Origin of the sequence: Lentzea albida (assembly GCF_900111005.1) — a bacterium.
Classification (GTDB): Bacteria; Actinomycetota; Actinomycetes; order Mycobacteriales; family Pseudonocardiaceae; genus Lentzea; species Lentzea albida.
In genome coordinates, this window is sequence record NZ_FOFV01000007.1 from 57,672 (window position 1) to 172,730 (window position 115,059).

100 protein-coding genes (2 of these 100 running past the window's edge) are annotated in these 115,059 nt (G+C 71.7%); 39 read left to right on the forward strand and 61 right to left on the reverse strand.

Going from position 1 to position 115,059, the window contains the following annotated elements; genetic code table 11:
• Positions 1-2,666, forward strand: partial view of a glycosyltransferase gene (locus BMY74_RS19125; protein ID WP_143091620.1) — the 3' portion only. The gene continues 14,431 nt to the left of window position 1, outside the view; the window shows 2,666 of its 17,097 coding nt (coding positions 14,432-17,097); the start codon falls outside the window, past its left edge; the stop codon is at positions 2,664-2,666.
• Between the two features lie 644 nt (positions 2,667-3,310).
• Here BMY74_RS19125 and BMY74_RS19130 read toward each other — a convergent pair.
• A complete protein-coding gene (locus BMY74_RS19130; protein WP_177229818.1) occupies positions 3,311-3,916 on the reverse strand; it encodes an NUDIX domain-containing protein in 606 nt (201 codons plus the stop codon).
• Positions 3,917-4,182: 266 nt separating this feature from the next.
• Between BMY74_RS19130 and BMY74_RS19135 the strand changes: the two genes are divergently transcribed.
• From BMY74_RS19135 to BMY74_RS19155, 5 genes are read left to right on the forward strand one after another with little or no spacing between them, the layout of a single operon-like run.
• Positions 4,183-5,214, forward strand: coding sequence for an NAD-dependent epimerase/dehydratase family protein (locus BMY74_RS19135; protein WP_089917833.1), 1,032 nt, complete (start codon positions 4,183-4,185; stop codon positions 5,212-5,214).
• A gap of 2 nt (positions 5,215-5,216) precedes the next feature.
• On the forward strand, positions 5,217-6,548 hold the full coding sequence (locus BMY74_RS19140; protein ID WP_089917835.1) for a D-arabinono-1,4-lactone oxidase: 1,332 nt from the start codon (positions 5,217-5,219) through the stop codon (positions 6,546-6,548).
• A gap of 5 nt (positions 6,549-6,553) precedes the next feature.
• Complete coding sequence (locus BMY74_RS19145) at positions 6,554-7,462, forward strand: sugar phosphate isomerase/epimerase family protein (protein WP_245786232.1); 909 nt, start codon at positions 6,554-6,556, stop codon at positions 7,460-7,462.
• Positions 7,463-7,469: 7 nt separating this feature from the next.
• The gene (locus BMY74_RS19150) at positions 7,470-7,781 is read left to right on the forward strand and encodes an L-rhamnose mutarotase (protein WP_089917837.1); all 312 of its coding nucleotides are present in this window, start codon (positions 7,470-7,472) and stop codon (positions 7,779-7,781) included.
• Entirely contained in the window at positions 7,778-8,758 is a 981-nt protein-coding gene (locus BMY74_RS19155) for an aldo/keto reductase (protein WP_218159666.1), read from the forward strand. The genes BMY74_RS19150 and BMY74_RS19155 overlap by 4 nt, the downstream gene beginning before the upstream one ends.
• A 349-nt stretch (positions 8,759-9,107) precedes the next feature.
• Here the strand turns inward: BMY74_RS19155 and BMY74_RS19160 are convergent, their stop codons facing one another.
• From BMY74_RS19160 to BMY74_RS19180, 5 genes are read right to left on the reverse strand one after another with little or no spacing between them, the layout of a single operon-like run.
• Positions 9,108-9,551: a hypothetical protein gene (locus BMY74_RS19160; protein WP_143091621.1), complete on the reverse strand. Its 444-nt coding sequence runs from the start codon at positions 9,549-9,551 to the stop codon at positions 9,108-9,110.
• Positions 9,548-9,991 (reverse strand): hypothetical protein, encoded by a 444-nt coding sequence (locus BMY74_RS19165; protein WP_089917843.1) that lies wholly within the window; start codon positions 9,989-9,991, stop codon positions 9,548-9,550. Before BMY74_RS19165 ends, BMY74_RS19160 begins: the two co-directional genes overlap by 4 nt.
• Positions 9,981-14,186 (reverse strand): WXG100-like domain-containing protein, encoded by a 4,206-nt coding sequence (locus BMY74_RS19170; protein ID WP_089917844.1) that lies wholly within the window; start codon positions 14,184-14,186, stop codon positions 9,981-9,983. Before BMY74_RS19170 ends, BMY74_RS19165 begins: the two co-directional genes overlap by 11 nt.
• Before the next feature lie 17 nt (positions 14,187-14,203).
• The gene (locus BMY74_RS19175) at positions 14,204-14,515 is read right to left on the reverse strand and encodes a hypothetical protein (RefSeq protein WP_089917846.1); all 312 of its coding nucleotides are present in this window, start codon (positions 14,513-14,515) and stop codon (positions 14,204-14,206) included.
• Positions 14,512-15,024: a YbaB/EbfC family nucleoid-associated protein gene (locus tag BMY74_RS19180; RefSeq protein WP_177229819.1), complete on the reverse strand. Its 513-nt coding sequence runs from the start codon at positions 15,022-15,024 to the stop codon at positions 14,512-14,514. The genes BMY74_RS19175 and BMY74_RS19180 overlap by 4 nt, the downstream gene beginning before the upstream one ends.
• A 365-nt stretch (positions 15,025-15,389) precedes the next feature.
• Between BMY74_RS19180 and BMY74_RS19185 the strand changes: the two genes are divergently transcribed.
• On the forward strand, positions 15,390-15,947 hold the full coding sequence (locus tag BMY74_RS19185; protein WP_177229820.1) for a TetR/AcrR family transcriptional regulator: 558 nt from the start codon (positions 15,390-15,392) through the stop codon (positions 15,945-15,947).
• Here BMY74_RS19185 and BMY74_RS44240 read toward each other — a convergent pair.
• On the reverse strand, positions 15,880-16,320 hold the full coding sequence (locus BMY74_RS44240; protein ID WP_143091622.1) for an MFS transporter: 441 nt from the start codon (positions 16,318-16,320) through the stop codon (positions 15,880-15,882). The genes BMY74_RS19185 and BMY74_RS44240 overlap by 68 nt on opposite strands.
• 121 nt (positions 16,321-16,441) lie before the next feature.
• Positions 16,442-17,248 (reverse strand): class I SAM-dependent methyltransferase, encoded by an 807-nt coding sequence (locus BMY74_RS19190; protein WP_089917849.1) that lies wholly within the window; start codon positions 17,246-17,248, stop codon positions 16,442-16,444.
• A gap of 65 nt (positions 17,249-17,313) precedes the next feature.
• On the opposite strand from BMY74_RS19190, the gene BMY74_RS19195 reads away from it, so the two are divergent.
• Positions 17,314-17,901 (forward strand): TetR family transcriptional regulator, encoded by a 588-nt coding sequence (locus BMY74_RS19195; RefSeq protein ID WP_089917850.1) that lies wholly within the window; start codon positions 17,314-17,316, stop codon positions 17,899-17,901.
• Positions 17,902-17,904: 3 nt separating this feature from the next.
• Here BMY74_RS19195 and BMY74_RS19200 read toward each other — a convergent pair whose 3' ends face one another.
• From BMY74_RS19200 to BMY74_RS19210, 3 genes are all read right to left on the reverse strand, one after another.
• Complete coding sequence (locus BMY74_RS19200; protein ID WP_089917852.1) at positions 17,905-18,348, reverse strand: YdeI/OmpD-associated family protein; 444 nt, start codon at positions 18,346-18,348, stop codon at positions 17,905-17,907.
• Positions 18,349-18,512: 164 nt separating this feature from the next.
• Entirely contained in the window at positions 18,513-19,349 is an 837-nt protein-coding gene (locus BMY74_RS19205; RefSeq protein WP_089918249.1) for an alpha/beta fold hydrolase, read from the reverse strand.
• Between the two features lie 82 nt (positions 19,350-19,431).
• Positions 19,432-20,223, reverse strand: coding sequence for an SDR family NAD(P)-dependent oxidoreductase (locus BMY74_RS19210; RefSeq protein WP_143091623.1), 792 nt, complete (start codon positions 20,221-20,223; stop codon positions 19,432-19,434).
• 143 nt (positions 20,224-20,366) lie between these two features.
• Between BMY74_RS19210 and BMY74_RS19215 the strand changes: the two genes are divergently transcribed.
• Together BMY74_RS19215 and BMY74_RS19220 are read left to right on the forward strand one after the other, a co-directional pair.
• Entirely contained in the window at positions 20,367-21,146 is a 780-nt protein-coding gene (locus tag BMY74_RS19215) for an isocitrate lyase/PEP mutase family protein (RefSeq protein WP_089918251.1), read from the forward strand.
• A gap of 140 nt (positions 21,147-21,286) precedes the next feature.
• On the forward strand, positions 21,287-22,024 hold the full coding sequence (locus BMY74_RS19220; RefSeq protein ID WP_089917855.1) for a ribonuclease activity regulator RraA: 738 nt from the start codon (positions 21,287-21,289) through the stop codon (positions 22,022-22,024).
• A 59-nt stretch (positions 22,025-22,083) separates the two neighbouring features.
• On the opposite strand, the gene BMY74_RS19225 is transcribed toward BMY74_RS19220, so the two are convergent.
• The 4 genes from BMY74_RS19225 to BMY74_RS19240 all read right to left on the reverse strand — a co-directional run bounded on the left by BMY74_RS19225 (position 22,084) and on the right by BMY74_RS19240 (position 27,692).
• Positions 22,084-23,346: a mandelate racemase/muconate lactonizing enzyme family protein gene (locus BMY74_RS19225; RefSeq protein WP_089917857.1), complete on the reverse strand. Its 1,263-nt coding sequence runs from the start codon at positions 23,344-23,346 to the stop codon at positions 22,084-22,086.
• Positions 23,343-25,352: an ABC transporter permease gene (locus BMY74_RS19230; RefSeq protein ID WP_089917859.1), complete on the reverse strand. Its 2,010-nt coding sequence runs from the start codon at positions 25,350-25,352 to the stop codon at positions 23,343-23,345. The genes BMY74_RS19225 and BMY74_RS19230 overlap by 4 nt, the downstream gene beginning before the upstream one ends.
• The gene (locus BMY74_RS19235) at positions 25,349-26,773 is read right to left on the reverse strand and encodes an ABC transporter substrate-binding protein (protein ID WP_089917861.1); all 1,425 of its coding nucleotides are present in this window, start codon (positions 26,771-26,773) and stop codon (positions 25,349-25,351) included. The genes BMY74_RS19230 and BMY74_RS19235 overlap by 4 nt, the downstream gene beginning before the upstream one ends.
• 175 nt (positions 26,774-26,948) lie before the next feature.
• Positions 26,949-27,692: a FadR/GntR family transcriptional regulator gene (locus BMY74_RS19240; RefSeq protein WP_245786233.1), complete on the reverse strand. Its 744-nt coding sequence runs from the start codon at positions 27,690-27,692 to the stop codon at positions 26,949-26,951.
• 72 nt (positions 27,693-27,764) lie between these two features.
• Between BMY74_RS19240 and BMY74_RS19245 the strand changes: the two genes are divergently transcribed.
• Positions 27,765-28,922, forward strand: a complete 1,158-nt coding sequence (locus BMY74_RS19245; RefSeq protein WP_089917865.1) for a mandelate racemase/muconate lactonizing enzyme family protein — start codon at positions 27,765-27,767, stop codon at positions 28,920-28,922.
• Between the two features lie 256 nt (positions 28,923-29,178).
• Here BMY74_RS19245 and BMY74_RS19250 read toward each other — a convergent pair whose 3' ends face one another.
• Both BMY74_RS19250 and BMY74_RS19255 read right to left on the reverse strand, forming a co-directional pair.
• The gene (locus BMY74_RS19250) at positions 29,179-30,702 is read right to left on the reverse strand and encodes a non-reducing end alpha-L-arabinofuranosidase family hydrolase (protein WP_089918253.1); all 1,524 of its coding nucleotides are present in this window, start codon (positions 30,700-30,702) and stop codon (positions 29,179-29,181) included.
• Positions 30,703-30,932: 230 nt separating this feature from the next.
• Positions 30,933-32,903 carry an alpha/beta hydrolase family protein gene (locus tag BMY74_RS19255; RefSeq protein ID WP_089917866.1) on the reverse strand — a complete coding sequence of 657 codons (1,971 nt, stop codon included), beginning with the start codon at positions 32,901-32,903 and terminating at the stop codon, positions 30,933-30,935.
• 107 nt (positions 32,904-33,010) lie between these two features.
• Between BMY74_RS19255 and BMY74_RS19260 the strand changes: the two genes are divergently transcribed.
• Positions 33,011-34,177, forward strand: coding sequence for a sensor histidine kinase (locus BMY74_RS19260; RefSeq protein WP_089917868.1), 1,167 nt, complete (start codon positions 33,011-33,013; stop codon positions 34,175-34,177).
• Positions 34,174-34,848 (forward strand): response regulator, encoded by a 675-nt coding sequence (locus tag BMY74_RS19265; protein ID WP_089917870.1) that lies wholly within the window; start codon positions 34,174-34,176, stop codon positions 34,846-34,848. The genes BMY74_RS19260 and BMY74_RS19265 overlap by 4 nt, the downstream gene beginning before the upstream one ends.
• 126 nt (positions 34,849-34,974) lie before the next feature.
• Here BMY74_RS19265 and BMY74_RS19270 read toward each other — a convergent pair whose 3' ends face one another.
• The 3 genes from BMY74_RS19270 to BMY74_RS19280 are packed head-to-tail and all read right to left on the reverse strand — an operon-like array spanning position 34,975 to position 37,915.
• Positions 34,975-35,541 (reverse strand): biliverdin-producing heme oxygenase, encoded by a 567-nt coding sequence (locus tag BMY74_RS19270; RefSeq protein ID WP_177229821.1) that lies wholly within the window; start codon positions 35,539-35,541, stop codon positions 34,975-34,977.
• Complete coding sequence (locus BMY74_RS19275) at positions 35,538-35,993, reverse strand: response regulator (RefSeq protein ID WP_218159667.1); 456 nt, start codon at positions 35,991-35,993, stop codon at positions 35,538-35,540. The genes BMY74_RS19270 and BMY74_RS19275 overlap by 4 nt, the downstream gene beginning before the upstream one ends.
• The gene (locus BMY74_RS19280) at positions 35,990-37,915 is read right to left on the reverse strand and encodes a PP2C family protein-serine/threonine phosphatase (protein WP_089917876.1); all 1,926 of its coding nucleotides are present in this window, start codon (positions 37,913-37,915) and stop codon (positions 35,990-35,992) included. Before BMY74_RS19280 ends, BMY74_RS19275 begins: the two co-directional genes overlap by 4 nt.
• Before the next feature lie 95 nt (positions 37,916-38,010).
• Between BMY74_RS19280 and BMY74_RS19285 the strand changes: the two genes are divergently transcribed.
• Complete coding sequence (locus tag BMY74_RS19285) at positions 38,011-40,317, forward strand: ATP-binding protein (RefSeq protein ID WP_089917878.1); 2,307 nt, start codon at positions 38,011-38,013, stop codon at positions 40,315-40,317.
• A gap of 248 nt (positions 40,318-40,565) precedes the next feature.
• Here BMY74_RS19285 and BMY74_RS19290 read toward each other — a convergent pair whose 3' ends face one another.
• Complete coding sequence (locus BMY74_RS19290) at positions 40,566-41,696, reverse strand: WD40/YVTN/BNR-like repeat-containing protein (RefSeq protein ID WP_143091624.1); 1,131 nt, start codon at positions 41,694-41,696, stop codon at positions 40,566-40,568.
• A 254-nt stretch (positions 41,697-41,950) separates the two neighbouring features.
• Here BMY74_RS19290 and pgfA (BMY74_RS19295) point away from each other — a divergent pair, with 254 nt between their 5' ends.
• Positions 41,951-43,063, forward strand: coding sequence for a cell envelope lipid trafficking protein PgfA (gene pgfA, locus BMY74_RS19295; protein WP_089917882.1), 1,113 nt, complete (start codon positions 41,951-41,953; stop codon positions 43,061-43,063).
• On the opposite strand, the gene BMY74_RS19300 is transcribed toward pgfA (BMY74_RS19295), so the two are convergent.
• Entirely contained in the window at positions 43,048-43,992 is a 945-nt protein-coding gene (locus tag BMY74_RS19300; protein WP_089917883.1) for an amidase, read from the reverse strand. The two genes, pgfA (BMY74_RS19295) and BMY74_RS19300, sit on opposite strands and share 16 nt — an antisense overlap.
• A 432-nt stretch (positions 43,993-44,424) precedes the next feature.
• On the opposite strand from BMY74_RS19300, the gene pgfA (BMY74_RS19305) reads away from it, so the two are divergent.
• Entirely contained in the window at positions 44,425-45,381 is a 957-nt protein-coding gene (pgfA, locus tag BMY74_RS19305; protein WP_177229822.1) for a cell envelope lipid trafficking protein PgfA, read from the forward strand.
• Here the strand turns inward: pgfA (BMY74_RS19305) and BMY74_RS19310 are convergent.
• Positions 45,365-46,126 carry a class I SAM-dependent methyltransferase gene (locus BMY74_RS19310; RefSeq protein WP_177229840.1) on the reverse strand — a complete coding sequence of 254 codons (762 nt, stop codon included), beginning with the start codon at positions 46,124-46,126 and terminating at the stop codon, positions 45,365-45,367. The genes pgfA (BMY74_RS19305) and BMY74_RS19310 overlap by 17 nt on opposite strands.
• Before the next feature lie 102 nt (positions 46,127-46,228).
• On the opposite strand from BMY74_RS19310, the gene BMY74_RS19315 reads away from it, so the two are divergent.
• Complete coding sequence (locus tag BMY74_RS19315; RefSeq protein ID WP_245786235.1) at positions 46,229-47,350, forward strand: glycosyltransferase family 4 protein; 1,122 nt, start codon at positions 46,229-46,231, stop codon at positions 47,348-47,350.
• Here the strand turns inward: BMY74_RS19315 and BMY74_RS19320 are convergent.
• From BMY74_RS19320 to BMY74_RS19325, 3 genes are read right to left on the reverse strand one after another with little or no spacing between them, the layout of a single operon-like run.
• Positions 47,297-48,319 (reverse strand): hypothetical protein, encoded by a 1,023-nt coding sequence (locus BMY74_RS19320; protein WP_089917888.1) that lies wholly within the window; start codon positions 48,317-48,319, stop codon positions 47,297-47,299. The two genes, BMY74_RS19315 and BMY74_RS19320, sit on opposite strands and share 54 nt — an antisense overlap.
• Positions 48,320-48,323: 4 nt before the next feature.
• Positions 48,324-48,491 (reverse strand): hypothetical protein, encoded by a 168-nt coding sequence (locus tag BMY74_RS45115; protein ID WP_177229823.1) that lies wholly within the window; start codon positions 48,489-48,491, stop codon positions 48,324-48,326.
• A gap of 2 nt (positions 48,492-48,493) precedes the next feature.
• Entirely contained in the window at positions 48,494-50,098 is a 1,605-nt protein-coding gene (locus BMY74_RS19325) for an MmpA family trehalose lipid delivery protein (RefSeq protein ID WP_089917891.1), read from the reverse strand.
• Positions 50,099-50,193: 95 nt separating this feature from the next.
• Here BMY74_RS19325 and BMY74_RS19330 point away from each other — a divergent pair, with 95 nt between their 5' ends.
• The gene (locus tag BMY74_RS19330; protein ID WP_089917893.1) at positions 50,194-51,369 is read left to right on the forward strand and encodes a polysaccharide biosynthesis protein; all 1,176 of its coding nucleotides are present in this window, start codon (positions 50,194-50,196) and stop codon (positions 51,367-51,369) included.
• 36 nt (positions 51,370-51,405) lie between these two features.
• Here BMY74_RS19330 and BMY74_RS19335 read toward each other — a convergent pair whose 3' ends face one another.
• Entirely contained in the window at positions 51,406-55,491 is a 4,086-nt protein-coding gene (locus BMY74_RS19335) for an alpha-(1->3)-arabinofuranosyltransferase (protein WP_245786236.1), read from the reverse strand.
• A gap of 75 nt (positions 55,492-55,566) precedes the next feature.
• Here BMY74_RS19335 and BMY74_RS19340 point away from each other — a divergent pair, with 75 nt between their 5' ends.
• Complete coding sequence (locus tag BMY74_RS19340; protein ID WP_245786237.1) at positions 55,567-56,277, forward strand: class I SAM-dependent methyltransferase; 711 nt, start codon at positions 55,567-55,569, stop codon at positions 56,275-56,277.
• 5 nt (positions 56,278-56,282) lie between these two features.
• On the opposite strand, the gene BMY74_RS19345 is transcribed toward BMY74_RS19340, so the two are convergent.
• Positions 56,283-57,830 (reverse strand): substrate-binding and VWA domain-containing protein, encoded by a 1,548-nt coding sequence (locus tag BMY74_RS19345; protein ID WP_089917896.1) that lies wholly within the window; start codon positions 57,828-57,830, stop codon positions 56,283-56,285.
• Between the two features lie 109 nt (positions 57,831-57,939).
• Positions 57,940-58,890, reverse strand: coding sequence for an NAD(P)-dependent oxidoreductase (locus BMY74_RS19350; RefSeq protein WP_218159668.1), 951 nt, complete (start codon positions 58,888-58,890; stop codon positions 57,940-57,942).
• A gap of 84 nt (positions 58,891-58,974) precedes the next feature.
• On the opposite strand from BMY74_RS19350, the gene BMY74_RS19355 reads away from it, so the two are divergent.
• Complete coding sequence (locus BMY74_RS19355; protein WP_089917898.1) at positions 58,975-59,412, forward strand: SRPBCC family protein; 438 nt, start codon at positions 58,975-58,977, stop codon at positions 59,410-59,412.
• Between the two features lie 49 nt (positions 59,413-59,461).
• Positions 59,462-61,102, forward strand: coding sequence for a CocE/NonD family hydrolase (locus tag BMY74_RS19360; RefSeq protein WP_245786238.1), 1,641 nt, complete (start codon positions 59,462-59,464; stop codon positions 61,100-61,102).
• 5 nt (positions 61,103-61,107) lie between these two features.
• On the opposite strand, the gene BMY74_RS19365 is transcribed toward BMY74_RS19360, so the two are convergent.
• Complete coding sequence (locus BMY74_RS19365) at positions 61,108-62,055, reverse strand: helix-turn-helix transcriptional regulator (protein ID WP_089917900.1); 948 nt, start codon at positions 62,053-62,055, stop codon at positions 61,108-61,110.
• Between the two features lie 62 nt (positions 62,056-62,117).
• On the opposite strand from BMY74_RS19365, the gene BMY74_RS19370 reads away from it, so the two are divergent.
• Positions 62,118-63,068, forward strand: a complete 951-nt coding sequence (locus BMY74_RS19370; RefSeq protein ID WP_089918267.1) for an alpha/beta fold hydrolase — start codon at positions 62,118-62,120, stop codon at positions 63,066-63,068.
• 83 nt (positions 63,069-63,151) lie between these two features.
• Positions 63,152-63,967, forward strand: coding sequence for a MerR family transcriptional regulator (locus tag BMY74_RS19375; protein ID WP_089917902.1), 816 nt, complete (start codon positions 63,152-63,154; stop codon positions 63,965-63,967).
• On the opposite strand, the gene BMY74_RS19380 is transcribed toward BMY74_RS19375, so the two are convergent.
• The gene (locus tag BMY74_RS19380) at positions 63,964-64,437 is read right to left on the reverse strand and encodes a winged helix-turn-helix transcriptional regulator (protein ID WP_089917904.1); all 474 of its coding nucleotides are present in this window, start codon (positions 64,435-64,437) and stop codon (positions 63,964-63,966) included. The genes BMY74_RS19375 and BMY74_RS19380 overlap by 4 nt on opposite strands.
• Positions 64,438-64,481: 44 nt before the next feature.
• On the opposite strand from BMY74_RS19380, the gene BMY74_RS19385 reads away from it, so the two are divergent.
• From BMY74_RS19385 to BMY74_RS19400, 4 genes are all read left to right on the forward strand, one after another.
• A complete protein-coding gene (locus tag BMY74_RS19385; protein WP_245786239.1) occupies positions 64,482-65,216 on the forward strand; it encodes a nitroreductase in 735 nt (244 codons plus the stop codon).
• Positions 65,217-65,232: 16 nt separating this feature from the next.
• Positions 65,233-66,042 carry an SDR family oxidoreductase gene (locus BMY74_RS19390; RefSeq protein WP_089917906.1) on the forward strand — a complete coding sequence of 270 codons (810 nt, stop codon included), beginning with the start codon at positions 65,233-65,235 and terminating at the stop codon, positions 66,040-66,042.
• Between the two features lie 319 nt (positions 66,043-66,361).
• Positions 66,362-66,625, forward strand: coding sequence for a Sec-independent protein translocase subunit TatA (tatA, locus tag BMY74_RS19395; protein WP_089917908.1), 264 nt, complete (start codon positions 66,362-66,364; stop codon positions 66,623-66,625).
• A 52-nt stretch (positions 66,626-66,677) separates the two neighbouring features.
• The gene (locus BMY74_RS19400; RefSeq protein ID WP_143091625.1) at positions 66,678-67,490 is read left to right on the forward strand and encodes a VOC family protein; all 813 of its coding nucleotides are present in this window, start codon (positions 66,678-66,680) and stop codon (positions 67,488-67,490) included.
• 87 nt (positions 67,491-67,577) lie between these two features.
• On the opposite strand, the gene BMY74_RS19405 is transcribed toward BMY74_RS19400, so the two are convergent.
• The 5 genes from BMY74_RS19405 to BMY74_RS19425 all read right to left on the reverse strand — a co-directional run bounded on the left by BMY74_RS19405 (position 67,578) and on the right by BMY74_RS19425 (position 73,983).
• Positions 67,578-67,760 (reverse strand): hypothetical protein, encoded by a 183-nt coding sequence (locus BMY74_RS19405; RefSeq protein WP_089917914.1) that lies wholly within the window; start codon positions 67,758-67,760, stop codon positions 67,578-67,580.
• A gap of 117 nt (positions 67,761-67,877) precedes the next feature.
• Positions 67,878-70,361 carry a reprolysin-like metallopeptidase gene (locus tag BMY74_RS19410; RefSeq protein WP_218159669.1) on the reverse strand — a complete coding sequence of 828 codons (2,484 nt, stop codon included), beginning with the start codon at positions 70,359-70,361 and terminating at the stop codon, positions 67,878-67,880.
• Positions 70,362-70,443: 82 nt separating this feature from the next.
• Positions 70,444-71,691 carry a 2-hydroxyacyl-CoA dehydratase family protein gene (locus BMY74_RS19415; RefSeq protein ID WP_089917917.1) on the reverse strand — a complete coding sequence of 416 codons (1,248 nt, stop codon included), beginning with the start codon at positions 71,689-71,691 and terminating at the stop codon, positions 70,444-70,446.
• The gene (locus BMY74_RS19420; RefSeq protein WP_245786240.1) at positions 71,684-72,748 is read right to left on the reverse strand and encodes a 2-hydroxyacyl-CoA dehydratase family protein; all 1,065 of its coding nucleotides are present in this window, start codon (positions 72,746-72,748) and stop codon (positions 71,684-71,686) included. Before BMY74_RS19420 ends, BMY74_RS19415 begins: the two co-directional genes overlap by 8 nt.
• 2 nt (positions 72,749-72,750) lie before the next feature.
• Complete coding sequence (locus BMY74_RS19425; RefSeq protein WP_089917920.1) at positions 72,751-73,983, reverse strand: CaiB/BaiF CoA transferase family protein; 1,233 nt, start codon at positions 73,981-73,983, stop codon at positions 72,751-72,753.
• Between the two features lie 69 nt (positions 73,984-74,052).
• On the opposite strand from BMY74_RS19425, the gene BMY74_RS19430 reads away from it, so the two are divergent.
• The gene (locus BMY74_RS19430; protein WP_218159670.1) at positions 74,053-74,973 is read left to right on the forward strand and encodes a PaaX family transcriptional regulator; all 921 of its coding nucleotides are present in this window, start codon (positions 74,053-74,055) and stop codon (positions 74,971-74,973) included.
• Positions 74,974-75,195: 222 nt separating this feature from the next.
• Positions 75,196-76,104 (forward strand): PaaX family transcriptional regulator, encoded by a 909-nt coding sequence (locus BMY74_RS19435; RefSeq protein WP_218159671.1) that lies wholly within the window; start codon positions 75,196-75,198, stop codon positions 76,102-76,104.
• Here the strand turns inward: BMY74_RS19435 and BMY74_RS19440 are convergent.
• The 6 genes from BMY74_RS19440 to BMY74_RS19465 all read right to left on the reverse strand — a co-directional run bounded on the left by BMY74_RS19440 (position 76,092) and on the right by BMY74_RS19465 (position 82,187).
• Positions 76,092-77,231: a CapA family protein gene (locus BMY74_RS19440; protein WP_089917922.1), complete on the reverse strand. Its 1,140-nt coding sequence runs from the start codon at positions 77,229-77,231 to the stop codon at positions 76,092-76,094. The two genes, BMY74_RS19435 and BMY74_RS19440, sit on opposite strands and share 13 nt — an antisense overlap.
• 1 nt (position 77,232) lies before the next feature.
• Positions 77,233-78,039 (reverse strand): amino acid ABC transporter ATP-binding protein, encoded by an 807-nt coding sequence (locus BMY74_RS19445; protein ID WP_089917925.1) that lies wholly within the window; start codon positions 78,037-78,039, stop codon positions 77,233-77,235.
• Positions 78,036-78,920: an amino acid ABC transporter permease gene (locus BMY74_RS19450; RefSeq protein WP_089917928.1), complete on the reverse strand. Its 885-nt coding sequence runs from the start codon at positions 78,918-78,920 to the stop codon at positions 78,036-78,038. The genes BMY74_RS19445 and BMY74_RS19450 overlap by 4 nt, the downstream gene beginning before the upstream one ends.
• Positions 78,920-79,819 (reverse strand): transporter substrate-binding domain-containing protein, encoded by a 900-nt coding sequence (locus BMY74_RS19455; RefSeq protein WP_089917931.1) that lies wholly within the window; start codon positions 79,817-79,819, stop codon positions 78,920-78,922. The genes BMY74_RS19450 and BMY74_RS19455 overlap by 1 nt, the downstream gene beginning before the upstream one ends.
• 108 nt (positions 79,820-79,927) lie before the next feature.
• A complete protein-coding gene (locus tag BMY74_RS19460; protein ID WP_089917934.1) occupies positions 79,928-81,280 on the reverse strand; it encodes an alpha/beta hydrolase family protein in 1,353 nt (450 codons plus the stop codon).
• A gap of 124 nt (positions 81,281-81,404) precedes the next feature.
• Positions 81,405-82,187 carry an MBL fold metallo-hydrolase gene (locus tag BMY74_RS19465; protein ID WP_089917936.1) on the reverse strand — a complete coding sequence of 261 codons (783 nt, stop codon included), beginning with the start codon at positions 82,185-82,187 and terminating at the stop codon, positions 81,405-81,407.
• A 91-nt stretch (positions 82,188-82,278) separates the two neighbouring features.
• Between BMY74_RS19465 and BMY74_RS19470 the strand changes: the two genes are divergently transcribed.
• On the forward strand, positions 82,279-82,881 hold the full coding sequence (locus BMY74_RS19470; RefSeq protein ID WP_089917939.1) for a TetR/AcrR family transcriptional regulator: 603 nt from the start codon (positions 82,279-82,281) through the stop codon (positions 82,879-82,881).
• A 290-nt stretch (positions 82,882-83,171) separates the two neighbouring features.
• On the opposite strand, the gene BMY74_RS19475 is transcribed toward BMY74_RS19470, so the two are convergent.
• Positions 83,172-83,669, reverse strand: coding sequence for a MarR family winged helix-turn-helix transcriptional regulator (locus BMY74_RS19475; protein WP_089917941.1), 498 nt, complete (start codon positions 83,667-83,669; stop codon positions 83,172-83,174).
• 92 nt (positions 83,670-83,761) lie between these two features.
• Between BMY74_RS19475 and BMY74_RS19480 the strand changes: the two genes are divergently transcribed.
• Complete coding sequence (locus BMY74_RS19480; RefSeq protein ID WP_089917944.1) at positions 83,762-84,169, forward strand: RidA family protein; 408 nt, start codon at positions 83,762-83,764, stop codon at positions 84,167-84,169.
• Positions 84,170-84,206: 37 nt separating this feature from the next.
• Here BMY74_RS19480 and BMY74_RS19485 read toward each other — a convergent pair whose 3' ends face one another.
• From BMY74_RS19485 to BMY74_RS19495, 3 genes are read right to left on the reverse strand one after another with little or no spacing between them, the layout of a single operon-like run.
• The gene (locus BMY74_RS19485) at positions 84,207-84,992 is read right to left on the reverse strand and encodes an ABC transporter ATP-binding protein (RefSeq protein ID WP_089917946.1); all 786 of its coding nucleotides are present in this window, start codon (positions 84,990-84,992) and stop codon (positions 84,207-84,209) included.
• A complete protein-coding gene (locus tag BMY74_RS19490; protein WP_089917949.1) occupies positions 84,989-85,993 on the reverse strand; it encodes a FecCD family ABC transporter permease in 1,005 nt (334 codons plus the stop codon). Before BMY74_RS19490 ends, BMY74_RS19485 begins: the two co-directional genes overlap by 4 nt.
• The gene (locus BMY74_RS19495) at positions 85,990-86,982 is read right to left on the reverse strand and encodes an ABC transporter substrate-binding protein (protein WP_143091627.1); all 993 of its coding nucleotides are present in this window, start codon (positions 86,980-86,982) and stop codon (positions 85,990-85,992) included. Before BMY74_RS19495 ends, BMY74_RS19490 begins: the two co-directional genes overlap by 4 nt.
• A gap of 138 nt (positions 86,983-87,120) precedes the next feature.
• On the opposite strand from BMY74_RS19495, the gene BMY74_RS19500 reads away from it, so the two are divergent.
• The 4 genes from BMY74_RS19500 (at position 87,121) to BMY74_RS19515 (ending at position 92,857) form a co-directional block, all read left to right on the forward strand.
• Positions 87,121-89,007 carry a bifunctional copper resistance protein CopD/cytochrome c oxidase assembly protein gene (locus tag BMY74_RS19500; protein WP_089918280.1) on the forward strand — a complete coding sequence of 629 codons (1,887 nt, stop codon included), beginning with the start codon at positions 87,121-87,123 and terminating at the stop codon, positions 89,005-89,007.
• Positions 89,008-89,013: 6 nt separating this feature from the next.
• Positions 89,014-91,215 (forward strand): heavy metal translocating P-type ATPase, encoded by a 2,202-nt coding sequence (locus BMY74_RS19505; RefSeq protein ID WP_089917953.1) that lies wholly within the window; start codon positions 89,014-89,016, stop codon positions 91,213-91,215.
• Positions 91,216-91,307: 92 nt separating this feature from the next.
• Complete coding sequence (locus BMY74_RS19510; RefSeq protein WP_218159672.1) at positions 91,308-92,339, forward strand: DUF1996 domain-containing protein; 1,032 nt, start codon at positions 91,308-91,310, stop codon at positions 92,337-92,339.
• Positions 92,339-92,857 (forward strand): DUF305 domain-containing protein, encoded by a 519-nt coding sequence (locus BMY74_RS19515; RefSeq protein WP_177229824.1) that lies wholly within the window; start codon positions 92,339-92,341, stop codon positions 92,855-92,857. Before BMY74_RS19510 ends, BMY74_RS19515 begins: the two co-directional genes overlap by 1 nt.
• Positions 92,858-93,037: 180 nt before the next feature.
• Here the strand turns inward: BMY74_RS19515 and BMY74_RS19520 are convergent, their stop codons facing one another.
• Positions 93,038-93,904 (reverse strand): NmrA family NAD(P)-binding protein, encoded by an 867-nt coding sequence (locus BMY74_RS19520; RefSeq protein WP_089918284.1) that lies wholly within the window; start codon positions 93,902-93,904, stop codon positions 93,038-93,040.
• Positions 93,905-93,975: 71 nt separating this feature from the next.
• On the opposite strand from BMY74_RS19520, the gene BMY74_RS19525 reads away from it, so the two are divergent.
• A complete protein-coding gene (locus BMY74_RS19525; RefSeq protein WP_089918286.1) occupies positions 93,976-94,650 on the forward strand; it encodes a TetR/AcrR family transcriptional regulator in 675 nt (224 codons plus the stop codon).
• Positions 94,651-94,700: 50 nt separating this feature from the next.
• Here BMY74_RS19525 and BMY74_RS19530 read toward each other — a convergent pair whose 3' ends face one another.
• The 5 genes from BMY74_RS19530 to BMY74_RS19550 are packed head-to-tail and all read right to left on the reverse strand — an operon-like array spanning position 94,701 to position 102,483.
• Positions 94,701-97,625 (reverse strand): CBM35 domain-containing protein, encoded by a 2,925-nt coding sequence (locus tag BMY74_RS19530; RefSeq protein WP_089917957.1) that lies wholly within the window; start codon positions 97,623-97,625, stop codon positions 94,701-94,703.
• A gap of 34 nt (positions 97,626-97,659) precedes the next feature.
• On the reverse strand, positions 97,660-98,520 hold the full coding sequence (locus tag BMY74_RS19535; RefSeq protein ID WP_089917959.1) for a carbohydrate ABC transporter permease: 861 nt from the start codon (positions 98,518-98,520) through the stop codon (positions 97,660-97,662).
• The gene (locus BMY74_RS19540) at positions 98,517-99,479 is read right to left on the reverse strand and encodes a carbohydrate ABC transporter permease (RefSeq protein ID WP_245786242.1); all 963 of its coding nucleotides are present in this window, start codon (positions 99,477-99,479) and stop codon (positions 98,517-98,519) included. The genes BMY74_RS19535 and BMY74_RS19540 overlap by 4 nt, the downstream gene beginning before the upstream one ends.
• A 3-nt stretch (positions 99,480-99,482) precedes the next feature.
• Positions 99,483-100,844: an ABC transporter substrate-binding protein gene (locus BMY74_RS19545; protein ID WP_089917961.1), complete on the reverse strand. Its 1,362-nt coding sequence runs from the start codon at positions 100,842-100,844 to the stop codon at positions 99,483-99,485.
• A gap of 16 nt (positions 100,845-100,860) precedes the next feature.
• A complete protein-coding gene (locus BMY74_RS19550; RefSeq protein WP_089917963.1) occupies positions 100,861-102,483 on the reverse strand; it encodes a glycoside hydrolase family 13 protein in 1,623 nt (540 codons plus the stop codon).
• Between the two features lie 145 nt (positions 102,484-102,628).
• Here BMY74_RS19550 and BMY74_RS19555 point away from each other — a divergent pair, with 145 nt between their 5' ends.
• On the forward strand, positions 102,629-103,648 hold the full coding sequence (locus tag BMY74_RS19555) for a LacI family DNA-binding transcriptional regulator (protein ID WP_089917965.1): 1,020 nt from the start codon (positions 102,629-102,631) through the stop codon (positions 103,646-103,648).
• 130 nt (positions 103,649-103,778) lie between these two features.
• Here the strand turns inward: BMY74_RS19555 and BMY74_RS19560 are convergent, their stop codons facing one another.
• From BMY74_RS19560 to BMY74_RS19580, 5 genes are all read right to left on the reverse strand, one after another.
• Positions 103,779-104,891 (reverse strand): Gfo/Idh/MocA family protein, encoded by a 1,113-nt coding sequence (locus BMY74_RS19560; protein ID WP_089917967.1) that lies wholly within the window; start codon positions 104,889-104,891, stop codon positions 103,779-103,781.
• Positions 104,861-105,571: a ThuA domain-containing protein gene (locus tag BMY74_RS19565; protein ID WP_089918291.1), complete on the reverse strand. Its 711-nt coding sequence runs from the start codon at positions 105,569-105,571 to the stop codon at positions 104,861-104,863. The genes BMY74_RS19560 and BMY74_RS19565 overlap by 31 nt, the downstream gene beginning before the upstream one ends.
• Before the next feature lie 168 nt (positions 105,572-105,739).
• Complete coding sequence (locus BMY74_RS19570; RefSeq protein ID WP_089917968.1) at positions 105,740-107,017, reverse strand: glycosyltransferase; 1,278 nt, start codon at positions 107,015-107,017, stop codon at positions 105,740-105,742.
• Positions 107,014-109,257, reverse strand: a complete 2,244-nt coding sequence (locus BMY74_RS19575) for a glycoside hydrolase domain-containing protein (protein WP_342717459.1) — start codon at positions 109,255-109,257, stop codon at positions 107,014-107,016. Before BMY74_RS19575 ends, BMY74_RS19570 begins: the two co-directional genes overlap by 4 nt.
• Positions 109,258-109,331: 74 nt before the next feature.
• Positions 109,332-109,910, reverse strand: coding sequence for a TetR/AcrR family transcriptional regulator (locus BMY74_RS19580; RefSeq protein ID WP_089917971.1), 579 nt, complete (start codon positions 109,908-109,910; stop codon positions 109,332-109,334).
• 81 nt (positions 109,911-109,991) lie between these two features.
• On the opposite strand from BMY74_RS19580, the gene BMY74_RS19585 reads away from it, so the two are divergent.
• Positions 109,992-110,855 (forward strand): SDR family oxidoreductase, encoded by an 864-nt coding sequence (locus BMY74_RS19585; protein ID WP_245786243.1) that lies wholly within the window; start codon positions 109,992-109,994, stop codon positions 110,853-110,855.
• Positions 110,856-111,107: 252 nt separating this feature from the next.
• Here the strand turns inward: BMY74_RS19585 and BMY74_RS19590 are convergent, their stop codons facing one another.
• From BMY74_RS19590 to BMY74_RS19605, 4 genes are all read right to left on the reverse strand, one after another.
• Positions 111,108-112,703 (reverse strand): glycoside hydrolase family 64 protein, encoded by a 1,596-nt coding sequence (locus BMY74_RS19590; protein ID WP_089917973.1) that lies wholly within the window; start codon positions 112,701-112,703, stop codon positions 111,108-111,110.
• A gap of 158 nt (positions 112,704-112,861) precedes the next feature.
• Positions 112,862-113,338, reverse strand: a complete 477-nt coding sequence (locus BMY74_RS19595; RefSeq protein WP_218159675.1) for a MarR family winged helix-turn-helix transcriptional regulator — start codon at positions 113,336-113,338, stop codon at positions 112,862-112,864.
• 47 nt (positions 113,339-113,385) lie between these two features.
• The gene (locus tag BMY74_RS19600) at positions 113,386-113,973 is read right to left on the reverse strand and encodes a nitroreductase family protein (RefSeq protein WP_089917974.1); all 588 of its coding nucleotides are present in this window, start codon (positions 113,971-113,973) and stop codon (positions 113,386-113,388) included.
• A 17-nt stretch (positions 113,974-113,990) separates the two neighbouring features.
• Entirely contained in the window at positions 113,991-114,626 is a 636-nt protein-coding gene (locus tag BMY74_RS19605; RefSeq protein ID WP_089917975.1) for a GTP cyclohydrolase II, read from the reverse strand.
• A gap of 176 nt (positions 114,627-114,802) precedes the next feature.
• Here BMY74_RS19605 and BMY74_RS19610 point away from each other — a divergent pair, with 176 nt between their 5' ends.
• A protein-coding gene (locus tag BMY74_RS19610; protein WP_245786244.1) for a SpoIIE family protein phosphatase crosses the window boundary here: on the forward strand, positions 114,803-115,059 show its 5' portion. The gene runs 3,949 nt beyond the window's last position; the window shows 257 of its 4,206 coding nt (coding positions 1-257); the start codon lies at positions 114,803-114,805; its stop codon lies beyond the right edge, outside the window.

The window sequence follows — 115,059 nt, forward strand, 5'->3', positions numbered from 1 at the left end:
CCGCGCGGCCCATGCCGCCGGCGACGCTCGAGAAGGTGCTCGCCGGGATCGCCGCCGACGTCGAGGCAGGCCGGGCACCGCTGGCCGACCTGCCACACCGCGGAGCAGACCCGCTGCCCCGGCGGTTGGCCGTGCTGGGGACGCTCAACCTCACGCCGCACGCGCGGGCCGAAATGCTGGCGCACCCGCCCTTCACGGCGCTGCTCGACTCACCCCACCTCGCCGACGCGCTGTTCGCCGGCAGGGGCCTGGACGAGCAGAAGTTCCTCAACGCGTGCGAGCCGGCCGCCGTCAACACAGGGCTGCGGGCCGTGTTGCCCACGGTCATGGCGCAGGTGCTCGCGGGCCGCGCGGTCGCGGACAGCGTGGAGCGGGCACTGCTGCGCGCCCTGGAGAACGACCCCGAGCCGCTGGCCAAGAAGGACAAGCTCGGCGGGCGAACCGTCGAGCAGCTGGTGCGGGACCGGATCGCGGAGGCACGCGAGACGTTCGACCGGCTGGAGGAGCAGTCGAACGCCGGCGTGGAGAACCAAGCCGCCCTGAGCGACGAGTGGGGACGGGTGATGCAGAAGCTCGCCGCCGTCTCCGATCCGAACGAGGGCGTCGACTCCATCCCGGTGCTCAGCCGCAAGTTGATCGACGGAGCCTGGACGGCCAGCGCGGCCATGTCGCTGCCGATGGGAGTCGACCGGCCGGTCCGGCGGGCCTCCGGCGTGACCGAGAACTACCGGTTGCTCGCCGAACAGGTCCTCGCGAATCCCACTCCGTCAGGCTGGGCCAGGCCACTCGCGGACATCGTGGACAGCAGGTTCTGGTCGCAGTTGCACCACGTCGGCGTGCTGCCCGTAGCACTCGAGGGGCGCTTCGTCGGGCACGCGCTGTCCGTGCAGGCGGTCCGCCACGAAGGTGTGGAGGTCTACCTCGTCGGCGACCCGAAGAAGACGCACTTCGACATGCTCACGCAGTCCGAGTTCGCCGCGTGGGCCGCCCGCAGCAACGCCCAGGCGGTGTTCCCGCGTCAGACCGCTGCGACCTCGCGTCGTACGACCGCCCGACCGACCGCGCCCACCGAACCGGCGCACCAGTCGACGAGGCCGAGCCCTCCCCCGCCGACGAGCCCGAGCCTTCTCTCGTCGCCGACGACCGCGGCCCCACCTCGGACGTCGCCGACGGACGCCACGACCGCGGCCCGGCACGACAGCGTCACCGAACAGCGCCACGGCCGGCCGCGGCTGCCGGAACTGGACCTCGGCAGGCCGTTCGTCGAGGACCTCTTCGACGAGATCGACGCCCAGTCGGCCGCCGCGCCACGTCCGATGGCTCTGCGGGACTCCGTGCAATGGCGAGTTCCGGACGACCCCGCACCGCTCACCCCGGACCGGCTCGAGCAGGAGTTCGGCATCCCGAAGCGCAACCAGGAGCGGTTCCAGAACTTCGTCGACCGCTTCAACATCGTGCTGGACGTCCGTCCCACGAACCCGGACTCCGTTCGCTGGCTCCACGACGGCGCGATGCCCAAACCCAAGGACATCAAGGCGAAGACCATCAACCAGACCGACGTGCTGCTCGGTGCCGACCCGAAGAACGTCGGGCTCGTCGGGTTCTTCCAGCCCGACCCCGACCGCGATCTCTCCGGCGTCGCCCCGGAGCTGCGGGACAAGGCCGCCAAGCGGTTCGACGAACGCACCGCCGAGTTCGCCGAACTGATCGGCACGATGGACAGGTACGAACAGGAGGGGAAGTTCAAGGTCATCGACGGTGTCGTCCACGGGTCGAACTCGCGGGGCGACTTCATCTGGGTCACCGGTGACGCCGACATGTACGGCATGTACGACACCGACGGCAACCGGCTCGGCGAGGAGGACTACGAGAGCATGGTCTTCCTGTTGGTCAACCGGAACGTGGGGGTCCAGCACGGTGCACACCTGTACTGGGATCCGGTCACCGACTTCGACCGCAAGATCTTCGACACCATCGTCGGCAGGCACGTGTCCGATGAGCCGCTGGTCAGGTTCAGCCCGGGCCAGCCGGCGTCCCTCGTGCTCGCCGATCCGCTGCCACCACGCGTCGGGACCGACAGCCGGGCCGCACGAACCGGCTCCGAAGGAGCCGAACAGCGCGAGGTGGCGGAGGCCACCCCGACGAAGCGCCTCAGCCGGTACGAGGAACACGTCAGCAACACACGACGACACCTGCGGCACTTGGCGTTCGACGTGCTCTCCCAGCCCGCTCCCCCGCCAGTCACCCCGGACGGCCTGTACGCGGCGGCCGGACAGGTGGTGCGCCGGCACCCGGCAGCCCTGCGCGCACAGGTGCTGAACCACGCCGCCACCACCGCAGCGGTGAGCAAGGCGACCGCGGACTTCACCAGGTCCAGGCGAGTCCACACAGGACACCTGACCGGTGCGCTCGTCGAGAACGCGAACTGGAGGATGCACACCGACGCGAAGGAGAACACCGGTGCGGGTAACGCGCGCGACCTGCTCGGCCACCTGATCGCGACTCAGCTGGGCACGACCTTGGTGCTCCACCAAGGCGCGGGTACCGCACCACTGGTGCTGGCGCCGATGGGCGGCCACGTCGGAGCTTCGATCGAGATCGACATGGTGGTGGTCGACGGCCGCGTGACCTACCGACCTCACCGGCCGCTCCGGCGGGACGCGTGAGTGGCCCCCGCACCGCGATCCAGGTCGGCGAGAGCCTGCGTCGTGGTGGCTAGCCACAAGCACCGCGCCCAAGCCGCGGCAAAGCCGTGCCCGTCGCGGCTTGGGCGCTCAGATCTGCTCAGTCGATCGCGCAGTCCGCCGAAGCACCTGCTCCGCGCGGAAGTCGGCGATCTTCGTCCACTGTGGACGTGAGCCGGAGGAGTTCGACGAACACCCAGCCCACGCTGACATGCCGAGCCACCCGGAACCCGCAAGTCCGGCCGGACTCGACCCTGTGCATCCGAGCGTGTACCGCCCGGAAAGTCATCGCTGCGGCTCGAGCTGCATGTCGGTACTCCGTTTATCACCCCGCCGAGGATCCGCGTGCGGACGGGGCGCCAGCCAGAGACGTCGAGATCGTTCACCGTTCCGGTGTGTTCGTGAACGTCTGGCGGTAGCTGGTCGCGGGCCTGGTGAGGCCGGTACCCGTTGGAGTGCTTTTGTTAGGCCGCAAGTACATGACGCGTCCTCTCCCCGGTCCCGCCGAAGTGGTGCCGAGGACCGTCGGCCCCGCCAGCCAGGTCAGCGCTCCGCCCCGGGTGGTCGCGCTGCTTCGCAGTGAATGTCCACAGCAACTGATGTGGCCGGGTGCCGGGAGTGTGGATTCACCGGCGCACTTCCCGAGACGGTTCCGTGCTGCGGACATCCGCGGTGCCGTCGTGGCTACGTCCGGAGACGCCCAGTTGTCGTGCCGCCAGAGCCAGGATTTGGTCGAGGTAGGCGTTCCCGGTGGGCTTCGCCAGCGGCCACCAGACGAAGTGGTCGTGCGTGCTGTCGACCCGTGGCCGGGCGTCGGGCTCGGCCACGGCGAGGAACGTGACGTTGACGGTGTGGGTGGAGGAGTCGCCGTGCGCCGAGGCGTCGAAGACGGTGGAGAAGGTGCCCAGCACGCCGGACAGGGTCAGGGTCAGGCCGGACTCCTGCTCGGCCGTGCGCACCGCGGCCGCGGTGAGCTGCTCGCCCTTGCGCATCCGGCCACCCTGCAACCACAGCGATCCCGCCTGCGGTTCCTGGGTGCGCCGGGTGAGCAGCGCCGCGCCACCGCGGACGACGAGCGTGTCGACGCAGACGACGGGCATCCGTTCCAGGACCTCGCGGTACAGCTCCTCCGGTATCCAGTCGTGCCCACCGGCACCCTGACCGTCACGCCAGTCGAGCGCGGGTGCGGCGGGCAATGCGTCCGACTGCACGGGGTTGAGCGGTCCAGGCATCGTCCTCCGCCTTCCGGTGGTCGCATTCCCGCAGGAAGTTAAGGACCCGTTCCCCATCGGACCACCACTCGTCCCGTTCAGTGGAACGAACTCCACTCCACCGGCACCGCCCCGAACGCCGTCCCGAACGTCGGAACGGTTTCTGGACGATCGGTGCCGGCCGTCACAGACTCCCTGCATCCGACGGACGACTGCCGGTCGAGGAACTCCCACCGGCGGCTGCGAGGAAGTACGCGACGACCCGATCCCATGATTGGAAATCCCTCATGACCCAGCAGGAACCCTGGCGCGGCAAGCGAGTGCTGGTCACCGGCGGCTGCTCGTTCATCGGCTCGCACCTGGTCGAGCACCTCGTCTCGGTCGGCGCACAGGTGCGCGTCGCCGACGACCTCAGCTCGGGACGCCTGGACAACCTCAGCGCCGTTCCCGAGTCCGCGTGGGAGTTCGTGCGGGGCGACCTCTGCGACCCGCGGCTCGCCGCCGAGGTGATGCGCGGGGTCGACGTCGTCTTCCACCTGGCCGCCATCCACGGTGGACGGGGGTTCATCGAGCTGCACCAAGCCGCGTGCTCGCGGAACTTCGTGCTGGACGGCGTGGTCTCGCAGGCGGCGGTCGACGAGGGCGTCGAGAACTTCGTGTTCGCCTCCTCCGGCTGCGTCTACCCGGTCGACCTGCAGGCTGACGTGAACGAGGAGGTGCGGCTGGCCGAATCCCAGGTGGGGCCGCCCTTCCACGCGGACGGCATCTACGGCTGGGCCAAGCTGATGACGGAACAGCGGCTCGCCGCACTGCACGCCGAGCTCGGGTTCCCGTCGGTGTCGTGCCGTCTGTTCACGGTCTACGGCGAGCGTTGCCCGGAAAGCCACGCCCTGACCGCCATGGTGGGCCGCGCGTTTCTCCGGCAGCAGCCCTTCGAGGTCTGGGGCGACGGGACGCAGATCCGCAACTGGACCTATGTCACGGACATCGTGCGCGGTCTGGTCCTCGCGGGCGAGCGCGTCCACGACGGCAGCGCGATCAACCTGGGCACCGAGGAGCCCATCCAGGTCGGCCAGGCAGCCAGGATGATCCTGGAGTTCACCGGCCAGGCCGACACGGAGATCAAGCCGTTGCCGGACAAGCCGACCGGTCCCTACAACCGGGTCGCGTCCGCGGCGATGGCGCTCGACCGGCTCGGCTGGATGCCCGAGGTGCCGTTCCACACCGGTCTCAAGCGGCTCACCGAGTGGTACTTCGAGTCGCGGCAGGCGGAGCGGATGACGACCGACGAGTTCGCCGAGCGGCTGACCACGAGGTAGAGATGGCCGACGCACCGCGGTCGACACCAGGCCGGGAGATCACCACCGGGGAACGCCGGCGCAAGGCGTGGGCCAACTGGAGCGGGGCGGTCCGCGGCATCGCGGACAGCCTCCTCTCCCCCGCCACCACGGACGAACTGCGCGAGATCGTGCTCGACGACGCCGCACGCGCACGTGGCATCGGCGTGGTGGGGTCGGGCCACTCCTACGCGGACCTCGTCGCGCCGGCCGGCCGGACGCTGCTCGACCTGCGCCACCACCGCGGCATCGACACCGTCGACCCGGCGGCCATGACGGTCACGGTGCGGGCGGGCACGACGATGCGCGAGCTGAACCAGGAGCTCGCCGCGGCGGGCTACGCGTTGCCGAACCAGAGCGCGATCGACGAGCAGACCGTCGCCGGTGTCGTGGCCACCGCCACGCACGGCAGCAGCCCCGGACTGGGCACGCTGTCCAGCCACGTCGTGGCGGCGCGCGTCCTGACCGCGGACGGCCGGGTGCGCACGGTCACGCGGGACGACCCGGAGCTCGACGGGGTCCGCGTGCACCTGGGGTGCCTCGGCGTCGTCCTGGACCTCACCTTCACCGTCGTGCCCGGCCACCGGCTGCGCAAGGTCGTCCACCGCAAGCCGTTGCCCGAGGTGCTGGCCGATCTCGGCGCGTTCCGGGACGTCCACTTCGGTGGCTTCTGGTGGTACCCGCACACTTCTCAGGCGATCGTCTGGGAGGCCTCGCCGACGGACGAGCCACCGACACCGCCGCCGGCACGGCCCGGAGCGCTGCTCTCCCTGCTGTGCAACAACTCCTGGACACCTCGGATCGCGGGAGCCGCGCACTATGCCGCCGCTGTGGCCGCGGGGCGGGGCGGGGCGCGGGTCCTGCGCCGCGACGACGCACTGCTGCACCATCTCCCACCGCCCGTGCAGGGCACCGAGTACAGCGTCCCGTTCGACCGGGCGGCCGACGCGATCCGCGCCCTGGTCGGGGAGGTGCGCCGAGGCGGGTTGCGCGTCAGTGCACCCGTGGACGTCCGTTTCACCGCCGCGGACACCGGCTGGCTCAGCCCGAGCAGGCAGTCCCCCACCTGCCACATCGGCGTCACACACCCCGTGTCGGCACACGATCCCCAGGGCTGGATCGCACCGCTGCGCGCCGCGGACTCGGTGCTGTGGGAGTTCGACGGCCGCCCCCACTGGGCCAAGGTCCACTTCAGGACGGGCCGGGAGCTGGCCTCGCGCTACCCGGAGTGGGACCGGTTCCAGGAGCTGCGCAGGACCTGGGACCCGGACGGCGTCTTCCTCGGAGCGCATCTCCGCCGGCTCTTCGAACACTGACCCCCTTGGAGAAGCGGACGCTCATGGCGATCAAGTTCGGCTACCACACCTGGTCCTACTCCAGCTTCGGCAGCTGGGTCCCCGCCTACACCCTGGACGAGACCATCAAGCGGCTGGCCAGGATCGGTTTCGACGGCATCGAGATCGGTGCCGCCGCACCCCACGCCTTCCCGCCGTACCTGAGCCCGGCCAGGCGGCGCGAGGTGCGCGCCCTGCTCGGCGACCACGGCATCGAGGTCTCCGGCATCGGCCCGGCGCCCACCGGCGGTCCCGGTTACAACCCGAGCTCTCCCGTCGCCGAGGAACGCGCGGCGACCGTGGAGCACTACCGCGCGATCAACGAGCTGTGCGCCGAGTGGGGCGCCGGGTCGGTGGTCTACCTGCCCGGCTGGGTCGTGTTCGGCACCCGGCGGCGCCAGGCCTGGGCGTGGTCGCGCGAATGCCTGGAACAGATCGCAGATGACGCGGCGCAGTACGGCCTCACCGTGGTGGTCGAGCCGCTCGCGGAGAACTCGAACCTGTGCGAGAGCGGCGAGGACGCCATGGAGCTGATGGAGGACATCGCACGGCCCAACGTGAAGGTGATGTTCGACTGCAGCCACGTCCGCTACCGCCGCGAGTCGCTCACCGACCAGGTCCACCTGATGGGCGCGAACCTGCACCAGATCCACGTCGCCGACACGACGGCCACCGCCACGCGGCTGCCAGCCGGCCGCGGTGACGAGGACTGGGAGGGCCTGGTCGACGCCCTGCTCGACACGGGCTTCGACGGCTACCTGACAGCCGAGACGGGGTTCCACCGCCGGGGGATCGACCCCGACCACGACGCGCGGACCGGCCTCGCCTTCCTCAAGCCGCTGGTCGCCAGGAAGATCGCCGACCGCGCGGCACTCGGCAACTCGACCGGGAGGTAGCGCCACGATGGAGACAGTCGCCCTGCACACCAGGCTCAAGCCCGGCCAGGAAGCGGCCTACGAGGCCGCGCACGCCCGGATTCCCGACGACCTCGATGCCGCGCTGCGTGCGGCGGGCGTGCGTTCGTGGCGGATCTGGCGCAGCGGCCTCGACCTGTTCCACGTCGTCGAGGTCGACGACTACGCGGCCATGATGCGGCAGATGCACGGTCACCCGGCCGACGTCCCGTGGCAGCGGAAGATGGACGAGTTCCTCGACGCCCCGCTCGACTACGACTCCGGCCGCTCGGACGCGAAGTTCGTGTGGGAGCTGCCGTGATCTCCGGTCTCGGCCTCGGCGGGTCCGCACTGGGCAACCTGTACCGAGCCGTGTCCGAAGTGGACGCTCGTGCCACCGTCGACGCCGCGTGGCTTGCCGGCGTCCGGTACTTCGACACCGCACCGCACTACGGCCTCGGCCTGTCGGAACGACGGCTCGGCGCGGCACTGGCGGACCGGCCCCGGTCGGAGTTCGTCGTCTCGACCAAGGTCGGCCGCCTGCTGGAGCCCTGCGACGCCGGCGGCGACGACCTGGCCGACGGCTTCGCGGTGCCTGCCACCCACCGCCGGGTGTGGGACTTCAGCGCCGACGGCGTGCGCCGGTCGCTGGAGGCCTCACTGACCCGCCTCGGCCTGGACCGGGTCGACGTCGTCTACCTCCACGACCCGGACGACCACTGCGAGCAGGCGCTGCGCGAGGCGCTGCCGGCGTTGGCGGAGCTGAAGGCCCAGGGCGTGGTCCGCGGGATCGGCGTCGGGGTGAACCGGTGGCAGGTGGCCGAGCGGTTCGTGCTGGAGCACCCGCTGGACCACGTCATGCTGGCCGGCCGGTACACGTTGCTCGAACACGCCGCGACCGCAGGCTTCCTCTCGCGGTGCTGGGTGCGGGGAGTCTCCGTCGTGGCGGCCGGTGTCTTCAACTCCGGCCTGCTGGCCCGCGGCGAGGTCCCGGCCGACGCCACGCACGACTACACGACGGCACCACGCGCGCTACTCGACCGTGCCCGCAGGATCGCCGCGGTCTGCCGGCGGCACGGCATCCCGCTTCCCCAGGCGGCGCTGCACTTCCCGTTCGGGCACCCGGCGGTGCGCGCGGTCGTGGTCGGTGCCCGCACCGCGGCGGAAGTCACCGAGAACGTCGCACTGGCCACCGGCCACGTGCCCGCCGCTCTCTGGTCCGACCTGCTCGCCGAGAACCTGCTTTCGGCGAACGTTCCCGTACCGCCGCCGAAGGCCGTCGAGAAGCCGACCGGCTGATGCGCTCTCGGTCCTGCGCAGGAGCCACAGCGCGGCGAATGCGTGGGAGACGGCGAGGTAGGCGAAGCGGACCAGCACGGCCGCGATCATGCCGGACGATGACCGTTACCCGACCAACGCCCTTGACCTGCACGGACGTATTTCTCGGCACGCACAACGCCACGCGTGCAGCGAAATGTCCTGGTGCGGCTCGATCGAGCGGACCGCGAGGTCCACTGTGGACTCATCGATCCCCACTCGCACGGACTCTGATCACCCTGCGGCGGGAGAACCAGGATCGGAACCATCTGCGTGGGCGGTTCACACCTTCGGACGTGTCACCGCCAAGCGGCGATGACCTTCCCGGACATCAGCCGTCCAGTCCGTCGAGCCCCCGCTGGAACCACTCGGGCATGTTCTCCGGCGTGCGCGGGAACCGTTCCTGGTCCAGGGCGAACTGCTCGCGAGCGGGCGGTGCCGGGAACGGCGGCTGGTCGTTCCAGTTGTACTGGATGGTGAACCGGTCCGGCGGCTGCACGATCAGCCGGAACGAGTACCAGGCCCCGCCGTCCGGTGTGTACATGCCCTGCCGCAGCGCGGAGAGCATCGGCGCGAGCTCTCGCGGCGCCGGGAACCGTTGCGTGCTGCCGTCCTGCAACCTGGCGATCGCACCGACGTTGACCTTCCTGCCCACCACCATGTAGTCCATGATGATCCGCTCCCAGCCGGAGGGCGCCTGCCCGAGCAGCGTCTTGGTCGCCTCGCCCACCAGGTGGTGCTGCTCGTCCGGGGGCATCGGCGTGGGCGTTGTCATCCGGGGATGGTCCTCTCGTCGGTAGGTCGGGGCAGCACGTCGAGCCGTTCACGCAGCCAGCCCGGGACGTGCTCGGCCGCCCTCGGGAAGGTCGCGAGGTCGCGGGCGAAGATCCAGGACGGGATGTCCGGGAACCATTGTGGATCATCGTCGTAGTTGAACCGGACCTCGGGCTCGTTTTCCCCGGTGAGCACGAAACGCGCCGAGAACCACGTGCCGCGCTGCGGCACGTACATCTCCGACCGCAGTTCGGCCAGGTCGGCTTCCGGTGCCCGGAGCGACATGTCCGGAGTGGAGCCGTCCGCCATGGTGACCGCGAACTCGGTCTGCACCAGGACGACCGTGGCCCAGACCGTGAACACGATCCGCCGCCAGCCGGGCGGAACCTCCCGCCGCACCGCCGCCAGCACGCGCGCGATCCGCTCGTCCTCACTCGCCATAGCGGGGCACACCTGACCAATCGCTGATTCCCATGTTCTCCGGGACGTTGACGAACGTGCGCTGGAACACCCTCACCCTGGGCTCCCCCGTCTCGGGGTCGGTGTCGCGAACGTGCCAGCGCATGACCTCTTCCGGTGCCATGCCGTCACCCTCGCGCCGCAGCACCTCGACCTCGAGCAGCTCCACGTCGTGGCCGTCCTGCTTCGCGTGGGCCGCGATCTGCTCCTCCTGCAGCCGCCACGATTCGGCACGCGTCCAGCCGTCGCGGTTGTTGCCGCTGTTGGAGGCCGCCATCTGGCCGTGCTGGTTGCCGTAGCCGCCGGGCGCGCCCGACTCCGTCGCCAGCAGGTGCCCGCCTGCCCACCTGACCTGGCGGTGGTCGGGGTGCGTGGCGTACGGCGTGCCGGTGCCGTCCTCCCGGCCGCGCCAGCCTTCGCGGGCGGCGCGGTTCTGGGCCGCCTGGTCCCGGTAGTTGTCGTCGGACGCACCGTACGACGGCTGACCGCTGGCCCGCACCGCCTGACCGCGCTCGTTGGTCTCGAAGTGCATGTGCCTGCTCGGGTCGCGCCAGTTCTCGACCCGGTACTGGCAGTTGGGCAGCACCTGGTTGAAATCCGGGTTGGTACCGGCCCTGGTGCCGTCCGGCGCGAGCTGGGCCCCCGGGCTCAGCTCCACCCACCTGATGGCACCGGCGCTGTCGGTGTAGAAGGTCGTCCGCGCGGCCACCTCGCCGTTCGCCCCGAGGTACTCGACGGGAATGGCGGTGTCCGGGCGCAACCGCCCGTTCTCGAACAGTTCCGGGTGGCCGCGCAGCGCTCGGGGCACCTGGTAGCGCTCCGGCAGGTCCCGGTTGAGCGGCGGGAACAGCGCCCGCGCCGGCATCTCGGTGCGGATGGTCGGGGCCGGGGAGTCCGGCGGCCGGTTGTAGGGGTTGTCAGGCGGGGAGGCGTCCGGGGCGCCGAGACCTGGCCGGTCGTAGTCGATGATCGGCCGGTGCAGGTCCGGATCGTCGGAGGAGACCTCGTAGTCGCCCCACTCCTCGTCCCAGTCCGTGTCGGCGTAGCGGTCCGGCCGGCCGTCGCCGTCCTGGTCCTCGTCGCCGGTGTCCCCGTCGCCGTCGCCCCGCGCACGTGCGCTGTCCGGGTCCGGCCGGTGCTTGTCGGAGTCCGGCGTGTCCGGTGTGAAGCCGTCTTCGCCGACGCGCGTCGACGTGCCGTCGGGCGAGTGCACGGACCACTCGCCGGTCGGTGGGATCCGGGGACGGGTGCCGCCGTCCGGGCCGACCTCGTAGTCGGACGAGAACACCCGCCCGCCCGAGTCGGTCCACGCCGGCCGGTTGGGCGCCATGACCTCGGTGCCCAGCGCCTGCGCCAGGCGCGGCGCGAAGCCGTTCGCGCTCGCGTCACACCCGATCAGGCGGATCGGGCGGCCGTCGTAGTCGCCGCCGCGGCGCAGGACCTCGGCGAACTGCTCCGGGGTGTAGCGCCGCCCGCCGATGTTGGCGTGGCCGTCGGGGTCGATGTGCACGTCGACGGTGTACCGGCCGTCCGAGTCGGGCCGGACGCGCTGCGGCAGATCGCCCATGTCCGCGTCGCCGCGGTGGTAGGAGACTCCCGCCGGAGTCGGCTCCGCGTGCCGCTGGTTGACCTCGTCCGGCGACAGCGGACCGGTGTCGCGCGGCGCACCCGGACCACCGTCGGCGTCCTGGGACGTCGACGGATCGTGCTGGCCGGGTCCGTTCTGCCCGCTGGTACCGGGGCGCCGGCCGTTGTCGGGGAGTCCGGCGTGGTGTGGCTGGCCGCCGTGCGGTGGCGCGACCGGTCCACGTGCGACCGGCGACTGCGAACCGGCGTGATCCGGTCCGGCCGGACGCGGACCCGGCCCGCTGGCCGGACCGCGAGTGCCGGGGTGCGAAGGCGGTCCGGGCCGGTGCGGCGGCTGCGAACCGGCCGGGTCCGGGCGGCCGCGCGCGTGATCGCGTGGGCCGGGACCGTGCGGCGTGTTCGGTGCCGGGCTCCCCGGTGTGCCGGTCCACCCGGGACGGGACCCTGCCGAGGGGGAACCGCCTGTGCCGCCTGGACTTCCGGTCTGCGCGCCGCCCAGCGGCATTCCGCCCGCAGGCGGGAGGCCCGCCGGGGAGTCGGTGCCGCGGTGGGTGGGTGCGGACTGGCCTCCGGCCGGCCTCACGTCGGCCGGACCGGAGTGGAACGCAGGCCCGGTCGACGTCTCGGCGCGGGCCGTCGCGGTGGTGTGGTTCGCGGGGCCGTTCGGCATGGCGTGCGGTGCACCACCTGGGCCGTTGCCGTTCGGGGCGGGGCCGGTGGGGTGCGGGGCGCCGCTGGCAGGAGAGTGCGGCAGCGGGCCCGCGGCGTGCGATGGTCCGCCGAGGTTGCCCGGTCCGCTGTTGCCCGGCCCGCCGGGGTTGCCCGCGTTGCTGAAGTTCCCCGGCCCGCCAGGGTTGCCTGGCCCACCAGCGTTGGCCGGACCACCGGGGATGCCGGACCCACCGAAGTTGCCAGGCACACCAGCGTTGCTCGGTCCACCGGCATTGGCCGGTCCACCGGCGTTACCCGGCCCACCAGAGTTGCCCGCGCCGCCGAAGTTCCCAGGCCCGCCGGCGTTGCCCGGCCCACCAGAGTTGCCCGTGCCGCCGAAGTTCCCAAGCCCGCCGGCGTTGCCCGGCCCACCAGGGTTGCCCGTGCCGCTGAAGTTGGCCGGTCCCCCTGGGCTGCCGGACGTTCCGGTGCCGACCGGCCCACCGGACGCAGGAGACCCGCCGGGTGAACCGTGCCCGCCCGGAGTGCCGCCACCGGCACCACCTGGCGCGGCCGGGGCGTGGCCTCCCTGCCCGCTCGGGCTGGGACCACCCGACGAGGGCTGGCTGCTCGGCCCACCCTGGGGGCTGGGCCCGTGCGCTCCGCCCGGCGTCGGACCCCCGAACCCGCTCGGACTCGTCGGCGCGAACCCGCCCGGCCGCGCACCGCCGCTCGACGGACCGCCGCTCGACGAGCTGCCACCGGACGGGCCGCCGCTGGGGGCGCCGCCCATCGGCACCCCGCCGCCCCCGAACGGAGCGGGTCCACCGGAGGTGGAGGAGCCGGGTTGGGACGGCGAGGACGGTGCGTGCGGGACGGGTGGAGCCGGCGGGGCGGCCGCCGCGGCACTGGTCTCGGAGTTGGTGGTGCTGCCCGGGGTGTTCGAGGGGCCCACGGGCGGCGCCGACGGGCCGCCGGACGGGCCACCGGGTCCGGCGGGAGGCCAGCCTCCGGGGCCGCCGGACGGTCCGGGAGGCGCTGCGGGCGGACCGCCAGGAGGCGGCGGGGCACCCGGCCCGTCACCGATGCCGGGTGCCGTCGGAGCGTCGTAGTGCGACGTCGCCCCGCCGATCCCGCCGGATACGCCGCCGGAGACGCCACTGCGCGCGAGGTCGCCCGCGGTGATGTCCTCGCCGGTCACCGCCGCGTTCGCCACGGTGGAGGCGACGCCCTCGACGCCGCCGCGGACGGCGCCCTCGACGACGTTGCCGCCGAGACCGGTGGCCCTGGTCGGGACGAAGTCCATGCCGCCGCCGATCGCGCCGGAGATGGCTCCGGAGAGCGCGGCGCCGCCGGTCTTGCTCCAGTCCCAGCTCTTGCGGTCGCCCTTGGCCATCTGGATGCCCTGGATCGCCGCGTCGATGGCGACCTCGGTGAGCATCTCGCGCAGGATCGCGGTGATCAGCTTGCGGAAGATCATCTGGACGGTGATGCGGGTGGCCGCCTGGGCGATCGGGATGCCCGCCGTGGACGTGCCGAACGTGCCGAAGGCCGCCGCGACCAGGGCCGCGATCTCGATGGCGAGCATGATCAGCGCGGCGATGATGGCGTACTTGGCGTACTCCACCTCCAGCGCGGTGTTGTCGCACGAGCCGGCGAGGCCGTCGCAGGACTTCTTCAACTTCACCAGGTAGGCGTCCGCGCCGTCGACGAACTTCTTCCAGTACTCCTGGAAGGAGTCGGCGGCCTGGCCCTCCATGGCGCCGAACGACTTCGTCGCGGCGTTCCCGGCCTGCGTGATGACCTCGTCGATGTCGGCGGACGCGGCCCGCCAGGCATCGCCGAGCGCCCTGAGCTTGTCCTCATCGCCCTCGGGCCAGCTCTCGCCGACGACGATGGGGAACAGCCAGGTGATCTCCGGTGGAATGGTGATCGACATGATCCCCGTTCAACCCCCTACAGCGCGCCGAGGCCACCGCTGGTGGACTTGTCGGTGTTCTGGTGCGTGTTGGCGGTCTCGTCGAGCGCGGTCTTGATCGCCCGGATCGCCTCGCTCAACTGGCTGAACGCCTTGACCGTGCCCTCCGCGGCGGGCACGTAGTCCTTGGAGAACTGCTGTCCCGACTCGTCGCCGCCCCAGCAGGCACCCTGCGCCGCCAGCGCGTTCGAGAGCGTGCTGCCCGCCTCGGAGAGCATCTCCGCCGCCACGCCGAACCCGCCGGCGCCCGCACGGACCTCGTCGAGCTGGATCCGGAAGCCGCCGGTCATCGCTGCCCCGGTCCCTTGAGCACGCTGCCGAAGCCCTCGTCGTCGTCGGGATCGTCCTGACGGGGCGGCCGGCCCCGCTGCGGCGGCGCTTCGGCGGCAGGCGGAGGAGGCGGCTTGAGCAGGTCGGCGAACGAGGGCGCACCCTCCACCAGTTCGGACAGGTCGGTCTGCCCCTGCAGCGGCGCGAGCACGCCCTCGACCTGCTCGCGCGCCGACCGGGCCGCGGTCTGCGCGGTCTCGATCACCGAGCGCGCCAGCTTCTCCGGCGTCGACCGCTGGAACGCGGCAGGAGCGAACCGCAGGTCCGTCAGCACCCCGGCCGGGTTCACCTGGACCTGCACCAACCCGTCCGGCGAGGTCGCCGCTCCGGTCACGGCGGCCGCACGGGCTTGCGCCCCGGCGAACTCGCTCGTGCGACGTCGCAGGTCAGCCATCAAGTTGTCGACGTTCTCACGCATGGCGGCGTTGCGCGCTTCCAGCTCAGCCCTGCGCGCGGCAGCGTCACTCATGTGTCCCCTCCCCCTGAATGCCCGAAGGACACACACACGCATCCCGGGAGCACAGACGCCCAACTTAGCGAAGCTGGCCTGCTCGCCTCAGCCGTTTGGCGATGATGACTTCGTGGAGCCGTGCTGGTGCCCCATGACTTCGGCACCTGCTGCGCGGATCAAGATCCGTCCCCTGGGCACTCCACCGCGGCGTACACGGTCTTGCCGCCGTCGAGCAGAGGCCTCACGCCCCCTCGAGGGCGAGGTGCTCGACCACGACGATGCCGCGGCCCGGCTGCCGCTCGGACGACCACTCATGCCACAGCCACAGCCACAGCGCAGCGAATACGACTGTATACATCCAGATTAAGTCTACACTCGTATACATGGCAACTGCACACCGTCGGGACGCTGCCGCCACGCGGGCGGCCATCCTGGGCGCGGGCATCGAGGCGTTCACCAGACATGGGTACGACGGGGTCGGCGTGCGCGAGATCGCGCAGGCGGCCGGGGTGTCGGCGATGCTCGTGAACCGCTACTTCGGCAACAAGGAGGGGTTGTTCGCGGAGGTCGTGGAAGCGTCCATGACGGACCGGACCGTGCTCACCGGCGATCCGGGGACCCTGGCGCGCGACGTCGCCGCGGCACTGGTCGCGCGCACCGCACCGGACGCGGACGACCTGTCGCCGTTCCTGCTGATGCTCAGGTCGGCGGCCAACCCGCGGGCCGCCGAGATCCTGCGCGCGGGCATCGAGAAGCACGTCGAGGCGCATCTGCACGAGGTCTCGCCGCACAGCCGCGACACGGCGGCGGCGGTGGTGCTGTCGGTGATCGCCGGGTTCTGGTTGCTGCGCAAGGTGATCGGCAGCTCCACCCTCACGGCGGCCGACGAGGAGGAGCTGACGACCACCCTGCGCGGGGTCTTCGACGTGCTGCTGCCCTGACCGGCCCCGCACCGTGGACCGGTCGACCACCAACGATCCGGCGTGCGGCCGCAGCCCGAGTCCCGGCACCCAGCCGGCCACCACCGCCGGATCGACCACGGACCCGATCGGCGCCGACCGCCACAGCCAGCAGCGTGCGCTCCACACCGAACCGCCGCGCCGGGTGCTGCACCAGCGGGGAGATCACCGCGAACGCCAGCAGGGGCAACGCTCCGAGCAGGCCCTGCGCGCCCTCGGAGAGCCCGGCCTCTCCCCCGATCCGCGGCAGCAAGGGCCCCACGGAGGTCAGCGCCGGACGGAGGTTGAGCGCGACCAGGAACACCAGCGCGACCATCACCGGCGCGAGCGTGCCCACCCTCGCACGTTCGATCATGGGACCATCTCCGGCCGCATTCTTCGCGTGCCCGGCGGAGGCGCGTCGCGCGGGTGGGCCGTGTCCTCGGCGGCAGGCGCGGAACCGCTGCTGGCGCCCGACGTGACTGCCGGGACACGGTCTAGGTGCGGATCGCGGTGAGGCCCCACGTGGCGTAAGGCAGCGTGACGGTGCCACCCAGCTCGTCGACCGCCGCGCCGACCTCCGCCAGCACCCCGGCCAGTTGCTCCGGCGGCAGCGTGGTGAGGCCTCCAGAGGTCGGCACCAGGTCGAGCAGTTCGTCACGGCTGTAGGCGCGTTCCCAGTCGTGGCGCCACAACTCGGGCTCGCCGAAGCCTCCCGCCTCCCGGATGCCGTCCGCCGCCCTGGCGTACAACCCCTGGTAGGCGTCCAGGACGGACACCTCCGACCGGGCGACGAACGGCGCGTCCGGGATCAGGCGCCGGTAGGCCGAGGCCAGGACGTCCGCGACGGCCGGAGGCAGTGCGTAGACGTGCCCGAACGGCACCAGCACGCCTCCCGGCCGCAGCACCCGGGCCGCTTTCGCCGCTCCCGCGACCGGGTCCACCCAGTGCCAGGCCGTGGCCGAGACGACCGCGTCGAACGCACGGCCTCCGGAGTCCCACGCCTCGAACGTCGCGATCTCGACGTCGACGCCGGCCCTGCGGGCGAAGGCGGCCATCCGCGGATCGGGCTCGACGCCGAGGACGGTGAGCCCGGCCGCCTGGAACTGGCGGGCCGCGATGCCGGTGCCGCACCCGACGTCGAGGAGGCCGGATCCCGGGCAAGCGGCGGTGATCCGGCCGACCACCGCCTCGGGATAGGAGGCCCTGGTGCGGTCGTACCGCTCGGGGTCGACGCCGAACGACTCCGCGACCCGGCGGTGCCGGTGCGGTTCCGGTGCAGGTGGAGGCACTAGAGTGACCATGCGCCCACTCTAGTGGGCAGGCGCCCACTCGTGGGCGGTGTTCGCTCGTGGAAGAAGGAGGCCCGGTGCCCACCGGAGTGGCGCTGCGCGACCCGCGCCAGCAGTTGTTCGACGCCGCCGCGCGCGTCCTGGTGAGGGACGGCGTCGGCGAGCTGACCAGCAGGGCGGTCACGGCGGAGGCGGGTGTCGCCAAGGGCGTCCTGCACCGGCACTTCGCCGACTTCGACGCGTTCCTGACTGAACTGGTGCTGGACCGCATCGCGCGGATCGAGGCCCGCGCCGCCGACCTGCGGGACAGGGCGGGTTCCGGCACCGTCACCGGCAACCTGACCGAGGCCCTGGTCAGCGGCTTCGACCCGGTCGCGGTGGCGATGATCGTGCTCGTCATCGCACGGGACGAGCTCCGCACCCGGCTCCGCGCGGCCGGCACCGCGCGACTCCCGCTCGTCGGCGAGGCGGCGGCCATGGTCGCCGGGTACCTGACGGCCGAGCGCGACCTCGGCCGGATCGCCGCGGACGCCGACGTCGACACGCTCGCACCGACCCTGATCGGCGCCGCGCACCTGCGGTTCACCGAGGAGGAGCACGGCCCGGCCGCCCCCGAAGCGGTGCGCAGGGTCGTGGAGGCGGTTCTGGCCGCCGCCCTGCGGTGACCGTCAGGACAGCTCGATGATGATCTTCTCGATCCGCCGGGCGCGGGTCTCGGCCTGCTTCGCCCCCGCCACCGCCTCGGCCCGCTGCCGCTGGTTGCTGTAGGACAGCGCGGTGAACGCCGCGCGGGCCGCCGGATTCCGGTCGAGCGCCGCCGCGAGGTCCTCGGGCACGTCGACGGTGCGTTCGGCCAGGTCCGGTTCGAGCGTCACCTCGACGGTGTCCCCCGCGGTCACGCCCGCCGCCTCCCGGTTGGCGGCGCTCACGCCCAGCATGAAGTCGCCGTCGTAGACCGCGACCGTGCTGCGCCAGGTGTGGCCGCCGATGCCCACCAGCACCCTGGGCTTCCTGCCCTGCCCGAGCGCCTCGACGACGTCCGCGGGGACGCGGAACCCGGTCGCGGTCTTGCCGTTCAGCTCGAGCAGCGCGGTGAAGGTGTGGCGCGTCAAGGTCCGGCCTCCCGTCGGCGGTTCACCGGATCGTAGCGACAGAAGAGGCGGTCAGCGCCTCTCCGCTCACCATGCCCTGCGGCGCGTCGCCGAGTTCGGTCGCGGCCAGGACGGCCATCCGAGGGGCGGCGGCCTCGACCACCAACGCGGGAGCCGGCCTCCCCCTAGGCGTGCGCCAGCGTCTTGCCCAAGAAGGGCAGCGCGAGCGCGAGGACCTCGTCCGGCGTCTGGGTGTGCGGGTAGTGCCCGGCACCCTCGACGACGACGAGTTCGCCGAGACCGCGGGGCAGGTCGGCGAGGACCTTCTCGCCCTCGGCGCGCGGGTCGGCCCAGTCGGGGTCGGCGTCGCCCATGACCACGAGGACGGGGCAGGTGACGTGGGCCAGCCGGGCGCCGGCGTCCGCGGGACTGGACTTGCCCATGGCCCGCAGGACCTCCATCCGGCCGGGCTCGCGGAGCTTGGCCTCGATCCGGGCGAGCTCCGCGTCCCAGTCGGCCGGCTTGGCGGGCACCGCCACGTCGAGGTACTTCTTCCAGGCGGGGAGGCTCCCGCTGACGACGACCTTGGCGAGCTGGGTGTAGCCCCTGCGGAACCGCTTGACGCGCAGCAGTCCCGCGAGGTCGACGGACTGCGCCCGCGTGAACGGCGCGAGCTCGATGACGCCGGAGATCACGTCGGGGGCGGTGGCCGCCGCGACCGTCGCCGCCCCGCCGCTGATCGAGTGGCCGATGATCACGGCCGGGCCGCCCAGGTGGCGCACGAGGGCGACGAGGTCTCCCGCGATGTCGGTGCGGCTGTAGCCGTCCCAGCCGACGCTCGAGTCGCCGCAGCCCCGGATGTCGGCGTTCGCCACCCGGTAGCCCCGTGCGGCCAGCGCCGGAGCGAGGAAGCGGTAGGAGTGGCGGCTGTCGCCGATGCCGTGGGCCAGCAGGACGAGCGGCCCCTCGCCGGTGACCTCGTAGGCGAGGGTGTTGCCCGCGACGTCCAGGTGCTCGATCATGCCGTCCTCCACGAAGCTAATGCCGTTAGCTATAAGCTAACGACATTAGCCAACGCCTGTCAACGCCCACTGGGCGCGGGACTCACGGAGCGACCGAAGGCGGCAGGTGCAGGACCTCGTTCAGGCCGCCGTCCACGGTGATGCTCGCGCCGTTGACGTAACTGGCCTCATCGCTCGCCAGGAAGGCCACGACCGAGGCGATCTCCTCGGGGGTGCCCAGGCGGCGCATGGGGACGTACGACGCATATGCGTCGAGCACCCCAGGGATGTCCTCCATCGGACCGGTCATGCCGGTCGGGAAGATCACGCCGGGGTGCACCGTGTTCGCGCGGATCCCGTGTGCGCCGTGCTCGATCGCGATGCTGGCGGTGAGGCTCTCCGCGGCGCTCTTGGCGGCACCGTAGGCGGGCTGGCCGTAGTTGTTGCGCAGCGCGTTGGACGAGCCGATGGTGACGACGTTGCCCTTGGTCTTCTTCAGGTGCGGCAGCGCGGCCTTCGTCGCGAAGAAGACGGCACCGGCGTTGACCGCGATGATGTCGTTCCAGGTCTGCGCGTCCAGGTCGGCGAACAGAGCGAAGTCGGTGGCGCCCGCGCAGTTCACGAGGACGTCCAGCCGGCCGAACGTCTCGGCGGTGCCGTTCACGAGTTCGATGACGGCCGCCTCGTCCCGGACGTCGACGACGCGCTGCACGATCTTGCCGTTCCCGGCCGCCCGCTCGGCGGTGCGGCTCAGCTTCTGCTCGTCCCGCCCCGCGACGACGACGGTCGCACCCTCCTCGGCCAGCCTCAGGGCGATCGCGGCCCCCATGCCGCTCCCGCCGCCGGTGACCACCGCGACCTGGTCCGCAAACCGGTTCGATCCCACTGCCTTCATCTCCTCGACCACTTCGGCGCGGCGAGGCCCGGTTCCACACCGTCCACACCGGACGTGCGCGGGCCCGCCGCCCAGTTGTATATGTAACGCTCACTCTACTCAAGTGGGAGCGCTACCGCCGTCCGTGTGGCATGGTCGTGATCATGACCTCCACGGCAGACAAGGCGAAGCGCCTGCAGGCCCTGCACGCGGCACCGGAGTTGTTGCTCGTCGTCAACGTGTGGGACGCGATCACCGCGAAGGTGGTCGCCGAGACGCCCGGCACGCAGGCGCTCGCGACCCCTAGCCACGGCATCGCGGCCTCCCGGGGCTACCCGGACGGCGAGAAGATCCCCCGCGACGAGATGATCGCCGAGGTCGCGCTGATCGTGCGCGTGGCGGGCGACCTGCCGGTCACCGCCGACCTCGAGGGCGGGTACGGCGATCCCGGCGGCACCATCGCGAGGGCGATCGACGCCGGTGCGGCGGGCGCGAACCTCGAGGACCAGATGAAACCGCTCGACGAGTCCGTGCGGGCCGTCGAGGCCGCGGTCGCCGCCGCCCAGGCCGCCGGGGTCGACTTCGTGCTCAACGCCCGCACCGACGCGTTCGTCAAGGCGGGCGACCGCGACCCCGAGGAGGTGCTGGCCGACGCGATCACCCGCGGCCGCGCGTACCTCGACGCGGGCGCCTCCAACGTCTTCGTGCCCGGCAGGCTCGACACCTCGCAGGTCGAACGGCTCGTCGAGGCGCTGGGCGAACGCAAGGTCAACCTGATCGGCGTCCCCGGCTCGATCCCCCTGGCCACGGCGCAGAAGCTCGGCGTCTCACGCGTGTCCTACGGGCCGTGGAGCCAGAACGTCGCGCTCACCGCGCTGGCCAAGCTCGCCGAGGACGTCTACGCGGGCGGCGGACTGCCCGAGGACACCCGCAGGCTGAACTAACGGGACACGTCGGCCCGGCCATTTCGGCCGGGTCGACGTTTTCTCTTACGCCACAACGGTTCGACGGACTAGGCTCGGATCCGGGACGCACCGAACTCTCCGGCAGTTGCGGTCAACGCGGATCTGAGGGAGCTACCGACGTGGTCGAGACGCACGACATCGTTCGCCCGCCCGCCGAGTTCAGCGAGGCCCTCGCGGCCCTCGGCAGCGCGACGGCCAGCGCGGAACTGAGCCGCATGGGCATCCGCAGCGCGTTCATCAGCGGTCCCGTGTCGGTGACGCCCGGTGTGCGCGTCGCCGGCCCGGCGCTGACGTTGCAGTTCCTGCCGAAGCGGGAGGACCTCTACCCCGTCGACGAGTACGCCGAGCCGGAGAAGCAGTTGCACCGCCACGTGATGTACCACGCCCAGCCCGGCGACATGATCGTCGTCGACGCGCGCGGGGACATGGACAGCGGCGTGTTCGGCGAGATGATGCTGACCTACTTCAAGGGCCGCGGTGGCGTCGGCGTCGTCGTCGACGGGTGCCTGCGCGACACCGGCGAGGCGAAGAAACTCGGTCTCGGGCTGTGGATCCGCGGTGCCACACCGAACTTCCACGCCCAGACCGGCATCGTCCCGACCGCCGTCAACGTGCCGGTGGCGTGCGGCGGCACGCTCGTCGAGCCGGGGGACATCGTCGTCGCCGACGACGACGGGGCGGTCGTGGTGCCCGTCAAGCTCGCGCCGGCGCTCATCGCCGCCGCCCAGGAACACGCGGAGTGGGAGGAGTTCTCCCGGATCCGCTTGTCCGAGGGTGGTGACCTGCGGCTGTACTACCCGCTGTCGGACGAGGCGCGGCCGGAGTACGAGCGGTGGCGGGCCGAGCAGGGGCGTTAGCGTTGTGGCGCAGCACGTCGGCGCGTCACGCCGGCGTGCTGGGCCACCTAGGCCGTCTCCTAGCTCCACAGGCGGTCGTGGCTCGCCTCACCGTCCCAATGCGACGTCTCGGCGAAGAACACCGGATCGCGCGGGTCGAGGTGGCGTTGCAGCACCTCCTCGTCGAGGTCGCCGAACCCCAGCCCCGGCGTGTCCGGCACCGCGATGTGACCGTCCTGGATCAGCGGGCGGGGCAGGCCGGTGACGAGGTCGCTCCAGAACTCCACCTCGGCGGCGTGGTGTTCGAGCGCGAGGAAGTTCTCCGTGGCGGCGGCGAGGTGCACGCATGCCATGGTCGCGATCGGTGACGCGGCCAGGTGCAGGGCCATCGGGATGCCGCGTTCCTGCGCGTGGTCGCCGATCCGCTTGGTCTCCGCGATCCCTCCCGCCGTCGCCGGGTCCGGGTGCACGACGCGGATGGCGCCGGTGTCGAGCAACGGGCGGAAGCCGTCGAGCAGGTAGATGTCCTCCCCCGTGCACGTCGGGACGGCGACGGATGCGGTGAGCCGCCGCCACTGGTCGGTCAGCTGCCACGGGATCAGGTCCTCGATCCACGCCAGCGTGAAGTCCTCCAGCGCGCGGCCGATCCGGATGCACGAGTCGAGCGCGATGTGGCCGAAGTGGTCGGCCGCGAGCGCGACGTCGTAGCCGACGACGGAGCGCACGGTGTCCACATAGGACGCGAGATGGTCGACTCCCTTCGCGGTGACCTGGATGCCGGTGAACGGGTGCATCGTCGTCAGGTCCGCACGGGCGCCCTTCGGCGCGATCAACGCTCCCGGCACGTCCCACAGCAGATCGATGCCCACGTCCATCTTCAGCATCGTGAACCCGCGCTCCTTGCGCTCCAGCAACCGGGCGCCCATCGCGTGCGGGTCGGGCAGCGACGGCGTGTCCGCGTAGCAGCGGACCTCGTCGCGGAACCGGCCGCCGATCAACGCGTGCGCGGGCACCCCGTAGGCCTTGCCGGCGAGGTCCACCAGCGCCATCTCGACGCCGGAGACCCCGCCGCCCTGCCGTCCGTGGTGCCCGAACTGCTTGATCTTGCGGAAGACCTTGTCCAGGTTGCAGGGGTTCTCCCCCACCAGGCGGCTCTTGAGCACCAGCGCGTAGGTGGCGCTGGCCTGGTCGCGCACCTCCCCGTAGCCCGCCAGGCCCTGGTTCGTGTCGATCCTGATGATCGACGAGCGGAACGGCACGCCGGCCACGTTCGCGACCCGCAGGTCGGTGATGCGCAGGTCGCTCGGCCGGGACCCCTGCGGCACGTGCTCCTCGGTGATCACCCCTTCACCGCTCCGGCCGTGAGGCCCTCCGTCAGGAACCTCTGCCCGAACGCGTACATCACCACGACCGGGATGCTGATCAGCAACGAGGCCGCGGCGAGCTGCCCCTGCGGCACGACGTCACCGAAGATCATCGACTGCATGCCGACGGGCAGCGTCTTGTACCCGTCGTCGGTGATGAACACGAACGCGAACAGGAACTCGTTCCACGCGTTGGTGAGCGTGAACAGCGCGACGGCGAGCAGCCCCGGTTTCGCCAGCGGGAGCGTGATCCGCAGGAACGCCCCGAACCGCGTGCACCCGTCCACGAGCGCGGCCTCTTCGAGGTCGGCCGGGATCGACTTGAAGTAGCCGACGAGCAGCCAGGTCGCGAACGGCAGCGTGAACGTCGGGTACGCGAGCACGAGCGACCACAACGAGTCGTTCAGCCCGATGCCGCTCATCATCTGGTACAGCGGGATGAACAGCAGCGCGCCCGGCATCACGTAGGTGAGCAGGATCGTCACCGTGAAGCTCTCCGAGCCCCGGAACCTGAGCCGTGCCAACGCGTACCCCGCCAGTGCGGCGCACACCAGGGCGATCGCGGTCGACGCCACCGACACCAGGACCGTGTTGAGGTACCAGGTGCCGAACGCCCTGCCGTTGAACAGGTTCGTGAACTGCTGGGTGGTCCACGGGGTCGGCCAGAGGTCGTCGGTGCGCGCCACGATCTGGTCGTCGGACTTGAACGCCGTGACCGTCATCCAGTAGAGCGGGGCGAGCACGAAGCCCAGCAGGCCGACGAGCGCGACGCCGCTGCCCGTGCCGCCGACCAGCCGTGCGGCCAGCCGGTTGCCCCGCGCCGCCAGCACGGAGACGACCCGCCCCACCGCGGCGGCGAGCACCACGAACACGGCCAGCACGAGCGCGGCCTTCCAGACGATGTGCGGCGACGCCCAGACGAGCACCAGCGTCGAGGCCAGAACGATCACCCACGGCATCGCCCTGCGCTGCGCGGGGGTCAGCCTCCGGCCGCCCGTCCCGCCCGTGCCGGGGAGGTCGTTGCGCCGCATCATCCGCACGAGGATCACCACGAGGACGGCGATGACCGGCAGCATCACCAGCGTGACCGCGGCGCCCGCGCCCAGTTGCAGCTGCTGGATCGCCTTGGAGTAGGCCACCATCACGTACGGGGCGGTGGCGTCGCCCGGCCCGCCCTGGGTCATGAGCCAGATCAGGTCGAAGTTGTTGAACGTCCAGATCGACGACAGCAGCACCGTCACGATCATGACGTGGCGCAGGCCCGGCAACGTGATGTGCACGAAGCGCTGCCACGGCGACGCACCGTCCACGATGGCCGCTTCGTACAGGCCGCTGTCGATGGCCTTGAGCCCGGCGAGGAACGTCACCGTGAAGAACGGGATGCCCTTCCAGACGTTGACCAGGATGACCGCGGGCATCGCGAGCGCCGGATCGGACAGCCACTCCGCGGGCCAGCGGTCGACGAGCCCGATCGTGGCGAGGAACGGCCCGATGCCGGAGTCGGTGAGCAGAACGTTGACGCTGCCGAAGATCGGGTCGAACAGCGACCGCCAGGTGAAGGCCGTGACGACCGTCGGCACCACCCACGGCAGCAGGATCACCCCGGCCACGACCGCCCTGCCACGCCGCATGTGGTGCAGCATCAGCGCCGCGATGAGGCCGAGGACCACTTTGAAGATCTCGGCGTACGCGGTGAAGACGAACGAGTTGAGCACGCCCTTGTGGAACACCGCGTCGTCGACGAGCGCGGTGTAGTTGTCCAGCCCGACGAAGACCGTCTCCGCGCCGTGGCGTTCGGTGGTGCTGGTGACGACCGAGTCGACGATCGGGAACAGGATCAGGCCCGCGACGAGCACCAGCGTGGGCCCGACGAACACCGCGGCGAGGCGCCAGTCGCGCCCGAGCAGCCGTTGCGACGGGCTGAGCGAGGGCGACCCCTCCGGCGCCGGGCGGACCGGCGCCGGCCGTTCCCGCAGGACGGTCACTGCTTGTAGCCCTGCTGCTCGAAGACCTGCACGATCCGCGCGTGCGTCGAGGCGACGGCGTCCGCGGGCTTCGTGCCCTGGATGACCGACTGCATCATGTCGGTGAGCAGGTAGGCGGCGGTGGCCGCCTGCTCACCGGGGCTCGGCGCCTGGGGGAACTTGAAGCCGGTCTTCGTGGTGACCGGCAGCGGCGTGCGGGTCTGCTCGCGCAGCGCGGGGAACGCCGGGTCACCGGTCGTGTAGTACGGGTCGGAGTCCCACACCTTGTCCCACGACGGGTTCACCAGGCACGGCGCTCCCTTCGCGACACCGAGCAGTGCGGTCCCGCTGACCATGTACTTCGCGACCAGCTTGGCGAGGTCGGCGTTCTTGGCGCCCTTGAACACGACGAACGAGTTGGACTCGCCGAACGCGAGCGGCTTGTCGATCGCCGGTCCGGTGGCGCCGTTGAACGGGTGGGTGTTGGCGTACACCGGGTTGTTCTTGGTCTTCGAGTCGGCGTAGACGCTGAACTGGTTGAGCGTGAGCCCCAGGATCTGGGCCAGCCAGTTCTCGTTGTTGCTCGAGTCGGTCCAGCTGCCGATGCCCGGCGGCAGCATCGGCGTGTACTTCGGGTTCGTGTAGATGTCGCCGATGAACGTGACAGCGGCGACGGTCTCCGGCGAGTTGAACACCACCTTCGTGCCGGTGTTGTCCGCCATCGCGCCGCCGTAGCAGTTGATGACGTTCGCGATGAACCCGTTGGCGTCGCCGGAGCGGTTGACCGTGAGACCCCAGCCGAAGCGCCTCTTCGCCGGGTCGGAGACCTCCAAGGCGTTGTCGCGCAACTCTTCCCACGTGTAGTGCGGTTTGAGCGGGAGACCCTTCTCCTGGTACCAGTCCTTGCGCAGGTACATCGCGGACGCGATGAAGTGGTACGGGATCGCGAACCAGCGCCCGTTGAAGACGCAGTAGTTGCCGGCCTCCGTCGCGGGCTCGCCGTAGAGCTTCTTCATCTCCTCGACCACGTCGGTGACGTCCGTGAGGGCGCCGAGGTTGTGCAGCTGGCCGACGAACCGCCGGTCGCTCACGAAGGCGAAGTCGCGGCTGGTGCCGGCCTTCACCTCGGCGTCCATCTTCGCGACCATGTCCCCCGCGTCGCCGGAGACCAGGTCGTTGCGGACGGTGGTGCCGGTGGCCTGCGCGAAGACCTGCAGCGACCGGTCGAGCGCCTGGTTGGCGGCTTCGGAGTAGAGCTTCTGCGACAGCATCCCCACCGACCCGCCGCGCAGCGACGACGCCTCGTCGAGCAACGCCTGGGGCACTTGCACGTCGACCTGCGGTGCGGGCGCGGGACCGCCCCCGCACCCGGCGAGACCGAGCACGCCGAGCGCGCTCATGCCGAGGAAGGTGCGCCTCGATAAGTCCGATTTCTCTTCCATGCCAACTCCTCTCGCGTCCGGCCGAGCGGACGCGTACCGACGGGGCGACGTTGCAACCGGCGGGACAGCGGGGCGTGGGCCGCGCTGCCGGGTGGAACATGTGCGAAGAACGGCGAAGCGGAGTACTCGCCGATGCCCCTGGAGCGGGACACCGGTGCATCGGTCGGGCGGTGCGCTACCGGCGCCCCGCGGCTCGTCTGGTCTGCTCTTCCCTCTCCGCGATGAGAGCGGAGTTGTTCGCGAGGTGCGTGCGCATCGCCGCGCGGGCACGGTCCGGATCGCGCGCGAGGATCGCCTCGTAGATCTCCGTGTGGTCGTGCGTGGCCTTGCGCAGCGCGGCGGGCGCCTCGTTGGTGATGCGCCGGCTGGCCGTGCCCAGCCAGCGGGCCGAGTACATGATCCGGTCGAGGATGCGGTTGTCGGCCGCCCGGCAGATCTCCATGTGGAACTCGTGGTCGACCTCGAGGTAGGCGTTGGGATCCGCCTCGAGCTCGGCCATGCGGTCGACCTCGGCCTTGAGCCGCTCGAGCGCCTCGCCGGTCGCGCAGGCGGCGGCCATCGCGGCGAGTTCGGGCTCGAGCAGCACGCGCATCTGGTGCAGCTCCTGGAGGAGCTCACCCACGAGCTCCGTCGGCAGCCATTCGATCAGCAACGGGCTGAGGTAGTCCCACTCCGCAGGGGGACGCACGACGACGCGGCGGCCTTGGGCGACGTCGACGATGTCCAGCGAGGCGAGGATCTTGAGCGTCTCCCTCGCGACCACGCGGGACACGCCGAACTCCTGGGCGATGTCGAGTTCCGACGGCGCCCGCCCGTCCTCGATCTCGCCGCTGACGATGCGCCGGGTCAGGTGTGCGGCCACCTGCACCGGAAGAGTCCGGACCTTGACAGCGTCCGGAGACTCTTGTCCCCTTTGCATGTCATCAGCTTATAGGACAAGTTGAACATCGCGACAGTCCGTACTTCTGCACAACCCGACTTCGGGAGAGCTATGCGGATCGTGAACGTCACAACGGCGGTGGTGGCCTACCACGGTGAGGCCACGCTGGTGCGGATCGACACCGACGAGGGCCTCAGCGGGTACGGCGAGGCCAATCCCGACGCCGGCGCGGGCGCCGTCGTCGGCATGATCGAGTTCCTGACCCCCCTGCTGATCGGCGAGGACCCGCGCAACGTCGAGCGCTGCTGGGAGAAGCTGCGCCGCCACAAGGTCTTCGCGGGCCCGCAGGCCGGGGTGTTCGTGATAGCGCTGTCCGGGATCGAGATCGCGCTGTGGGACCTCGCGGGCAAGGCCGCGGGCCAGCCGGTCTACCGGATGCTCGGCGGGAAGTTCCGCGACCGGATCCGCCTCTACGCCGACTGCGGCGACGGCGACGACCCGGCGGGTTCGATCGCGGGCTGCGTCGACCGCGCCCAGCGCGTCGTCGCCGAGGGCTTCACCGCCCTCAAGTTCGACGTCGACAACCTCCGCCACCCGGCGAAGTACGACGACTACAACCACACCGTCAACGCCGCCGAGATCAGGTCGATGGTCGAGCGCGTGGCCGCCGTCCGGGAGGCGATCGGCCCGGACGTCGACCTGGCCATCGACCTGCACGCCCGCTACGACCTGCCGAGCGCGTGCCGGATCTCGTGGGAGCTCGAGCCGTTCGACCTCATGTGGCTCGAGGAACCGCTGCCCGCCGAGAACGTGGACGCGCTCGTCCGGGTGCGCGCGCAGACCCGCACCCCGATCTGCGTGGGCGAGAACCTCTACCTGCGGTGGGGTTTCCGCGAACTGCTCGAACGCGGAGCCGTGGACGTGATCGAGCCCGACGTGCCGAAGTGCGGCGGCCTCGCCGAGGCCAAGAAGATCGCGAACCTGGCGGAGCTGCACTACATCCCGTTCGCACCGCACCTGGTGTCGACGCCGCTCGGCACGATGGCGACCTCGCACCAGTGCGGGGCGATCCCGAACTTCCTCGTCCAGGAGTGGCACGCCCTCGACGAGCGCGCGGTGTGGGACAGCTACGTGCACGCCCCCGACGGGAGCGGGTCGATCGTGAAGGACGGGTACATCACGCTTCCCGACACGCCTGGGATCGGTGTGGAGCTCGACATGGACGGGGTGCGGGCGCACGCGGTGGCGGGGTACGGGGTGTTCGAGTAGCGCTCCGGAGGCGCTGCCGGGGGAACCAGGTGAGGTCTGGTCGGGTGGAGCGGGTGGAATGCCCGCTCCGCCTGGCAGAGCAGGGCCGGCTCGCCCGCCGCCGGGCGGGAAGCCGGGTTCCGGGAGGCGGGAGGCGGGAGGCGGGCAGCAGCGTGCGGGCCGCAGGCCACGGGAGGCGGCGTGCGGACCGCAGCCCCCACACCGAACGTGGCCGGCTCCCCACCATGCGGGAGCCGGCCACGTCCTCACGCCTTCATCAGCGTTGCAGCGTCAACAGACCCGGCCGGTACGGCAGGAGCCCGTAGTCACCGCCCGAGTTGGGATTGCGCCCCTGGTAGAGGAACTGGAGGTTGCAGGGGTCGATGGTCTTCGTCTGGTCCGGGTTGGTGCGGATCAGGTCACCGTGGCTGATGTCGTTGGTCCACGTGGCGCCGCTGTTCGCCTTGCCCGCGAACGGGTTGCTCTCGGTGGCGGCCTGCGGTGTCCACGCCCCGTTGAGGCTGCTGGACGTGAACGACCGGAAGTAGCGCCCGCCGCTGCCCATCGCCTCGACGATCATCAGGTACTGGTTCTGGCCCTGGACCTTGTAGACCTCGACGGCCTCGAACAGGTTCGCGGTCGTGTCGCTCATGATCTGCGTCCAGGACGAGCCGAAGCTGCCGGGGAAGTTCCCGATCGGCATGGAGGCCCGGTAGATCTTGCCGTTGTCCCCGGCGAAGAACAGGTACATGTTCGTGCCGTCACCGATGAGCGTCTGGTCGATCGGGCCGGTGCCCGAGTTCGGGATGGTGCCGGTGAAGAGGGTCTGCGCCGACGACCAGCCGTTCGGGTTGGTCGGGTCGCTCGACGTCCGGTAGCTGAACGTCGTCGGGCCCCACTGGTAGGTGAGCACCCAGATGTTCTTGGGGGCGAAGTAGAACAGCGTGGGGGCGACCGCGCCGGTGTTCATCGCGTTCTGGCTCGCCGAGCCCATGTCCGACCAGTTCGTGAAGGTGCCGAAGTTCATCGAGCCCCACGTCGTCCCGGTGTCGTGCGTCGTCGCGTAGACGAGGTGTCTGCCGTTGTACATGACGTGGGTGAAGTCCTTGAGCGAGACCCAGCCCTGCCTCGGCTGGGCCAGCGGGCCGGTCGAGGACCAGCGGTAGGTCGACGGGAGCTGGCACGTGCCGCCCGGTGAGGTGGTGGTCGTGGTGGTGGGGTTCGTGCCGCCGACGCGGACGAGCTGCCACTGCTGGTTGGTCCCGTTCCAGTCGCTGTACTGGACGACGTTGGCGCCGTCCGCGGTCGAGCCGCCCTGGACCTCGACGGCCTTGCCGCTGTTGCGGTTGACCAGGCGGACGTACCCGCTGTCCGAGTCGGCGAGGCGGAACTGCTGGTTGGTGCCGTTCAGGTCGGACCACTGGACGATGCCGCCGCCGTCGGCGGTCGAGAAGTTGTAGACGTCGAGGACCTTGCCCGACAGCCGTGACTTGAGGCGGTAGTAGCCGCCTCCCGAGTCGACGAACTGCCATTGCTGCTGGTTGCCGTCGTTGCGGGCCCACTGGGTGATGCGCGCGCCGTCGTTCGTGGCGAGGTTGTAGACGTCCAATGCCTTGCCGCTGTTGCGGTTGACCAGCACGTACCAGGCGCTGGTGTCCACTGTGGCCGCGGAGACGGACGTCGCGCCGAAGGCCGCGAGCAGGCCCCCGAGCAGGACGGCGACGGCGGCGCTGATGCCCGCCATCCGGCGGCGGCGGGCGCGGGAGGCGGAGGTGTGCGGGTGATGGCCAGGTCCGGCCATGAGCATGCTCCTCTTCGTTGAGGTCGGTGCGACAAGCGCACGAAGGGTCAACCGGCCGCTTGCGCCGAGCGGTTCGGTTGTGCGCATCCCCGGACGGACCGCGATCTCCAGCGGTCCGTCACACACTGTGGAGGACGCCCCACACCTGGTCAAGAACGCGTCGAACGCGTTCGACAGGGCCGTTCGCCGCGACCCCGTCGAATGCCGTCGAACGGCGTCGGCCTACCGCGTCACGCGCCGGCCGGACCCGCTGCCGACCCGCGCAGGAACATCAGGACCAGGTTGACGGCCACCGCGGCCCCGACGACGGCGGTGAGCGGGGCGGCCAGACCGGGCAGCGCCCAGGTTCCCAGCGCCGCACCGAGGAAGGCCGCACCGGCACCCGCGACCAGGCCCCTGCGCCGGACCTTCCGAGTCCACTCAGGACGGACCCACGCCACGTAGGCGCCGAGCCCGATCAGCGCGCCGACGCCGGGAACGACCGCGGTGGCGCTGACCACGTAGTCGTCCGGGTTGACCGTCCACACCACCAGAACGCCCAGGAGCCAGCCGCCCAGTCCGAGCGGAAGTGCCGTCAGGGCACGGATCCACGCGCTCCTCCTCGAGGAGAACCCACCGCGGCGGCGTGCGGAGCGGGCGATCAGCGCCAGCACCACCAGGCCGAGGAGCGCGCCGCCGACCGCGACACCGATGAGGAGCCTCGCGATGGTGGACATGCTCATGGGCACGTCGCCGAACGCCACCGGCCGGGGGTCGAAGCCGGAGTCGTCCACCTGTCCGGTGGCGTAGAAGGTGGTGAGCATGTGCTTGCTCGCTTCCGGGCGGTGTTCCCAGAAGTCGTACGTGTGGTCGAGTCCGGAGAGGACGACCTGCTTGCCGCGGGACAGCGACGGGAGCAGGTCCTGGGTCGCGAGCTGGGACGGGGTCGAGAAGTCGATCTCACCGCTGACGACGAGCGTCTCGACGTCGCTGGGGCGCACGGTGCGGTAGTCGGTGTTGTCGGGGCTGTCCGGCCACACCGTCGCGACACCCGACGGGCCCGCCCAGAGGAAGTCGGTGGAGGCGTTGCCGAGGATCGAGCCGGGGTCGCCGCCGGCGTCGTAGTAGCGCCGGTTCGCCGGTGCGTCGATCATGGCGAACGAGGCGAACTCGCCCCACACCAGCGAGTCAGGCAGGACGACGTCGCCCAGCACGGACATCGCCCACAGGGCACCGGTGTCGCCGCTGAGGTACGCGTCGAGCACGGTCGGCGCGCTGTTCGGCGCCTGGGACTTCCCGTTGTGGTGCAGGGCGTACTGGCTCAGCACCCGGACGTTGGTGTCCTTGACGGCCAGCGGTCCCCAGCGCTGCGGCATCGCGGTGGCGACGTCGCGGACCGACGCGGCGAGGTCCGGGGTGCGGGCCGCGCACCCGGCGTCGGCGCGGCACAGGCCGGTGTACTGGCCGAACTGCGAGTCGGTGGTGCGCGGGTCCCAGAACAGGTGGCCGGGAGTGTTGACCGACACCATCACGGACCGCCCCAACGACTCGGGGTGCCGCCACGAGTAGATCATCGCGGTGCGGGTGCCCGCACTGGAGCTGATCAGGTTGATCCGGTCGTAGCCCAGGGCCGTGCGGGCCGCCTCGAAGTCCTCGATCCGCTGGACGATCGAGTACCCGGTGAGGTCGACGCCGTCCCCGGTCAGCCGGTCGGCGCACAGCTCGAACGCCTTGCTGGTGGAGGGCAGGGTCTTCGCGTCGGCGATTCCACCACCGTTGCGCATGGACGCGGCGACCTCCGGGCAGTCCAGGCGTCGTGACCCGTCCACCCCGCGGTACCCGACGAGCACCACGTCGCCGGTGCCGGTGAGCCTGCTCGCCTGCGGGAAGTCCATGTTGGTGGCGCCGGGACCACCGCCCAGCCGGAACACCGGCGCGCCCGGATTCGGCGTGGTGGCGCGGATCCTGGTCACCGGCAACGCGATGAGGTCCGAGGCGGGGTCGCGGCGGTTCTCCGGCACCACGAGCGTGCCGCAGTCGGCGGCGAGGGTGCCGGACTCGGTGGTGTAGTCGCAGGGCTCGGTCGTCAGGGAGCCGGGGGCCGCCCCGTCCGGCACGGTCATCGTCCCCTCGGGACTGACACCGAGGTAGGCGAGGCCGAGGAGCACGGCACCGGCGAGTCCGGCGGCGACCGTCCGCCGGGAGGGCTTGATCGAAGGCATGGGAGAAACCTAGGAATTCCCGCGTCCGCGATCTTCCCCGCGGCGAGGAGAACCGTCTCCCTCGCGAGGGGGATGCCGCGGGCCCCGTCTCCTGACATCGTCTGCGGGTGATCAACAGCCAGTCGCTGTCCCGTGCGCGGACCAGTCTGAAGCGCCAGTCCTATGTGGTCGCGGGCGTCTGCGCCGTGGCCGACGTGCTGTCGTTCCTGGTGCAGGACCTCCCGGTCAACGGCGCGTGGATCGTCGCGCTGGTCTCGATCGTCGTGGCGGACGCGGCGCTCGCCGGCCGGACGAGCTGGTCGGGAGCCGTCGCGGTCGTCGCCGTCGTGGTCAACGCCGGGGTGGCCGTGCTGCTGGGCGGCCCGCGGACGCTGCGGTTGAACGAGACCGGGGTCCTCGTGGCGTCCTACCGGGCGGGTGCGTGGCTGCGCGGGTGGCAGGCGAGGGCCTCGCTGCTCGCGGTGATCGGCGGGCTCGTGCTCGCCCACCTCGCCCGCGGGTACGTCCTCGACTGGCACGTGCTCGTGTCGGCGGCGAAGGTCGGGCTGGTCTCGTGGCTCGTCGGCCGCTACACCACCTCCCGCCGCGCCTACCTCGACGAGATGAGACGGCAGGCCGAGCAGGAGGAACGCGAGGCGAAGGACGCCGTCGACGCCGCGATCGCCGAGGACCGCGCGGCCATCGCCCGCGACCTGCACGACGTGATCACCCACCACGTCAGCGCGATCAGCGTGCACGCGGGCGCGGCACGGCTGCGCCTGACCAGGACCGCGGGCGACGAGTCCGCGCTGAAGTCCGTGCGGTCGGTGGAGGACTCCAGCCGCACCGCGCTGCACGACCTCAGGCAGATGCTCGACCTGTTGCTCGGACAACGCCCCAAGGCCGACCGCGACCCCGGTCTGGCCGACGTCACGACGATGGTGGAACGCCTGCGGGAGACCGGGCTCGAGGTGCGGCTGGACGTCTCGGGCACACCGCGCGCCCTGCCGCCGGACCTCGACGCCGCGGTGTTCCGCATCGTGCAGGAGATGTTGACCAACGCGCTGCGCCACGGCGACGGCGGTCCCGTCGAGGTCGCGGTCCGCCACTCCGGCGACCGGCTGCACGTCGAGACGGTCAACCCCTCGTCCGCCGGCGAGGGGCGGGAAGGGCGTGGTCTCGCGGGCATCCGCGCCCGTGCCGAGGAGTTCGGCGGGGTGCTCGACCGGGGGCTGCTGCCAGACGGCCAGAATTGGCGCACCGCCGTCACGTTCCGCTTCGGAGGCCCCGCATGACCATCACCGTCCTGATCGCGGACGACCACGCGGTCTTCCGCTCGGGCCTGCGCGCCATCCTCGACACCGAGGACGACCTGGAGGTCGTCGCCGAGGTGGCCGACGGCGACCAGGCCGTGGACGCCGCGCTGCGACTGCGCCCGGACGTGGCCGTGCTCGACATCAGCATGCCGCGCCGCGACGGCCTCGGTGCCGCCACCGCCATCCTGGCCGCCCCCGGCAACCGCACCCGGATCATCATGCTCACCACGCACGACACCGACGAGTACGTGCACCGCGCGATGAGCGCGGGCGCCCGCGGGTTCCTGCTCAAGTCGATGCCGCCGGAGGAGATGATCGCCGCGGTGCGCATCGCGGCCCGCGACGACGTGCTGATCGACCCGTCGATCGTGCGGCGGCACCTCGCGCGCTTCGCCGACACCCTCAGCGCTCCCGCTCTCCCCGGCGACATCGACCGGCTGACGGCCCGCGAGCGCGAGGTGCTGTTGCTGCTCTCCCGTGCCCACACCAATTCGGAGATCGCCGGCCTGCTGCACGTCGGCGAGGAGACGGTGAAGTCGCACGTGTCGAGCATCCTGCGCAAGCTCGGCCTGCGCGACCGGACGCACGCGGTCGCGTACGCCCACCTCACCGGGTTCGCCGGGCAGGGCAGGGCTTCCGGCGGGAGGTGAGGGTTCGGCGGTGTTGCAACGATGGCCACCCGCTCCACCGGAAGGTGAGGACTCGGCGGTGTTGCGCCGGTGGCCACCCGTTCCGCCGGCAGATCCCGGCGCAGCCCGGCAGCGTCGCGCCGCCGGCTACCCGTTCCGGTCGAGCAGAGCGCTGCCCAGCCACTCCCGGAACAGCCCGAAGTGCGCGTTAGCCGCCGCGACGGCGACGTCCGCCTCCTCGTCGGGCACCACGGCCCCCGCGAGCGCGCCGAAGCGCCGGAACCTCCGCCGCGCGTCGCCGTCCGAGGCGAAGAACGACACGGGCACCGGACCGAGCGCCTGCCCGACCCAGCGCGTGATCAACTGCCCGCCGAGGCGTGCGCCCTCCACGACGTACAGGGAGCCGACGAGCGCGGGCAACGCCTCGACGTCGGGCGGTGACGCCCGCGGCAGCGAAGCGATCCGCGACGGGCTCCACCCCAGGCCTCGCAGGTCGGAGGTCAGCCGTTCGGTGTCGGGCGCCAGGTCCCACGGCAGCCGGTGTGCGGCGGCGGACGCCGTCAGCGCCTTCTCCAGCGGTTCGTGGAACCCCAGGAACGCCGCCAGCACCTCGCTGTAGCGCGCGGGCGTGAGTCCGGAGAGGAACGCGAGGTCGTCCTCCAGCGCCTGGTGTGCGGTGCGCGTGTCGGTGCGCAGGCGCGTCAGCAGGGTCACGCCACGGGCACTTCCGGCGGGGCGCCGGGGCGCACGAAACCGTTGGTGTGCCAGTACTCCACGGCACCCTGCAGCACGGTCCGGAACAACGTGAAGTTGACCGGCTTGTAGACGTAGCTGTCCGCGCCCGCCTCGGAGCACCGGTCGATGTCCGCGGACGTGGTCGACGAGGTGAACACGACGACGATCACGTCCCTGAGCCGCGGGTCCTCGTCGGCGCGGAGTTCCTGCAGCACCCGGAACCCGTCGGTGCCCGGCATGTTCAGGTCGAGCAGCACCAGCACCGGGTGCGGCAGGGCGTCGTCGCGCAGCCGGTCCGGGACGCGGTGCCCGTCGTGCAGGAACTCGAGCACGAGCTCCGGGTGCGACCGGGACAGGGCGCGCAGGATCGCCTCCCGGTCCTCCTCGCTGTCCTCCACGACCAGCACCACCTGCTCGCCGCTCGCGGTCACAGGACCTCCCACCACGTGCCGGCTCCTCCGCTGATCTCGATCCGCGCCCACCCGGCGTCCCCGTCGACGGTGACGGTCACGTCCTCGTGCCCCGCCGGAGCGTCGACCCGGTCCGGCAGGCCCGGTCTGCCCAGCGCTCGCACGGCGGCGAGCGCGGCGTCGGCCGCCTGGTCCGCGGGCAGCACCGCGTCGAGGTGCCGGGGGCCGCGGTACCGGATGAGCAGCACGGCCGCGTCGTCGTCCACCGCGTACCGCCCGTCGCCCGCGACCAGGGCGGCGGCCATCTCGGACAGCGGCAGGTCGTGCAGTGCGGCAAGCGTCGGCTCCAGGTCCTCGTCGCCGAAGAACGCCCCGGAGGCGTCCCGCGCCTCGACCAGGCCGTCGGTGAACAGCACCACCGAGTCGCCGGGCCTGAGCACGTCGTCGGCCTGTGTGAACGAGACCTGGTCGAGCACGCCGACCAGGTGGCCGCGGCAGGCCGTCTCCTCGACCGCGCCATCGCGCCGGATGATCACGGGCGGCGGGTGCCCGGCCGTCAGCGACCGCATCGGCAGGCCGTCCGGTCCCGCCTTGCCGAACGTGACGGCGGCGAGGGTGAGGAACTTGCCGACGCGGTTGCGCAGCAACTTGGCGTTGAGCAGGCGCACCGCGTCCTCGGCCCCGCCGCCCTCCTCCAGGATGGTCTCCACGGTGTGCCGGGCGAGGCCGGTGAGCGCGGCGGCCGCGGCGCCACGGCCGCAGACGTCGCCGATGAGGGCGGTGAAGCGGTCGTCCGGCTGCCGCACGACCCCGTAGAAGTCGCCGCCCACGTCCAGCAGGTGGCCGGCCACGTTGTACCCCGTCGCCAGCTCGACGCCGTCGATCGCGGGCAGCACCGACGGCAGCAGGTGCTGCTGGAGTTCCTCGACCTCGGCGCGGCGCTGGCTGTAGAGGGTCGCGTTGTCGATGGCGAGGGCGGCCCGCGCCGCGATGTCGCGCACGAACTCCCGCGTGGGCACCCGGCGGGCCCCGGCGCGGTGGAAGAACGTCAGCACGCCCAGCAGCCGGCCCCGCGCCCGCAGGACCGCGCTGGTCATCAGCTCCAGGCCCACGTCGGCGGGCAGCCCCGACGGCAGCGGGTCCACCTCGTCACCGGCCGTCACCGGCAGGCCGGCCCACCGGCCCTGGCGCAGGTGGTCGTTGAGCAGCCGTTCGCGGTGCACGTCCACGTGCGCGGCGGCGATCTGCTTCAGCGCGCCGTCGCGCCGGACGTGCACGGCAGCCCCGTCCGCGAGGCCCGGCACCGCCATCCGCACGACCGACCGCAGGGTCTCCTCCACGTCGAGCGAGCCCGCGAGCCGCAGCGAGACCTCGGCCAGCACGGCGTCGGCCGCCAGCCGGTTGTCGAGCAGCGCCTGGTCGGCGATCCGGTCGTCGGCCGCGATCACGACGTCCGCGATCTGCTCCAGCGCCCGCGCGACCGCCTCGTCCTCAGGGGTCCGGTCCAGTGCGACGAGCAGCAGGCCGTTGTCGCCCTCGGCGGCGCGGAACGACGCCGCGACCACCGCGGTGCCCCCGACCTCGCGCATCCGCTCGCCCAGCGCGGGCGCGAACGACGCGAGCTCGGCGACGCCCAATTCGGTGATCTTCGCCTGCCCGGCCGGGCGTGCCTCCAGGTCCGCTGAGCCCGTGACCCACGGCGCGACGTCCGCGGCGAGACCCGCGGGGCCGCTCATCACCCCGTGCTCGTGGTCGGCCCAGCGCACGACCAGCACGGTGCCGTCGGGGCCGGTCCGCGCGCCGAGCACACCGCGCACGTGCGGCAGTTCCAGCAGTCCCAAGTAGAGTTCCTTGGCGAAGACCTTGGTGCTGCCCGCCGAGAACGCGCTGCGCCACAACGCGTGCAGGAGATCGGGCCAGGTCGGTGCGTCACCTGCGCTCATCCGGTCCGGTCCCTCGTTCCCGCGTTCGTCCGCCGCTCCCCTGCGGGACGGTCTTCGCCCCGGAAACCGTACGCCCACCGGAAGCAGGAACCAGCATGCAGGACGAGCAGGCGCTCCCGCTCACCGGCCAGGACGGGCTGGACGCGGAGTGGGCCCGTGCCGCGCAGGCCGAGGCGGAGGCGGGCACGACGTCGTTCGACATGACGGTCTGCCTCACCGAGCCGATCCACCTGCTGGGCGGGATCCAGTCCCACGGCGCGTTGCTGGCCGTCGACGACGCGGGCGTGGTCGAGGTCGTCAGCGCGAACACCGGCGCCGTGCTCGGCAGCGAGCCCGAGGAACTGCTCGGCACCGAGGTGGAGGCGGTGATCGGGACCGAAGGCGTCGCGGCGGTGCGGGCCACGCTCGACGCCCCGACCGGCGACCGGGGTCTCTGCGCGGTCGTGCTGCCCTCCTCGGGGGAGAGCTTCGACGTCACCGTGCACCGGGCGGACGGCCGGACCGTGCTCGAGTTCGAACGCCGTCCCGCGCAGGACACGTTCCGCTTCTCCCAGTTCTACCCGCGCCTGCGCACCTCGCTCACGAAGCTGCAGCACGAGCGGACCGTCGTCGACGTGTGCGCGTCGGCCGTGGCGGAGATCCGCGCGCTGACCGGCTACGACCGGGTGGTGGCCTACCGCTTCGACGGCGAGGCGGGGCCCGGTGAGGTGATCGCCGAGTCGGTCGCCGACGGCCTGGAGCCGTGGCTCGGCCTGTGGTTCCCGGCGACCGACATCCCGCCCCAGGCACGGCGCCTGTACGAGCGAAACTGGATCCGAGTGATCCACGACGTGGACGACGAGACGGCGACGCTGCTCCCCCAGGTGCTGCCCGGCACGGCGCAGCCGCTCGACCTGTCCGACTCGGCGTTGCGCACGGTGTCGTCGTTCCACCTGGAGTACCTGCGCAACATCGGGGTCGCGTCGTCGATGTCGGTGTCGTTGCTGCACTCCGGCTCGTTGTGGGGTCTCATCGCATGCCACGGCGTCGCGCCCCGGCGGCTGGACCCGGAGGTGCGTTCGGCGTGCGAGTTCTTCGGCGTGACGCTGTCGCTCCAGCTCGCCGCGCTGGAGGAGGCGCAGACCTCCCGTGCCCGCCACGACACCCGCACGGCGCTGTCGCGCCTGGTCACGGAGCTGAACACGGACATCACGCAGTCCGTGCGGACCAGCGTCGACCTGCTGCACGAGCTGATCGACGCGCGTGCCGTGGTGCTGCGCCTCGACGGGGAGACGACGGTCGTCAGCGGCCAGGACCCGGATGCACTCAAGCCCGGCCTGGCCGCGTTGTGGGACGTGATGCCGCGCCTGACCGCCGGCGAGGTGTGGAGCACGGACAACCTCTCCTCGCACGACGCCTCCCTGGCACCGCACGCCGAGCAGCTCAGCGGCGTGCTCGTGCTCGCCCTCGGCGGCACAGGAGACCTGATCGCGTGGGTCCGTCCCGAGCGCCGCGCCGCCAGGACGTGGGCGACCGACCCGAGCACCCCGGTCCGCCTGGGCGAACACGGCGAACGCCTCACCCCGCGCGGCTCGTCGGCCGTCTACCAGGCCTACACCCGAGGCTGCAGCGTGCCGTGGACCACCTCCGACGAGGCCGTGGCCGGTGAGTTCGGCCGGGCGATCACCACCGTGGTCCTGCGCCACAACGCCCGTCTCACCGCCCTGAACGAGGAACTGAACCGCGCGAACCGCGACCTCGACACCTACGCCCACGTGGCAGCGCACGAACTCAAGGAACCCCTGCGGGGCATCTTCAACTCGACGGCGTTCATCCGCGAGGACGCGGGCGACCTCGACGACACGACGGTCCGCCGCCTCGACACCGTCCAACGCCTGGCCCAGCGCATGGACGAGCTCATCAACTCACTCCTGCACTTCGCCCAGCTGGGCCACGGTGCCCTGCGCCCGCAGCGGATCGACCTGCGCGACGCCGCCCTCGCCGCACTGGAGATCGCGGGCCCCCGCCTCGCGGAGCGCGAGGTGGAGGTGGTGCTGCCCGAACCGGGCCTGGTGGTGCACGCCGACCCCGACCGGCTGTCGGAGGTGCTGGTGAACCTGCTGGTCAACGCGGCGAAGTACGCCCGCCAGGAACTCCCGCGCACGGTGGAGATCACGCTCGCCCAGGACGCGGTCTCCGTGCGGGACAACGGCATCGGCATTCCGCCCGAGCACCGCGAGGAGGTGCTGCGGCTGTTCCGGCGGCTGCACCAGCGGGACGCGCACGGCGGCGGCCACGGCGCCGGGCTGGCGATCGTGCACCGGATCGTCGAGCGGCACGGCGGGGAGGTGCGGCTGGACGCGACGCCGGGTGGGGGCACGACGGTGACGTTCACGCTGCCCGACGGGGGTGGGCAGGGGTGAGCTGGGGCCGCTGGGCGCTCGAGAGGGCGGGGCTCCCGGACGGCGTGGCGGCGGGCCTGGGGCGACGCCGGGTTTGGGGTGGTGGCTCGGCGCGGTGGTAGTGGTGGTGGGCTCGGCGTGGTGATGAGCTCGAGGTGGGCTCTACACGGCGGCGGGCTCGCGGCGGCGGGCTCGCGTTCCTCACGGCCGGCGCGCATCCCGGCGCCGGCGCGCGGCCACCCGCCGGAGCGGGCAGCCGCGCCTCCACCTCACCCCGCCGCGTACTCCGCCACCACCGCCCGCACCCGCAGCGGACTCGTCCCCGGCACGTCCGCACTGCCCACCGCGATCACCCGATCGGTCCCGGGCACCGCGGTGATCGCGTTGTAGGTCACCCCGGACGACCCGGCGGGCACCGGTGCCATCGCCAGGCTCCAGCCCGCGGAGCCGTAGGAGCGGAAGGTCGCCAGCGGGAAGCTCGAGATGACCCACGGCATCCCGCCGGCCCCCACCGCGACACCAGGTGTCTTCGGCGTGCTCAGCCCGCCGACGGTCTGCCAGGTGGTGCCGTCCCCTCGCAGCACCACGTTGGCGGAGCCCATGCCGCCACCGTCACCGACCGCCCAGACATCCTTTGAGGACTGTCCGTCAATTGCTTGCAGTGACAGGGGTTGCTGGTTCAGTCCGATGTCGACGGTCCGCCACGCGGTGCCGTTCCAGTGGAAAAGCAGCGGTCCCGAGAAGCCGTTCCACATGCCGTTGCCCGCCGCCCACACGTCGTCGGGCGCGAAAGCTTTGACGGCGTTGACGTTGCAGAAGTTCACGAAGCCGCCGCCCGTCACGCACTGCGCGGGCGGCTGGTGCTCCTGCCAGGCGCCGCCGGTCCACTCGTGGAACACCGGCCTGTTGCCCCGGGTTCCGACCAACCAGGCGCGTCCGTCCACAACGGACAGATCACGGATCGACAGGGTGCTCGGCGTGGCGCCGGCCGGATACGGGACCTCGGTCCACGTGGTGCCGTCGTAGCGCCACACCAGGGCGACGTTGCCGTCCGGCGACGGGCGCGAGCCCTTGACCCAGACGTCCTGCGCGGACGACGCCGCCACGCGCTGGAACGACACGTTTCCCTGCACGGCCGGGCGGGACGCGCGGGACCAGGTGGCGCCGTCCCACCTCAGCATCATCGGATCACCGGTCGCGTACTCCTGCTCCCACAGGTATCCCTCGAAGCCGACCGCCCAGGCGTTCCCGGCGTCCACGGCGGCGACGTCCCAGAGGTTGCTCGTCACCTCGGTCTGCGGGATCGAGGCCAGTCGCCACGCGGGTTGCGCGGCCGCGGCCGGAACGGCGGTAGCGGCCACCACCGCGACAGCCGCGGCCAGACATCTGCGGATTCTCATGATTCCCCCAAGCTCTTCGACCCGAACAGGCCGGTCGATCCACTCACGGCACCCGCCCGCGCACCAGGGCTTCGCGGCGGCTTGACCCAAACGAGCGGTGATCGTGTCCCAGCCGTCGCGGCCAGGTAACCCGAATGGGATTCAGGTATGCCCTTGTGATCTAGCTCACCGAGCAGGTACAACTGAACGCACGGTTACCGGAAGTCGCGCCTCACGGAAACGCCTCCCTGCCAACCGAATACTTGTGAGGACCTGTGCGAACCGCAGTCGTCGCCGCCCTGCTCGGACTCGGCGCCTTCGCCGCCGCGGCAGGCCTGGTGCTGCAGCTGCACGCCTATCCCCTGCTGGCCAAGCTGCAGCACGACATCAACACCGTCTCGGTCTCGGAAGGAGAAGGTGTCACCGCCGTCGTGTACCCGCCCGGCGGCGCACCGGAGGTCCGCCACGGCCTGCGGCTCACGGCGACCACGCGCGTCGAGGGTGATCTCGCGGCACCCGAGGTCCAGGCGAACGGCGACGTCACCGTGTGGAAGCGGGCGACGATCGTCAAGGAGGACGCCGAGAAGCTCGTGCTGAGCGCCGAGGTCCGCAAGGTCTGCCTCGACCGCCGCACCGGCGAGGCGGTCGCGCCGTGCCGGGGCGAGTTCTACGAGACCGAGCAGGGCAAACGGGTCACCGCGGACGACCGGCGGCTGCTCCAGCCCGGCCTCAACTTCGTGTTCCCGTTCGACACCGAGCGGCGCGACCACCGTTGGTACGACACGGTTCTCAACCGCCCGGTCACCATCCACTTCGCCGGCGAGCAGCTGTTGCAGGGCCTCGACGTGTACCGGTTCGCGCACACCGTCCCGCCGACGGCGCTCGGCCGGTTCGCGGTGCCGGGTTCCCTCGTCGGCAGCCCGGAACCGTCCGTGAACGTCACGCAGTACTACGGCGTCACCCGCACGCTGCTGGTCGAGCCCAGGACCGGCGCGGTGCTCTCCGTGCGCGAGGACATCCGGCAGGAGCTGCGCGCCGACGGCCAGGCCGAGGGCGCCGGAACGCCCGTGTTCGCGGGAGAACTGCAGCTCACCAATGCCTCGGTCACCGCGAACGTCGACCAGGTCAGGAAGAACCTGCCGAAGCTCTTCGCGATCACCGTGCTCCCCGTGGTCCTGCTGGTCGCCGGTGGCGCGCTGCTCGCGGCCGGGATCGTCCTGCTGCTCGTGCGCAGGCGCGGTCTCGTCGCGGGGTCGCTGGCGCTGGTGATCGGTGCGTGCCTCGCGGGCGCGATCACCTACGGCGTCGCCGACGCCAGCGACCCGGACGGTTCCCTCGACCTCAAGAACGTCGTGTCGTCCTCGAACGTCGACTACGGGCTTCGATGAGCGCCGCCCTCCTCCTCGACGATCCGGGCGACGCCGAGCAGCTCGCCCTCCGCCCTCGGCACCGCGATCAGGGTCACCGGCAACGGGTTCCCGTCGCCGTCCGAGGCCGCGCGGACGGACACGGCCGGGTAGCCGCTGACCCTCCAGAGCGGGGCGAACGGCGAGGTGGCGCCGTTGCGCACCAGGACACCGCCGGGCAGCGAGGTGGTCTCGACCGGGCCGGTGTGCCCCGGTGTCACCAGCACGTCGACGCCCGCGAACATGTGGTCCAGCATCACCCGCTCCGCCGCGCGCATCGACCGGCAGATGCCCCGCAACGGCGTGGGCACGAGCCGGTCGAGCAGCTCCAGCTCGCGCGGGCCCGCCGCGAGGTGCGGCGCCAGCAGGAGCCGGGCCGCGCTCGCGAGGTGCGGGTCGTGGTCCACCACCTCGTGCACGTGCAACGACAGCAGAGCGGCGACGTCCTCGACCGCCCGGCGCATCGGCGCGCGGGTCCGCGTGGTCACCGAGAGGCCGCGCAGCGACACGCCGATCCTCAGTGGACGGTCGGCGGGCACGGCCTCCCAGCCGACGCCGCGCACGACGTGCGCCACGTCGTCGACGGTCCTCGCCACCACACCGGAGCCGCCGGAGGTCTCGAAGCCGACCACACCGACACCTCCCGCCGGCACCTGGCCCGCTCCGGGCGCACGGCGGGCCAGCACCCCGGACACCACGCCGGTGGCGACGGCGACGGCGGTGCCGGACACCTTCGGGTCCAGTGCCGTGGCGGGGAGGCCGGGCGTCGGGTTGCGATGTCTCTCGGCCGAGGACGTCCGTCCGATCACGACCGCCCCGGACGCCGCCAGTGCGTCGAAAGCCGAACGGGGCAAGGAGTCCTCGACCGCCAGGGGCAGGCCGAGCAGGCGGCCGCGCTCCCCCGCCGCCAACCGCCGATCGGCCTCCTCGGCACTGCGCCGGGCGGCCGCCAAATCGACATCTGTGAAAACGACGCGCCGCGAACCGAGCCGATGTTCCGCAGTCGCAAGGAGTTCTGCTGCGGTCGTCGCACCGCGCGCGAGCAGGCGGGCCTGCTCGACTGCTCCGGGATAGCACACAGGGGTTTCTTCCACGTGTCTCTTCCTCCGGCATCGTCGCCGATGAGTAAGGAGCTGCTTCCTTCAGCCGCTACCCGTTGGACAGCAGGGGTTCCGCCGAACGGCTCCAAGCCGCGGCGGCCGAGTAGCTTCTTTCTCCACGCGGACCGATCAAGATGACCTGAGTCACCCCGACCGAAGGGTTGCGCAGAGGTTACTGTCCGGTAGTTTCCTCGCCACTGTGACGTCCCTCTCACACCCCGCATGCACCTGGAAGGAGGACGAGTGCGACGTGTTGCGAGCCTCGTGCTGGTAGGACTGGGCATCTTCTCGCTGGCGCTCGGAGCAGTCCTGCGCTTCTACGTGTACCCCGAGCTCGCCGTCGTGCCGCTCGACCAGAAGACGGAATCCGTCGCGGAAGGCGCGGCGAAGGTCTTCTACCCCAAGGAACTCGTCGTCAGGGACGCGCGGCTGACGGCCACCCGCAAGGTCGAGAGCAACCTGACCCGGCCGGAGGCCAAGGTCGACGGTGACGTGATGGTGTGGGACCAGGGCCTGGTCGTCACCGACTCGGAGAACCAGCTCGTCTCCGCGATGAAGCACCGCGTGTGCCTCGACCGGCGCACGAACATGGCGGTGCAGGACTGCACCCAGCAGTACGTAACCGACGCCGAGGGCGACCCCACCGAGGACGACAAGAAGGTGCGCCAGGAGGGTCTGAACTACAAGTTCCCCTTCGACACCCAGCCGCAGGACTACGAGTACTTCGACACCACCCTGCGCAAGGCGTCGACCGCGCGCTACGAGGGCACGGAGCAGCTCAACGGGCTCGAGGTCTACAAGTTCGTCCAGAAGATCCCGTCGACCAGGTTCCGCGACCAGGAGGTGCCCGGCACGCTGGTCAACAGCTCCGAGGCCTCGGTCAAGGCGGAGCGCCGCTACCAGAACACCCGGACCATGTGGGTGGAGCCGACCAGCGGCATCATCATCAAGGGTTCGGAACAGCAGCGGCAGGTGCTCGTCGGGCCGGACGGAAAAGAAGGCACGGTGCTGCTCGACGCGACTTTGACGTTCAACGAGACAACTGTCAAAGATTCGGTCGAACGCGCTTCCGAAGCCCGCAAGAAATTGACGCTGATCAGCAGCACCGGGCCGATCGTGCTCCTTTCCACCGGCCTGGTTCTGCTGCTGGCGGGAATTGCCTTGGGCGTCATCGGGCGACGCGCTAGGCACGCCGCCTGAGCACGACCACGAAGTTCCACGAGGCGACCTCCCGGACCACCGGCACGCGGGTGATCCACTTCGCCCACCACGGGTGGTACCGGGGGAACGTCTCGACCACGTCGGCGCCGGTCTGGCGGTGAGCCCACCGCCGGACCGCCCCGACGCTCACCGGGAACAGCGAGACGCCGAACGCGTTCTTCGGCGGTTTGCCGTTGCGGTGCTCGTAGCGCTGTCGCGCGTAGTGACCGCCGAGGTAGTGCCACGGCGCCGTCTCATGGCCTCCCCAGGGTGACCACCACGGCGTGTACGACATGAAGACGGTGCCTCCGGGCCTGGTCACGCGCACCATCTCGGCCAGCATGAGCCACGGGTCGTCGACGTGCTCCAGGACGTTGGACGAGTAGCAGACGTCCACCGAGCCGTCACGGAACGGAAGCGCCGTCCCGCTCGCCCGGATCATGCCGGGGTCGGGCTCCCCGCGCGCGGACAGCTCGCCGACGTCCGGGTCGAGACCCACGTACCGGGCGCCGGCACCGCGGAACGCCTCCGCGAAGTAGCCGGGTCCCCCTCCGACGTCGAGGACGACCGCACCCTCCAGGGACACGTAGGACGACACCTGGGCGACCGAGTCCCCCGCCAGGACCCGGTAGAAGTGGTCGGGGTCGGTCTGCTCTTTCAGAAATGCGCGAAAAAGGTGAACCGAGCGCCGGAGAGTTGGCTTTCGCAACTTTCCGGGGGTCGAAACTGAACCGATCTCGACCATTGCCATCTCCCGCATTCCGTCTACCATGGCTACTTGACAGTAACCTAGCACCGGGAGAGGCAGATGTCGCGTTGCCCTGATTACCGGCCGAGCATTCTGCTGGTGAATTGGCGCGACACGAGACATCCCGAGGGCGGCGGTTCCGAGCGGTACGTCGAACGCATCGCCGCGGGGCTGGCGCGGCTCGGCTACCGGGTCGCGATCCAGTGCGCGGACCACAACCGCGCCCCGTCCGGCGACTGGGTGGCGGGCGTCCGCTTCCGCAGGCGCGGCAACAAGTTCACCGTCTACCTGCACGCCCTGCTGGCGATCCTGCGCTCCGACGCGGACGTCATCGTGGACGTGCAGAACGGCATGCCCTTCTTCAGCCGCCTGGTCGCGCGCTGCCCCGTCCTCGTGCTGGTGCACCACGTGCACCGCGAGCAGTGGCACAGCGCGCTGGGGCCGTTCTTCGGCCGGATCGGCTGGTGGATCGAGTCGTGGCTCGCACCCCGGCTGTACCGGAAGTGCCGCTACATCACGGTTTCCCACGTCACGCGGGACGAACTGGGCGCGCTCGGCGTCGAACTGCGGCGCACGGTCGTCGTGCCGAACGGCCTGGACGCACCGCCCGCCGTCACCGCGCGGCGCACGCAGGCCCCCGTGCTCGTCGCGGTGTCCCGGCTGGTGCCGCACAAGCGGCTGGAGCACGCGATCGACCTGGTCGCCGAGCTCCGTCCGAAGTGGCCGGACCTGCGGCTCGAACTCGTCGGCGAGGGCCCGTGGAAGGACGTGCTGCGGCAGCACGCGATCGACCGCGGCGTGCAGGACAGCGTCGTGATCCACGGCTGGGTGGACGAGCAGGCGAAGCACGAGATCCTGGCCGGCGCGTGGGTGCACGTGTGCCCGTCGGTCAAGGAGGGCTGGGGCATCGTGATCATGGAGGCCGCCTCGCACGGCGTGCCGACGGTCGCGTACCGCTCGGCGGGCGGTGTGGCCGAGGCGATCGTGGAGCACAGCACGGGCCTGCTGGCCGACGACTTCGGCGACTTCGTCCGGCACACCGAGGAGTTGTTGCGGGACCAGCCGTTGCGCAAGGCGATGGGCGCGGCGGCCAGGGAACGGGCCCAGCGGTTCAGCTGGGAGGAGAGCCTCGACGCGTTCGAAAGCGCCGTGCACAGCGCGTTGCGGCTACCGCCGCGCCTCGTGGCCGGTGAGCGCCGCGTCGCACAGCAGGTCGAGTAGGCCCGCGGCGGCGGCCGCGTCGAAGTCCCGGCGTCGCACGCGCACGGTGGCCGTGGTGACCTCCCCTGTCGTCACCACGCCGAACGCGACGCCGGACCGGCCGCTCGCCGCGGGGTAGAAGCGCAAGGCGGCGACGCCCGCCTCGACGACACCGAGGTTCGACACGAGGAAGGTGCTGCCGAGCCGCGAGGCCAGCAGCCGCATGCCCCACCGCGCCAGCGGGTTGTGCGCGTTCGGGAAGCCGGCTTCCGGTGCCGCCGACGCCAGCAGCGCGCGCACGTCGTCCTCCACCGCTCCGGCGGGCAGGCGCAGTCGGAGCAACGCGCTGTCGGCCTCGGGTCGCGGATCCGCGCCACCACGCCAAGAGGCCCCGATCGCGGCGACGACGCGCCCGTGTGCGGCGCCACGGGCCGCGTTCCACTTCCGCGTCGTCTCCAGTGCGGCGGACGTCAGTCTGGCGCTGCCCAGCTTGAGCGCGGGCAACGTCCTGGACACCAGGTGGTCGCCGGAGTCGTTGCCCCGCAACGAGGGCTGGATGCGCGTGGGAGGCGTCCACACCGCCTCGCGGACGCGGTCGAGAGCGCTCAGGAGGTACGGCCGGTCGGGACTGCGCAGCGCCACGCCGGTCGCCGAACTCCGCACCGGTTCACCGAGTGCGATGCCCAGCAAGGCGATCAGGCCGAGCCCGTCGACCGCGCCGTGGTGCGCGGCGATCATCAGGGACTCCCCGGCCAGCGCCACCCGGACCAGCGGATCGCCGACACCGTAGTGACCGTCGGCGAACTCCGCGCGCGTCAGGTCCCAATCGGACGGTCGGACCACGAGCGCGGCGGGGCCGAGGTTCGGGAACTCCGCACTGGCGCGGGACATCCGCGCGGCCACGACCGCGGGGTCCGGCGCCTCGCGCAGGGTCGCCTCCAGCAGGATGCTCCAGGACGCCGCCGGGTCCCCGGAGAAGGCCACGGTCACCCGGTCAGCGGGAGCCGTAGTCGAGGACCTCGGGCTCCTGGGCCCGCACGCCCTCCTCGATCCGCTGCTCGACCATCTTGTCCGGGCTGTTCTGCTCGACGACGATCACACCGACCCCTCCGGCCAGAGCGGCCCCGGCAACGATCGCCACCAGCACCGAAACCAGTTCCACGTCTACTCCTCACGTCGGGGTGCCGCGAATCTACCGACCGGTAACCATCTCCACAACAGGCTCGCGCCGATCAGTGACCCGGCCGCGATCCACGCCAGCACAACGGGTGCAGCCGATGGGCCGTTCGGTTCAGCGGGCGCTGCTCCCGGCACCCGGTACAGCGTGAGGTCAGGCCCGTCGTGGACTTTCTCCAGGCGCGCCAGCAGGTTCTCGTCCACGCGGCCCGGTGTGCCGCGCTCGACCAGTACCCAGCCGATGCCGGTCAGGTCGCCACCGCGCAGCCGTGCGGCCCGCGGGTCCTCCCCCGCCACGACCTTTCCGCCCACCGACAGCGAGTCGTCCACGACGGTCGCACCGGGCAGGAAGCGCGGTGCCGGGTCGAGCTGGGTGCGGCGGTCGTTCCAGTCGAACCTGCGGAACGCCGACAGCGGGTACACGGCGACGTCACCGGGCCGGCCGACGAGCTCCTCCCGCACCGCGGCCCAGTCCGCCGGGTAGTCGACGGGGTCGAGACGGCCGAGCCCGCCCCAGACGAGGTCGGGCAGCAGTCCCAGCAGCAGCACGGCCACGAGCAGCCGCGCGCGCAGCCGTTCGACCGCGGCCGCGAGCCCCAGCGCGAACGGCAGCGCGAGCCACGCCACCCACTTCTGGCCGTCCCGCAACAGACCCGCGCCCGGCACGTGCTCGATCAACGCCTCCAGCACGACCACACCGCCCGGCAGCACGGCGATCAGGGCGAGCACCGCGCCGAGGACACCCAGGCCCGCCAACGGCCACACGGGAAGGCGTTTCGCCAGCTGCCGCAGCCCCAGGACCGCCGTTCCCAGGAGCAGCAGCGTGATCACGGGAAGCGCCGGGTTGGCGCGGCTCGCCGGGACGACCTCGGCGTTCCAGATCCCGCCCAGCCCCAGCACGCTCAGGACCGGTCCGCCCCAGTTCTCGGCCCGCGCGCTGAACGCCTCGACGCCGGCCGGGTCGGAGAGACCGTTGTGCAGCAACGAGGGCACCCACCACGGCGCGTTCAGCACGACCCCGATCGCCAGGACCTGCCCGGCCCTGCGGCGCCCGGCCGTGGCGAGCGCGGTGCCGAGCGCGAGGATCCCGCCCGGCGCCGAGAGCACGGCGGGCAGGCTCGCGAGCACGAGCCGGGTCCAGGCGTGCGGCTGGTCCTCCCGCATCCTCAACCCCGCCATGGCGACCCATGGCAGGGCCGCGTAGCCCAGCAACAGCGTCCAGTGGCCTATGAAGAGCCGTTCGGCGACGTAGGCGTTCCACGAGTACGCGACGGCGGCGACGATCCGCACGCCGGTCTTCTCGGTCGGCACCAACAGCCCCGCACCCAACGCGCCCGCGAAGACGATCGCGAGCAGCGCCACCTTCTGCACGACCTGACCGGGCACGACCTGGGTCAGCAGCGCCACCACGGCGTCGACCGGCACCGCCCGAGGCAAGGCGTCACCGAGGCCGAAAGCGGCGGCGTTGAGCGGCTGCTCCGGCGTGAAGACCATGTCGTAGACGAGGGCGTAGCCGGGCGACAGCACGGGTGCGAGGGCGGCCAGGGCCAGCGCCGCGCACGTGGCGTAGAGCGTCAGTCCGTTCGGCCGCACTTGCTCCCCCTCCGGTCTCGCCGGGGCTACAGTCGCCGAAACTACCGGCCGGTAGTACTCGCCGGTAGCCCTGCTCGCCACCGGAAGGATCTCGCGTGTCCGCTCCGGCTACGACGACCACACGCCTGGACGCCCTGCTCATCACCGGCGCGCTGCTGGGTGCCAACGCCGCCAGCTACGTGCTCACCATCGCGGCGGCACGAGCCCTGGCACCGGCGGTCTTCGGCGAGCTCAGCGCACTGCTCGCCCTCGTGGTCATCGGCGTCGTGCCGGCGATGAGCCTGCAGACCGTCGCGGCCCTGCGCGTGACGAACCTCGGCCCGCGCCCGCTGTTCGGCCTGGGCCTGACCGTGAGCGCCGGCATGACCGTGCTGACCCTGGCCCTGGTGCCCCTGCTCGCCCGCCTGCTGCACCTGGACGGCCCGTGGCCGGTCGTGTGGCTCGCGCTCTCCCTGGCACCGCTCACGGTCCTGGGCGTGCTGCACGGCCTGCTGCAGGGGACGCACCGGTTCGGCGCGCTGGCGTTGCTGGTGTCGCTGGAAGGACTCGGCAAGGTCGGTGGCGGGCTGATCGGCCTGTGGCTCTCCCCCACGTCCACCTCGGTGCTCGCGGGCACGGCCATCGGCTCGCTCCTCGTCGTGCTCACCGGGTGGCGGCTCTGCGGCGCGCCCCGCCCGGCCAGGCCCGCGGGCGGACCCGACGTGCTGCACGCGTCGCAGGCGATGCTGGCGCTGGTGCTGCTGGTCAACCTCGACCTCGTGCTGGCCCGCCACCAGCTCGCGGACCTCGCGGGCGGCTACGCCGTCGGGGCGGTCGTCACGAAGATCGCGTACTGGCTGCCGCAGGCGGTGGGCGTGCTGGTGCTGCCGCGCATGGCCGACGCGGACGACCGGCGCCGCACGCTGCCCAGGGCACTGGCGGTGTGCGCGGGACTCGACGCGTTCGTCGTGGCCGGATGCGCGTTGTTCGGGCCGCTGGGCGTGTCGCTGATCGGCGGGGCGAACTACCACGGGGAGGCGATCCCGTTGTGGCAGTTCGCTCTCGTGGGATCGTGTCTCGCTTTGGTGCAGTTGCTGCTGTTCTCGCGGATCGCGAGCGGGGACCGGCGGTCGACCGTGGCGGTGTGGATCGCGGTCGGGGCCGAGGTCGGGCTGATCACGTTGTGGCTCAACGGATCGGCCGGGCAGGTGGTGACGGGGGCGTTGCTCGCCACGGCCGGGCTGGTGGTGGCGGGGGCGGTCATCGAGGTCCGGGGGACGCGACGGGCCTGATCCCGACGCCGCACGGCACGCTCCAGCAGAATCCGATCAAGGCCTGACTGGCTCCACCAGAACCGTCTGCTCCTCGCCACCCTTCTCCTCACCGCTCCTCTCGTCCCGCCGCCCGAACGGCCGGAACGCGGCCGCCACCACGGCCGACACCGCCACCAGCAGCGCGGCCTGCGCCACCGGCACGTACGCCCACTCCTGCCCGTGCCCGAGGATCCGGCCGAGCACCGCGACCGACGACCCCAGCGCCATCCCGCCGACCGCGATCACCTTGGGCGCGGCCGCCCAGAACTCCCGCGCCAGCAGGCACGCGATCACCGCCACGATCGGCAGCATCCCGCCGAGCACGGCCAGCAGCACCAGCATCGCGACCACCGGCCACCGGCTTTCCGACGGCGCCGCGAACGCCACCCGCCGCCGCACCGGGATCGCCGCGAGCAGCAGCACCGCCAGCACGCCGAGCGCGCCCACCAGCAGACCGGTGCGGTAGCGGGTGTCCGGGCCGAACTCCAGGGCGACCACGCCGCCGTCGCCCCCGGGCAGGACGTACGCCTGCTGCCAGCCGTCGACCCTGACCTTCTCGAGCACCTGGCCGTTCAGGGTGGCGGTCCAGCCGTCGTTGACGTTCTCGGGCACCACGAGCAGCGCGCGGGCGCCCGGCGCGACGGTCACCCGCCGGTCGGTGGCGTCCCACTTCCCGATCGTCACCTCGCGATGCGTCGCCACGGGTTGCGCGAGACCGACGTGGGTCACGGAGACGTCCTGCACCACGAACGAGTCGGACCGCGACGTGCTCAGGACGTGGTCGCCCGCCGGGAGTTCCAGGGCCGTGGCCAGGTCGTCGTCGCACAGCACGGCCTTGAGCGGACGGTGGTTCACGACGTCGCCGAGCACGCCGGAGACCGAGCTGTTGATCTTGACGCCGTCGACGTCGACGACCGGACCGCGGCCGCACGGCACGGTGAACGGGGTGTCCGCCGGCACCGGCTCCAGCACGCCGTCCAGGGCGGGCACGCGGAGCTCTCCGATCTCGGCGGGGCCGGCACCTCCCGACTCGCGCACGACGAGTTCGAGCTTCTCGGTGTCGGCCGGTCTGATCGTGACGAGCCCGTCCGCGCCGACGCGCACCACCTCGGTGCCCGCGTCGGTGCGCACCTCCAGCTCGACCGGCGTCCTGGAGCCCTTCCGCCCCTCGACGCGGAACTCGGAGACGGTCCGCTTCCCCTGCCACGCCAGCGTCAGCGTCGGTCGCAGGTCCGTCACGTCCGGCACCCACGCCGTGCCGACGTCACCGTCCACAGCGGACAGCGGGCTCGCCGCGACGTCGCCCGCGAGCGACGAGGTGCCCGTGACGGTGACGCCGTCGGGTGCGACCGGGTTCCGCGCGCCGGCGGCGGGCACGACGGTGGCGTTCACGACGAACCTGCCGGCGGCCGAGGTCCGGAACAGCCGGGTGAGGCCGTTGACCTCCTCGCCGAAGCGGGACAGCGACGAGTCGCAGCGCACCGCGTCGCCGGTCCGGTAGCAGGCGGGACGGGACTGGCTGCCCCTGGTGAAGGAGAAGCCCGGCTCGGCCGCCTCCCGGTCGCGGGGCACGCGCAACGCCCGCTGCGCCGTCATGCCCGGCACGCTCAGTTCCTTGACGCCGACGTTGCCGTCCTGCCGGTCCGCGGCGACGCCGAGGACCGTGACGCGCACGCTGCCGGTCAGCCCGGGACTGACGGGATAGGCGTGCGGACCGCCGCCGGAGGGCACGTCGTGGTCGGTCGCACCGGTGTCCGTGGTGATCCTGATCCGGGTGACCGCCCAGCCCACCCGCAGGTCGTCGACCAGGTCGAGCGTCACCTCACCGACCGAGCGCGGGGTGTCGAGGTCGATCTCCAGCCACTGCCCGACGGGTCCGGTGAAGCTCGACGAGTGCCACGCCGAACCGCCATCGCCGTCGACCGCCGCGAACGGGGAGTTCGCCGGATCGATCGTGCCCGCCGCGTCGGCGTAGGCGGTCGAGGTGGACGCGCGGACGGCCCGGATGCCGCGGTACTCCGCCACGGTCTGGTGCCGCACGTCCTGGAACGGCGACACGTCCAGGGCCACGCGCCCCTGCCGGGACGCCTCGTCCGCCGACATCGTCTGGCTGAGGTTGTCCGACACCCTGCCGACGTTGCGCTCCTTGCGTCGCAGGCCGTCGGTGACGAGCAGCTCAGCGGACCCCTCCGCCGCGTCACCGGCGAGGATCGCGGGCTGGTCCGCCTTGAGCAGGCCCTGCGAGAGCAACGGCAGCAACGACTCCGGCCCGCCGCTCACCGTCGGCACGTCCGCCGCGTTGACCGCGGACACGACCGGGACGGGCCGTTTCACCTCGAAGACCTCGAGCGACCTGCCGGTCGCGGTCACGTCGACGGAGCTGACGAGCCGCTGGTCGCTCATCCGCACCTCGGGCCCGAACTCGGCGACGCGCTCGATGCCGGGAGAGCCCTGAAGTGCCTGGCGCATCACGGTGAGCGGTGGCGCTCCGGTCGGTTCGCGCGCGATGTCGTTGCGCAGCAGCAGGAACCGGTAACCGCCCCGGGCGAGGAAGTCGGCGAGGCCCGCCGAACCGCGGCCGTCCGCGAGCGCGTCGTGGACGGCGTCCATGAACCGCGTGTTGCCCTCGGAGCCGAGCGGGATCTGGTTGCGCACCGCCCAGGGGGCCTCCGCGAGCGACTGCATCGGCTCGTCCACGGTCCTGCCCCAGGTGTACTGGCCGAAACCGTTGGCGGGCAAAAGCAACGTCTTCGCCCGGCCGTCCTTCTCCGCGAGCCACGCCGCCGCCTCGCGCCAGTGACCGGGCACGTCCGACCACCCGAGGCCGGGCCGCAGGGTCAGCAGCCACGCGGGCGCCGCGACGACCGCGATCAGCAGCAGGACCACACCGGTGCGCACGCGCCGCCGCCAGTGCTCGGGCGCGGCGCGCACCCCGGCGGGCCGGGACAGGTGCAGTCCGTGGACGAACCCGAGGACCAGGCACAGCCGCAGCACCGGCTCGAACTTGTGCACGTTGCGCAGCGGCGCGAGCGGGCCGTCCAGCAGCCCGCGGACCGTCTCCGCGAGCGGCGAGTCGAGCGACCCGACGTACCCGACGGTCAGCAGGGTCAGGCCGGTGAGCGTGCCCAGCACGAGGAAGCGGCGTTCCGGCAACCCGAGCCTGGCCAGGCCGACGACGCCGATGAGCGCCACCGCCGCGGTGCCGGCCATCAGCACCGGGTTGTCGACGAGGAGGAACCCGTTGGGCCACCACGGTTCGCCTTGCAGGACGTAAGCCACCCACTGGTTCGTCCCGCGCAGCACCTGGAACAGCGACATCGGCGAGGTGGTGTTCGCCGCGGACTCGATGTAGTCCAGGAAGGGCAGGCTGTAGCGCCCGAGCAGCAGCAGCGGGACGATCCACCACAACGCCACGGCGATGACCGAGGCCGCCCACCACAGGACCAGCCTCACGTGCGCGCGGTTCCACCTTCGCGTCAGCAGCCAGATCCCCGGGAGGACCAGCGCCATCACGACCATCGCGCCGTTGATGCCGCCCATCCCCAGCACCGCGAGCGCGGACAGGGCGGCGGCGCGGCGCGGCGACCCGATCCGGTCCGCCAGCACCAGGGGCAGCAGCACCCACGGCAGCATGACGGCGGGCAGCATCTCCGACGACAACGGCCCGATCTCGGTCAGCACCCGCGGGGCCAGCGCGTACGCCAGCGCGCCCGCGTACCTCGTCGGCTCCTGGCCGATGCCGAGCGCACGGGCGAGGCGCAGCACCCCGTAGAACGCGAGGCAGAGCAGGAGCGCGCACCAGAGCCGCTGCGTGATCCAGGCGGGGATGCCGAGGACCTGACCGGCGGCGAAGAACGGCCCCATCGGGAAGAAGTAGCCGTACGCCTGGTTCTGCAGCTCCCCCGCCGTCGCCTCGGGGTTCCACAGGTGCAGCGCCCTGCCCAGGAAGCCGACCGGGTTCACGACCAGGTCGAGCTTGGTGTCGAACGTGGTCTGGCCGAAGCGCTGGGCGAACGACAACACCGCGAGTGCGAGGAGCACCCACGTGGTCGGGTTCCGGTGTGCGATCTTCAGGCTCGTGATGGCGCAGGAAGTTACCACCGGGTAGTGCTCGCGGGCGAGTATCGCTATCTTGGGCCCCCACGACCGTTCTGGGGCGCATCCAGGCAGGTGGCGATGACTTCTTCGACCGCGTTCGAGCAAGCGTGGGAGCTGGGCGACCAGGTTCCCGGCTGGTTGACAGTTGACCAGGCGGCCATGTTGTGGAGAGCCGCCTCCCGGCTCGGGCCCGGCGCGCGGATCGTGGAGATCGGCAGCCACCAGGGGCGGTCCACCACCGTGCTCGGCCTCGCGGCCAGGTCCGTGGGCGCGACGGTGGTCGCCGTCGACCCGTTCGTCGAGGGCAAGCTGTTCGGCGGCACGTCCACCCGCGCCCGCCTCGAGCGGAACGTCTCCCGCGCAGGGCTGGCGGACGTCGTGCGGCTCGAAGCCGAGTACAGCACCAGGTTGCGCAAGAGGTGGAACGAACGCATCGACCTGCTCTACATCGACGGCAAGCACGACTACTGGACCTACACCGACGACATGCTGTGGTCGGAGAACCTCGTGCCGGACGGCGAGATCCTGGTGCACGACGCGTTCTCGTCCATCGGCGTCACGAGCGGCATCCTGGCGAAGGTGTTGTGCGGCAACCGCTACGTCTACGTGGACCGGGCGGGCTCACTCGCGCGCTTCCGCCTGGCGCAGCCGGACTGGGCCGATCGCAGGCGGGTGCTCGCCGAAATGCCCTGGTTCCTGCGCAACGTAGGCATCAAGGTGCTGCTGCGCCTGCGGCTGCGGCCGGTCGCGCGGTTCTTCGGCCACGACGGCGAGTACGACCCGTACTGATCCGTCTACTGTGGACGGCAGGCGGGCGGCTGGCAGAGCATCGTGCTCAGCGCCTGCGCGAAGATGTCGCTGATGCCGGCGGGGTCGACGGTTGTGAACGACCGGCCGCCGGTGGCGTCGGCGATCCGCTTCAGCTCGTCCACGTCGACGTCCGGCCCCATGCCGATCGCGATGACGGGCAACGGCCTGCGCTTGTCCTGCAACTTGGCGAGCTCGTCGAGCAGTTCGCGCTGGCTGATCGAGTCCGGGTCCTCGTTGCGGCCGTCGGTCATGATCGCGACGATGTTGATGCGGCCGAGCTCCCAGTTCTTCCTGGCCTCCTTGTACGCGGCCAAAGTGGTGTCGTAGAGGCCCGTCGCGCCGTTCGCGGTCGCGCGCGTGGCGCGGACGGCGGCGACGGCCTGCCCGCTCGCGAGGTGCTCCTTGACCGAGGCGAACGGGATGATCTCCTTGTAGTCCCTGTCCCCGTCGAGTCTCGTGGAGAACTTCCACAGGCCGATCTGCGTGCCGGGCTTGAACATGCCCAGTCCGCGTTCGGCCGCCGCGACGGCCAGCGCCATCCGCGTCGTCCCGGTCCTGGGCACGACCTGGTTCATCGAGCCGGACACGTCCAGCACGCCCAGCACCCGCGCGGTCAGCGTGAGCCCGCTCCACAGGCGCAGCGTCTCGTCCACGAACCCCTGGTCCAGCCCGGCGGCCTCGTCGTCGGGGGCGCGCAGGCCGAACCTGCCGAGGTCCTGCCCGGATCGCAGGCGTGCCAGGAACTTCTCCGCACCCGCCCGCTGTGCCTCGCCCGCGTCGGGCAGCACGACGTACGGGAAGTCGAGCGGTGGCACCGGGTTCTCCGCGGCGACCGCCGTGAGCCGGGCCGCGCCGGGCGTGGAGTTGTGCCGTTCCAACGCCTGTTCCGAGGTGGGGAACACGTCCAGAGGGCGGGCGAACAGGTCTTCGGCCCGTTCGGCGTAGTCACCGGACACGGGCCTGATGGCGGCGACCGTCGCGGCCGCGGGGTCCTTCTCCCCCGACGCGAACCCGCGCAGCGCGAGCAGCGCCGACAGGCTGGCCGGGTCCTTGGCCGGGTCCGCGATCCCGGCGACGGCCTTGGTCCCCGGCCCGATGAGTTCGCGCCAGTTCTTGCCCTTCGCCGGGTCCTTCACGGCGAGCACGACCGGCGACATCGCCACCGAGGTGCCCGACTCCGGTACGCGCCACGCGCCGGAATCCCGCGCCTGCCGCAACCACGTCGTCGACTCGGGCACCCACACCGAGGGCGACCCCGTGCCGTCCACGAGCCGGGTCATGGTGTCGCGCGCGGGTTCCGCCTTCACCTCGACGCGGTAGCAGTCGTCGCCGGACCCGACCTGGTCCGCGATCTCGCTGAGCGCCGGCGCGACCGCGGGCGCGGCGGTGACCAGGACCGTCGCCGGATCCGTGCAGCGGGTCGCGTTGAGCCGGTCGATCACGGCGTCACCGCCGATCCAGGCGACGACGGACAACACCAGCAGCACCGAGAGTCCGACGACGGGCGCCGTCACCCGCCGTGGTCGCACCATGGCGGACACCTTAGACAACAGGCCCCGGCACCACCAGAACTCAACCGTTCCGCTTCTTCGGCGGCCCGACCGGTGCTGGCGGTGATTTTTTTCGGTCTACACTGAAGCTTTAGAGGTGATCAGGAACCTGTCCGGCACCGCCCGGCCGCAACAGCGAACCGGCCCGCTCCTCCAGCAACGCGATCGCCATCAGCTCACCGTCCACCGGGCCGAAGCGCGCCGCGGCCTGCTGGTGCGCACGGGTGACCACATCGGACAGTTCCGACGGCACGCCGTGGTCGCGGAACAGCTCGCCGACGGCCTCCAGTTCCTCGACGCAGCGGTCCAGCCCGAACAGTGGCAGGTAGTCGCCCGCGAACACGCGGGCCAGGTCGTGCCGCAGGAACTCGCTCCCGGCCGCGCTGTCCGCCAGCACCGCGCGCAACGCCTCGGCGTCGAGACCGGCCGCCTGCCCGAGCAGCACCGCCTCGGCCGTCGCCACCGCCTGCCCGAACCACAGCAGGTTCACGAGCAGCTTGGCGGTGTAGCCCTGACCGGGCCCGCCCACCAGCTCGACCCGGTCGGCGATCACCTCCAGCAACGGCCGCAGGCGCCGGAACGTGGCGACGTCACCACCCGCGAAGAGCCGCAGCGCGCCCGCGGCCGCGGCATCGGGCCCACCGCCCATCGGCGCTTCCAGGACGGCGACCCCACGGGCGCGGGCGTCGTCCTGGATCGGCCGCATGACCAGCGGCGAACTGCTGGTCAGGTCGAGCCACGCCGACCCGCGGCGCAGGTGCCCCAGCACCGGACCGCTCATCAGGTCGCGGATCTCCGGAATGCCCGGCAGGACCGTGACCAGCACGTCCGCACCCGCCGCGGCCGCACCCGCGTCGGGCTCCCAGCGGGCGCCGCTCGCGGTCACCGCCCCGGCCACGTCGTGCCGGACGTCGGTCACCACCACGTCGAACCCGGCGGCGGCCAGGTTGCGGCTGATCGGCAGCCCCATCCGGCCGGCTCCGGCGACCGCGACACGTGCCCCGGGCCGCAGCGGCCGACCGTCCACGTCGTCCAGTTCCACCAAGTCCTCCCGCTGTGATCACTGCGAGTGTGCACCGCGTCTCGCCGTCGTGCGGCGCCGGTGGCGCGGTGCTTGGGTTGGACCATGCGCAAGAGAGCCATCTCGGTCACCAGGACGATCCCCGCGCCCGCCGACCGGATCTTCGACCTCCTCGCCCACCCCGCCGGTCACGCGTTGATCGACGGGTCGGGTTCCGTGCGCGCGGCCAGGCCGGGCGGACCGGACAGGCTCGCGCTGGGCGCCACGTTCGGCATGGACATGAAGCTGGGGCTGGCCTACCGGATCGAGAACACCGTCGTCGAGTTCGACGAGAACCGCCTGATCGCGTGGCGGCACTTCAACGGCCACCGGTGGCGGTGGCGGCTCACGCCGGTCGACGCCGGGGCCACGGAGGTGACGGAGACGTTCGACTGGTCCACCGCGAGGATCCCGCTGCTGCTGGACCTGTCGTCGTTCCCGCGGCGCAACAAGGCCGCGATGGAGAAGTCGCTCGAGTTGATGGCGGCGCACTTCGCCGGGTGAGCACAGGTCCTGCTCGCCGTCCGCTCTCCGGCCTGATAGGAAAGATCAGGTGGGCACACGACCTCGCTTCGACCTCGCCGGCAAGGCCGTCGGGCTGCTCGTCCAGCGGCTGCTGAAGCTTCCCCCGGCCACGAGCCGCGACGTGACCGTCGAGCGAGACCTGCGGATCCCGACCCACGACGGGCGGACGCTCCTCGCGACCCACTGGGCGCCCGCCGATCCGGCCTCGGACGCACCCACCGCCGTGGTGCGCACGCCGTACGGGCGCAGCGGGCCGCTGGACTGGTTGTACGGGCGTGCCCTCGCCGAACGCGGGCTGCACGTGCTGACGGTGAGCTGCCGGGGCACGTTCGGCTCGGACGGCGACTTCCGGGCCATGCGGCACGAGCGCGAGGACGGGCTGTCGACGCTGCGCTGGCTCGCGGACCAGCCGTGGGGCGGCGACGTGGTGCTGACCGGCAGCAGCTACCTCGGCTACACGCAGTGGGCCATCGCGGCGGAGGCTCCCGTGCGGGTCAAGGCGATGGTGCCGCACGTGACGTCGTCCCGGCTCGCCCTGGCGTTCCTGCGGCCGGACCGGTTCGAGGTGGAGACGCTGCTCGGCTGGTCGGTGAGCACGGCGACGCAGGAACGTCCTGGTGCCCTGTGGCGCGCGGTGCTCGGCATCGGGCGCAAGCGCGTCCAGCGGGCCATGAGCACGTTGCCGCTGGTCGACGCCGACACCGCCGCGCTCGGCCACACCTGGCCGTTCTACCAGGAGTGCCTGCACCACGACCAGGACGACCCGTACTGGAAGAACGAGGACCACTCGCCGTCCGTCGGCGACGTGACCGTGCCGGTCAGCTCGATCGCGGGCTGGTACGACATCTTCCTCGCCGACCAGCTCCGCGACTTCCAGGTGCTCAGGGCCGCCGGACGCGACGCGCACCTGACGGTCGGGCCGTGGTGGCACGGCCACACCGGCGGGATGGCCGCGGTGCTCGGGGACACGGTCGGCTGGGCCGCCGCCCACGCCCGCGGCACGGAGCCGCCGCGCAAGCCGCCGGTCCGGCTCTTCGTGATGGGTGTGGGCGAATGGCGCGACTTCGACGAGTGGCCGCCCACCGGCTACACCTCCCGGCGCTGGCACCTCGCGCCCGGCGGCGGGCTGCGGCAGGCGCCCGGAACGCAGGCACCGCCGACGTCGTTCACCTACGACCCCGCCGAGCCGACGCCGTCGCTGGGCGGGCCGAAGCTCGAGAGCCGCGGCGCGGGTCCGGTCGACAACCGCGAGTTGGAAGCGCGTGACGACGTCCTCGTCTTCACCTCCGCGGTGCTGGACGCCGACGTCGAGGTGATCGGCGAGGTCACGGCGGAGGTGTGGATCCGCGCGGACCGCCCGTCCTGCGACCTGTTCGTCCGGCTGTGCGACGTGGACGAGCGGGGCAGGTCGCTCAACATCTGCGACGACCTGGTCAAGGTGCGGCCGGACGGCGTGACGAAGGTGACCGTCGAGCTGTCCCCCACCGCGCACGTGTTCCGCCGCGGGCACCGGCTCCGGGTGCAGGTGTCGGCCGGGGCGTTCCCGCGCTTCGCCCGCAACCTGGGCGACGGAGGGCCGTCCCACACCGCGACGGAACCGCGGAAGACCGCGGTGGAGGTCTTCCACGACGCCGACCACCCGTCCGCGGTGCTGCTGCCGCAGAAGTAGGTCCGTCAGCCGTACCGCCGCACGAGCGCCCTCCCGATCGACGCCAACCGGTCCCGCACGTCCTGGGGCCCGGTCACCTCGACCCACTCGAGCAGCCCGGCGAACTCACCGGCGAGCACGTGCTCGTCGTGGCCGCGGACCACGACCTCGACTCGTCCGTCCGAAGTGGACCCTCCCACCTCGAGCCGTCCGCCGAACGCGAGCCGGAGCACGCCCACACCGTGCGGCACGCACAGCGCCCTCGCCTCCAGCGGCGTCCGCCTGCGGTCGACCTCGTCGACGATCTCGCGCCAGCTCTCGGCGAGGTCGAAGCCGGCGGGCCGGTGCACGGGATCGCCGGTCGGCTCGGCGGACGTCACGCGGTCGACGCGGAACGTGCGCCGGCCCGCGCCGGTCTGGCAGACCAGGTACCACGACTCGCCCTTGGCGACGACGCCCAGCGGGTGGACGGTCCGCTCGGTCGCGGCGTGCTCGCGGTCGACGTAGCCGAGCCGCACCTGGACGCCGCGGATCACCGCGTCCTGGAGGGCGGCGAGGAAGCGCGGCGGGGTGCGCCCGGTCCGGCCCGCTCCCCATCCTCGCGGGTCCACGACCACCGACGACGCCGCCGCCTCGGCCTGGTCCCGGAAGGGCTCCGGCAGGGCGTGCACGAGCTTGCGCAGTGCGGTCTTCACGGCCGGCGTCGCGACCGAGGCCGGGCCCGCGACCAGGAACAGGGCGCGGGCCTCCCCCTCGGTCAGCCCGGACAGGTCGGTGCGGGCGCCGCCCACCAGTCTCCAGCCACCGCCCCTGCCCTGCGTGGAGTAGAGCGGCACCCCCGCCACGGCCAGGGCGTCGAGGTCGCGGCGAGCGGTGCGCTCGGAGACCTCCAGTTCTCTCGCGACCTCGGCCGCGGTCACCTGCCCGCGCCGTTGCAGCAGGAGCAGGACGGCCACCAGCCGGTCGGTTCGCACAGGGGCAAGATTCCACGAAAACCGGTCATGGGGTGACCGGTTTCGGTCCGCAAGATCGCCGCATGACCTCACCGACCAGTCCTGAGCCCACCCTCGTCCCGGTCAACGGCGTGGAGCTCGAAGTCTTCGAAGCGGGACGGCACAACACGGGCGGGGCCGTCGTGCTCTGCCACGGCTGGCCGGAGCACGCCTTCTCCTGGCGCCACCAGATGCCCGCCCTCGCCGCCGCGGGCTACCACGTCATCGCACCGAACCAGCGGGGGTACGGGAACTCGTCGCGGCCGGCGGACGTGACGGCCTACGACCTCGACCACCTGACGGGCGACCTCGTCGCCCTCCTCGACCACTACGGCTACGAGGACGCCACCTTCATCGGTCACGACTGGGGTGCCACGGTCGTCTGGGGACTGGCGATGCTGCACCCGAAGCGCGTCAACAAGATCGTGAACCTGAGCGTCCCCTACCTCGAACGCGGCGAGAAGCCCTGGATCGAGTTCCTCGAGGAACTGCTCGGTCCCGACTCCTACTTCGTCCACTTCAACCGGAGGCCGGGCGTCGCGGACGCCGTGTTCGAGGAGAACACCGAACAGTTCCTCCGCAACCTGTACCGGAAGAACGAGCCTCCGCGCGCACCGCGGCCGGGCATGGCGTTCATCGAACTCGCCCTGGACGAGACGCCGCTCGGCGACCCCGTGCTGAGCGACGACGAACTGGCCGTCTACGTCTCCGCCTTCGAGTCGTCGGGGTTCACCGGCGGCATCAACTGGTACCGCAACCTCGACCGCAACTGGCACCGGCTGGCCGACGCGGACCCGGTCGTCCACCAGCCCACGCTGATGATCTACGGGGAACGGGACGCGGTACAGAAGTCCCCGAACCTGACGGAGTTCGTGCCCCACGCCGAGGTGGTCACCCTGGACTGCGGGCACTGGATCCAGCAGGAGGAGCCGGAGGAGACGACCCGGGCGATCCTGAGCTGGTTGCGGCGGCAGGACTCGATGACCGCCGACTGAGCAGACCACCCCGTGTGTTGCACGTGACGCGGCGGCATGTGATGTCCTTCGGGGCATCACATGCTCGAAAGGCACCGTCTGCGATGCACTTCTCCTTCACGCCGCCCCGCCAGGTCAAGATCGGTGATGCCGCCGCCTTCGCCGGAACGACCCCGCGCGCCATCCGCCACTACCACCAGATCGGCCTGCTCCCCGAGCCTGAACGGGGCGGGGACGGCCGTCGCCGCTACGGCCACGACGACATGATCCGGCTGCTGTGGATCCGCAGGGTGGCGGAGACCGGCATCAGGCTGGACGACGTGCGGGCCGCGTTCGACGAGACGTGGGACATCGAGGAGAACCTGGGCCGGCTGGAGGAGTCCCTGGCCGCCCAGGAGGCCGACATCAGGCGTCAGCGCCTGGCCGTCCAGCGGCTGCGCGCCGTGGGAAGCCCGTTGGGACTGCTCTCCGACCTCGTGTCGGACCGGCTCCGCCACCTGCCGCCCGGCTCGCTGCGCCCGTCCGACCTGGACGCCCTGATGGTCACCGAGCGGATCTTCGGTGCGGTGGCCGCCGCGGTCCAGGCGAGCACGTTCATCGTGCTGGCCACCGATCCCGAGCTCCGGGCCGAGGAGGACCGTCTCGACGCGGCCGAAGCCGCCCTCGACGACGGTGTCGAGCCCGACGACCCGCGCGTCGAGGAACTCGCTCTGCGGCGCCACGCCCACCACCAGGCACTGGTGCGGGCCATCGAGGCCGCCGGGCTGGACGCGGCCGAGGAGGAGCTGTTCGACATGGACGACGAGGAGCACGTGAGGGAGATGAGCGCGGTCACGGCGTTGACCAAGATGCCGTACGACTTCTCCCCCGCCCGCATGCGCTGCATCGAACGGACGGCACAGCTCCTCGCGGAAAGCTAACCCCGCGTCGCCGCCTCGGCGTGCACCAGCAGACCAGGCCCCGCCTCGGGCACGACGTCGTGCGCGGTCATGGCCTCGCCACAGCAGTCGCACGCCAGCGTGACCCGTGCCTCGCCGGTGCAGTCGCGGTGCCGGTAGTGCACCGGGGGCCCGTCCGGTGCCATGTGGGTGTCGCCCCAGTCCTTCACGGCCATCAGGATCGGGTAGAGGTCGTGCCCCTTGCGGCTGAGCCGGTACTCGCCGTGCTCGCCGTCGGCGGCCTGCTGCCGCACCAGGATGCCGTGCTCGACGAGCCGGCCGAGCCGGTCCTGCAGGCGGCTGCGCGGGATCCCGAGGTTGTTCTGGAAGGCGTTGAACCGCCGCACGCCCGCGAACGCCTCCTTGAGGACGAGGAACGTCCACCGGTCGCCCAGCACCACCAGCGGGCGGGTGATCGAGCAGGGCAGGTCGGCGAGCTCTTCGTACCGCATGACCCGACCCTAACCGAATTCGGTCTCTTTTCGAGACTACTCTCGTGCTAGCGTCGGTCTCGAAAAGAGACCGCCTGGAGGTCGTCCTGAACACCGACACGCCCCCGGACCTGCACGAGGCGCTGCACCGGTTGCTCGCCAAGAGGTGGACCTGCCGCCAGTTCCTGCCCGAGCCGGTCCCGAGGAACACCATCGACCAGGTGCTCACCCTCGCCCAGCGCACCCCGTCGTGGTGCAACACCCAGCCGTGGCACGTGGTCGTCACCGAGGGCGCGGCGACGGACCGGCTGCGCACGCGGCTGCTCGAGCACCTGCGGTCGAACCCCGGCGAGCCGGACTTCCCCTTCCCCGCGCAGTACACGGGCGTCTACCAGGAACGGCGCCGGGAGTGCGGCAAGCAGCTCTACACGAGCGTCGGCGTCGAACGCGGCGACCACGAGGCCGCCGGACGGCAGATGCTGCGCAACTTCGAGCTGTTCGACGCCCCGCACGTCGCGATCATCACCACCGAGGCCGACCTCGGCGTCTACGGCGCGATCGACTGCGGCCTCTACCTCAACTCGTTCCTGCTCGCCGCGCAGAGCCTCGGTCTCGCCGCGGCACCGCAGGCCGCGCTCGCGGGGTACTCCGGCTTCCTGCGCGACCACTTCGCCCTCCCGGACACCCGGCGCGTCGTCGTCGGGGTCTCGTTCGGCTACCCGGACGCCGCGCATCCGGCCAACGGGTTCCGCACGACGCGCGCGGACGTGGACTCCGCCGTGACGTGGCACTCCGAGTGACGCGATACTGCCTGCCATGACGGCGAAAGCGGGCGCGGTCGTGACCGGGGCCGGGCGGGGCGTGGGCAGGCTGGTCGCGCGGATGCTGGTCGAACGCGGCTACACGGTGCTGGTCACCGACGTCGACGAGGCCACCGCGACCGCGACGGCCACCGAGATCGGCGCGCTCGCACGCGTGCTCGACGTGCGCGACGAGGCGGCCGTGGAAGCCGCGCGCGACGACATCGTCGCCCGCGCGGGCCGGCTCGACGTCTGGGTCAACAACGCCGGGGTGCTCGTGACCGGGCCCGCGTGGGAGCAGGACGCCGCTACCCGCAGGTTGATGGTCGAGGTCAACGCCCTCGGCACCGTCAACGGCACGGTCGCCGCGATCCAGGCCATGCGCGGCAACGGCGGCGGGCACGTCGTGAACGTCGTGTCCCTCGCGGGCATCACGCCCGTCGTCGGCGAGGCGGTGTACGCCGCGTCCAAGCACGCGGCCATCGGCTTCAGCCTCAGCACCCTCGCCGACCTGCGGCAGGCGGGCGTCCACGACGTCGACATCTCGTGCGTCTGCCCGGACGGCATCTGGACGCCGATGCTGCACGACAAGCTCGACGACCCGGCGGCCGCGCTGTCGTTCTCCGGCACCCTGTTGCAGCCGGCCGACATCGCCGCGGCCGTCGCCGCCGTGCTCGACCGGCCGCGCCCGGTCGTCACGGTCCCGAGGTGGCGCGGTGCGCTGGCCCGGTTCGCCGACGTGTTCCCGCGGTTCGGGTTGCGCGCGATCCCGTTCATGGTGGCGCGGGGCCGCCGGACGCAGCGCAGGCTCGCGGCACGGGACTGATCCCGCTCACCCGCAGGTCGGGTGCCGGGCAGAAAGTGGGCAACGGGTCCTTTGAGGACCGGTGGTCAGCCGTTGCGGTCTATCGCCGGATCCGCCCGGCAACCAGTCGATTTCGACCTACACTGAAATCACTGAGCAAAACGTGAACAAACCTGCGTTCCGGACATTCGGTGCACCACAGCACATTCGAGACGGACTGTCCGATTTGGACGGTGTGACGGCGGTCGCGCCAACGCTGAACACACCTGGGCCGGGCTAGGGTCGGTGGCGGGCCCCAGGCAAGCGGGGCCCGTACGTCCCGTTCCGGAGGAAGTGAGCCATGTCCAACCTCGGCGCCACCGAACTGCTGATCATCGCCGCGGTGATCCTGTTGCTCTTCGGCAGCAAGAAGCTCCCCGAGATGGCCCGGTCGCTGGGGCGCTCCGCCAAGATCCTCAAGGCCGAGACCTCGGGCTCGCGCTACGACGAGGCGCCGGCGGCCCCCGAGGCGGACGACCCGCGGGTCGCCCGGCTCCAGCAGCAGGTCGACGACCTGCAGCAGCAGCTCAGGGCCGCGCAGCAGACGCCCAAGACCACCCCGTGAAGCGCGGTTGCGCACCACGACCGACGACGTCCTCCAGGAGCCGGCGCCTTTCATGATCATCCGACCGGGACATCCGTGCTGGGTGGAACTCGCCACGAACGACACCGAGCGCAGCACGCGGTTCTACGAGAGCGTGTTCGGCTGGAAGCACCACTGGACGCGGGACGACGCGGGTGAGGACTACGCGATCGCCCTGCTGGACGACGAGCCGGTGGCCGGTGTCCGTCCGCTGGGGCGGGCGACCCTCGACTGGACCCCGTACCTGGCCGTCGCCGACCTCGGTGCGGCGAGCGAGCGGGTGCGCCGGCTCGGCGGCACCGTGCTGGAGACCCGGCCCCAGGTGCTGCCCGGTCTCGTGGCCAAGGTGCTGGTCGACGATCCCAGCGGCGCCACGGTCGGCGTCGCGCAGCCCGTGGACGGCGGGGGTTTCACCGCGGGCGTGCCCGGTGCGCTCGTGTGGCTGGAGTTCGTCACCCGCGGGCCGCGCCGCGCCGATCCGTTCTACGGCGCGCTGTTCGGCTACCGGCAGCGGCAGGTCGGTGACGGCACGTCCGTCGACCACGTCGTGTACTCCACCGGCGGCGACACCGTGATCGGCCGTGTCCGGATGGCACCGGACACCCCCGCCTCCGTGCCCCCGAGGTGGATCGCGCACTTCGCCGTCCCGCCCGGCCTGGGCTTCGACGAGACGCTCCACCGGGCCCGTTCCGCAGGCGCCCGGCTGCGCTTCCAGCCCTACCCCTCGCCCCTGGGCCAGGTGGCGGTGCTGGCCGACCCGCTCGGCACCCGTTTCGCGATCATCGATCCGGAACTGGCCTCGGACTGGGACAGTGCCACGCCTGCTGACGACCCCTACGACGACTGACCGCCGTCCGGCGGGTCGCGGACCGGGAGAACTCCGACCGCGACCCCGCCGGTGCCCGCGTCGAGCCGGGCTTCGTCGTCCCGCGGTTCATCCGGCGGCGCCGGGGTGCGGGGCCGGGTCGATCGGTTCGCGGAAGAGTCCGGTGTAGGACCGCCCGTCCTCGTCCCGCGAGGTGGTGGTGGTCGTCTTGGCGTGCACCACGTCCGGGTGGCTGAAGAGCCCGTGTGCCGGAAGTGCGGGCGTCGAGTGCGTGGCGTGCTGGATCTGCAATTCACTGGCTCTCTGTGCTGTCCGTGTCCTGCACGGGCTCCCCGACGCCGGCTTGCGCGGCGTCGCGCGCCCTGGATGCCCACTGCGGACGATCATCAACCGTCGAACCGCCGTGCTTCACCCGGTGACGGTCAGGTCGGCGTCGTTCAGGTCGAAGAAGACGTTGCCGGCCGCCTCGACCCTGATCCTGCCCTGGTCGGTCCGCACCCTCGGCAACCGCACGGTCTCGGCGCCGTCGTTGCGGGTGCGGGAGGCGAGCACGTGCGGGAAGGTCCGCCCGCCTTCGGTGGAGAAGGTGATCCGGACGGCGTCCGCGCTCACCGGGGCACTCGCCGTGCCGGCCACGTCCCAGGTGATCCGCTGCTGCGAGCCACCGCGGTACGACGCGCGGGATCCGTGCGAGGTCACCAGGAACGGGCCGGCGTTCGGCGCGATCACGAGTTCCGTGTCGGCGCTGCCGATCCCGCCGCCGCCCTGCCTGCCGTCGCGGGCGGTGAGTCTGAAGTGGAGGGTGCGGGAGCCGTCCACGCCGACCCAGTCGGCGGTGGGCAGGAACTCCGAGTAGCAGTCGACGAGAGCGGCGGGCACGTTCGTGTCGAAGCCGGTCTCCGGAGCCGGAGGGGGCGGTGCGGCCGGGCACCGGCCGCTGACCGCGTTGGTGTTGTTCGCCGCGATCTGCGCCAGGTCGGGGAAGACGCGTCTCGGGTCGGTGGTCGCGGTGTTGGCGCCCGGAGAGCGGTACTTCAGCGCGTCCTCGGCGCTCACGACGGCGGCGGTGCCGAACACGCGGAACAGAGGCCCGTCGGTCTTGGTGTTGTTCACGAGCGACGTGGGGTTCTCCCCTCCGGGGTCGTTCTGCTCCCACAGGTAGGTCACCGGGTCGCCGTCGGGGTCGTCGGCCCTGCCCGTCAGGGCGAACGGGGTGCGCGCCGGGATGGTGTGCCGCGCGGGTGCGGTCACGACCGGCACGTGGTTGCGGGTGGTCAGGACGCGGTGGCCGCCGTTGACCGCGGGGCCGCCCTTGACCGTCTCGCCGACCCACCCGGAACCGCCGACGACGTCGATCCCCAGCGAGGGCAGGTTCCTCCCCGCCAGGCTCCCGCCGAACGTCACCTGGAAACCGGTGGTGTCGAAGGGAGTAGGTCGGTTCACGTTGTCCCCGAGGCCCGCGACCTCGACCTGTCCCCCGGCGGGCAGGACTGCCTCCACGGCGGCTTTGATCGCCTGCCGGCTGTAGGCGTCGTAGGTGATCGGTGCCGTCGTCCGGCCGTCGTGGGTCAGCGTGAACGAGTCGCCGGCGCCGAAGTCGCGCAGGGACGCGTTCTGCACCTCGTCCGCGTTCCACGACCAGGGAGTCGCTGCGAAGGAGGCGATCTCCGCGCGGGAACGGTGGGAGAAGTAGGCGTCGCTGTGGCGCTGCAGGTTGTCCTGCTGGCAGATGCCCGCGTACGACATGATCGTCGACCCGCTGCCCGGTTCGTAGGACGACTCGGCCGAGCGCTGTCCGGTGCCGCAGCCGAACTGGTCGCCGTTGAACGTGTGCTCGGCGCCGAACTGGTGCCCCATCTCGTGCGCCAGGTAGTCGACGGCGAAGGCGTCACCGACGGGGGTGGCGATGCCCGAGCACCCGGCCGCCTTGTCGGGGCCGCCCACTCCCGGCACCCCCGCCCCACCGCCGCGCACGCCCAGCGCGACGTGCCCGATCTCGTAGTTGCTCGCCCCGATCAACTGACCCAGCACCGTCGCGGCGTTGCCCAGGGTCCCGGTGACGCACCGTTCCAGCTCCTCGGGACGGAAGCACGGGGCCGCTCCGCACGGTCCGTTCGGGCCGGTCGCCTCGGCGTCGGTGCTGAGGCTGGTCCGCTCGGAGCCGTTGGCCAGCAGCAGCCGGATGGCGACCTCGTCCTCGTAGATCTGCGCGATCCGGTTGACGAGGGACGCCTTGGCGGCGATCACGTTCTCCACGCCGAAGTACCGCGCGTAGGACGGGTCGGTGAGGATCGCCATCCGGTAGACGCGCACCTGCACGAGCGGACCCGTGGTGGCCCGCGCGGGGACCGGCCGCCGTGACGCGTACTCGACCTCCACTTCCCGCAACGGATCCGACGGGCTCAGGGCGCGGCCGTAGGAGCTGAGGTAGAGGCCCTGGTCGCGGTGCGAGTGCGGGGCGACCGACCACTGCCCCCGCTGCGACCTCACCGAGGCGCGGAACCCCAGCGGTGTCAGCTCGGCGCGGACCGACGCGGCCGGGTCGTCCAGGCCTCGGCCCGCGTACGTCCTGATCTCCGGGTGTTGCGACGCCAGCCCGGCCTCCATCACCGGCGAGTCCACCAGCGCGAACCGCTCGAACGTGCCCGCGGGTGTCGGCAGCACGACTTCGACGGTGCCCGTTCCGGCCAGGGCGGCGCCCATCGCGGATCGATCGAGGGTGAACCCGGCGGTGCCCTGCCGGTCCGATCGCGACGCGATCACGTCGTCGCCCGCCCTGGTCCACGGGTTGCCCGCCGCGGCGGCGGTGCCCGGCGCGGTCGCCAGGGCGCCGGCCGTGACGGCGGTCAGGAGCACGACCAAGGCTCTGCGGGTGGACGAACGGGTGGCCATGTGACGTCTCCTGGGGGAAGTCGGTGCCCGGTTCGGGGTGTTCACATGCCGGTCGTGGTGGTCGTGCGCCGGGGCGGCGGTCTCACCGGCGCACGACCTCCCGCTCCAGCCACTCCTCCATAGCGCATTCCGCGGTCTCCGGGAAGGAACGCGTGTCCACGTTGTCCGCGTGGAGTTCGTACACGGGGAAACCTGCGGCGCGGAGGGCGCGGGTGGTGAAGTAGCTGCCTCGCGCGTCGTCGGAGACCAGGTGCACCACCCCGTCGACGCGGTGGAGCCTGGCCTCCTTCACGTACCACTCGCTGGACCACGGTGGCGTGTAGAGCTGGTCGTGGAAGGACGCGAACCGGGCCGCGAGCGTCCGCAGCGGGTCGTCGCCGTAGCGCGGGTAGCCGTCGGCCGCGATGGCGAGGTACATCGACCACACGAACACCGCGCCGTGCCGTTCCTCGAACCTGCGGTAGAAGTCCATGTCGAACCACAGGCCGCGGCCGATCCACATGAGCCGGGCCCGCTCGTCCTCGCACACCGCCGCACCCGCGCGGACGCGGTCCTCGACCTCCTCGTAGAACCGCTGCGCGGCGTCGCGCGCCCACTCCGATCCCCGGTGCCACTGCGGGATCATGACGCTCGGGATGCTGTCGGTGACGGCGAGCGGGCTCGGCGTGGTGCGGGCGATGAGGTCGCGGCTGCGCCGGTTCCACTCCGCCTGTTCGTTGACGAGGTCGAGCACCCGCCGCAACGCGCGCTCGCTGAACACGTGACCCGTCGTCGTCTCCAGGAAGCGGATCAGGTTGTGCAGCTCGGACACCATCAGGTCGAGCCTCGCCGTGCCGACCGCCTTCTCCCAGTCGTGCGGCATCAGGTCCCACCAGTTCACCGGGACCGCGTTCTCGGCCGCGCTCTCCAGCGCGTAGTAGGTGATGCCGGGCCGGCTGCCCCACACGTCGAAGATCTTGCGGCCGCCGTCGCCGACGGTCTCGGCCAGCACGATCGTCGGACGGGGCAGGCCGCCCCACGGCGCGTTGTGCGGTTCCGGGTCGAAGAGCGACGCGAGCGAGATCGAGCTGTACTGCTCGGTGTGGTCCGGGTAGCCGCGCTCGCGCAGGAGTTCGAGGTGGTGCGGTGCCCTCTGCTTGGCCGCCACCACGGAGGCCCACCACTGGTTGACCACGTACGGGATCTCCATGGCGCGGAAGATCTCCTGCGGGGCGTCGGCGTTCACCAGCGCCAGCGGCCCGCCCGCCGCGACGGGCTCGTGCAGGCCCTGGAACCACTCGCGCTGGTAGCGGGTCGCCTCGGTCGCCGAGGCCAGCAGCTTCTCAGCCAACGAACACCTCCGCGAGGTCGATCGAGCCGTACTCCTGGTGCTCGAACATCACGGCCGGGATGCCGTGCCGCCCCAGGGCCTCCTTCTGCGCCGGGAAGTCCCACGGCGGGGCGTCGTCGTTGCGGCGGACGTACGACACGACCAGCTCGGCCGCGCAGTCGACGGCCGCGCGCGCCGTGTGCGCGGCCCGGTCGGCGATGGAGCCGCGGGCGGCGGTGGGGCCGTTGTACTGGTAGCGCTCGACGAGCGCCGCGAGCGTGGGTTCGCCCACGAGCCGCGCGGCGAGGAGGTCTCCCCAGTCGTGGTCCTCGCCGACCACGACGCACCCGGCCTCCTCCAGCGACCGGTACACCTCCGGGTTGTCGTGCGAGCTGCCCGTGACGAAGATCCGGCGTCCGGTGTGGACGTCCAAATCGGACTTGAGCAGCTGCCGCAGCAACCGGTTGTGCTCCACCACGGGGAGGACGGCACCGAACGCCGCCAGCGCCTGCACCCCGGTCAGCCGGAGGTCGCGGCGCAGGGCGGACACCGCGCGCCACAGGTCGCGACGGGCGTCGTGCGCCATGATCGCCGACGCGATCCGCGGCCCGGTCAGCCGCGTCCCGGTCCACCGCTCCAGCACGGCGACCAGTTCGGCGAAGCGGCCCTCGACGTACCGCGTGGTCGTCCAGTGCGGCAGGTGCAGCACGTCGACCAGGTACGTCTCCGGCAGGCCGAGGCCGGGTTCGAGCCGCCGCAGCTCCCGCACGGCGTAGAACAACCGCAGCGAGGCCTCGCAGTCGCGCGACACCAGCAGCCGGTCGAGCCTGCCGTACTCCCCCGTGAGCAGGCGGGTGAGCACCGACGAGGCGGCCGGGTCGACGCCGCGGCCCAGGTAGGTCTCGCCCTCGGTGACGTCCGTGCCCGGCCGGCCCGCCAGGCGCACGGGAAGCGCGCCGGCGGCGGTCACGAGCTCCACCGGGACGTCCTGGCCCACGCAGCCGATCACGAGCCCGTCCGCCGCGACCGGGTACCGCCGCTCGTAGTGGCCGACCAGTTGTTCCAGAGGGGTGGCCACGGTCAGATCACCCGATCCGCGCGCAGGGCGGCGAGGCGATCCCCGTCGTAGCCGAGGAGGTCGCCGTACACCAGGTCGTTGTGCTCGCCCAGGGCCGGTGCCGGCCGGTCGAAGCCGACGGCCGAACCGGAGAACACGATCGGCACCCCGGTGGCGGAGATGTCCGCGGTGGCGCCGTGGGACGGGTGGGTCAGCGCGACCACCTCGTCGCGCGCGCGGACGAGCGGATCCCGGACGGCCTCCGCGGGCTCCCGCACCTCGGCGGCCGGCACGCCGTTCTCGACCAGCGACGCCACCGCCGCGACGCGGTCCTGTCCCGCCGCCCACGTCCCGATCAGCTCGTGCAGCGCGGTCGCGTTCGCCACCCTCGCGTCCCTGGTGGCGAACCGGGGATCCGCCGCGAGTCCCGGTTCCCCCATGGCCTGGAACACCCCGGCCGCGAACCGGTCGGTCGGGCCGCAGAGCGCGAGCCACCCGTCCTTGGCCTCGAACAAGCCGAACGGCGCGAGTCTCGGCACAAGAGAACCCGTGCGTTGAGCCAGGCCGACAGCCGCGTACGCGTCGAAGGGCTCACACGCGACGAGTGACGTCAACGCGCCGAGCATCGACACGTCCACGTGCTGCCCCACGCCGGTCCGGTCGGCCTGCACGAGCGCGGCGAGGGTGCCGATGACCGCGAACAGCGGCGCCACCAGGTCACCGACCGGCAGGCCGTTGCGGACCGGGTCGTCGCCCTCCTGCCCGGCGGTGCCCATGATCCCGGACAGCGCCTGCACGATCGTGTCCATGGCCTTCGCCGGCCCGCCCTGGGCACCGAAGCCGCTGATCGACGTGTAGACCAGCTTCGGGTTCACGGCCAGCATCGCCGCGGGGTCGATGCCGAGCCGGGTGGTGACGCCCGCGCTGTAGTTCTCCACCAGCACGTCCGCGTGCCCCACCAGGCCGGCGAGGACCTCGCGCCCCCGCGGGTGCTTGAGGTCGAGCGTCACGCTCTCCTTGTTGCGGCCGCGCAACAGCATGGACACCGACATGTCGTCGTCGTGGACCCGCCCGAGCCCGAGCCCGTCGCGACCGAGGTACGGCGCGTTGCCGCGCGAGGAGTCCCCGCCCGTCCGCGGGTTCTCCACCTTGATCACGCGCGCGCCCAGTCCCCCGAGCAGCAGGGTGGCGTAGGGCCCGGCCAGGGCCGTCGTGAGATCGACGACCGTCCGCCCGGCGAGTGGTTGCTCGGTCACCTGCGCACCTCCTCGGTCACGACCGGCACGATCCGTGACGGCCGGCATCCCGCCTTACACTCGTTGATCGTGACGGCCACGCCGCGATCCGCCTCTCCGCGCGGACCCCGCTCCGACCTGCTCCCCCGCCAGCAGCACGGCGGCGCGCCGCAGCACCTGCTCATGACGCTCTACGCGGACTACTGGCTCTCCAGCGGCGGCCGGCCGTCGTCGGCGGCGCTGGTGCGGCTGCTGTCCGAGTTCGGGATCACCGAGACCAGCGGGCGGGCGGCCCTGAGCAGGCTGTCCCGCCGCGGCATGATCACCGTGCACCGCAACGGGCGCCGCACGTTCTACGGCGTCGAGGGTCCCGCCGCGGTGACGCTGGGCGACTCGGTCCGCCGGGTGCTGTCGTTCGGTCTGACGTCGCAGCCCTGGGACGGCACGTGGACGACAGTCGCGTTCTCCGTCCCCGAGGAGCAGCGCGAGGTGCGCCACCAGTTGCGCACGCGGCTGCGGTGGCTCGGGTTCGCGCCCATCTTCGACGGTTTCTGGATCTCGCCGACCGCGTCCGGCGAGGACGCCGTCAGCGAGCTCGACGCGCTCGGCGTGACGAGCGCGGTCGTGCTGCGCAGCAGCGGCCCGGTCGGCGGACGGCCGCTGACCCAGGCCTGGAACCTCGACGAGGTGCGCGACCTGTACGACCGGTTCGTGGACGCGGTCTCGCCGCTGGCCGAGCAGGTCCGCGCGGGCCGGGTCACGGCGGCCGAGGCACTGGTGCGCCGCACGGAAGTCATGGACGAGTGGCGCACGTTCCGGTGGAAGGACCCGAACCTCCCGCACGAGCTGCTGCCCGCCGACTGGCCCCGTGACACCGCACGGGCGTTGTTCGCCGAGGTCTACGACGGGCTCGGGCCGCTGGCCGAGCACCGGGTGCGCCAGGTCGTCCTCGAGCTCGACCCGGAGGACGTCGACCTGGTCCGCCACCACACCACCCACCGGGCGCCCTGACCCGTCACCGAGCGCGGTTCGACGGCGAGGACTCGACCACATCCACACTCCCCTCACAACGCTCAAAGCTAGACTCATACTCGACCAGCCGAGAAGCAAAGTGTCAAGCATCGTCGCTCCGCACTCTTCAGGGCGCCAGGACGTATACCGAAAGCAGGAACACCTCAACGAGTCGTACTTCTCATCTCGTGTCGGCCGATGCGGAAAATGTAGAGTGGGAGCATGTCCGCCGCTCCTCACGACGTGCCCGCGCTCCCCAGGATGCAGTCCGGCGGCAGCCCCCAGCACCTGCTCCTCACCCTGATCGGCGACTACTGGTACGGCCAGCAGGCACCGCTGCCCTCCGCCGCGCTCGTGGAGCTGCTCGGCGAGTTCGGCATCACGGAGATCAGCGCGCGGGCCGCGTTGAGCAGGCTGTCCCGCCGCGGGCTGCTGGAGCTGTCGCGGGCGGGCCGCCACACCTCGTACGCGCTGAGCCCGCGTGCCGCGCAGGTCCTGGAGGACGGCCTGCGGCAGATCGTCGCGTTCGGCGCCACCGAGGAGGCGTGGACGGGGTTGTGGACGATCGCGGTCTTCTCGGTGCCCGAGGAGCAGCGCGACCTGCGCCACGCCCTGCGCTCGCGGCTGGCGTGGCTCGGGTTCGAGTCCCTGTTCGACGGCGTCTGGGTCTCCCCGCACGACCGGGTCGCCGCGATCACGGACGTGCTGTCCGAGCTCGGCATCGACTCCGCCACGGTGCTGCGCGCGGAGGTCGCCGACGGCAGTCCCCTCGGCGGTCACCCCATCACCGCCTGGGACCTCGACGAACTGCACGACAGGTACGCCGCCCTGATCGACGAGTACTCCGCCGTGCGCCGCAGGCTGGCCGGGGGACGGATCGGCACGGCCGAGGCCCTCGTCGTGCGCACCGCGCTCATGGACGCCTGGCGCCGGTTCCCCGGCCTCGACCCGGAACTGCCGATGTCCCTGCTGCCCCAGCCGTGGCCGCGGGCACGAGCCCGGGCGTTGTTCAGGGAGCTGTACGACGAACTGGCGCTGCTGGCCGAGCAGCGCGTGAAGCAGGTCGTCGGCCGGTACGACGAGGACGTGGCGGCCCTGGTGCGCGGACACGGCAGCGACTACGCGGGCTGAGCGGGGCGGACGCCCGGCAGCACGACCTCGTCGCCGTCCCAGGCGAACTCCGTTGCCAGCCCGGCCTTCTCGCCGATCGCCCGCACGTAGTCGGCGACCTCCCCGCCACCGTCCGAACGCGACACCGGCACCGGCCGCCCGGCGTCGTCGATCCGGCACGGGAGGAACCCGGCCGCCACGATCCCGTCGCGGTCGAAGCGGCAGACGGCGACGACCGTGTTCCTGCTCTCCGGGTGGAACGGGTAGAACGGCATGTCCGGGTCCGGCGCGAACCCGTACAGCTCGACCCGCCTGCGCGCCCAGCCGGCGCGTTCGGCGCTGTCGTTGCCGATCGGGGAGAGCGCGTGGGTGACGGTGACGAAGTTGCCGAGCCCGTGGAAGATCGGACGTCCGCGGTGGACCTCGATGCCGCGCATGATGTGCGCGTGGTGGCCGAACACGGCGTGCGCGCCCGCGTCGATCGCGGCCCGCGCGACCGGTCGTTCGTACATCGCCAGCACGGCGGGTGTGTGCCCGACGCCCTTGTGCATGGACACGGTGACAACGTCCACTTCGGACGCCAGCGCGCGGATGTCGTCCTCCATCGCGGCCAGGGTCACCGGGTCGGCGAAGGTGTAGACGCTCGGCGGACCGCCCGGAGTCGCGTGGTCCAGTTCGTAGTGCGTGAGCACCCGGACGTAGGCGCAGCCGGCCTTGCGGGAGGTGGCCCAGGACTCGCGGGGACCGACGAGGTTGTAGCTGAGCACGCCGATCCGCACGCCGCCGCGGTCGAGCACCACCGGGCGCCGCGCCGAACCGAGGTCCGGTCCCGCTCCCGCCGTGGCGAGCCCGGCGGCACGCGCGTGGGCGATCGTGTCCGCGACGCCGGTCTCGCCGGCGTCGTAGACGTGGTTGCCCGCGAGGGTCACGACGTGGAAGCCCGCGTCCGCCAGCGCGGCCAGCCCGGCGGGGTCGGCCGGTGGCGCCGGGACGTCCGTGCTCACCTGGACGTCCGTCGTGCTGTGCGGGACCTCGACGTGCCCGATCACCAGGTCGCCCTCCGCGAGGGCCTTCCGCGCGGGGACGAGGAAGGACGCCGGGTCCGGTTCGTCGAGCACGAGGTCCCCGACGGACAGCACGGTCACCACGTCAGACACGGGCCCCCTCCTCCCGCGCGGAACCGCGCTGCTGGGTGTAGCGGGACAGGAACGCGCGCAGGCGGTCCGACCTGCCGTCACCGAGCACGTCCGCGACGGGGCCCTGCTCGACGACGCGGCCGCGGTCCATGAAGACGAAGCGGTCGGCGACCTCCAGGGCGAAGGCGATCTCGTGCGTGACGATGATCATCGTCAGCCCGGCGGCCGCGAGGTCCCTGATCACGGTCAGCACCTCGTCGACCAGTTCGGGGTCGAGGGCGCTGGTCGGCTCGTCGAGCAGCATGATCCGCGGCCGGGTGGCGAGCGCCCTGGCGATCGCCACCCGCTGCTGCTGCCCGCCGGAGAGCTGCCGCGAGTAGGCGTCGGCCTTGTCCGCCAGCCCGACCTTGGCGAGCAGTTCCACCGCCCGCTCGTGGGCCTGGGCGCGGTCCCGTCCGTGCACCCGCACCTGGGCTTCGGTGATGTTGCGCGTCACCGTCCAGTGCGGGAAGAGCTGGAACTGCTGGAAGACCATGCCCATGCGGCGCCGCTGTTCCGCCACCCGGCGCGGGGGCAACGGCCGCACCCGGTCGCCGGCGTGCTCGTGACCCAGCAACTCGCCGTCGAGGTACATGGCGCCGCTGTCGATCGGTTCGAGCTGGTGCACGCACCGCACGAGGGTGGACTTGCCCGAGCCGGACGGTCCGATCACGGCGACCACCTCGCCCTGCGCCACGTCCAGGCTGACCCCGTCGAGCGCGGCGTGCTCGCCGAAGCTGCGCCGGATGTTCCGGACGCTCAGCACGGGAACCCCGGTCATGCGAGCCACTCCCCCCGCGTGGACCGCTGCCCGCGGCCGAACCGGCGCTCGAGGCGCTGCTGCAGGAACGACAGGGCGGTGACGACGACCAGGTACCAGAAGCACGCCACGATCAGCATCGGCACGATCTGGTAGGTCTGGTTGTAGACGGTCTGCACCGCGTGCAGCAGATCGGTCATGGCGATGACGCTCACCAGCGACGTCCCCTTCAGCAGTGAGATGAACTGGCTGCCGCTCGGCGGGATGATCACCCGCATCGCCTGCGGCAGGACGACGCGCAGGAACGTCTGCCCGCCGGTGAAACCCATGGCCATCGCCGCGTCCCGCTGGCCGGGGTCCACCGAGAGGATGCCCGCGCGGACGATCTCCGCCATGTACGCGGCCTCGTGCAGCGTGAGGCCGATCAACGCCGCCGTCAGCGGCGTGATCAGGTCGTTCGTCGACCACGAGCCGAAGGTCGGCCCGAACGGCACGCCGATCGACAGTCGCGGCAGCAGGTAGGCGAGGTTGAACCAGAACAGCAGCTGCACCAGCGGCGGGATGCCGCGGAACAGTCCGATGTAGAGGGTGCAGACCCACCGCACCGGGCCGAAGTCCGCGAGCTGCCCGAGGGCGAGCAGCACCCCGAGCACCGAGCCCGCGAGCATCGCGACCACCGTGAGCAGCACGGAGGTGCCGAGGCCCGCCAGCACGTTCGGGTCGAACAGGTACTCGGCCACGACGGGCCACTCGAACCGCGGGTTGTGCGTGACGAACCAGGCGACCTGGGCGAGGCCGACGGCGATGAGCGCGCCCAGCAGCCAGCGCCACGGCCTCGGCCGGGGGCGGGCGGTGGCGACGTCCACGTGCCCGAGGTCGTGCGGAGTGGCGGTCGTCGTCATCAGCCGGCCGCCGTGTTGATCTCGGGCTTCGCGACCTTCACGTTCTCCAGCCCGTACTGCTTCATGATCCGGTCGTACTCGCCGTTCGCGAACAGCTCCTGGAACGCCTTGTGCACCACCGGGCCGAGGCCGCTCGACTTGGGCAGCAGCATGGCCAGTTTGTCGACGCCCGCGCCCTGTTCGTCGGTCTGCGTCACGTAGGTGAAGTCGTCCTTCGCGGCCGCGAGCGCGTCGATCGCCGCGCTCTCGGTCATCCCCGCGGCGTCGGCCCGGCCGGACTTGGCGGCCAGGATGGTGCCGTTGGTGTCGGCCAGGCCGATGAACTCCACCGGCGGCTTGCTCTTCTTCACGCACCAGTCGGTCAGCCTGACGATCTGGTCCTGCACGATGCTGCCCGACACGGCGGCGACCTTCTTGCCGCACAGGTCGTCACTGGCCTCCACCCCGGACGACCCCGACTTCGGGATCAGGTAGGCGGTCCTCGTGACCATCCAGACGACGGCGTCGAACTGCTTCTCGCGTTCCGCCGTGTCCTTGACCGGCCCGTTGAACGCGTCGTAGCGGCCGGACAGCATGCCCGACAGCGCGGCGGGCAGTCCCGGCACGACGGTCATCTCCGTGCGCACGCCCAGCACCTTGCCGAGGGCCTGCTGGAGGTCGTGGTCGAGCCCGGTGACCGTCGTGCCGTCCTTGCCGACGATCCGGTAGGGCGGGTGCGAGTCACCCGCGAAGCGGATCACGCCCGAATCCTTGAACTGCTGGGGAAGCGCGTCGTGGTGCGCGGCCCCGTCGTCTCCGGCAGGGCTCTGGGCACCGCCGGACGCCCCGCCGCCACATCCCGTGGCGGCGACGAGCACCGCGGCCAGCAGCGCGACAAGAGATCTACGAGACTTGAGCATCGGTGCTCCCGTCGTCGATACAACATCATCCGCTTTACGGACGTGGGCAATAGTGTCTTACTTTGACACCTGGTCGTGTCAAGGTCGTGGTGCGCCGGTCGTTCTTCGTCAGCCCGCGTACTGCCGGTTGAACCGGGGCGGGCCGTACTCGACGTACCGGCCGTCGCCCGCGAGCGCGTTCATCGCTCGCGGCGAGACATCGGGCCAGCGGCCCGTCCGGAGGCGGTGCCACATCTTCTCGATCGCGGCCACCTGCTCCCCCACGGTGAAGGTGCAGTGCCCGGCCGTGCGCACGTATGTCTGCCGCACGAGCGGGCCGTTGCCCGCGCGGCGGGCCAGTTCCCCGTAGGACTGCTGCTGCGCCACGGTCGAGATCTGGTCACCCGTGCCGTTGACGGTGAGGACGGGAACGCGCACGTCACCCGTGAACACGAGGCCCTGGGCGAAGGCCCGCACGGCGGCCGGGTCGGCGGCGACGCGCGGAGCGCCGGCCAGCCGCCTCAGGTCGGCGCCGAGGTCCAAGCCGGCTTCGGCGTACAGCCGCACGACGGCGAGCCGGTGGGCCGGTTCGGCCGACAGGAACTGGCGGCCGTAGTCGACGCCGGTGTTCCAGGACGGGTTGCCGCCGGTCACCTGCTCGATCGCGCGCCTGCTGCTCATCGCCTGCCCGATGTACGGCAACGGCCCACCGGCCAACGCGAGGTACATTCCGTTCTGCAGGCCCGCCGCGTCCCACGACCGCGGCACCGGTGTCGTGCCACCGTCGGCCGCGAGCCCCCAGGCCGGGAGCTGGCCGATCGCGGCCGCGAGTGCGATGCGCGCCCGTCCCTCCCGGGTGGACTGCGCGGCCGCCAGTGCCGAGATCCACTGCTGCTGCGCCCCCGGCACGTCGGCGGGGATCCCCGTGACCGGCAACGCGGTGTCGCGGAACAGCAACATCTTCAGCGTGAACACGGTGTCGAGCTTCTGGTTCCACTGCCCCACCGAGCCGCCCAGCCCGCCGCACATCGGCACGGCGGCGTCGAACCGTCCGGGGTGGACCTGCGCCGCCCCGGCGGCCACGAACCCGCCCATCGAGCGACCTTCGGCGATCGCCCACCGCGCCGGGCCGAACGCCGCCTCGAAGCGGTCGAGCGCGGCGGCCTGGTTGTCGACGGCCCCGGCGATCCGCCACCCGGTGACCGTCCTGGTCGTGCCGCCGACGGCGTAGCCGCGCCCGACGAGACCCGCTGTGAGCGGGGAGGTCAGCCCGCCCGCGGCGAAGTCCATGTCGACCAGGACCACACCGTTCCACGCGGACGGCTTCACGAACTGGTACGGGGTGCCGTCGGACAGCAGTCCGGCCGTGCAGATCGCGCTTCCGAGGCACGGCTCGGCCGGCGCCGCCTTCACGGCCGGCGCACCCGCCACCAGGACCACCGCAGCGGCCACCACGGCACCGAGGTCGCGCACTGCGGACATTCGAGCCTCCAGGTGCCCTGCTGGGGTGCGGCGTGGCCGCCGCGGGTCAATAGTGTGCTGCTCTCCCAACGTACGTCAATGATTATGTCTAACAACTTCGTTCGCGGGCCCGTCGAAGCGCCCCTCACGCGGCCAGGTCGAGCCACTCCCCCACCGGGAGCACGTGCGCGCGCTGTCCGGCGTGCTCGCGGAACTCCCCCTCCGGGTCGCCGACCTCGACGTAGCCAGGGATCTTGAACGGCTGCTCCGTCTCGTAGTGCATCGGCACGGCGTGGCGGGCCGCGAGGATCTTCGCCGCCGCCGCGGCCTGGAGCGGGTCCATCGCGGCCGCGACCGGGCTCGGCGGCTGGAGGTGAGGTGCGTCGACCACCGCGCCGTTGGCCGGGAGGAAGGCCGCGTCGAACGGGGCGAAGCGGCGGGCGACCAGCCACCACCAGCCGTGAAACATCGTGTCGCCGCCGTGGAAGACGCGCTGCCCTTCGGCCTCCAGCACCCAGTTCAGCTGCGGGTCGCCCAGACCGTCGACGGACGGGACGGCCGTGACGGTGAACGGTCCGAACTCGTGGACGGACCAGGTGTCCACGACCTCGGCGCCCAGGTCGTGCTCCGCCAGTTCGCGCTCGCCCAGCAGCGTGGCCACGTTGTCGACGTCGTCGCCGTGGCCGGGTGCCGGGCGGAGCAACGGCGCGCCCCGCGTCAGTGCACCCACCAGCGCGGTGGCGTCGGTGTGGTCGCGGTGCAGGTGGGTGACGAGTGCCGCGTCGGCGCGCCCGCTCGCCTTCGCCAGACCGATGCCCGGCTGCCAGCCCGTGAAGAGCGGTGTCAGGTCCTGCACGTAGTCGATGAGCAGCCTCCTGCCGGCCGCCTCGACCTCGAGCCCCGCCCACCCCAGTCGTCGTACTCGCACTTCGCGCTCCCTCGTCGTGATCTGCGCGGCGAACTTAGCGTACGAGCGTTCTCCAAATCAATAGCGAACGTGCGTACGCTATTCTTGTGCCATGTCGCCGCGCCGTTCCGCCGCCGAAGCACTGCTCACGCGTGCCCGGATCCTCGGCCGCGCCGCCGAGATCGCCTCCGCGGAGGGGCTGGAGGGCCTCACGATCGGCCGGCTCGCCGAGGAGCTCGAGATGAGCAAGTCCGGGGTGCACAAGCACTTCGGCACCAAGTCGGTGCTGCAGATCTCCACTGTGGACAAGGCGTTCGTCGACTTCTGGCGGCAGTTCGTGGAACCGGCACTCGGCGAACGGCCCGGCCTGCACCGGCTGCGGGTGTTGTGCGACAACTCCGTGCGCTACCTCGCCGAGCCGCTGCTGCCCGGCGGCTGCCTGCTGACGGCCGCGCTCAGCGAGTACGACGGCCGTCCCGGCGAGGTCCGCGACGCGGTGGTCGGGGCGTGGTCGCGCTGGCGGGATCAGCTGCGGGCCGACCTGGAGATAGCCGTGGAGCAGGGCGAGGTGCCGGAGGGCTTCGACGTCGAGCAGGCCCTGTTCGAGATCCTCGCCGCGGGCTTCGCGCTCAACGCGGCCATGCAGGTCGAGCACGACGAGGCCGCGGCCGGGCGCGCACGCCGTGCGATGGAGCGCGCACTGAACCAGAGCTGATCCGCGCCGGCTTCGGCTGGCTGCAGTGCCCTGAGACGTTGTTGATTCGGGTGATGGGCGGGTGTCCGTCGAGCGCGGTGTGGGCGCGCCTGGCGGTGGCGGTCTCGTCGGGGTGGATCTCGGCGCAGGCGACGTAGGCGGCCGGGCGTCCGGCGGCGACACGCTCGATGACCAGGCGCCGTCCGTGCACGGTCAGCCGGGCTTTACGGTGGCACACGAAGACCTCCGTGTGCGATGCAGACCGAGCCTCCACCACGCGCCGGGCATCACGTCGACAACGTCCGTGATCACTACGGCTGGCGCGCGTCCTGGCCGTAGTCCGACGGACGGGTGCGGAGCTTGGCGGCGATGCGCGCCAGCGCCTGCCGGTCTGCCTTGTTCAACGGGTCGAGCACGAGCTCCCGCACCGCGCGCACGTGCACGGGCGCCGTGGAGACGACGAGCTCATGGCCGCTCTCGGTGAGCGCGGCGAGGGTGTAGCGGCCGTCCGCCGGGTCGGGCGACCGCGACACCCAGCCGCGCTGCTCCAGCCGTTTGACCACATTGGACAGTCGCGACAACGACCCGTTCGTCAGGTACGCGAGCTCGCTCATGCGGATCACGCGGCCCGGCGCCTCGGAGATCTGGCTCAGCGTCATGTACTCGAACAGCGTCAGCCCGGACACCTGGTGCACGGGCGCCTCCAGGCGGCCCGGCATCAGCAGCGCCAGCGAGATGAGGCCGGTCCACGCCTCCTTCTCGTCGGCGTCGAGCCAGCGCGGGGCGTCCTGGTCGGGTTCTGCGGCCACCCGGACACCCTACCGGGGCTCATTTGACTTCACGCTTGAAGTCACTGCATAGTGTCATCACTTCAAGCGTGAAGTTATTCGAGGAGTGAGCGATGACGGTGTCCCTGATCAACCCCGAAGGCCTCGTCCCGGTGCCCGACTACCACCACGTGGCGGTGGCCACCGGCAGCCGGCAGGTCCACGTGGCCGGTCAGGTGTCGTGGAACGGCGACGGCGAACTCGTCGCTCCCGGCGACCTGACCGGGCAGGTCGTGCAGGTGTACCGCAACGTGGCGACATCGCTGGCCGCGGCGGGGGCGACGTTCGACGACGTCGTCCGGATCACCTGGTACGCGGCCGGGTGGCGGCGGGAGATGTACGACGCGTTCGCCGCGGGGGTCGAGCAGGCCGCGAAGGAGCTGGGCATCACGGCGACCCCGCCGGCGTCGTTGATCGGCGTCGAGTTGCTGTTCGAGCCGGGCATCCTGGTGGAGGCGGAGGTGACCGCCGTCGTGGACTGACGGGTCCGGTCGCGGGCAGGTGGTCGCGCCGGGCACCTCACCTCCCCCGACCCGGACTCGCACCGGCCCTCGGCCGGAAACCGAACCTGGGCAGGCCGGCCACCACGTCCACTGTGCACTCGACCTCGAACACCTCACTCACGAGGTCCCCGGTGAGCACCTCCGCCGGAGGTCCCGAGGCGACGACCCGGCCCGCGTCCAGCACGACGACCGCGTCGGCGTAGGCCGCGGCCATGTCGAGGCCGTGCAGAGCCGCGACCACCGTGATGCCGAGGTCGCGGATCAGTTCCAGCAGGTCGAGCTGGTGCCGGATGTCGAGGTGGTTGGTGGGCTCGTCGAGGACGAGCAGGCGAGGGCGTTGTGCGAGCGCCCGGGCCAGGAACACGCGCTGCCGTTCGCCGCCGGACAGCTCCGCGAGCCGTCTGTCCGCGAAGGCCGCGAGGCCGGTCCGCTCGCAGACCTCGGCGACGATCTCGTCGTCCTGCTTCGTCAGCCGGTCGAACCGGCCGAGGTGCGCGGTGCGGCCCTGGGCGACGGTCTCCTCGACGGTGAACTCGAAGCCGGAGTGCTGCTCCTGCAACAGGACCCCGGTGCGCCTGCCCGCGTCGCGGGCGGTGGAGAGCCACACGTCCTCGCCGTCCACCAGCACCCGTCCGCCCGAGGGCCGCGCCGCCCGGAACACCGTGCGCAGCAACGTCGACTTCCCGCTGCCGTTGGGGCCGACGAGCACGCCGAAATGGCCGTCGGGAACGGTAAAGGAAACGTTGTGCAGCACCTGCTTGCCGCCCAGCGACGCGCTGACGTCCTCCACTGCAAGACTCACGAGGCCGTCTCCAGTCTGTGGCCGGCGCGGCGCATCACCAGCAGGAACAGCGGCACGCCGAGGAACGCCGTGACGACGCCGACCGGGAGTTCGGCGGGCGCGATCACGATGCGCGCCAGCACGTCCGCCCACACGAGGAAGCAGGCGCCGAGCGCGGCGGTGACCGGCAGCATCCGGCGGTGGTCGGCACCGACCAGCATCCGCGCCAGGTGGCCGATGATCAGGCCGACGAACCCGATGCCGCCGGACACGGCGACCAGGGTTCCGGTCAGCAGCGTCGTCAGCACGAGCAGCTGCCAGCGCAGCCGTGCCGCGTCCACGCCGAGTCCCGCCGCGGCGTCGTCGCCGAGCACGAGGGCGTTCATCCGCCGCGACCGCGTCATCAGGACGAGCATCGCGAACGCCAGCACCAGCACCGGGACCAGCAGGGTGTTCCACTGCGTGCCGGAGAGCCCGCCGAGCATCCAGAAGATGATCTGCTGCTGGGCCGCCGTGTCGTTGGTGCTCGCGAGCAGGAACGACGTCACGCCGCTGAACAGGTGTGCGCACGCGACCCCGACCAGCACCAGCCGCAACGGCTGCACGCGGCCTCGTTGCTGGGCCATCGCGAGCACGACGACGATCGCGAACGTCGCACCGGCGAAGGCGGCCAGCGGAACGGTGACCAGGCCGAGCAAGGTCGTGCCCGAGGTCAGCACGAGGACCGCGCCGACGGACGCGCCGGACGACAGGCCGAGCAGGTGCGGATCGGCCACCGGGTTGCGCACCACGGACTGCACGACGGCACCCGCCACCGCGAGCCCCGCACCGACCACGGCGCCGAGCAGGACGCGCGGCAGCCGCAACCGCCACACGATCAGGTCGGTGCCCGGATGCGCGATGCCGCCGGTCAGCCGTTCGACCAGGACCCCCGCCACGTCGGCGACCGGCACGGTCACCGGCCCGATGCCCACGGCGACCACGACGGACACGACCACGGCGAGGACGAGGCCCGTCCTCACGGGTGCAGCTCCCGCGCGAGCTGCTCGAGGCCGTCGAGGTTGAGCGCGGACGGGAACCCGACGACGTACTGGGAGCTGCTGACGATCCGGCCGTCACGGGCGCCGCTCGTCGTCGCGAGGAACGGGTTCGCCCTGATCTGGCCGACCAGCTCCTCCCCCTTGGCCTTGGCGAAGCTGAAGTCCGTCACGACCCAGATCACCTGCGGGTCGAGCTCCGCGATCTTCTCCGGTGAGACGTCCGCGTGCATCCCGTCCACCTCGGAGAACACGTTGGTGCCGCCCGCGAGTTCGATCAGCGCGTTCACGGGCGTCGACCCGCCGAGCGCTTTCACCGGCTGGCCCGCGACGGGGTTGTCGGCCAGGGCCATGACGCGCGGTCGCGCGCCGGACGAGGTCTTCGCCCTGACCGCGGCCTCGCGCCCCTTCAGTTCCGTGATCAGCGCCGTCGCCCTGTCCTCGACGCGGAACACCTTGCCGAGCCGGTCGAGGTAGTCGTAGGTGACCGACAGGTCGGTCATGGGCCTGGTGCGGTCGGCGATGCACCCCGCGATCCCGGGCGCCCCCATGGTGACCAGGTCGGCGTCCTTGGGCCCGGACCCACCGCCGAACGACGCGAAGCTCGTCAGCACGACGTCGGGCCGCAGGGCGGCGACGCTTTCCGTGCCGGGCACCTTGTCGCTGATCACCGGCACCTTGGCCAGTGCGCCGAGGTAGGGCTCCTTCTCCACGGCGAGGGGTCCGGTGAAGCCGGTGCCGACGATCCTGTCCGTCAGCCCGAGCCGCGCCATCGCCTGGGCGGCCCACCCGTCCAGGGTCACCGCGCGCGTCGGCGTGCTGGTGAACGTGATGTCCTTGCCCTGGCAGTCCTGGACGGTCACGGCGACTTCGTCCTGCGCGACCGGTGGCGCGGGCGCGGCGGAACAGCTCACGGTCAGCGACACCAGCAACGCCGCCAAACCGTGTGACGGCTTCAACTTGACGCTTCTCACGCCTACAGGTCGCGGCGGCGGCCGGGTTGGTTCCCGCGAGTTCCGGCGGGCCACGATCCCGAGTGGACGAAAGTTCGCTCGGTCACACCTGTGCGGTTCCCTGGGAACCGGAACGGCGTCCCGCCCGACCGCCAGTGCATGAAGGTGGACAGGACCGTCGCGCTCGCGGCGGTCGGCTCGGTGTCGTGCGTCGTGGTCGTCGTGCTCTGGGCGGCGGGCGACGTCTACGCCGCCCTCGGTGACAGCGACCCCGGCAGGCTGACGTCACTGGCGTTCGGGCTCGTGCGGACGCTGGCGAACGCCGCCGCGACCGTCACCGTGGGAGCGCTCGCATTCGGTGCGTTCGTCGTGCCCGCGCCACCGAAACGCACCCGGCTGACAGCGCACGCGTACGCGGCGGTGCGCACGGCCGCGACGGCGGCGACGGTGTGGTGCTGCGCGTCCGGCGCGGCGATCGTGCTGTCCGCGGCGGACGCGTCCGGGCAGTCGTTCGCGGTCGCGCTGGAGCACCTGGGCGGGCTCGTGGACGCGGCCGAGGAGCCCAAGGCGTGGATCTGCTCGGCGGTGGCCGCCGCGGTCGTCGCGGTGGGCGCGCGGGCGACGTTGACGTGGACGACCTCGGTGCTGTGGCTCGTTCCCGCCCTGGCCGGCGTGCTGGCACCGGTGATCGCCGGGCACGTGGCCAACGGCGCGTGGCACGACGTCGCCACCAACGCGATGGTCTGGCACGTCCCGGCGGCCGCGGTGTGGATCGGCTCGCTCGTCGCGTTGCGCACTCACCTGCGCCGGCCGGGAGGCGGCACCGAGGTGGTGTTGCAGCGCTACCGCCGCCTGACGGGGTGGTGCCTCGTCGTGGTCGTCCTCAGTGGAGCGGTGGCGGGAGCGGTGCTGACCGGACCTTCCGGGATGCACGGCGGTTATGCGGTCCTGTTGCTGCTCAAAGCCTTCGTGTGCGCGGCGGTCCTGGTGCTGCGTGCTCGCTGGCGAAGGCCTCTCGCCGCGGAACTGGTGGCCGTCGGACTGGCGCTCGGCGCGTCGGCCGGGCTGACCCACCTCGTGCCGCCCGCCTGGTCGCGGACCAGGCCGTCACCACAGGAGACCGTGCTGGGCTACGAGCTCCCGGACCCGCCGTCGCTCACGGAGATCGTGCTGGGCTGGCGGTTCGACCTCGTGCTGGGACTCGGCGCGGTCCTGCTGGCGGTGGCCTACGTCGTCGCGGTCCGGACGCTGCTCCGGCGGGGCGACGCCTGGCCGTTCGGGAGGACCGCCGCGTGGCTGCTCGGATGCGCCGTGGTGCTGGTCGCGACTTCGTCCGGCGTCGGCCGGTACGCGGCCGGAATGTTCAGCACGCACATGGTCGCGCACATGTCGCTGAACATGCTCGCGCCCGTGCTGCTCGTGCTCGGCGGACCGCTCACGCTGGCGTTGCGGGTGCTGCCGGCCGGACCGAGGCAGTGGGTGACGGCGCTGATGCACTGCCGCGCCGCACGGCTGTTCACGCATCCCGCGGTGGCCGCGGCGACGTTCGTCGGCTCGTTCTACGTCCTGTACTTCTCCGACCTCTTCGGTGCCGCGATGCGCTTCCACTGGGCGCACCAGCTGATGAACCTCCACTTCCTCGTCAGCGGCTACGTGTTCTTCTGGCTCGTCATCGGGGTCGACCGCGCACCGCGCACGCTCCCCCACCTGGCACGGCTCGGCCTGGTGTTCTCGGTGATGCCGTTCCACGCGTTCTTCGGCGTGATCCTCATGAACAAGCAGACCGTGATCGCCGAGTACTCCTACCGCACCCTCGGCCTGACCTGGATGCCCGACCTCCTCACCGACCAGCGCCTCGGCGGCGGCATCGCCTGGGCCACCGGCGAGATCCCGATGCTCGTCGTCGTGCTCGCGCTGCTGCGGCAGTGGGCGGTGGCCGACCGCCGCGAGGCCGTGCGGTTCGACCGCGCCACCGACACCGGGCACGACGACCGGCTCGACGCCTACAACGCGATGCTCGCAGAGCTCTCCGGAAGGAAGAACTGACCAGTCATGACCACCACCACGGACGGCGCCGTCGAACTGACGGTGTCCGGCATGACCTGCGCGGCCTGTGCCACGCGGATCGAGCGCAAGCTGAACAAGGTCGCGGGCGTCCGCGCGACCGTCAACTACGCCACCGAACGCGCGGTGGTCCACCTGCCCCAGGGGATGCGGGCCGATGACGCCGTGCAGGTCGTCCGGGACGCGGGTTACGACGCCACGCCGGCCGGGCGCGACCGCGAGCAGTCCCGCGACACGGTCACCGGACTGCGCCGCAGGCTCGTGGTCGCGGCCGTGCTCGCGATCCCCCTCGGCAACCTGTCGATCAGCCTCGCTCTCGTGCCCGCGCTGCGCTTCCCGGGCTGGGAGGCGTTGTGCGTGCTCCTCGCGTTGCCGGTGGTGACGTACTCGGCGTGGCCGTTCCACCGGGCGGCGCTGCGCAACCTGCGGCACGGCGCGTCCAGCATGGACACCCTGGTGTCGCTGGGAGTCCTCGCCTCGTTCGGGTGGGCACTGTGGTCGCTCGTGGCCGGGCCCTCCGGTCCGGGTTACTGGCTCGGTTTCGGCGTGACGGCGGAAGGCGCGGACGCCGTCTACCTCGACGTGGCGGCGGGCGTCACGACGTTCCTGCTGGCGGGTCGCTACTTCGAGCTGCGGTCGCGGCGGTCCGCGGTGGGGCTGCTCACCGCGCTCGCGGGCATCGCGGCGAAGGACGCGAGGGTGCTGCGCGACGGTGCCGAGACCACCGTGCCGGCGGCGGAGGTGCGCGTCGGCGACCTGCTCGTGGTGCGGCCCGGCGAGGCGTTGCCCGCCGACGGCGTCGTGGTGGAGGGGTACTCGGCGGTCGACACGGCGTCCATGACGGGCGAGCCCGTGCCGGTCGAGGTCGGTCCCGGTGACCACGTCACGGGCGGCACGGTCAACAGCGCCGGGCGGCTCCTCGTCCGTGCGACGGCGGTCGGGGCGAACACCCAGCTCGCGCAGATGCGGGCGCTGGCCGAGCAGGCCGCCGAACGCAAGGCCGCGGTGCAGCGCCTGGTCGACCGGGTGTGCTCGGTCTTCGTGCCGGTGGTGCTGGCGTTGTCGGCCCTGACGCTCGCCGGGTGGCTGCTCACCGACCACTCCACCCGTGACGCGTTCACGGCGGCGGTCGCCGTGCTGATCATCGCGTGCCCGTGCGCGCTCGGCCTCGCCACGCCGACCGCGCTGATGGTGGGCGTGGCGCGCGCCGCACAGCTCGGCATCCTGGTCAAGGGACCGGAGGTGCTGGAGGCGACGCGGGCCGTCGACACCGTCGTGCTGGACAAGACCGGCACGGTCACGACCGGCCGCATGCGGGTCGCCGCCACGACGTCGTTCACCGGGGAGGACGTGCTGAGGCCCGCGGCCGCGGTGGAGGCCGCCTCCGAGCACCCGATCGGTGTCGCGATCGCCGCGGCGTGCCCGGACGCGCCCGCGGTGACCGGGTTCGAGGCGTTGGTCGGCGCCGGCGCGCGCGGCGAGGTGGAGGGTGCTCCGGTCGTCGTGGGGTCCGCCGAGCTCATGGCGCGGCTCGACGTCGTGGTGCCCGCGGCCGCCGCCGAGTGGTGGTCGGAGCTGGGACCGGCGACCGGTGTGCTCGTCGCCCGGCACGGCGAGGTGGTGGGCGGCATCGCGTTGCGTGACACCGTGCACCCGTCCGCCCAGAGCGCGGTCGCGCGGCTGCACTCGCTCGGACTGCGGACCGTGCTGCTCACCGGCGACCACGAGGCCGCCGCGCGAGCCGTTGGCGCGGAGATCGGCGTCGGCGAGGTGATCGCGAACGTACGTCCCTCGGACAAGGTCGCCACCGTGGAGCGGTTGCGCGCGCAGGGGCGGCACGTCGCGATGGTCGGCGACGGCATCAACGACGGACCGGCGCTCGCCGCCGCCGACCTCGGCATGGCCATCGCCCGCGGCAGCGACATCGCCGCGCAGGCCGCCGACGTCGTCCTCGTGCGCGACGACCTGGACGCCATCGCGGACACGGTCGTGCTCGCCGGCCGCACGCTCGCCACCATCCGGGGCAACCTCGTGTGGGCGTTCGGCTACAACGCCGCCGCGCTCCCGCTGGCGGCGTTCGGACTGCTCAACCCGCTGATCGCGGGGGCGGCCATGTCGTTGTCGTCCGTGCTGGTCGTGGCGAACAGCCTGCGGTTGCGCACCGCCCTCGGAACCTCCCGGGACGAGTGAGCGGAAAGACCGGCGAGATTTTTCCGTTATCGGCGGGCGTCCAGGACATCTCCTGGTCAGAACACCCCTGGACCCTGCCGAAAGGAACTTCAGTGCCCCTCACCCCACGATTGCGGCGGCGCGTGTGGATCGCCGCTCTCGCCGTGGCGGGCGTCGCGGCGTCCGCGGTCACCGCGAACGCGATGTTCTTCATGCCTCCCGCGCCGCCCAAGGCCGTGCCGACCTCCACGACGACGGTCGCGCCACCGCCCGCGCTCGCGGACACCACGACGCCCCCGCCGGCCGCCACCTCCACGCCGCCGCCCGCCGAGACGACGATGGCGGCGGCCGTCCCGCTGAAGCCGCAGGAGCCGATCCCGCCGAACGCCGTGCGCGTGGCGGAGTTCGTGGCCGAGTGCCCGTTCACGCACAAGCTGCCGGACGACCCGATCGTCCTGCCGAACCTGGCCGGCGCCTCGCACATGCACAGCTTCTTCGGCAACACCTCGACCAACGCCCACTCGGACGTGACCAGCCTGAGCAAGGCGAGCAGCACGTGCAGCCCGAAGGTCGACCTCTCGTCGTACTGGGTGCCGACGCTGCTGGTCGACGGCCAGGCCGTCGAGCCGACCGGCACGACGTTCTACTACCTCGGCGAGGGCGTGCGCGACGACGTGACCGCGCGCATCCAGCCGTTGCCGTACGGGCTGCGCATCGTCGCGGGCAACGCCAAGGCCACCGCACCGGACAACACCACGATGTCGCGCTGGTCGTGCCTGCACGCGGGCCACGTCGGCGCGTCCAAGGACTTCGTGAACTGCCCGGCCGGCACGATGATCGAGTCCTACCTGGACTTCCCGCAGTGCTGGAACGGCAAGGACCTCGACTCCCCCGACCACAAGAGCCACATGTCCTACCCGGTCGCGGGCGACTGCCCCGCGACGCACCCCGTGCCGGTGCCGAAGCTGCGCCAGGTGCTGCGCTACCCCGCGAACGGCGACCCTTCCAAGTTCAAGCTGTCGTCCGGCCCCGGCTTCACGATGCACGGCGACTTCTTCAACGTGTGGCCGGAAGCCGAGATGGCGCAACGCGTCCGCGACTGCATCAACCGGATCGTCAAGTGCGGACCGGACGGCCGACCCTAGTGCGAGCCCTCCTCCTCACCGCGGTCCTCGCGGCAGCGGCCTGTGGCACACCGGCGGCCGGCACCCCTGTCCCGACCGACCTGTCCGCCACCGACCTGGCGTTCGTGGACCTGGTGATCCCGCAGAACGAGTCGGCGCTCGCCGCACTCGCCCTCGCCGACCGGCCCGGCTCCGCGCTGGGTCCGGTGGTCGCCCGGGTCGGCGAACGCTACCGGTCCGAACTGGCGCAGGCCCGCGAGTTGCTCGCCAGGGCCGGCAAGGCGGAGAGCGACCAGCACGAGGGTCACGACATGCCCGGCATGATCACGGCCGCCGAACTGGCCGCGGTCGAGCACGTGCAGGGCGCCGACTTCGACCTGCGGCTGAAGGTGTTGCTGCGCACGCAGTTCGAGGAGGCGCGCACGGTGGCCCGCGCGGAGCTGGCGTCGGGCACGAGCAAGCCGGTGCTGGAGCTGGGCGAGCGCATCGACAGCTCGCGCGCGGAGTTCCTGGAGTTGCTCGGGGGCTCGCGGCAGTGAGGTGACGCGGGTGGGGCGGGGCCGGGGTGCGGTCGGGGCGAGGTCCGCACCCAGGCTGCGCCCCTGCCCTGCCTCGCCCCGCACCCGTGCCCGTGCCCGTGCCCGTGCCCGGACTCACCATCCGCCCCGCCCCCGCCCACGGCCCTCCCCTCGCCCCGAACCCGTTCCCCAACCAGGCGCTCAGGACCGTCCGCCCACGGCCTCCTCCAGCACCTCCCGCAACGGAGTCACCGGCCGTCCGAGCAGCTTCTCCAGTTCCTCCCCCGTGGTCGCGAACTCGCCCCGCCGCGACGCCCGGAACATCCCGACCAGCAGGTCGGCCCGGTCCCTCGGCACACCGTTGCCGACCAGCGCCGCCGCCCACTCCTCGTCGTCGACGACGACCCGCCGAACCGTCCGGCCCGTGATCTCCCCCAGCAGCACCGCGACGTCGCCGAGGTCGAGCGCCTCCCGGGCGGTGAGGGGCGGGGTCGGACCGTCGAAGCTCTCCTCTCCCGCGAGCAGGATCGCGGCCGCCTCGGCGAGGTCGGCGTGCGCGGTCCACGACACCGGACCGTCCGCGGGCGCCACCAGCTCCCCCGTCGTGAGGGCCCGCCCCAGCAACAACGGGACCGTCGAGGCGTAGAAGCCGTTGCGCAGCGACGTGAACGGGACCCCGGACTCCTCGAGGCACCGCTCCGTGGCGGCGTGGTCGGGCATCGGCAGGAACAGCGAGTCGCTCGCCGCGCCCTGGTGGCTCGTGTAGAAGATCCGCTCCACTCCGGCCGCGCGGGCGGCCTCGATCGCGTTGACGTGCCGCTCGACCGCCGTCGAACGGGTGTCGTTCGTCGAGACGAGCAGCACCTGCGCCGCCCCCTCGAACGTCCCGGCGAGCGAGCCGGGATCGGCGAAGTCGCCCCGCCGCACCCGCACCCCGCGCCCGGCCAGCGCCGCGGCCTTGTCGACGTCCCGCACGCTGACGCCCACGCGACTCGCCGGCACCCGCTCCAGCAACCGCTCCACGACCTGGGCTCCGAGCTGGCCGGTCGCTCCACTGACGATGATCATCACTGCCTCGCTAACGTTGGTAGTAACGCTGACACTATCGACGTTAGCAACGTCGCGCTAGAGTGGGTCTCGTGGTCGAGAGCAACCGGGACAAGGCACGTGCACACGTCGTGGAGGTCGCGGCCCGGCTGCTGCGCGAGCAGGGAGCCGCCGCGGTCACCATCCGCGCCGTCGCCCAGGCCGCGGGCACCCAGGCACCGGCGATCTACCGGTTCTTCGAGGACAAGGAGGCGTTGCTCGACGCCGTCGCCGAGCACGTCTTCGCCGCGTACGTCGCCACCAAGGCGATGACCGAGCAGGGTGACGACCCGGTCGCCGACCTGCGGGCCGGGTGGGACACGCACCTCGGTTTCGGGCTCGCCAACCCCGAACTGGCCGGCCTGCTGCTCGACCCGTCCCGCGCCGCCCGGTCGCCGGCGATCGCCGGCGGGATCGAGATCCTGCGCGCCCGCGTGGCCCGCGTCGCCGCGGCGGGGCGGCTCCGGGTGAGCGAACGGCGGGCCGTCGAGCTGGTGCACGCCGCGGGAACGGGGGCGGTGCTCACCCTGCTGTCCTCAGCGCCGCAGGACCGGGATCCGGAACTCGCCGACGTCCTGTTCGAGACGGTCGCGCGGGCGATCCTCACCGACGAGCCCGCGGGCGAGACCTCCTCGGCGACCGACGTGGTGCGGCGCGCCCTGCCCGCGTTGCGGCAGCTGACGGAAGCGGAGCGCTCGCTGCTGTCGGAGTGGCTGGCCCGGCCCTGAGACGCGGCAGGGCGCTCCCGCCCGCGGGGGGTGGGAGCGCCCTCTCCTCGCTACCAGCCGGAGTTGCCAGTACCGCGCTGCACCGTGAACCTGTTCTCGTCGTTGGCCATCCCCTGGCTCCCGGTGCCCTTCACACCGGTCACGGTCACCCAGTCGAAACGCCCCGTGCCGGTCACCAGGTTGAAGTGGATGCCGTGCGACCCGGCGTTGGACACCGCCACGCCCTTGTCGTCAGTGAAGGCCTCGGTCGCGCCGCCGGTACCGGTGATCCGCACGTTGTCCACCGTCACGTTCGAGATCGCCTTGTTCCAGCTGAACAACATGCCGTGGTAGCTGGAGTCGACGATCTCCAGGTCCCTCACCACCAGAGGCGCGGTGATGTCGGACTTCTCGGCGAACAGCCAGACCGCGCCGGTGTGGGTGTCCCAGTCCCAGTTGCGGGTGCCGGTGCGGGTGAAGGTGGTGCGCTGCACCGAGGTCGTGCCGGCGAACGGCTTGGCGTCGTGCCAGCTCGACACCATGACACCGGCACCGTTGAACACCGTGTCGCTGATCAGCGAGTCCTCGACGCGGTTGTCCGTGCCGCCGTAGATCGCGGCGCCGTTGGCGAGGATCGGCAGCGAGATGGTGTTGAACGCGAACACGCTGCGGCTGACTTCGCTCTTCGGGTTCCACGACCACATGGCCATGCCGTCGTCGCCGGTGTTGCGGAAGGTGCTCTGCTCGACGCGGACGTTGGTCGTGGGTCCGTTGTTGCCGTTGACGTTCAGGCCGTCGGCCATGGTGTTGCGGACGCGCAGACCCGCCGCGTAGAAGCCGTCGGCCTGCTTGAGCCACAGCCCGGTCTTGGCGTGGTTGGTGGCCACGTTGAAGACCGTCGCGCCGGAGCCCGACTCCACCTCGACGAACGAGTCCGAGTTCGGGGCGTCGTCGGGGTCGCGGGTGGTGACGTCGCCGTCGAAGGTGAGGTCGGCGATCGTCGTGCCGGCACCGGTGATCGCGAACCCGCCGCGCCGGTCGGCTCCGTTGAGGACGGTGTGCCAGATGCCGGCGCCGCGCACGTCGACGCCGCTGAGGTTCACGACGCCGTTCAGGTCGTACTGGCCCGCGGGCAGCCACACGCCCCTGGTCGCGGTGCCCTGGGCGGCGGAGACGGCGGCACGGATGCCCGCGCTGTCGTCGGCGCCGTCACCGGGGTTGGCACCGTGGGTGCGGACGTCGACGTACCCCGCGGGCGCGGTCGTGGCGGTGGCGACCTCGGCGTCGAGCAGGTCGACGGTGATGTACGCGCCGGCACCGGTGTCCTTGGCCAGGCGGATCACGGTGCCCGCCGGGTAGGTCTGCGGCAGCAGGACGCGCGCGTCGTCGAAGTAGCGGTGCGGGCGCGCGCCGCCGGGGCCTTCGGCGAACGGGTAACCGCCGTACATCCAGCTGTACTTGGAAGTCAGCTGGAGGTCGGTGACCTTGGTGCCGTTCGCGTACACGGCGAGCGGCGCGGTGGTGCCGTCGGGGATGCTCGCGCGGACGGTGAGGGCGTTGGCGGGTGCGGTCAGCGTGATCTGCACGTGCTGGCCGGTGCCGGTGAGCTTGACGGCACCGCGCCCGGAGGCCTCGGCGACGTCGGTGGTGTACTTGCGGCCCGGCGCGAGCTTGGTGCCCGTGGTGGTCCCCGCCTCGGCCTCGTAGGTGGTGAACGGCACGGTCGCACCCCGCGCGGCCAGCGCGGCCGAGCCGGTCACGGCGATGTTGTCGAGCTGTGCGCCGTTCGCGTCCTGGTAGCCGATGATGTTCAGACCCGCGCGCAACGCCGTGGTGTGCGTGACGGTGCGCCAGCCGCTGCCGCCGGAGAGGGTCAGTTGCGCACCCTTGACGCCGTTGACGTACGCGGTCACCGTGCCGCTCGCGGATGCCGTGTACCGCACCGTGATCGTGGCGTTGCCGGCGCTCGCCTGGTTGATCGTCCGGATCACCCGCGCGCCCGCTCCGGGCAACGACACCGCGCCGCTCCCGGTCGCACCCGCCGTGGTGGTCGTGACGGCGCCGCCGCCGAGGAAGCCGCTCTCCAGCTCCGTGGTGCCCTCGGGAGTCGGGGTGGTGTCGTCCGGAGCCAGGGCGACGCTGTCGAGGTTGATGTTGCCGTTGTCGTTGGCACCGAAGGACACCACGACGGTGTTCGGCCCGACGACGGTGGTCACCGGCACGCTCGCGGTGGCCCACTCGCCCCACGACGCGGTGGCGGGCAGCGAGACCTGTTGTGCCGCACCGTTCACCGCGGCGGTCATGGTGCGCGGCGATCCGGTTCCGTTGGCGTAGCGCAGGGTCAGGGTCGACCTGGTGGCGGTGCTGGAGACCGTGAACGTCGCCGCCGCACCCCGGTTGGCGTCGACGAACCCGCCGACGTACCCGCTGCCGGTGTGCCCGCCGTGCTCGGACTCGACCCGCGCGCCACCGGAGAGCGTGCCGGACTCGGCCTCCACGACCCCGGCGGCGGGGCTCACCGGCTCGACGGACAGGCTGTCGATGTTGACGTTGCCGTTGTCGCCGCTGCCGTACCGCACGGCGAGGGTGTTGGCGCCCGCGTTCAGCGTGACGTTCTGGCTCACCGCGCCCCACGACGCCCAGCCGGCGGTGGCGGGGAGCGAGAGTTGCCGGGTGGCGCCGTTGACGGCCAGCGTGACGGTGCGGGTGCTGCCGGTTCCGTTGGCGTAGCGCAGGACCAGGCTGTGCGCCCCCGCCGCCGACCCGCTGGTCGTGACGGTCAGGGCGGCGTTGCCGCGGTTCGCGTCGGTGAACCCGCCGACGTAGCCGGAGCCGGTGTACCCGGCGTGCTCGGTCTCGGCGCGGGCGCCGCCCGCGAGCGCGGCGGATTCGGCCTGGTAGATCGTAGGGGCGGCCGAGACCGCGCTCGTTCCGCCCGCTATCAGGGCAGCGCTGAGTACCGCGACCTTCACGGCCGCGGGGAGTTTCTTCAACATCGTTGTTGTTCTCCTGGGCGAATGGGGACAGGGCCTAACCTTTGACGGCTCCCTCGAGCGCGCCGCTCTGCAGGAACAGCCGTTGGAACACCAGGAAGAGCGCCACCGGGATGACCGACGAGATGGCGAGCGCGGCGAGGAACACGTCGAGCTCGACGTAGCGCTGCAACGCGGGCAACCGCACCGACAGCGGCTGCACCGCCGAGTCGGGCAGCACCAGCAGCGGCCAGAGGAAGTCCTTCCAGCTGGCCACGACGGCGAACACCGACACCACGCCCAGGATCGGGCGCGAGAGCGGCAGGACCACCGACCAGAACACCCGCGCGGGTCCGGCGCCGTCGACCCGTGCGGCCTCCAGCACCTCGCGCGGCAGGTTCGCGAAGAACCGTTGCACCAGAACGACGTTGAACGCGCTGGCGCCCGCAGGCAGCCACACCGCCCAGAACGTGTTGATCATCCCGCTGCGCACGACCGTCAGGTACAGCGGCACGAGCAGCACGATCGACGGGACGAACAGCGTGCCGAGCACGACGGCGGTGACCAGTCCGCCGTAGCGGGGCCGCAGGATCGCCAGGGCGTAGCCGGCGGTGGTGGCCACGACGAGTTGCACGAGCCACGACCCGGCGGCGATCACCACCGTGTTGAGGAAGTACTTGTCGATCTCCACCCGCGTCCACGCGGTGAGCAGGTTGGCGAGGTCGACACCCGTCGGGAAGATCGCCAGCGGCGCGCGCAGCGTGTCCTGGGTGGGCGTGACGGCGGCTTTGGCGAGCCACAACATCGGCCCGAGCCCGGTGAGCAGCAGCGCACCCAGCAACACCCCCTGGACCGCGCGGAGCGTCCGGCGGATCGCCGGGGTGGCGCGCTCCGACGGCGAGATCAGGCCGCGCTTCACGAGGCGCTCCAGGACTTGGTGACGCGCAGGTACACGGCCGAGAGCACGGCCAGGACGGCGGCGAGCATGATGCTCAGCGCGGTCGCGGCGCCGTAGTCCCCGCCGAGGCTGCTGGCGAAGGCGTAGTCGTAGATCAGCAACAGGACCGTCATCGTCGAGCCGGCCGGACCGCCGCCGGTGAACAGGAACGGTTCGAGGAACACCTGGGCCGTGCCGATGATCTGGAGGATGAACGTCACCAGCAGCACGCCCCGCAACCGCGGCAGGGTGACGTGCCAGACCTTGCGCCAGATCCCCGCGCCGTCGATCTCGGCCGCCTCGTACTGCTCGGCCGGCACGCCGGCCAGCGCGGCCAGGTAGATGATCACTGTGCCGCCCGCCGCGGCCCACGTCGCCTCCAGCACCAGCGCGGGCATGGCGCTGCCCGGGTCCTGCAGCCACTGCCAGGGTCCCAGTCCGGCCCAGCCGAGCACGGTGTTGAACACACCGGACGGACCGGCGTCGTAGAAGAACTTCCACAGCAGCACGGCCACCACCGGTGGCACCACCACCGGCAGGTAGGCCAGCGCGCTGAAGAGACCGCGGCGGTGCCGGACCTCGCTGATCAGCACGGCGGCGACCAGCGGGATCGGGTAGCCGAACACCAGCGCCAGCACCGCGAACCACAGCGTGTTGCGCACGGCCGTCCACAAGAGAGGGTCAGCGAGCACCTGGGCGAAGTTGTCCAGGCCGACGAACGTGACCGGCCCGACGAGGTTCGTCCGCTGGAAGCTCATCACGACCGACTGGACGATCGGCGCCCAGGAGAACACCCCGAACACCACCAGCAGCGGCACCAGGAACAGCAGGGTGGTGAGCCCGCCGCGGCGGACCCAGGTGACCGGCGTGCGCCGGCGACGGGGAGCGGGCGGTGGCGGCGGGACGACCGCCACCGCGCGGACCGGGGACTGGACGGCCACCGCTCAGCCCCGGCCCATCGTGGCCTGCGCGTCGGCGTCGGCCTTCTTCAGCAGCGCGGCGACGTCGGCGCCCCGGTCGGTCAGCAGCGTCTGCACCGTCGTGTCCAGGATCTTGTAGACCTCCTGGGTGGATTTGGTGGGCTCGGTGACCAGCGGCTGGTCGAACATCTTGTCCGTGTAGGGCTTCATCTGCCCCAGCGGCACGTTCACGTACTGCTTGACCCACTCCTGCTGCTTGTCGTAGGTGGCGCGGTCCACGACCGGCAGCGCGGGCACGCCGACGGGCTGCTTGGTGTCCGCCAACGTCTTCGCGTCCGCCACCGCGGCGTCCTGGTTCGTGAGCTTGCCCATGTAGTAGAAGTCGATCCACTTCACGGCGGCGTCCTTGCCGCGCTCGCCCGTGTTCGAGCTGACGACGGCGAGCGTCCCGCCTCCGAGCACACCCGCGTCGGGCTTGTCCGCCAGCGGAAGCGCGGCCACGCCGTAGTCGGCGGGCTTGAGGCCGTTCTGGGTGACGAGGTTGCCGTAGTTGCCGCCGCCCGAGACGTACATGCCGATGCGGCCGGCGGCGAAGTCCTGGTTGATGCCCGCCCAGTCGTAGAGGAAGTTGGCACCCATCGAATCGTCGTCCCAGCGCATGGCACGCAACGTGGTCATCACCTCGGTCATCTCCGGGGTGTCCACGGTCGCCTCGGCGGTCTCGCCGTTCAGCTTCTCGGTGCGCCCGCCGAACGCGTAGTCGAGCGTGGTGAGGATCCACCCGCCGGTGTTGCCCTGCGTCATCTGCGCGTAGCCGGCCTGACCCGTGCGTTCGGTGATCTGCTTCGCGGCCGAGCTGACCTCCGCCCACGTCGTCGGCGGCTTGTCCGGGTCGAGCCCGGCCTGGGTGAACAGCGTGCGGTTGTAGTGCAACGCCTGGCCGTACGCGGCGATCGGCACGGCCCACTGCCTGCCGTCGGCCGACTGCCCGGCCTTGGCGACGGTCGGGTTGAGCCCCGACGCGTAGGGCAGCGCGGCGACCCGCCCGCTGATGTCGGCGATCTGCTTGCGCTCGATCAGCCCGCGCCCGTCGGTGAACGGCACGGTCAGCACGTCCGGCGCGGTACCGCCCGCGAGCTGCGCGGTGAAGGTGGCCGCCGTCCAGGTGTACTCCTGCGGCTTGACGTCGACGTCGGGGTTGACCTGTTCGAACTGGGCGACGCGGGCGTTGAACGCCTCGATCGCCTTGGCCTCGAGCCCGGCGTCCATGGCGACGGTGAGGACCACCTTGCCCTCGGCGTTGAGCTCGTCGTCGGGGCTGGAGCCGCACGCGGTGAGCGCCAGGGGCAGGGCGAGGGCGGCGGCTGTCAGACGGTGGGACTTCATTGTCTCTCCAGGGGAACTACGCGCGCAGCCACGCGGCGGCGTCGGTGGGCAGGGTGGTGGAGGGCGACGTGCCCCCGAGCGTGGTGCTCGTCAGCAGCACCTCCTGGTGCGGCGGCAACACGAGCGGATCGGGCCCGAAGTTGACCACGCACACCACGTCGTCCCGGCGGAACGCGATCACGTCCGGTCCCAGGTCGACCCAGTCGAAGGACTCCCCGCGCAGTCCCGCCTCCGCGCGGCGCACCGCCAGAGCCGCCCGGTACAGCGACAGCATCGACTCCGGGTCGTCCCGCTGCGCCTCCACCGACAGCTCGCCCCACCCGGCGGGTTGCGGCAACCAGGCCGGTTCCCCGTCCTCCGGCCCGAAGCCGTACGAGCGCCCCTCGCGCGTCCACGGCAGCGGCACGCGGCACCCGTCACGGCCGGGGTCGACGCCCTCGGACCGGAAGTGCATCGGGTCCTGCAGCACCTCCAGCGGCAGGTCCTCGACCTCGGGCAACCCGAGCTCGTCGCCCTGGTACAGGTAGAGCGCGCCGGGCAGCGCCGCCGTCAGCAGCGCCGCGGCCCGCGCCCTCCGCTCCCCTAGTTCCAGGTCGGTCGGTTCGCCGAAGCGCTTGGCCAGGAAGGAGAACGACGTCTCGGCCCGGCCGTACCGGGTCACCGGGCGGGTCACGTCGTGGTTCGACAGCACCCACGTGGCGGGTGCCCCGACCGGCGCGTGCGCGTCCAGAGTGGACGCGATGGAGTCGCGCAGCTCCTTGGCGTCCCAGGGGCGGCCCATGAAGTCGAAGTTGAACGCCGAGTGCATCTCGTCGGGCCGCAGGTAGCGGGAGAAGCGCTTCTGGTCGTCCAGCCACACCTCGCCGACCAGCACGCGGGGCTCGTCGTAGGAGTCGGCGACGGCGCGCCAGCCGCGGTAGATGTCGTGGAGCTCGTCGCGGTCGACGAACGGGTGCTCGCCTGCCGCGTAGGTCTCCGGCACCTCGGGCAGCGTGGGGTCCTTGACCGGCATGGACGCCGAGTCGACGCGGATGCCCGCCACCCCGCGGTCGAACCAGAACCGCAGCACGTCCTCGTGCTCGCGCCGCACGTCGGGGTGGTTCCAGTTCAGGTCGGGCTGCTCGGGCGCGAACAGGTGCAGGTACCACTGGCCGTCGGGCACGCGGGTCCAGGTGCCGCCCGCGAAGCTCGACCGCCAGTTCGTCGGGGGCAGCTCGCCGTTCTCGCCGCGGCCTTCGCGGAACCAGAAGCGTTCGCGCTCAGGGGATCCCGGGCCCGCGGCCAACGCCTGCCGGAACCAGGCGTGGTCGCTGGAGACGTGGTTCGGGACCACGTCGACGATCGTGCGGATGCCCAGCGCGGCGGCGTCGGCGATGAGCGCCTCGGCGTCGGCCAGGGTGCCGAAGGCGGGGTCGATGGCGCGGTAGTCGGCCACGTCGTAGCCACCGTCGGCCATCGGCGAGAGGTACCAGGGCGTGAACCAGATGGCGTCGACGCCCAGGTCGCGCAGGTGGCCGAGGCGGGCGCGCACGCCGGCGAGGTCACCGGTCCCGTCGCCGCCCGCGTCGGCGAAACTGCGCGGGTAGATCTGGTAGATCACCGCGCCACGCCACCAGGGCGGTGGCAGGTCCGTCGTCACGACGCACTCCCCTCGATCGAGTCCAGACACGCGACAACCCGCCGATCATCGCTGATCAGATCAGGTATAGCGCTATATCTGCGTGATGTGGAAAGCTAGCCTCCGGCACGGAAGGTGTCAACGACGGAATTCGGAGGGGCAGCTCTTGCGGGTCACCTTGAAGGACATCGCGGAGGCGGCGGGCGTCAGCGTGATGACCGTGTCCAACGTGATCAACGGCAAGAGCGCGCGGGTCTCCACCGAGACCATCGAGCGCGTGCGCCGGATCATCGACGAACGCGGCTACGTGCCCAGCGCGTCGGCACGCAGCCTCGCCGCCAACCAGTCCCGCCTGGTCGGCCTGCTGGTGCCCGCGGCCGACGAGGACAGCCTGGCGATCAGCCCGCACAACATCGCGATCATCGGCCAGATCGAGCGCAGGCTCCGCAAGCGCGGCTACCACCTGCTGTTGCGCGGGGTGGCCGACACGTCCGAGATCGGCGAGGCGCTGCGCTCGTGGAGCCTCGACGGCGCCGTGCTGCTGGGCTTCCTGGACGAGGAGATCGCGGGCCTGCGCCGCCAGGTCACCGGCGCCACCCCGGTCCTCGCGATCGACAGCTACTCCGCCAACCCGCTCACCACGGGCGTGCGTTCCGACGACTTCACCGGCGCCCGCCTCGCCGCCGAGCACCTGCTGTCCCTGGGGCACCGCAGGATCGTGTTCGCCGGCCCGTCGTTCACCGACGTCGGTGTCGTCCACGAACGCTTTCTGGGCTTCCAGAAGGCCTTCGAGGAAGCCGGACTGTCCACGGCAGACTGTCCTGTCGAGACTCTCAACACCACGCACGACAACGGCGTCGCGCTCGGCAGGCGCTGGCTCGACACCCACCCGGACGCGACCGCCGTGTTCGCCACCGCCGACATCCTGGCGATCGGCATCATCGAGGGCATGCTCGAGGCGGGCGTCGACGTCCCCGGCCAGGTGTCGGTGGTCGGCTTCGACGACCTCGACCTCAGCGCCTACATCACGCCGAAGCTGACCACCATCGCCCAGGACATCGTCGGCAAGGCCACCCACGCCGTCGACCGCCTGCTCGCCCTCGTCGACGGCGGCGACCGCCCGGCCGAGCCGCTGGTGCTGGACGTGCGGCTGGTGACCCGCAACTCGACGGCACCACCGCGCTGACCGGGGACCAGGTCGGCGCCCGTGTCGCCGGGCACGGCGGCCCTGACCGGTCGGTGGTGGCTCCACCCGACACCGCGGGCCGACCCGAGGATCCGCACGACCTGACGGGCGAAAGCCGGGTCGCGCGTGATCAGGCGAAGGGCTGCGGAACCACTTCCTGCACGGGTGTGAGGGGCACCGGCGACGGCCGCTCCACCGTGGTGGTCAGCTCCACCCGCCGCCCCTCGTCCGCCGCCCGGAGCACGGCGGTCATCGTCTCGAGCACGTGCAGCGCGAGCTCGCCACCGGCGCGCGGGGCCCGTTGCCCTCCGGCAGTGACGAGGTCGAGCAGGCCGACTCCCCGTGCCGCGCCCGTGTAGCCCGCGCTCGGCGGAAGGGTGCGCCACCCGGTGCCGCCGAGCGGGAAGAGGCGGGTGTCGCCGTCGAAGTGGTTCGGGTCGGGGACCGCGAGCGTGCCGAGTTCGCCGTGCACCTCGATCGGCGCGGCGGTGGTGGCCACGCCGTCGAAACTCGTCGTGATGGTCGAGAGCGCGCCGTTGGCGTGTTCGAGCACGCCGGAGACGTGGGTGTCGACCTCGACCGGGATTCGACTGCCCGCGCGCGCACCGGAACCGATGACTCGCTCGGTGCGCAGGCGGCCGGCGGCGCCGATCACCGCGCGGACCGGGCCGAGCAGGTGGATCAGCGCGGTGATGTAGTACGGCCCCATGTCCAGCAACGGACCGCCGCCTGCGATGTAGTAGAAGTCCGGATCGGGGTGCCAGCGTTCGTGGCCCGGCGTGACCATCGTGGCCGAGGCGGAGAGCGGGCGGCCGACGAGCCCGCTGTCGATCGCCGCCCGCGCGGTCTGCGTGCCCGTGCCGAGAACGGTGTCCGGTGCGCAGCCGACCAGGACACCGGCCGCGGCGGCCCGCTCGACGACCTCCCGTCCGTCCGGGAACGTGACGGCGAGCGGCTTCTCGACGAACACGTTCTTGCCGGCGTCGACCGCGCGGAGGGAGATGTCGGCGTGGGCCGCGGGAACGGTGAGGTTGAGGACCGTGTCGACCTCAGCCCCGCCGAGCAGGCGCTCGACGCTGACCGCCTCGGTGCCGGGGAACTCGGCCGCGACCGCGCTCGACCGGGCGGTGTCGAGGTCGGCGACCGCGGTGACGCGCACCGCCGGGTGGCCGTGGAGCGTGGTCAGGTAGGCGCGGGAGATGAACCCGAGACCTACGACGCCGACGCGGTGCGGGTCGCCCACGACATCCCCCTCGTGATGACGGTGCGGACACCGGGATGCGCCAGCACGTCCAGGCTGTGGCCCGGCGTCGTCACCACGATTCGCCCGGCACCCCACCTGCGGGTCCAGATCGCCGGGCAGGTGACCGGCCGGTGCCACGGGTGCCACGGCCGGGTCGGGTGGGTCGTGGTGGCCAGCACGTCGACCAGGTCGTCGTGCAGCACCCAGTACTGCTCGGTGACGAGCTCGAAGTCCTCGACGCCCGCGGTGATCGGGTGCTCCCGGCCCAGCGCGGTGATGGTCACGGTGTGCGGCAGGTAGTTGTCCTCCTGCCCGCCCGTGCGTTCGCACGGTTCCTTGCCCGGATGCGTGACGAACTGGCCGCCCACCAGGTGCAGGTAGTCCGACGACGCGCGGAACGAGTCCGCGATGCCCCCGTGCCAGCCGGTGAGACCGGTACCGGCCTCGACCGCCGCGCGCAGTCCCGCCAGCTGGCCGGTGGTGATCTCCGACATCGTCACGCACTGCACGACGAGGTCCGTGCGCGCCATCTCGGCGGCGTCGGCGTACACCTCGGTCGACTCCTCGACCCGCACGGCGTAGCCGTTGTGCTCCAGGTAGGGGATGAACAACTCGGTGGCCTCCACCGGGTGGTGGCCTTCCCACCCACCGCGGACCACCAACGCGTTCGGCCGTGCCACGACCACCCCCTGGGAACCGCTTTCCGCACAGCACATTGCCGCGTTCGGCACCACTTGGTCAAGGTCGGGTTCGGGGTGATCTCCAGTCCCGCACCACGCCGGAGCCGGCGAGCAGAGGCGCGCGAGTCAGTCCACTGTGGACACGACAGGCCGCGAACCCGCCCGCGTTCACCCCGTCAGGGCGACAGCCGGATCGGACGTGGCGAAGAGGCCGTCGAACACGCGGACGCGGTCGAAGGACAGGGCGTGCTCGCGGGCCTTGTCCGCCATGAGCTGCCGTTCGCCGGCCGACATGTCGAGCACGACCCGGTCGATCGCGGCGGCGATGTCGGCGGCGTTCCCCGCCTCGACGAAGACGGCCGTCCCGCCGACCGCCTCGCCGACGCCCCCGGTGGTGGTCGTGATCACCGGCCCGCCGCCCGCGAGCATCTTCTCGGTCAGCGCGATGCCGAAGGTCTCGACGAAGTCCGGTTCGGGCTTGGTCGGCAGCGCGTACACGGCGCAGCCGTTCATCAGCAGCGGCTTCTCCTCGTCCTCCACGTCGGTGAGGAAGACGATCCGGTCGTCGTCCCGGGTGATCTCGCGGAGGTGCTCGAGTTCGGGGCCGTTGCCGGCGACCACGAGCTTGAGCCGTGACCGCGCCTGACTCCTGGCGAACGCGTCCACGAGGTCGTAGATCCCCTTGGCCCTGGTCACGCGCGACAGGAACAGCACGTACCCGTCGCGTTCCAGGCCGCGTCGCCGCAGGGCGGCGTCCACGACCGCCGGGTCGAGGTCGAGGTACGCCGAGGTGTCGATCGGCGGGTAGCTGACCGTGATCCGGCGCGCGCACTGGCGGGCGAACCGGGTGCCGCAGTGCGCGTCGACGGCCTCCGCGCAGGCGATGATCTCCTGCTTGGTGTACTCCGACACCGCGATCACCTCGTCGTTGGCGAGGAACCGGGTGAACAGGACCACGGCCGCGCCGAACCGCCCCTCGCGCAGGCACGAGCGGATCACGTTGGTCACGTCCGAGCCGACCGCCTTCGCGATGGTGTGGACGTCCGGTGCGTAGCCGGCCGCGCGGGCCGCGTCGACGGCGTCGCGCACCACGGCGTCGTGCGGAGCGAGGTACATCGACACGCACGTGGTCGGGACCTGCTCGGCGAGCAGTTCGACCAGGCGTCCCGTCAGCCCGGCCTGGAACCGGCCGTCGGGCACCCGGTAGTCGCCGACCGGCTCGGGCCGCTCCACGGTGATGCCCTCGCTGTAGGGCAGGATCCCGTCCAGCGGCTTGAGCGGCAGACCCGCCGCCTGGAGCACGGGTATCGGCCAGGTCAGCAGCCGGACGTCGTCGAAGCCGCGGGTGAGCGCGACCTCCGCCAGGTTGCGGGCCTCTCCCGAGTGACCGCAGATGACCGGGTCGGCCCGGACGACGATGACGAGACGGCGGTTCGGCCTGCTCATGTGCGAGCCCCCTTTCCGAGCGGGTCGGACACCGATGGCGGCAGGATCTTGCGTCCCCATTCCGAGGGCTGCGGGCCGAGTTCGAGCACCAGCCGGCCGCCGGCGTGGACGTCGGTGGCGCGCAGGTGCGCCGCGTCCAGTGGTCTGCCGTTGAGCCGGGCGGACTGCACGTACTGCGGTGGCGGGTTCTCCTCCAGCCCGTCGGAGCTGATGGAGGTCTCGCGGTGCCCGCGCGTCTCGACGACGAAGTCGCGGTCCCCGAGGTGCAGGGTGGCGTGGCCGAAGGCGGGCGCGTTGACGAGGAACAGGTTCTGGCCGGCGACCGGGAACAGGCCGAGCGAGGCCCACACGTACCAGGAGCTCAGCCCGCCCGAGTCGTCGTTGCCGGGCAGTCCGCCGCGACCGGTGCCGAACTGCCAGGTCAGTGCCGCGTGCACGATCTCGGCCGTCCGGTCCGGCCGCGCCGCGTAGTGGTAGGACCACGGCGCTTCCATGTCCGGCTCGTTGTTGAGGCCCTCGAACCGGTTCAGCAGGTAGCCGGCCGCCATCTCCGCCGAGCCGGGCCGCTTGCCGGGCTGCGCCACCCGCGGGGCGCCGTAGCCGAAGAACGCGTCGAGCGTGCTGACGAAGGCGTCGTTCCCGCCGACCATCGCGATGCGCGCGGCCATGTCGTGCAGCAGCCGGAACGAGTAGTTCCACTTGCCGCCCTCGTAGAACGACGAGTCGACGAGCAGGCCGGTGTCCGGGTCGAACGCGTTGGACCACAGGCGGCTCCGCGCGTCGAGGTCGCCGGCGAGCTGGACGTCGTTCAGGCTGCGGGCGACGCCCGCCGTGCAGTGGGCTGCGTAGGCGAGGTCGAGCGTGTGCGAGATCGGGTGCACGACGCCGTGCTCGTAGAAGTCCTCGCCGTACATGCGGCGCAGGTCGTCGTACATGTGCACCAGCGCCCAGGTCCAGTCGAGGTCGCCGAGGCCGAGGGCGTGCACGTCGGCGAGCGCGGTGTGGACCAGTGCGCTCGCCTGCCGGAAGAACCTGTCCGCACCGCGGGCCATCCGGTAGCCGATCGGGAAGTTGCCCTCCTCCTCGCAGACCCGGATCAGCGACTCGAGGAGGTCGACCGCCTTGTCGGGGAAGAGGGCCATGAGCAACGGCAGCTGGGTCTTGTAGATGTCCCACATCGTGCAGATGTCGAACACGAACGGCCCGGAGGACGGCCAGAACGGGCTCTCGTCGTCGGCGAAGCACGGTTTGATCAGGGAGTGGTACAGGGCCGTCGCGAACACCTGCCGCCTCGCGGGTGAGCCGCCCTCGACCTCCACCCGGCCCACGTGGTCGCGCCACCGGTCCTCGGTCTGGGCCCGGACGACGTCGAACGAGGCAGTCCTGTCCCCGCATTCGCGGTACAGGTTCTCCCTGGCCTGCTCGCACCCGCGCAGGGAGAACCCGATCTGGATCTCGACGGCCTGCCCGGCGGTGGTGGGGCCCATGTAGAGCATCCCGAACGGGCGCAGCGTGGTCTGCCGGATGCGGTCGAAGTCGAGCCGGGTGCCGCCCTCGATCAGCCGGCGGTCGTGCCAGAGCATCTGCCGCCAACCGGGGCTGTCGACCCTGATGTACACCGACAGCGGCACGCCTTCGACGACCACGGTTCCCTGGGCACGGCCGTTGCCGAGGCTCTCCACGTGCGCCCGCAACGGCACCGTGCGACCGAGGTCGATGGCCAGTCCGCCGCACGACAGGTCGACGACGACGCGTGCGCTGCGGTGCTCGGGGAAGACGTACCGGTGGACGGCGACCTTGGCGCCGACCGTGACCTCGCACCGGATGCCGGTGTCGAGGGTGGCCGCGTAGTAGCCGGCCTCCGCGGTCTCGTCGTGCAGCGGCCAGGCCTGGCCGAGGACGTCCAGCGGCTGCACCATCGGGGTCACCCGCACGTAGTTGTAGTACTTGCGGATCGCGCCGGTGCCGGACTGCTGGAAGTGGGTGAAACCGGACGCCTGCAGCTGCTCGAACAGCTCTTCCGGCTGCCCCTCGGTGTTCTTCGCGTAGAGGCCGTACCCGGTCGGGTAGGCACCGGAGTAGGCGCACGCGGACACCATGCCGAGCGGGGACGTCGCGCCGGGGTGGGTGTTGCCGATCTGCGCTTTCGGCCACCACCAGGTGGCCGCCAGCCCCTGCGCCGCGGGCAGTGAGGTGGCAGCCGTACCGATGAAGGGATCTATTTCGTCGAGGATGAGCAGACAGTAGGTCGCGCGGGCGTCACGTTGGTTTCAGCAATATGAACATGTGGCCGGGGCCGGCCGACGTGTCGCGCCTACTTCTCCGCGTTGGCGATCAGCGTCACCAGGGTGTCGACGAGCTCCTCCGCGGAGGTGTTCCACTTCTCGCCCTTGAGGTGGTCGGCGACCTCCATCCCGGCGATGCCGGTCACGCTCGCGATCAGCAGGGCGCCGTAGCGCTGCGCGTTCCGCTCGCCGACCAGGTCCAGGAGGATGGCCACGAAGTCGTCGTGGCTGGGCTGGGCGGCGCGGTACAGCGCGGTCGGGTCGCTCGGCAGGTCGGTGAACATCAGCCGGAAGAGGTGGGGCCGGCGGCGGCCGATGTCCACGAGGGCGATGAGCGCGCCGCGCAGCTTGTCCGCCGGCGGGATCGCCGGGTCGGAGCGGAGGGTCCGGACGGTGTCCGCGAGCCGCTCCCACGCCTGGGTGCCGACGGCGATCAGCAGCGCCTCCTTGTCGGCGAAGTGCCGGTAGGGGGCGCCGCGGGTCATGCCGACGCGGCCACCGACCTCGCGCAGGGTCACCGCCTCCGGGCCACCCAGGTCGAGCAGTTCGCCGGCCGCGTCGAGCAGCGCACGACGGGTGGCGGCCGCGGACTCCGCACGACTGGTCATGCCGCCCAGCTTAGCGAGGTGTGATGACAGGGTCATCCCAAAGTGTTGACAATGTCATCTCAAAGAGGCACCCTCGGTGAGGTGACAACGTCATCCAAGAATCGGCTCGTCGTCGTGACCGGTGCGTCCACCGGGATGGGCGCGGCGACCGCGCGAGAGCTCGCGCGGCAGGGTTTCCACGTGCTGGCCGGTGTTCGCCGGGAGAGCGACGGCGAGGCCGTCCGGTCCGGGGGCGTCGAGCCGGTGGTCCTCGACATCACGAAGCCGGACCACGTCGCGGCACTGGTCGCGCGCGTGGACGGCGACCCGCTGAGCCGGCCGTTGCACGCGCTGGTCAACAACGCGGGCGTGCCCGGCGCCGGGCCGGTCGAGGCCACGCCGCTCAGCCAGTGGCGGCACCTCTTCGAGGTGAACCTCTTCGGCCACATCGCCGTCACCCAGGCCCTGCTGCCCGCGTTGCGCCGCGGCAAAGGCCGTGTCGTGAACATCAGCTCGATGAACGGCAAGATCTCCATGGCGGGCTACGGGCCCTACGCGGGCACCAAGTTCGCGCTGGAGGCGGTCAGCGACGCGCTGCGCCAGGAGCTGGCTCCCCAGGGTGTGCCGGTCGTGATCGTCGAACCCGGTGGCGTGCAGACCGACATGGCCGCGCGCGGTACGTCGGCCCTGCACGCGGCGGCCGACGAGCTGACGCCGGAGCAGGAGGACCTCTACCGGCCTCTGCTGCGGGCGCTGCCGTCGCACGTCGCCGCCTTCACCAAGGCCGGGGTGACGTCCGCGCACGCGGCGGAGCGCATCGCCAAGACCGTGACCGACCGCCGGCCCCGCATCCGGTACACCATCGGGCGCGACGCCGGCATGTTGCTGTGCCTCGCCCGGTTCCTGCCCGATCGCGTGCTCGACCGGCTTCTCGGCGCCAACCTCCGGCCGCACTTCCCCGCCTAGACGTGATGCCCAGGGATGTTGTCCCCGGTTGGGGCGCCTGACAGCCTGTCGCGAAGACAGGTGAAGGCCTCTGGATGTGAAGTGGAGCTGTCCAGGAACCGCTTCACATGTCCGGAGGCCTTCGTGTCCCACCCTGACGCCGCGCGCGGCTGCGCCTGGCGGGTCTGATCGTCGAGCAGAGCCGGCGGCCCGCCTGGACGGCGAAACGCCCGCCTCGCACCGTCAGGCGCGAGGCGGGCGTCGACCGCGAGATCAGCCGCGGTGCCACTTCTGGTTGGCGCCGCCGACGCAGTCCCACATGTGCAGGACGGCGTCGTTGTTCGGGTTCCACTCGGCGATGTCCACGCACTTGTTCGCCTGCGGGTTCACCAGGTCACCGGCACCGGACAGCACGAACTGCTGGGCCGGGTTGCCCGAGCAGGTCGCGATCTGCACGGCCGCGCCGTTGGCCGTCGAACCCCACGCCACGTCCACGCACTTGTTGTTCTCGGTGCGCAGCGTGCCGTTGACCCACTCGAACCTCTGGTTCGTGCCCCCCGTGCAGTTCCACACGATCAGGCGCTGGCCGTCGGCGAAGTTCCAGTTCGGCACGTCGATGCACTTGCCGTGCCAGTCGCTGACGATGCTGCTGGAGCTGCCGGTCGGCGGAGGCGTCGAGCCACCGCTGAACGGGGTCAGGACGATCCCCGCCGAGCGCGGGTCTCCGTCGTGCACCAGGGACTCCTGGGCCTGCACGTCGTCGAACGCGAACCCGTACGCCTTGCCGTCCACCATGTTCTGGTGCACCAGCCGGGAGTAGTGGTTGGTGATCGCGCCCTGGTAGAAGTCCGCCGGGCCACCGCCCGGCTGGGTGGTGATGCGGTCCAGCGTGGTGCGGTGCAGCGCGGCGCACAGGGTGCGGGCGATCGGGCCGACCACCTGGTCGTTGGGCGCCTGCAACGCGCCGTCGCAACCCCACACGTTGGCCGTGGACGGCTTCGCGAACGACGCCACCTGCTGACCGGCGGAGTTCGTGAAGTTCATCGTGTTGCCCGACGTGCGGCCGAAGTACTTCACGTCCGGACGGTCGCCGAACGGCTGCACGGTCAAAGTCCTGCCCGTGTAGGAGTTCCACGCCTGCGTGATGTACGGGTCGAGGTAGTTGCGGTCGAAGTTGCCGACGTCCGCCGCCTTGCCCGGAGCGAGGACGCGCAGCACCGTGCCGTCCGAACGGGACATGATCGACCCGCCCCAACCGGCCTGGCCGCGGATGCCGTTGATCACCGCGTCACGGCCGCCGGACTTCAGCTCACCGGTCTTCTTCGTGACGCCACTGGCGCCCGTCACGGTGACCGCGTGCGGCACCGCGAACATGTCCACCTGGGAGCTGTTGAGCCACAGCCCGGCGTCGTTGTAGGTGAACTCGCTCCAGTCGAACAGGATGCCGCTGTTCGGGTCGCCACCAGCCCACGGCGCCGGCTGCACCAGGCCGTCCGGCGTCAGGAAGAACTTCAGCTTCTCCCCGAACGACATGTACACCCGGCCCGAGATGAACCGCGGCACGCGCAGGGTGGTCGTGCCGCCCTGGCCGGGACCCGCGATCGACACGTCCGGCGCGGGCGTGGGCGGGTTGCCGCCCGGCGACCACGGCGTGAACGCCCCCGCCTGGTTGACGTACCCCAGACGCCCGTTGCGGATGTCCGTGCCCAGCACGTACAGGTGCACGGCCTCCGAACGGCCGCTGTTGTTGGTGACGTTGAGCGGCAGCAGGTCAGGACCGATCGCCTGTGCCGGGTTCATCGCGATAACCGCGGACGCGGTCGCCGCCACTGCGGCGAGCGCGCTCAACCACTTCGTTCGAGTGCGCATCTGGCTCCTTGTGCAGGGAATGCTCCACCGTCCGGTCCGAGTAATGGTCCAGACCGGTTATGAGAGCGCTTCCATGGTCAGTCGCCGATGCGATCGCTGTCAATACCGGGCGCGACGACGCCGCGCCCGAACGGGCAACCCGGTGGGGGTGCGGGACCTCAGTCGGTCAGCGCCGGGAGGAGCTTCGCCGTGATCTCCCCCAGGCGCGCGACGTCGTCCTCGGTCAGGTGGTCGAAGACGAGCCTGCGGACCTCGGCGAGGTGGCCGGGCGCGGCCTCGCGCAGGAACTCGTGGCCCTCGGCGGTGAGACCCGCGACCAGACCGCGCTTGTCCGTGGCGCAGGCGCGGCGCCGCACCCAGCCGCGTTCCTCCAATGCGGACACCGCGTGCGAGAGCCTCGTCGTCGTGGTGCCCGTCTTGCGGGCGAGCTGCGTCATGCGCATGCTGCCGTCGTCCTCGGCGCTGAGCATCGCGAGGATCCGGTAGTGGGCGTGCGTGAGGCCGGCGTCGTCGCGGAGCTGCCTGTCCAGCGCGGTGGGCAGCAACATCATGAACTGCGTGATGGTCAGCCAGGTGGACATCTCGGCGGCGGTCAGCCACCGCGGCTCCGCGGCGGCGGGTCGAACGTCGGTCACGGCGCCATTCTCCCCTCCCGCGGGCCGGACGGACAGCGGAAGCGCGCTCACGCCTGGACGGTGAGCAGCAGGGCGTCGAGCGGCAGGCGCACCCGCGCCGCGGTTTCGCGCTCGGCGAGGCTTTCGGCGAGACGCGTCGGTTCGTCGCGCAGGCCGACGGCGACGACCACGAGTGGCGTCACGTCGCCCGGGAGCACGGACGTGAGCCCGTCGCGGTCGAACCCGCCCATCTGGTGCACCGCAAGGCCTTCCGCCTGCGCCTGCACGGACAGGTGGGCCACGGCCTGGCCCGCGTCGTAGACGGCCCACGGCTGTGCGGCACCGTCGGTGCCCGTCGTCCTGGCCGCGACGACGACCAGTGCGGACGCGTCACGCGCCCAGACCTGGTTGCCGCCGGCCAGGGTGCCGAGCACCGCACCGTGCTCCGCGGTGCCGCGGCGGGCCACGGCGAACCGCCACGGCTGCGTGTTCGAGGCGCTCGGCGCCCACCGGGCCGCCTCCAGCAACGCCGTCAGCTGGTCGTCGCCGAGCTCGTGGGCGGGGTCGAACGCGCGGGAGCTCCACCGCGCCGACAGCAACGGGTGCACCGGCACGTCGGTGGCGGCGTTCTTCTTCTCTGCGGAGTCGAGCAGCATTTCGGTCCTCTGTGGAGTCACGCCGGGAGGGCGAGGGTGTGGTGGGTGTGCGAGACCTTCGCGGACAGGTAGGCGGCGTTCGCCTCGGTGAGGTGCACCCCGGTCGGAACGCGGCCGACGACCTGGATGCCGAGCGCGTCGAGCTGCAGCGCCTTGTCGGGGTTGTTGCTGAGCAGGCGGATCCGGTCCGCTCCCAGCGCCCGCAGCATCTGCGCGGCGGCCGAGTAGTCGCGCTCGTCCTCCCCGCGGCCGAGCGCGAGATTCGCCTCGTAGGTGTCGAGGCCCGCGTCCTGCAGGGCGTAGGCGTCGAGCTTGGCGTACAGCCCGATGCCCCGGCCCTCCTGGCGCAGGTACAGCAGGAAGCCGCCCTCGGCGGCGATGCGCTCGACCGCCTCGCGGAGCTGCGGCCCGCAGTCGCAGCGCTCGGAGCCGAACACGTCGCCGGTGAGGCACTCGCTGTGCGGGCGCACGAGCGGCGCACCGTCGCCGGCGAGCGCGGCCCGCCACTCCCCCAGCGCGAGCGCGAGGTGCTCGCGGCCGTCCGCGAGCCCGGTGAAGGTGAAGACCTCCGCCGTGGTGGCGTACCCGTCCGGGAACCGCAGGGGCACCGTCACCCGCGTGCGGACCTCCGCCGGCCTGATCGCCGTGTCCATCCCAGGCCTCCAGCTTGTTGAGATTTCACATATCACTGTCCACCTTTCATATTGAAACTTCAACAAGCCTGGCCGTGCGCTGCGTCACTCAAGATCACTTCAACTGGTTGTGCAGCCGGAGCCGAACGTGGGCACTCTGGACGGGGACACGGCGAGGTGCGAGGAGAGGACGGTCGGTGGGACGCTCTGACGACAGCGGGTCCAGAGAGGACCGTCCCGGGCTCACCGACGTGTTCGCCGAGGGCGGGGAGATCGGGCCCGACCTGGCCGCCGTGGACTGGGCGGCCACCCCGCTCGGACCGCCGGACGGCTGGCCGCAGAGCCTGCAGACCGCCGTGAGCATCCTGCTGTCGTCCCGCTTCTCCATGTGGATGGCGTGGGGACCGGAGCTGACCTTCTTCTGCAACGACGCCTATCGGCTCAACACGCTCGC

Coding starts and splice junctions, on each gene's coding strand:
- BMY74_RS19235 (WP_089917861.1), bottom strand. CDS start 26,773: ATGGAAGAGAAATCGGACTTATCGAGGCGCACCTTCCTCGGCATGAGC.
- BMY74_RS19355 (WP_089917898.1), top strand. CDS start 58,975: ATGCGCAAGAGAGCCATCTCGGTCACCAGGACGATCCCCGCGCCCGCC.
- BMY74_RS19445 (WP_089917925.1), bottom strand. CDS start 78,039: ATGACCGGGGTTCCCGTGCTGAGCGTCCGGAACATCCGGCGCAGCTTC.
- BMY74_RS19390 (WP_089917906.1), top strand. CDS start 65,233: ATGACGGCGAAAGCGGGCGCGGTCGTGACCGGGGCCGGGCGGGGCGTG.
- BMY74_RS19410 (WP_218159669.1), bottom strand. CDS start 70,361: ATGGCCACCCGTTCGTCCACCCGCAGAGCCTTGGTCGTGCTCCTGACC.
- BMY74_RS19520 (WP_089918284.1), bottom strand. CDS start 93,904: ATGATCATCGTCAGTGGAGCGACCGGCCAGCTCGGAGCCCAGGTCGTG.
- BMY74_RS19215 (WP_089918251.1), top strand. CDS start 20,367: ATGACCTCCACGGCAGACAAGGCGAAGCGCCTGCAGGCCCTGCACGCG.
- BMY74_RS19170 (WP_089917844.1), bottom strand. CDS start 14,186: ATGTCGATCACCATTCCACCGGAGATCACCTGGCTGTTCCCCATCGTC.
- BMY74_RS19600 (WP_089917974.1), bottom strand. CDS start 113,973: ATGCTGCTCGACTCCGCAGAGAAGAAGAACGCCGCCACCGACGTGCCG.
- BMY74_RS19455 (WP_089917931.1), bottom strand. CDS start 79,819: ATGCTCAAGTCTCGTAGATCTCTTGTCGCGCTGCTGGCCGCGGTGCTC.
- BMY74_RS19340 (WP_245786237.1), top strand. CDS start 55,567: ATGACTTCTTCGACCGCGTTCGAGCAAGCGTGGGAGCTGGGCGACCAG.
- BMY74_RS19380 (WP_089917904.1), bottom strand. CDS start 64,437: ATGCGGTACGAAGAGCTCGCCGACCTGCCCTGCTCGATCACCCGCCCG.
- BMY74_RS19450 (WP_089917928.1), bottom strand. CDS start 78,920: ATGACGACGACCGCCACTCCGCACGACCTCGGGCACGTGGACGTCGCC.
- BMY74_RS19135 (WP_089917833.1), top strand. CDS start 4,183: ATGACCCAGCAGGAACCCTGGCGCGGCAAGCGAGTGCTGGTCACCGGC.
- BMY74_RS19370 (WP_089918267.1), top strand. CDS start 62,118: ATGACCTCACCGACCAGTCCTGAGCCCACCCTCGTCCCGGTCAACGGC.
- BMY74_RS19140 (WP_089917835.1), top strand. CDS start 5,217: ATGGCCGACGCACCGCGGTCGACACCAGGCCGGGAGATCACCACCGGG.
- tatA (WP_089917908.1), top strand. CDS start 66,362: ATGTCCAACCTCGGCGCCACCGAACTGCTGATCATCGCCGCGGTGATC.
- BMY74_RS19500 (WP_089918280.1), top strand. CDS start 87,121: ATGAAGGTGGACAGGACCGTCGCGCTCGCGGCGGTCGGCTCGGTGTCG.
- BMY74_RS19545 (WP_089917961.1), bottom strand. CDS start 100,844: ATGAAGTCCCACCGTCTGACAGCCGCCGCCCTCGCCCTGCCCCTGGCG.
- BMY74_RS19530 (WP_089917957.1), bottom strand. CDS start 97,625: ATGTTGAAGAAACTCCCCGCGGCCGTGAAGGTCGCGGTACTCAGCGCT.
- BMY74_RS19460 (WP_089917934.1), bottom strand. CDS start 81,280: ATGTCCGCAGTGCGCGACCTCGGTGCCGTGGTGGCCGCTGCGGTGGTC.
- BMY74_RS19205 (WP_089918249.1), bottom strand. CDS start 19,349: ATGATCGAGCACCTGGACGTCGCGGGCAACACCCTCGCCTACGAGGTC.
- BMY74_RS19435 (WP_218159671.1), top strand. CDS start 75,196: ATGTCCGCCGCTCCTCACGACGTGCCCGCGCTCCCCAGGATGCAGTCC.
- BMY74_RS19580 (WP_089917971.1), bottom strand. CDS start 109,910: ATGACCAGTCGTGCGGAGTCCGCGGCCGCCACCCGTCGTGCGCTGCTC.
- BMY74_RS19345 (WP_089917896.1), bottom strand. CDS start 57,830: ATGGTGCGACCACGGCGGGTGACGGCGCCCGTCGTCGGACTCTCGGTG.
- BMY74_RS19285 (WP_089917878.1), top strand. CDS start 38,011: ATGCAGGACGAGCAGGCGCTCCCGCTCACCGGCCAGGACGGGCTGGAC.
- BMY74_RS19310 (WP_177229840.1), bottom strand. CDS start 46,126: ATGGTCGAGATCGGTTCAGTTTCGACCCCCGGAAAGTTGCGAAAGCCA.
- BMY74_RS19190 (WP_089917849.1), bottom strand. CDS start 17,248: ATGGTCACTCTAGTGCCTCCACCTGCACCGGAACCGCACCGGCACCGC.
- BMY74_RS19255 (WP_089917866.1), bottom strand. CDS start 32,903: ATGCCTTCGATCAAGCCCTCCCGGCGGACGGTCGCCGCCGGACTCGCC.
- BMY74_RS19480 (WP_089917944.1), top strand. CDS start 83,762: ATGACGGTGTCCCTGATCAACCCCGAAGGCCTCGTCCCGGTGCCCGAC.
- BMY74_RS19150 (WP_089917837.1), top strand. CDS start 7,470: ATGGAGACAGTCGCCCTGCACACCAGGCTCAAGCCCGGCCAGGAAGCG.
- BMY74_RS19165 (WP_089917843.1), bottom strand. CDS start 9,991: ATGGCGAGTGAGGACGAGCGGATCGCGCGCGTGCTGGCGGCGGTGCGG.
- BMY74_RS19590 (WP_089917973.1), bottom strand. CDS start 112,703: ATGCGCACTCGAACGAAGTGGTTGAGCGCGCTCGCCGCAGTGGCGGCG.
- BMY74_RS19210 (WP_143091623.1), bottom strand. CDS start 20,223: ATGAAGGCAGTGGGATCGAACCGGTTTGCGGACCAGGTCGCGGTGGTC.
- BMY74_RS19250 (WP_089918253.1), bottom strand. CDS start 30,702: ATGGCCGGACCTGGCCATCACCCGCACACCTCCGCCTCCCGCGCCCGC.
- BMY74_RS19290 (WP_143091624.1), bottom strand. CDS start 41,696: ATGAGAATCCGCAGATGTCTGGCCGCGGCTGTCGCGGTGGTGGCCGCT.
- BMY74_RS19470 (WP_089917939.1), top strand. CDS start 82,279: ATGTCGCCGCGCCGTTCCGCCGCCGAAGCACTGCTCACGCGTGCCCGG.
- BMY74_RS19180 (WP_177229819.1), bottom strand. CDS start 15,024: ATGAGTGACGCTGCCGCGCGCAGGGCTGAGCTGGAAGCGCGCAACGCC.
- BMY74_RS19175 (WP_089917846.1), bottom strand. CDS start 14,515: ATGACCGGCGGCTTCCGGATCCAGCTCGACGAGGTCCGTGCGGGCGCC.
- BMY74_RS19160 (WP_143091621.1), bottom strand. CDS start 9,551: ATGACAACGCCCACGCCGATGCCCCCGGACGAGCAGCACCACCTGGTG.
- BMY74_RS19375 (WP_089917902.1), top strand. CDS start 63,152: ATGCACTTCTCCTTCACGCCGCCCCGCCAGGTCAAGATCGGTGATGCC.
- BMY74_RS19245 (WP_089917865.1), top strand. CDS start 27,765: ATGCGGATCGTGAACGTCACAACGGCGGTGGTGGCCTACCACGGTGAG.
- BMY74_RS19505 (WP_089917953.1), top strand. CDS start 89,014: ATGACCACCACCACGGACGGCGCCGTCGAACTGACGGTGTCCGGCATG.
- BMY74_RS44240 (WP_143091622.1), bottom strand. CDS start 16,320: ATGATCGAACGTGCGAGGGTGGGCACGCTCGCGCCGGTGATGGTCGCG.
- BMY74_RS19570 (WP_089917968.1), bottom strand. CDS start 107,017: ATGAGCAGGCCGAACCGCCGTCTCGTCATCGTCGTCCGGGCCGACCCG.
- BMY74_RS19265 (WP_089917870.1), top strand. CDS start 34,174: ATGACCATCACCGTCCTGATCGCGGACGACCACGCGGTCTTCCGCTCG.
- BMY74_RS19185 (WP_177229820.1), top strand. CDS start 15,390: ATGGCAACTGCACACCGTCGGGACGCTGCCGCCACGCGGGCGGCCATC.
- BMY74_RS19240 (WP_245786233.1), bottom strand. CDS start 27,692: ATGCAAAGGGGACAAGAGTCTCCGGACGCTGTCAAGGTCCGGACTCTT.
- BMY74_RS19130 (WP_177229818.1), bottom strand. CDS start 3,916: ATGCCTGGACCGCTCAACCCCGTGCAGTCGGACGCATTGCCCGCCGCA.
- BMY74_RS19280 (WP_089917876.1), bottom strand. CDS start 37,915: ATGAGCGCAGGTGACGCACCGACCTGGCCCGATCTCCTGCACGCGTTG.
- BMY74_RS19605 (WP_089917975.1), bottom strand. CDS start 114,626: ATGGACACGGCGATCAGGCCGGCGGAGGTCCGCACGCGGGTGACGGTG.
- BMY74_RS19400 (WP_143091625.1), top strand. CDS start 66,678: ATGATCATCCGACCGGGACATCCGTGCTGGGTGGAACTCGCCACGAAC.